Genomic DNA, 115343 nt, shown 5'->3' with positions numbered 1-115343 from the left:
ACTTGAATGGTGATGGTAAAATCGATGCTTCCGACCGGGCGTACAATGGTAGTTTTATCCCTAAATTCAGCTACGGTGCGAATTTGGGCGGTAACTACAAAAACTTCGACTTCACATTGTATCTGCAAGGTGTACAAGGCAACAAGATTTACAATGGTACCAAAGTAATCGAGCAGGGAATGCTGCGTTTGTTCAATGCAGGTACAGACGTATTGAATGCCTGGACGCCTTCAAATACCAATACCGACGTACCGAGGGCCATCAGCGGTGACCCGAACAACAACAGCCGGTCGAGCGACCGGTTTGTGGAAAACGGATCGTATATGCGTATCAAAAATATCAGCATCGGCTACACGATTCCTTCCAAAATTTTGAGCTCACTTACCAAAGAGACCATCACCAAAGCGCGCTTTTACGTATCGGCCACCAACCTGCTGACTTTCACGAAATACACAGGTCTGGACCCGGAAGTTGGGGTAAACGGAACGTCGACGGATTCGGCTACGCAACTGATCAATGGTATTGATTATGGTATGTATCCGCAGCCGAGAACATTACAGGTTGGACTGAGCGTAGGATTCTGACATTGAAACTTTTATTAAAAAGAAATTGAAATGAAAAAGAAAATAATCATCATTTACGCACTGCTGTTCGGGGTTGTATTTGGCTGTAATGACGACACGCTGGATAAAACTAACCCCAATGGTGTGACCGTGGAAGGTTACTATAAAAACGGGGCCGAGCTCAGCAGCGGCGTGACGAGCGTTTACTCCATGCTGAAATCCAATAGTCTGGTTTCCCGCGAATGGTTTTTCCTCCACGACCTGCGCAGCGACGACGTGGCGGCAGGCGGCGGGCAGCTTGAAACACCGAGGAACCAATTGCTGCTCGGTACGCACGATACGGGAAATTCCGTTTTGGGTACGGTTTGGCTGGGATTCTATCGCTTGATCCACCGCGCGAATGCCGTGGTAGACAATTCGGAAAAGGTAACCGACCTATCCGACACCGAAAAGAAGAGACTGCTGGGAGAAGCGCGCTTTTTACGGGCGTACTCTTATTACGAGCTCGCCAGCATGTGGGGCGCTGTTCCGCTTTACAAAAATTATGTACTGACCGTAGACGGCAGCCTGCCGAGAACACCGGTTGAAGAGGTATATGCCTGGCTGATCTCGGAATTGCAGGCGATCCAGGCCGACCTGCCTGCTACTTACGATGCGGGTAACCAGGGACGTGCTACCAAAGGTGCCGCGCAAATGCTGCTGGCGCGGGTATTTATGCAAAAAGGAGATTATGCGAGTGCAAAAACGGAACTACTTAAAGTGTATAATTCGGGCGTTTATGCGCTGGTAGATAATTATAATGATAACTTTTTGGAAGAAACTGAATTCAATAAGGAGTCTATTTTTGAGGTCAACTTCTTCCCTTCGGGCGGTGTGTACAACTGGGATGGGGACGGAAATGGCGCTACTGCCGGGACTGAAACGGTGCGTACCCAGGAATATTCGGCGATCGGCTGGCGAAATGTGATCCCTTCCAACAGTCTGCTTTCGGAATTTGAAAAAACCACGAAAGGCGATGCGAAAACCGACCCACGCTACGACGATTCTTTTTATTTTACCGGAGAAAAATATAACAAGGGCGCCAACACGCTGACGGACGGTCAGCAAAACGGAAATTCCTCGGTGGTGGATGGCAAGACCCAGAAAGTAAGCTGGCAGAAATATTCGCTGATGTATAAAATGAACGAATCCTTCCTGACCGGGGGCATCAACCAGCGCATTATGCGATTTGCAGAAACGATCCTGGCGCTCGCAGAGGTCGAAAATGAGCTGGGTAACACTGCGGAAGCCGTGAAGTATCTGAACATGATCCGCGCCCGGAAAAGCGTAAGTATGCCTGCGTACCCTACTGCAAAGTTCCCGGTTTCGACCAAGGATCAGGTTTTTGCGGCGATGGTGCACGAAAAGCGTGTGGAGCAAAGCGGCGAGCAGATCCGCAACCGGGATCTTTTGAGATGGCGCAAGCTGAAAAAGTTGACCGTGGAACCGATTTCGTACTTCCAGGCTAACAAGCATGAATTGCTGCCTATTCCACAGCAGGAAGTCGATAACAATGCCAAGATCGAGCCGACTGACCAGAATCCGGGGTATTAATGACATGAAATAATGTTAGCTAATTGATAATTCGCACTCTTTGTCATGCTGAGCGGAGTCGAAGCGTCGATGCGGCCGGAACAACATTGTTCATGCCGTGTTTATGCTTCGACTCCGCTCAGCATGACAAGTTTAGTGCACTCATTATGAAAATACAATTTCTGCCCAGATACACATTCCCTCTTTTATACCTCTTTTTCTTTTCCTGCCAGAAGAAAACAGACACCCTATTTCTAACTCATAATTCCAACGAAACCGGCATTACTTTTTCCAATACATTAACCCCAAATGATTCAATCAACCCCTTCACATTTACCAACTTTTACAACGGCGGTGGCGTGGGGATCGGGGATGTGAATGGGGATGGGAAGCCGGATATTTTCTTTGGTGGCAACCAGGTGAGCAGCAAGTTGTACCTGAGTAAAATTGATACTGCTTCTCAAAAATGGGCTTTTGAAGATATCACTGAGAAAGCCGGCGTGACGACGAAGCGCTGGTGCAGCGGCATTTCGATGGTGGACATTAACCAGGACGGTTTGCTGGACATTTACATCAGCGTGGCGCGTCATGTGAAAATGGCCGACTCTGAAAACCTGCTTTTTGTAAATCAGGGAAACGGCCCCGACGGCGTGCCAACATTTAAAGAGCTGGCGAAAGAATACGGGTTGAATGATAATTCTTACACCACTCAAACTGCGTTTTTCGATGCGGACCTGGACGGCGATCTGGATGCCTATCTGATGAACACTTCGCCTGACGTGCAAAATCCGAATGTGGTCCGCAGGACTTATGACGACGGCTCCTACCCCAGCACCGGGAAATTTTATCTGAATGAAGGTTTGGGTGAAAATGGCCTGCCGAAATACACCAACATTTCCAAAGAAGCGGGCGTAAGATTCGAAGGCCTGGGTTTGGGCTTGGCAGTAAGTGACTTAAATAAAGACGGTTACCCGGACATTTATTGCTCCAATGACTTCATCAGCAGCGATATGCTGTACCTGAATACCGGTGCCAGCGCAAAACCTGCATTCAACAATGTGATCAAGGAAGCGATTGCGCACACCAGCCTGTACGGCATGGGCGTGGACATTGCCGATATTAATAATGATACGTATCCTGACATTTTCCAGCTGGATATGCTTCCGGAAGACAATCTGCGGCAGAAAAAAATGCTGGCCGGGCAGGATTACGACCGTAAGGAAATGAGCATTTCGGAGCAGTATGGCTACGAGCTGCAATACATGCGGAACACACTGCAACTGAATTTGGGTAAGGTTGACAGGAAAAAGAACACGCCGCTTTTCTCGGAAGTGGGGTTACTGGCAGGGGTTTCCAAAACCGATTGGAGCTGGGCACCACTCATCGCGGATTATGATAATGACGGTTTGAAGGACATTTTCATCACAAACGGTTATCGCCGCGACGTGACCGACCGTGATTTTATCCAGTTCAAAGAAGACTTTTCCACTTTTGGCACCAATAACATCAAGCAGCAAAACGCACTGGAACTGATTGAAAAAGTGCCGGAAGTACAAACCCCGAATTATGCTTACAAAAACGCGGGCAATCTGGCATTTGAAAACACCTCCAAAGCCTGGGGCCTCAACCAACTTTCCTACTCAAATGGTGCTGCCTATGCCGATCTGGATGGGGATGGTGACCTGGATCTGGTTGTAAACAACATTGATTCAGAAGCATTTATCTATCAAAATCAAAGCCGGGAAAATGCAGGAAGTAATTTTCTTTCCATCACATTAAAGGGTGAAAAAGGCAACCTGGCCGGCATTGGTGCCAGCGTCACGGTCTGGGCGGGAAAGCAGACGCAGTTCGCCGAAATGTTTGTCGCGCGCGGCTTTCTTTCTTCGGTGGGCGCTGGTTGGCATTTTGGGTTGGGCCATGTTGCGACGATCGATAGTTTACTGGTCACCTGGCCGGGCGGTAAGTCACAAAAAATGTATAAACTCACTGCTAACCAGCATTTACAGCTTGCGCAGAAAGATGCGAATGCAATTTTTACCCAACCTAAAAATACCCCGGAGGTTTTTTTTACCAACATTACCGACAGCGTGCAGGTTGATTTTAAACACCAGAAATCGGGTTACATTGACTTTAAACAGACAGCAGCTTTGCACAAAATGCTTTCCAAAAGCGGCTTCGCCATCGCAACGGGCGACGTAAATGGGGATGGTCTGGATGATTTTTTCGCGGGCGCAAGTTACCAGAAGGGAAAACCCTGCATCTACATTCAGCAAGCGTCGGGCGCTTTTGGAAAACATGAAATCGCGCAGGATTCGCTGCATGAGAACATTTCGGCCACATTTTTTGACGCAGACGGTGATCGCGACCAGGATCTGGTCGTCGTAAATGGCGGGAATGAAAAACCGGAAACGGACCAGGCATTTTATGAAGTGCAGCTATACCTGAATGATGGAAAAGGCAATTTCAACATTGCGCCTGCCGGGACATTTCCCGCGATTTCCGTCAGCGGCTCCTGCGTGGCAGCCGACGATTTTGACAAGGACGGCGACACGGATTTGTTTATCGGCGGAAGGATGATCCCCGGCAAATATCCCCTGCCGCCGCGCAGCTACCTGCTCCGAAATGATTCGAAGTCAGGCGGAATCGCATTCACGGATATTACCAAAACACATTGTCCTGAGTTACTTTCCGCTGGAATGGTGTGCGCCGCAATTTGGGCCGACGCCGATCACGACGGTTTCGAAGATCTGGTAGTCGCGGGAGAATGGATGCCGATCCGGATTTTTAAAAACCAAAAAACAAAACTGACCGAAACGGCACCCGCCAAAAATTCGCTGGCACCTTATGCTGGCTGGTGGAATAGTCTGGCAGCCGGTGACTTTGACAAAGATGGCGACGTGGATTTTATTGCTGGAAATGAGGGAGTTAATACCTTTTACCAGGCTTCGGAAAAAGAGCCGGTGACGATGACGGCCAAGGATTTTAATGCCGATGGCGTTTTTGATCCGCTGATGGGCTACTACATTCAGGGCACCTCCTACCCGAGCGTCCCCCGCGACGCGCTGAACCAGCAGGTGATCCAGTTTCGCAGAAAATACCCGCATTACATTGATTATGCCAAAACAACCTATGCAGACCTGCTGACCCCGGAAGAAAAAAAAGACGCCTACACCACCCAGGCGACCTTTCTTCGGACCGCCTACATTGAAAACAAGGGAGACGGAAAATTTGAAGTAAAAGCCCTGCCCGTGGAAGCCCAGGTAGCGCCAGTTTTCGGGATTGTGGTGACGGATGTTAATGCCGACCAAAACCCGGACGTGATCCTGACCGGCAACTTTTATTCCAATGAAGTCAACATGGGCAGGCAGGATGCCTCCACCGGACTTTTGCTGCTAGGGAACGGGAAAGGCGGTTTCTCCCCACAAAATCCTGCAAAAAGTGGCCTGCTACTGCGCGGCGATGCCCGGTCGAGCGCACTGCTCCGCGGGCCGAAGAATCAGCAAATGCTGCTGACGGCCATCTTTTCGCAGGGCGTTGTTTTGCACAAGATCAACAAGCAGCAAAACCACATGAGTAAAAATTAATTTCCCCCTCATTCCCCCCTTATTTGGCCATTCTACTTTTGATGCATCACTTTTAAATGTATCAAAAATGAAAACAGTAATGATGGCAGCGGCAATGATGACCGCTATAATGCTCAGCTCAGGAATCCAGGCACAGCCAGGAAATGTTCAAGGTCCCGATCGTATCGCAGGCGGTGCGCCAGGCCCAGGTAGACCAGGCCCAGTCGGACCACGTCCCGGCGGACCCGGCCCGGGCGGCCCGATTGGCGGGCCGGGAATCGCGGGCGGTTTGCAACCTGTGAATGCGTATCAGGGTAAAGTGGTGAAACTGCAGTACAATGATGATTTCACTTTCGACGGCTTTTACATCCTCAATAGCATCGACAGTGTGCTGGTCAAATTTCCTGCACATCTTGGAAAACAGGTGATGAGCGCTGCGAAGGTAGGTTCCAATGTAAACTTCACCGGAACCATGGAAGCCACGCCATTTGGGGCCAGCGAGGTGCGGCTGGTGAGTTTGAATGATAAGATGCTCAATGACTCCCCACAAACGGAGCTGCCACCCGCCGAGAAATTTGTGGACGGAAAAGCCAAAGTGGCCAGTCTGCAAAAAGGCCGCGACGGTATGGTAACCGGCTTGATCCTCGATAACAAAACGCTGCTGAAACTCCCGCCGCACGTGATGGCGCAAATGGGTAATTCTTTGCAGCCGGGAAGTGCGATTGTCTACTCCGGAAACCAGAAAAGTGTGAATGCTGGGGAAATTTCTCTGGACAACTATGTGATCGTGCGTCCCAATACGCTCACGATCAATGGTCAGCAATATCTGGTTCGTTAAAAAAAATGACCGGGCAAAGTGGCATTATTGTTTCTTTGTCCGGCATAAAACCATCTATCATGTCCAAATACATTTCCACCATAGGACTTCTGCTCCTTTCCAATGCGTTCATGACGCTCGCCTGGTACGGCCACCTCAAATTTTTCAGCAAAGAAGGCGGCCACAGCGCTACGCCCATGTGGATGATTATCCTGCTCAGCTGGGGCCTCGCGTTTTTCGAATATTGCTTCCAGGTACCGGCCAACCGCATTGGTTCCTCCGAAATGGGCGGGCCGTTTTCGCTGGTGCAGCTCAAAATCATCCAGGAAGTGATTACGCTGATCGTTTTCATGATCTTTTCGCTGGTTGTTTTCAAAAATGTGCGATTTTCCATGAACCACCTGATCGGTTTCGGGCTGCTGGTCGGCGCCGTTTATTTCATATTTAAAGGCTGATGGCGCGTGCTCAACATGCGCGATCGCTTCGTGGTCTTGATCTGATTAACCTTTCGCTGGCCGATGTCCGTGATGGGATCGGGCCCTTTTTGGGCATCTATCTGCTTTCGGTCCATCATTGGAATTTGCGCGATATTGGCATGGTTTCGTCCATCGCCACCTTTTCAGGCGTGCTTGTGCAAACGCCCGCCGGTGCGGTGGTCGACAGACTGAAAAATAAAAAGATCATCATCGCCATCGCCAGCCTGATCATCGGTTTCGGGACGCTTTTGATTTTGATCAAACCCAATTATACAGTGGTGATCATCAGCCAGGTACTCGTGGGTATGGCCGCTACATTCGTTGGCCCAGCTATCGCGGGGATGACGCTGGGACTGGTTAGCTATAAAAAGCTGGAACACCGCACCGGGCGCAACGAAATGTTTAACCACGGCGGCAATGTAGGCTCCGCATTGATCTCAGGGTTAATCGGTTACACGATCGGTTTGCAGGGGATTTTTGTATTTACGCTCGTACTTTCACTAGCCAGCGTGGCATGTCTGCAACTGATCGATCAGAAGGAGATTAACCACGACCTTTCTCGCGGCTGCCTGCCGAGCGAGGAAAAACAATCGGGCTCACAGTCCAGAAAAGTGATCATGCAGCCTTTGTTCATCATTTTCACAGCTTGCTGCGTGCTGTATCATTTTGCCAATGCCGCTATGTTGCCGCTCGCAGGGCAGTACATTGTTTCCGAAAATAAGGTCGATGCGTCGGTGTATATGTCGGCTTGCATTGTGATTGCGCAGCTGGTGATGGTACCCACGGCGGCCTGGTGCAGCCGAAGATCGGTTTCGGGGCGGAAGTGGCTTTTGCTGGTTTGCTTCGCGATTTTGCCGATCCGCGGTTTGCTGTACACGGCCAGCGCCGATCCGTTTTTCATTACGGCGGTGCAGATTCTGGATGGGGCTTCTGCGGGGATTTTTGGTGTGGTCAGCATTCTGGTGATTGCCGATCTTACGAAAGGCTCCGGGCATTTCAATTTTGCCAATGGAATTCTCATCACGGCGGTGGGCCTGGGCGCTTCGTTCAGCAATGTGACGGCGGGGTATATTGCCGGTGCATTTTCATTCAGGGCCGCATTTGTATTTTTGGCCGCAGTGGCTGCTGTCGCATTTGTGATTTGCCTGTTTTTTATGAAAGAAACATTAAAACCCGACATTTCGGAATGAAAAGTCCCGGCTCGTATCGATATGCCATGTTACTCCTGCTTTTGGTAGCGGGAGTATTTTGGTATATACAAAAACCAGCGCCGCCGGAGCCCAATCATCCCCACGAAATTCATTCTCCATTTAATGCAGAAACCAGCCAGTTATCAGGTAAAGTTTTAGAATTTGGAAGTAATGAAAGAGGTGATATTGATAAAATATTATTTGAAAATGATGGACAAAAAACCTGGCTTCATTTCCCGCCGCACGCGGCTGCCCGGATCCGGGAATTGGATTTACTGAATAAAAAAGTAAGCATTGAAATTGGAAAACGTGAGGGCCCAGCAGGGGAAGATATGCCGGAATTAGTTGCTATATCGATCACAAATTCCACAGAAAAATTACTATTGCACGAGATTCATCCGCCAAGACCTAGTCAAGGAAAAGAAGTAAACATTACCGGGAGCACATTTATAGAATCACCCAAAAATCATGGTCCCGAGCAATCATTTTTGTTATCGGGTAAATTAATTCTATTGCCTCCGCACATGGCGCAAACCTTATTCCCGATTTTAAGAAATGCAAAACACATTTTGGTAAAAGGTTATGAGCGCGATTCACTGGATGGATTTGTCAATATTTCGGGCCAGCAAGTGGTGCGGCCCTATGAGATTACTATTGATTCGGCAACATATTTAATTCAGTAACACACCCTTTTGAATATGAAAATACTGGTTGTTGAAGATGAAGAAAAGCTGGCCGATTTTATGGTAAAAGGCTTGCAGCAGGCAGGTTACCTCGTTGTAAAATGCGATTCAGGGACGGAGGCGCTTAATAAAGTAGCCAGTGAAAACTTTGACCTGATTTTGCTGGACTTAATGCTTCCCGGCGCAAATGGCTTAGAGGTTTTGAAAAATATGCGGGCATTCAATATTAGCATTCCGGTGATCATTGTCAGCGCTTTGAGCGGTACGGCCCATGTGGTGGAAGGGCTGGATCTGGGGGCGGTGGATTATATTAAAAAACCTTTTGACTGGGAAGAATTACTGGCCCGGATCCGCACCGTCCAGCGCATTCCATCTGCCGGCGAGAAGTCAAAAATCAATGTGGGTGAGCTGAGCATTGATCTTGCTGCAAGAAAAGTGACGCGTGAAGGAAAAGACTTTAATCTGACTGCCAAAGAATTTATCCTGCTGGAATACCTCGCCCGGAATGCAAACCGGGTCGTAAGCAAAAATCAGATTTTGGAAAATGTCTGGCAAATGGATTTCGATCCGGAAAGCAACATTGTGGAAGTTTTTATGTACCAGCTGCGCAAAAAAATCGACCGCGGTTTTGCCGAACAAATGGTGGAAACCGTGATCGGTGTGGGATATAGTTTGAAAGGGACAAAAGCAAAGTGAAAGACGAATCGCGCTATCCGTTTTATCAAAGCCTCCGGTTTCGTTTCGGGGTGATTTTCGGTGCGCTTTTTCTTTGCTTTTTAATGCTGGCTATTTTCTTTTTATATAAAACGGTCAAAAATCAGTATACCAAAAACTTTCATGCAAGACTTGGCGCACGGGCAGAAGTAATCCTGGAAAAGACAGAAATCAGTCCGCTAGTTATTCCCCTTCCGCAGCAAAATGAATATTTTTTACTCACTTATCAGGCCAGCGGAAAAACGGATACTTTATTTAATAATTTCCCGCATTCCATTTCAGCAGTTAACCAAAACAACATTCCAGAAGAAGACCGGACATTTGAAAAAGCAGCCCGGGAATTGGAAACCGGCGGTAAGATCAGCATTACTTATACCATCCCGGCCAGCGAGCTGCATCGTGATGTAGATAAGTTGCGGATCGTACTGTTTTTTTATCTCCCGCTCGGATTTATCCTCGCAATGATCGGCGGCTATTTTGTTTCCGGATTTTTATTAAAACCGTTGCAAAAGATCATTTCAAAAGCCAACAACATTAACCTGAATGATGACATTAACCTGCTGCCCGAGTCCGGTAACAAGGACGAATTACACGCACTAACCCTCGCGCTCAACCGGATGCTTTCCCGCATTAAAAAACAATCCGATGAACAAAATGCCTTTTTTGCCTCCGCTTCCCACGAGTTACGGACGCCGCTCAGCGTGATGCTCACAGAGTTACAGGTTTTGCAAACAGAAGATTTACCCGATAAACTTAAACAGCTATTTGCCAGTCAGATTACTGAAACGCAGCGGCTAAGTAAGCTCGTGAATGATTTTTTATTGATGAGCCAGCTTAAATCAGGATCGATTATTACCAATCAAAAACCCGTTGATCTGGTCGAAGTCCTGACGGAAACATTGCAAAGAGTTAATCACAAGTTGCTTCCCAATGCTCAGAGCATTAAGTTGATTATATCCCCCGAAAGCGCTGATTTTGAAATCGTTTCAGACAAATCACATTTGACAACCATTCTCTTCAATTTACTGGATAATGCGATCAAGCACGGGTTGCCTGGCTCTCGTATAAATGTTATTTTGGAGGAAAACAACACCGGAATTATACTGACAATCAGTAATTTATTAAAGCAACCGATCCAGGATGTTGCCCGGCTGCACGATGCTTTTAACAGGGAAAACAGGGATAGCGACGGGTTTGGACTGGGTTTGTGGATCGTCGGGAAACTGGCGGACGAGATTGGGATTAAAGTGGAGTTTGAGGTTAGTGGCACGTCTTTTATTGTGAAGTTAAAGACGTAAACTCACCAAAAGACTGATCCTGAATTGACAAAGATTACCAATCCTGGCCAAACCGATCCACCGCCCGCGGGCCAGGCCAGCCAGCCGGATGTTCAGGCTATATTTGCTGAAATGATGGACGATGCGCCCGTCTCGGTAATGGTTATGACCGGCAGCGACCACATTATTTCTTTTGCCAACCAATGCATGGTCCAGATGCTCGGAAAAGGCGACTGGATTCTCGGAAAACCTGCCAGAGATGCCATGCCGGAAATTGCCGTACAGCCTTACCTCGCCATACTCGACCATGTGCTGCTGACCGGCAAGACTTTCAAGGCCGAAGCGATGCCCGGCGATATTCATGTGGATGGCATCACTACGACACATTACTACGATTTTACCTACAAAGTTTTAAAAGACTCAGCCGGAGCACATTACGGGATTCTGGCGATTGCGATTGACGTGACGGCCATCGTAAAGGCGAACCAATTGATCGAGTCCAGCGAAAATGCGCGGAAGGAAGTGGAGCTGGAAAATCAGATTAAAACCGCCGTGCTGGACAATTGTGAGCTCATTATCGGCATTAGTCCGGTGGAGCCGATGCCCGAGCCGATGTTTAATAATAAGTATACCTTGGCCAAACTTGGCTGGGCGCATAACAAAGGCCGGACGCTCATCGACGCGGTTTATCCCGCCGACCGTGACCTGGTGCTTCAAATCCTGCCCGAAATCGTTGCCAATAAAGGAGGAAGCAGGGAAATCAGGCTGTGGAACGAGGTAACCGGCGAGCCGTTTTGGGTGCAGTGGAATGTGTTTGTGATCGACGACGCAGTCACCGGCGAACCGTCCATTCTGGCCACTGTTAGTCCGGACATTACCGATCGGAAAGAGCAGCAAATGCTTTTGGAACAACAAAAACATGCTTTGCTCAATGCGATCGACGTAGCCCAGCTGGGAACGTGGAGCATGGACATTGCGACGCGGAAAACCACATTCTCGCGCCGGCACCTGGAAATTTTCGGAATTACGGACGACTCGATGAGTATGGAGGAAGCGATTAAGCATGTGGTGGGGGAAGAGCGTCAAAGTGTTGTTCAGGCGTTTTTTAAAGCATTAAGCCCCGGCAGCGATGGAAAATTCGAGATTGAATATACCATCCGGCATGCCCAGACCGGAGAAAAGCGGATTATACATTCGAAAGGCCAGACTAACCTGGATGCCTCCGGCGAAATAGCGACGATTTCAGGGATTGCGCAGGACATTACCGAATCGCGGAATGTGCAGCTTGCCCTGGAAGCGCAGGTCAGGCTCCGCACGCAGGAGCTGCATATCAGCAACAAAAACCTGGAAGCCGGCAATGAAAAACTGAAATACGCCAACCAGCTGCTTAACCGGTCGAATGACGACCTGCACCGGTTTGCGTATGTGGCTTCGCATGATTTGCAGGAGCCCCTGAGGAAAATCCAGCAGTTTGGCAGCCGGTTGATGAACGAAATTGAACTGGCTTCACCAAAAGCGCAGGATTACCTGAACCGGATGAGCTCCGCAGCCGAGCGGATGACAACTTTGATCAATGATCTGCTGATATTTTCACGGGTTTCAAATAATGGTTCCCTGCTGCAACCGGTTGCTTTAAAGGATGTTTTGGAAAAAGTACTTTCGGATCTGGAATTACAGATTGGTGAGGCGCAGGCCCGATTTGACATTGGCGAGCTGCCAGTTTTGGAAGCAAATGCTTCGCAACTCGGGCAACTTTTTCAAAACCTGATCAGTAACTCCCTCAAATTCCGCAAGACGGGCGAAGACGGCGAACTTGTGGCGCCGGTGATCCAAATTACCGCAAAGCAAGTTCATCATGATGAATTATCAGCGGCACCACGACCGCTGAAACCGGCTGCTTATTACCATCAAATCGAAGTTACCGATAACGGGATCGGCTTCGACGAAATTTATCTGGACCGGATTTTCCAGGTTTTCCAAAGGCTACACGGAAGAAGCGAATACACTGGTACCGGCATCGGGCTGGCCATTTGCGAGCGCGTCGTAGCAAATCTGGGAGGCGCAATTACGGCCAAAAGTAATCCGGGCCAGGGAGCGACATTTGTTATTTATTTGCCTGCCGGGGAATAAATGGGTACGATCCGTGCACGTCAACAGATGAAAACGAGGACGCCACGCAGCTAAGAATTGGGATTTCAAGTACATTTATAAAACCAAAAAAACAAGACTATGGATTGGTTCCTGGTTCTAATCGGCGTTCTTCTTATAGGGTTTGGGGGATATATCTGGCAGTTTAAAAATATTCGCTTGCTGAATAACATTCCTGCTGGCGCCCATATTCTGGACAAAAACAAGGCGGCACGTCTTGGTGGATGCTATTTGATTTTGATTGGCATTTGCATGATCGGTTTCGGGTATGTCGTGGAAAACTTTTCAAGCCAAACCATTATCATTATTGTCGCTTGTTTTATTCCCATCAACATGATCGTAATGGTTTCATACCTGGTGGCGCAAAGCAGGAATATGCGATAAGTGGCCAAAAACAATGCAGGTACGCATTTTGTATGATAGGGTTTTTTAAACAGCCCCTATGAATATACTTAACTCCACAATTCTTTTTCTGATTTTATTCTTTTGTTTGGTCCAAAAAACCTCCGCGCAGCTGACGGTTTTTAATGTATCATCCTCGGATATTACCGACGGGCGGAAAATCAGCGCCCAGCAGCAATTTGAAATCACCGATGTCGTCGAATCTTCTACCACCTTCACCTATGGACTTGGGAGAAACTGGGAGATCGGCGCGAATGTGATCAATGTTGATTACGACTACAAAACCCGGCATTTTGAAACCAATGATACCACCACTTCCTCCCCTTTTGCGCCCCTCCTGCTCATTAATACGCAAAAAGTATTTGAACTGAGTGACTTACTTTCCGTGGGTATCGGTGCAGTGGCGGGCGCTAACGTGGCCAGTAAACATGCCAGTCGGCTGGTGTATTATGGTTATGCCAACCTTGCCGCCAGCTTTGGTGACCAGGAGCGTTATCAGCTCGCCGCAGGGCCTTACGTAGGTAACCACCGTTACCTGAGCGACGGTACCATTTACGGCTTTCAAACCGGGATGGACCTGGGTATCTGGTACAAAAAGCTGCACCTGATGGCCGACTGGATTTCCGGTTACCACAGCAAAGGGCGCCTTACGGCTGGTATCGAGATCTTTCTGACCGAACGTCTTCCACTTTCCCTGGGCTGGCAGCGGTCCAACAGCGACGGCTCGCAGGGCGCTGTCGTGCAGCTTACTTTTTTGCCCAAATAAATTTTTATACCCGTCTTCAACATGAAAACTTCAACAACAAAACATTCATTTTTCTACCGGAACGGGCTCAGCCTGGTATTCATCACCATGTTTGTCTGCGCCTTGATTGCGCAGGCGATCACGGGCTGGCACGAGCACAATGCGGAGCGGAAACAGGACCACGCCGCGCCCATCAGTCTGGCTACTTATTTGCAGAGCGGCCATTTTGTATCGGCTACCTTTGAAAACTTTGAGAGCGAATTCCTGCAAATGGCACTCTACGTGGTACTTACCGTGGGGCTTAGGCAACAAGGTTCGGCCGAATCGAAATCGCTCGACGAAGAAGAGGAAGTAGACCGGGAACCGAAGCCGGGAAAGGATGCACCCTGGCCGGTGAATAAGGGCGGCTGGGTGCTGAAAATTTATAATAATTCGCTTTTTATCCTATTCCTGGTTCTTTTTCTGATCAGCTGGTGGCTGCACCTCTATGGAAGCTGGGTCGACCATAATGAGCAGAATGTTTTGAACGGACAGCCGCAAGACAGCATCGGCAACTATCTTACGCAGGCCAACTTCTGGTTCGAATCATTTCAGAACTGGCAGAGTGAGTTTTTATCCATCGCCAGCATCGTGGTTTTCACCATATTTCTCCGCCAGAAAGGCTCACCTGAATCCAAACCTGTGGACGCGCCGGATTCGGAAACCGGCAAGTAAGCACGGGCTTCGCTTCTGTCCCCGGACGAACACGCTAATGTTCGAATGCGGACAGTGCGTTTATATTTTTACACTGACTATCAGACATTTAACCCAAAAAAATCAGCAGGCACAGCATTTGATTTGAGTGGGTCAATCTAACAGCCTATTGAACCAAACATGCTGCAATCCTACTTGACGACCGCCCGGCGCAATCTCGCGAAAAATAAAATGTACACTGGCATCAATGTCTTTGGCCTGGCCCTGGGCATGGCGTGTGCCCTGCTGATTGGTTTATGGGTAAAAGACGAGCTCAGTAATAACCGTTTCCTTGCAGGTGCACAGGATATCTATTTTGTGCGTGTCAATTCGACTAATCGCAATACCGGAGAAATCGGTACGGGTGAAGTGACGCCTGGACCTTTGCAGGACGCAATTTCCAAGGATATTCCGGAGGTTGCGGCCGCCACGAAGGTTAATCCGTGGATGGAGCAGCTCATAAAAGTGGGCGAAAAAGGCGCCAAGGAAAAGGGGTATTATGCGACGGACAATTTCTTCCAGGTGTTCCAGCTTCCTGCTTTAAAAGGCAATCCGCATGCAGCCCTGGCTCAGAAGAATCAGATTATTATTACAAAAAAGGTAGCCGATAAATACTTTCCGAATACCGAAGCACTGGGAAAAACATTGCAGCTGAACAATGAGAAATTCTATGTCGTAGGCGCTGTTTTAAAGGATTTACCAAGCAATTCAACATTGAAGTTCGAGTGGATTGTAAACTGGAAAGACCAGGAGCAGCCGTGGCAAAAAACCTGGGGCAACAGTTCGTTTCTGACTTACGTACGTCTCCGCCCGAATACCTCCGCAGCCCAGGCCGAGCGGAGCATGAAAGGCATTTACCAGCGCTATACCGACAAGAATAACACCAACGTACCGGTGCTGCAAGCTATCACTGACGTATACCTTTATGGTGATTACAAAATGGGAAAACCGGTCGGCGGGCGCATTGAATATGTCCGCCTGTTTTCTTTGGTCGCCGCTTTTTTGCTGCTGATTGCCTGCATCAACTTTATGAACCTTGCCACCGCCCGCTCGGCTACACGCGCCAAAGAAGTGGGTGTCAGAAAAGTAGTAGGCGCATATCGCTCTTCTCTGATCGGTCAGTTTTTGAGCGAATCGCTGATGACCAGCCTGCTGGCGGTGATGCTGGCACTGGCTGCGGTGTGGCTGGCGCTGCCTACTTTCAATGAATTATTTGCAAAACAGGTGACGCTGGACCTTGCTAACCCGACGCTCTGGGCGGGTATTATTTCACTCACATTACTGACCGGACTTCTCGCCGGAAGTTATCCTGCATTGTTTTTGTCCGGATTAAAGCCGATCAAAATCCTGAAAGGTAAATTACAGTTTGGAAATGGCCCGGCCGTTTTTCGGCGTGTATTAGTGACATTTCAGTTTTCCCTATCCATTTTTCTGATCGTGGGGATGCTAGCGGTGGGCAAGCAAATGCAATATCTGCGCACGAAAAACCTGGGTCTGGACCGTGAGAATGTGGTTTATCTACCGCTGGAAGGCAATGTTGCCCAGCCCGAAAAAATGGAAGCGTTCCGCCAGGAAATCATGCGACAGCCAGCGGTAGCATCGGCATCAGTTACGGCCATGTTACCGGTCAATATCTCGGCAACTTCCGGCGACCTTAGCTGGCCAGGCAAAGATCCGAACCTGGAAACCAACGTGACGGCCATGACCGTTGGCGCTGATTTCGTGCGCACCATGAACATTAAACTGGCCGACGGCCGCGACTTTCGTCCCGGCAGCGCGGCAGATTCGTCTTCATATCTGATCAACGAAGCGACGGCGCGATTGATGGGCGAGAAAGATCCGGTCGGTAAGGAAATCAAGTTCTGGAAGGGCACCGGGCGTGTGATAGGAGTTATGAAAGATTTTCACATGAGCTCTCTGCACCAGGCCATTACGCCGCTGGTACTGACATACATTCCTGAAAACTCGGGTTATTTGCTGGTCAAAACGCAACCTGGAAAAACAGAGCAGGCGCTCGCCGCGCTCAAAAAGGTATCCCGGGAATTTAATCCGGATTATCCTTTTGTATATCATTTCCTGGACGATGAATATGAAAGCCTGTACCGCAGTGAGCAGCAGGTGAATATGCTGGTCAATTATTTCGGCGTGCTGGCTATTCTCATTTCCTGCCTTGGGTTATTCGGCCTTGCAGCATTCACGGCCGAGCAGCGTACCAAGGAAATTGGTGTACGCAAAGTCCTGGGCGCGAGTGCATCCAGCATTGTCGGCCTGCTTTCTTCTGACTTCTTAAAACTCGTCCTCCTCGCAATCGTCCTCGCTTCTCCGCTGGCCTGGTGGGCACTGAGCAGCTGGCTGGGTACATTCGCATATAGTACCAATTTGAGCTGGTGGATCTTTGCAGTATCGGGCGTAGCGGCTACATCCATCGCACTGATCGCGGTCAGCTTTCAGGCCATCAAAGCTGCCTGGCTAAACCCGGTGACGAGTTTGCGAGCTGAATAATTTTAATTGTAAAAAGGTGTGTCCGGGTATAATCTGCACTTTGGACACACCTAAACACGGTTTGGAAACATTTGCGGCCGGCCGTGCACCGACCTTTGTATTGGACTAAAAAAGAGACCAATGCAAAAGACAATTTTTATAACCGGCGCCTCTTCTGGGCTGGGAAAAGCAACCGCGAAACTCTTCCACCAAAAAGGCTGGTACGTAATCGCTACCATGCGTGAACCCGCGCACGAAACCGAGCTTACCGCACTCAATGATGTAACCATTCTGCCGCTCGACGTGACGGATCCGCAGCAAATCCAGTCAACCGTCGCGCAGGCAATTGCCATCAGAAATATCGACGTCGTTTTTAATAATGCAGGATATGGCTTGATGGGCGCGCTGGAAGCTTTGACTGATGAGCAAATTCTGAAAGAAGTAAACACCAATTTGCTGGGCGTGATCCGGGTAACCCAGGCTTTTATCCCGCATTTCAGGAAAAACAAGGGAGGCATGTTCCTTAGTACGACTTCGATGGGCGGACTTTTTGCATTTCCGCTGCACTCCATTTACCATGCGACGAAATTTGGCATCGAGGGCTGGTCGGAAAGTATGTCGTTTGAACTCGCGCCGCACAACATTGGCATTAAAACCATTGCGCCGGGCGGCTTTTCTACCAACTTTCTGGGCCGGTCGCTGGACCGGAGCAACCATCCGGCATACGCAGCCTTGGAGGAAAAATTATTTTCCAACATTGACACCATGATGGACGCCGCCTCCACCCCGGAGCAAATTGCGGAAATCGTTTTCGAAGCGGCTACCGATGGAAAAGACCAGGTAAGATACGTGGCCGGCGCCGACGCCAATGCCTTGTATGCGAGGCGACTGGAAATTGGTAGCGAAGCATTTCGCAGAGAAATTCGTGATGAGTTTTTTGGATAATTAAACATCGCAGGCAAACCTTCAAACGGGTTTGCCTGTTTTTCTGTTTTTTAAAAAAGATGAAAACGATCCACTCCATCACCGAATTTCACCGCCTGCATTCGCTGCCCGAACCCCAGCATCCGCTGGTAAGTATCATTAATGTGGCGGATATGAAATTCACAGACCGCTCGCTCTGGAAGCATTTTATGCTGCAATTTTATTGCGTGTCGTTGAAGAAAGGTATCATCGGAAAAGTCAGGTACGGCCAGCAAAATTACGACTTTGACAAAGGCCTGATGACATTCGTAGCAGCCGGGCAGGTGCAATCGCTGGAAGCGCCTGAGGATATGATCCTTGATCCGGATTTTGGCAGCGGCCAGGCGTTGTTATTCCACCAGGATTTTCTGTACACACATCCGCTGGCGACATCTGTCAGAAATCTGGGTTTTTTTTCCTATACAGTCAATGAAGCGCTGCATTTATCGGAAAAGGAAGAGCAGAATGTTGCGGCCATTTTTCAAAAAATCAGTGAAGAACTGGTGCATATCGACCGACACACACAGGAAATTGTGCTGTCACAAATCGACTTGCTCCTGAATTACAGCACGCGGTTTTACGAAAGACAATTCCTTACCAGAAAGGCAGTTAACCATGATTTATTGACCAAAATGGAAAACGTGCTCGCGTCCTACTTTGACCATCTCGCACCCGAAAAAAATGAGTTGCCAACCGTAGAATACCTGGCCGACCAGCTGAATTTATCGCCGCATTACCTGAGTGATATGCTGCGCTCGCTCACCGGGCTGAGTGCCCAGCAGCACATCCATGAAAAGCTGATCGAAAAGGCCAAACATTATCTGGCGACCACCAACTTGTCGGTCGCTGAAATTGCATACCAGCTGGGATTTGAATATGCGCAGTCCTTCAATAAACTATTCAAGAAAAAGATGCATGTGTCGCCGCTGGAATTCCGGCGATCGTTTAATTAAATATCGCTGTGAAGTGAATTGGATTCAATCGTATTTCGGCTGGTCGTGCATCTTTTGCGACAAACCTTTCAGCATTTCCATCAGATCTTCCAGGTTCACCGGCTTGCTGATGTAATCGTCCATGCCCGCGGCCTCGCATTGTTTCCTGTCGTCCTGCAAAGCATTGGCAGTCATGGCAATGATGTAGGGGCGGGTCGGATGGGTTGCCCTGATTTTTCTTGTGGCTTCAAGACCATCCATGCGCGGCATTTGAATGTCCATTAAAATGAGGTCAAATGCTTTTTCCGAAGTTCTGTTGACCGCTTCCAGGCCGTCGGTCACCAGTTCGGCCTGGTAACCCAGCTTGCCGAGCACATTCAGGATGACGATTTGATTCACCTTATTATCCTCTGCAACCAGTATTTCCAAAGGATACTTCGCAGAGAAATCCGAATGCAAAAGCTTCCCCGAAATATCCGATTGTGGCGGAGAGCCGGCTGCCTCCGCATTTTGTGGTTTCAATTGTCCATCGGATAAAACCTGCTTTTTAAAAAGAATAGAAAAGAAAAACGTGCTCCCCTCCCCTTCCTGGCTGGTTACGCCGATCGCCCCGCCCATCAGGTTTACCAACTTTTGACAAATAACAAGACCCAACCCTGTCCCGCCGTACTGCCGACTTGTGGAGGAATCTACCTGCGAAAATGCTTTAAAGAGACGGTCCATCTTGCTTTCGGAAATGCCGATCCCGCTGTCTTTGACCTCAAAATATAACCCTACCCGATCGCCGACATGTCTGCCATCGAGGCTGACAGACAAAACAACTTCACCTTCTTTGGTAAACTTGATGGCATTTCCGATCAGGTTGATCAACACCTGACGAAGCCTTTGTCCGTCGCCGATCAGCTGCTCAGGAACCCCCTCTCCTATTTTATACAAAAGATCCAGCTTCAACTCGGCCATTTTGGACATAAAAACATCCATCACATCTTCAATGCAGCTCCGGAGATTGAAAGCTCTTTCTTCCAGCTCCATATTCCCGGACTCAATTTTAGAAAAGTCAAGAATATCATTGATTACGGCCAGCAAGCTGCTACCGCTCGATTGAATACTTTTGGTGTAGCCGAGCTGCTCTTCGTCCAGGTTGGTCTCCGCCAAAAGAGAAGCCATCCCGATCACCCCGTTCATGGGCGTCCGGATTTCGTGGCTCATCACCGCCAAAAAGGAGCTTTTTGCCTGACTGGCCAGCTCTGCCTGCTGCTTGGCCCTTTTTTCTTCCTCGATCGCAATTTCTGCCATGCGCTTCGCCTTTCTTTCTTCCTCAATCGCCACTTCGAGTTGCAGGGTGCGCTGCTTCACTTTTCTTACAAGCAGTTTTTTCTGTCTGCGGTTGGATTGGGTGCGAAGCCTGTAAATTAGGATCAGCAAGCCCAGAAATCCGACCAGCGAGATCAGCCTGAACCACCAGGTAAGCCAGAAAGGCGGTCTTATGGTGATTTGCACCGAATTACCCTTGTTATTCCAAACGCCATCATTGTTGGAACCCCTCACCATGAATGTATAAGTCCCCGGGTCCAGGTTCGTGTAAGTGGCGGTACGCTTATTTCCAACGTAGCTCCACAGCGGATCAAATCCCTCTAATTTATATGCATACTGGTTTTTTTCCGGGATGGTATAGCTGAGCGCAGCAAATCCAAAAGTGATTACGGACTGTTTGTAAGAAAGCGTAATCGACTTTGTGTCAGCGATATCTCTTTTTAAAATGCTGGATTTGTCACCTACCGAAACCGGCCTGTTGAATATCTGGAAGCTGGTAAGGTAAACCGGCGGAACAAAAACATTGTACTTAATGCTGTCGGGAAAGAATGTGCTGAAACCATTTACCCCGCCAAAAAACATTTGTCCCGACTTGGTAACATAAGCCGAATTATCCCTGAACTCGTTGCTTTGCAGCCCGTCTTTCACACCAAAATTCCGGAAAGTCTTGCTGGCGATATTGAACCGTGAAATTCCCTTATTTGTACTGAGCCACAGGTTTTTATGACGATCTTCCAGCATCGCAAAAACAACATTGCTGGCCAGGCCGTCCCTTTCCGTGAAGGCTTTAAATGTTTGTTTACGAGTGTCAAAATAGTTGAGCCCGCCGCCCACTGTCCCGATCCACAAATTGCCGCCATCAGCCTCCCGGATGCACTGGACTTTGTCGTGCGACAAAAAGGACGTTTTTTTCGGGTGCCGCTGGTACCGGGTAAAATGCCTGCCGCTGCTGTCAAGCCGGTTCAACCCGCTATAAGTCCCTACCCAGATCACCCGGTTTTTGTCCTGAAAAACAGTGGTCACAATGTCCGAGCTGATGCTGGTGCTATCGGCGGGATCGGTGCGGTAATGTTTGAATTTCCCGGTTTTAATGTTGTAATAATTCAGTCCGCCGCCCCAGGTCCCTATCCATAAATTTCCGTCTATATCGCTGAAAAGGTTGTTTACATCGGCAATCGACAGACTGTTGGGATCTTTGGGATTGGGTAAATGGTGTTTTGCGATACCTGTTTTTGTATTGAAAAGATCGAATCCGCCATCGTGGTATCCCAATGCCAGTACATCGTCGGAAATCCGCACGATAGAAATCACATAATCATTACTGATTGAATTTGGGTTCCGGGGATCGTGGCGGTAGCTGCTGAATGTGTTGTTGTTATAATTAAAAACATTCAGCCCGCCGCCATCGGTACCGATCCATATCTTATCCCCTGAGCTGTCGCCGCGTAAAGACAACACAACATTGTCTGTCAGGCTGCCCGGATCACCCTGCAAGTGCCTGTAAGAAAGAAATTTCTCTCCATACCTCGGCAGAAAATCGACCCCGCCGGCATAGGTACCTACCCAAATGTTTTCAGCATTATCCTGATAAATTGTATAAACCGAGTTATTACCCAGCGAACTTGGTTCGTTGGACCGGTGGTCGTAAGTCACAAACTGCCCTTTTACATTCAAAACACTGATTCCACCATTTTCCGTCCCTATCCAAATGCTGCCATTTTTGGCCGGGAGAATCGTGAGAATATCGTTGTGGGCAATGGAATTTTTATCGGCTGGATTGTGAATAAAGTTGCGAAAAGACCTGTCTCTGACATTGTAAAGAAACAAACCGGCACTTTTTGTACCAACCCACAAATTACCCGAAAGGTCCATGCTCAGCGCCCTGATGCCCGGTGCCGGAGAACAATGTGCACAGCCCAGATCAATGCTTCTGCTGGCGTACTTGTTGTTGTTGACTATCACCTGAAAAAGCCCGCTCCCCGTGCCGAGCCAGAGTGAGCCATCGGTATTTTCAATGACCCGGTAAATGGGATTTTTGATTTTACTTCCGCTGGTCTGTCCCGCATTTAGCAGCAGCTGAATGGTATTTTTTTCTCTGTTAAATAAAAATAAACCTTCCTGCGTCGCCAGCCAGATCCTGTTTTTACTATCCTCAAAAAGGTCGTTGATATCCTGGGTGAAGTAATGTATAAAGCTGTTTTTCGTCCGGTCAAATCTATCCAGTCCGTTGGAAGTGGCGACCCACAGATTGCCTTGTTTATCTTCCAGTAAATCCTGGATGTAGCTATCGGAAATGCTGCTTTTATCGTAGGCGTCATGTTTGTAATGTGTGAAAACGTAGCCGTCGTACTTGTTCAATCCGTCCTCGGTTCCAAACCACATGAAGCCCTTTTTGTCTTTCAGGATCGCAGAGACGTGACTTTGAGCCAGCCCTTCATTGGTGGTAAGGTGATTGAATTTCACACTTTGCGCCTGGACGACGCTCATCAGTACCCACCAAATAAACGCGATAGCTACTGCGTGTTTCATACATCGTAAAAGGCTGATCAATAATAAGTCATACAAGATATAAAATTAGTTCTACCAAAAAAATAGTCGGTTTTTCTAAGTCAAATAAACTAAACGCCATTTGCTATACGCAGCAGGTTATCCATGTTTTACTTTCAGTTCCGTGCGAAGAAAGTCGTCAGATTTCCGATTGGTTTATTGTGTCAGCAGGTAAAATGCTGCTGGAATTGACTTTTGTGCATTTAGCCGGGGGCAATAAAGCCTTCGGCGCCCAATTTATTTAATTCAAATATTTTATGAATCGCAAAGTCCTGATTGTCACCGGTGATGGTGGTGAAAGTTACGAAACCCTCTATGCCGTCCACCGCTTTCAGGAAGAAGGCGACATTGCCGTAATCGCCGCCCCGAGCAAACGCCGGCTGAACCTGGTCATGCACGATTTTGAACTTGGCTGGGATACCTACGTTGAGCGCCCCGGCTACTGCCTGGCTTCCGACCTGACGATTGAGGATGCGGTAGCGGAAGATTATGACGCGATCCTGCTCCTGGGCGGCCGCGCCCCCGAATACCTCCGCAACCACGCCGTGCTGCTGGAATTGGTACGCGAATTCGACCGGCAGGGAAAATGGGTTCTGGCCATCTGCCACGGAATCCAGATCCTGGTCACCGCCGGACTAGCCAAAGACCGGACATTAACCGCTTACGAACACGTGCGCACCGAAATCGAAATGGGAGGCGGCACCTACTCGACCCAGCAAGCCATCCGCGACGGAAACATCATCACCGGACAAACCTGGCAATCCCACCCGGATTTTTACAGGGAGGTATTTGCCTGCCTGAAATGACCAGGGTTTTACAAATGTGAGGACGGTTTTTGCTTTACAAATCAGATCAGTCTTTTGCCGGCGCGATAAACAACTCGTAAAGAGAGTCTTTCTTGCCCAAATACTGATCTGCCTCCATTTGCGACCATTTTGCTTTCAGAACTTCGTAAATGTTCGGGTAAGCGTCATACGGAATCGGCTGAAAACTGACCTGATCCGGCGCGATACGGTGCGTTGCTACATTGACGCTCGCTGCGCGGACAATCCGGCCAACCGTAATCAGGGATGAACTCGCCAGCAACAAAGCCAGAATGAATAGCAGGGGAGCCTTTTTTGCCCGCTGAAAAAAGGCATTCAGCCCATTTTGGTCAGATATACCTTCGTAAAGATAGAGCCCCGCAACGATGAGCAGGGGCATTAAACCCCTGAAAAGGAAGTCATTCACCTTCCCGATCCTGTAAATTGGAAAAACCGTGATAAACAAAAGGATCAGGAAAAAAGGGAGTGCGGGAATCCGGGATGTACCCGAACCTTTGATAAACCGGAATGCCAGGTAAAATACCAGGATATTCAGACCAATGTTGATGAAATATTCCAGGACCCTGCTCGGCATGTGATCAGGAAACTGCCATAAAAAGCCGGAAATCGGTGCTTTTTCATGCGAGAGATATAGGATGAGTATTGGCAAGCAGCACAGGCAAGGCAACATTACATCCAGCACAACCCGCCTCAAATTGAATGTTTCGTTGTTTCTCAGCCACTGCACCACAATCAGGATGCCAATTAACAAACCGGAAGTAAAAGCCGGAAAAACAGCCCACCAGAAAGAGAGCGCGACGGGCAACACCATCGTTTCCAGATCGATCCGCTTTTTTAATGTGTGAAATAACATTCCCCCGATGATCAGGGTTGGGATCACCTGGTTGGGCACCCAAAGCAGGTTTTCGAAATTGGACCACGCCTCGACGCCAAAATCCCCGAATTCATAGAGATAGCCAAACAATTTAAAGAAAATACTTTTGAGCACATGCGGCAGGTCGCCGACGCCTAAAACGATAAAAACAAAGAATATGCTTCTGTGCAGCGACAAGTACAGCCAGCTCACGCCGAGCAGTAAGCCCAGGTAACTCCATAGAAAAATAGCGCCTTCACTAATACTCCCGATCATTTTTGAGTAAAGCGCCGGAACAAGATAAAAGCCATAGTAATAGGCGATGACGGGACCATCGTCAGGAATTCGAATCGGCCAGTCATACTTAAAAAGCTCGTAGAATTTGGTATTATGGCACCAGTAATCGAAGGTTTGATAGCATAAACCGGAAATCCCGGACACGCAGGTCAGGATGAGCGAAAAACCGCCGATTACCAGCATGTCACGCCAGGTAAATACCTTTTCGTCACTGAACCTCTGATCTTTGGAGATGGTGTATAAGATAAAAAGGCAGAGGACGAGCCCTGAAATTCGCACAAAACCGCTTGTCCAGTAAAAGAAAAAAAGAAGGTTGGGAAGACACAGATACCAAATGCTCGCGCGCCGGAGGAGCTGGGAACTCATTTTTATTATTGATTAGGAGAATTGTTGAGACATATAAATGTCGCAGTAAATTCTCAATCAACCTAAAAAAAGTAGCTTTTAGGTTACTTAGCAGTTGGGCGGGAATGCGTGGGATCGGGGGCTCCGTCGGTCCAGGAGGACATTCAATGTTGAATATGCGGAAGCTTTCGCGAATCAGTTTGTATCGTTTTCTGATATGCCAGCTTGACGAAAAAATTGTTGGCCAGTACGGCAATTAAGAACCCGACGAGCAGGGCGAGCAGTAATTTATTGCTTGTCTTCATGATGTTATGATTGATGACTATTTAATTTCTGGTTACCTGCATATCATATAGCGTTTTCACTTCTTCTATACTGATATTGAGCAGCTGTAAGGTTGAAAAGAATAATGGCAGTTCGGTTTCTATAAAACGTTCCTTTCGGTATGATAAAATTTTCTCTTTACCCATTATAGAAACAGAATACCCTACCCCACGTTTATTGGTAATAATATCACGGGTTTGAAGATATTCATAGCTTCTTAAAATGGTGTGGGGATTTACTTCCATTGAAACGGCAAGTTCCCGAACAGAAGGAATCCGCTCCCCCTCGTTCCACTTTCCCTGCAAAATTCCGTCACAGATATAATCTGCTATCTGCATGTATATTGATTGTCTGTCTCTAAAATCCACTTGGGCAAAATTAAATCTGCTTTTCTTTTAAGCGTAGATTTGCAACGAGGTACAAGCCCGAAATCAGGAGTATGGGAAGAAGATATTGCAAGGGAAAAATCAGATCTCCTGCCGAAACGCGATACACTTTCAAGCTATTATCACGAACAACCGACCAGCCCGCAAATGGGATCGCACCCAACATTAACGGATATCCTGCCAAGAATTTAGCAAAGGCTGTATTTAAGACACTTAGTAAAATAGCACCAGCAATGGAGAAGCTAAGGGTCTTTACATAAGATAACTTGGAGAAGTAGATTGAGCCTGCGAAAACGACACTATGAAACAAGAAATAACAATAGGAGATGTAAATCATAACATCCTCACTAACAGCAGTATAAAATGTTGCTCCGGTTGGAATTTTTACATTTGCAATATCGATGATCCTATAATGCATTTGCCAAAAAAAGACCAGAAAAGCTATAAGAAAAGCGAAATTAACAACCAATGAACAAATGATTTTCTCAGCCGTTGACGCTGGTGTCATCAATGCAAATATACCTTTGGTGCCATCGACGTAATCCGACAAAGCAATGCTGGTATAACAGGTACTTCCAAAAAATAGAATTGGAATTGCACCATATTGAACCAGCTGACTCAGGTGATTATATTCGTTAAAAAATAGCGGCGGCAGCAGCAAAAGTAATGTGCAACCTATAAGTAATGATCCCATCCACGCATAACTTTTCCATTTTTGAAAAAAGTCAAGCTGAATTAATATGCCAATTCTTTGAAAACTAAATGATTTTTCCATTAAATGTATTGGTCTATTTTTAATGTATACTTAATTTCTCACAGGCAGTTGATCAAAAATTTCCTTCATACTTGAAGGACTTTCAATAACCGCATTGAACAGGTATTCAAGATTAATTTGCCCTGCATTACCAAATATATTCTTTGTCACAACCTTATATCCGCCTGGACTGATTTGCGCATATAATACATCCTCGTGATCTTGTAATTCAGGACGAATCTGAAACGACAGCAGCTGCGAAACTTCATCAGTTTTGGCTTGAAGCGCTAATTTATTTTCATGCAATATGATTATCGTATCGATCAGATTTTCCAAATCACGGACCTGATGCGTCGCCATTACGATAATGCGCTCTTCATTAAAAGTCGACAATACCAGCTTTTTAAACTGCGTCTTGGAAGGTATATCCAACCCGTTTGTCGGCTCATCCATTAACAAGACCTTGGTGTTGGCGGCTAATGCAAAGGCAATAATCACTTTTTTTCGCTGCCCATAAGAGAGGTTGTCCAATTTTTCATTTTCGAATATATCGAACTGAAAGATCGCTTTTACGAATACGCCATGATCAAAATTGACATAAAGCGAACCATATCTTTCCGACAAACTTTTGACAGTGCCCGACGGCAGATAAGGCTCCTCTGGTATGTAAAAAACCTCTCGCAGAAACCCAGGCCGCCTTTCAAAGGGTTTGAAACCAAAGACATCGATCTCGCCCTTATCCGGAAAAACCAAACCAGCAATATGTCTCAATAATGTCGATTTACCCTCCCCATTTCTGCCCAACAAGCCGTAGATGTGGCCCGGCACCAAGTTCAGGCTCAGATTTTCAAATAACGGTTTACGTCGCTTATACCGGAAAGAAACGTTATCAAATGTGATCATAATAAGTGATTTAGTGTTGTAGATAGCTACATCACTTAGAAGGAGACGGTGGGATGTATTTACTCTTGGATGATTTAAATTTTTGTAATTATCAATCTTGATACTTTAAAAGTCATTTTCATCCAACTTAGTAGATTGATCAAAAGTGGAAGAAAATTTAACGTAGAACTTGCGCTTAACAATTTTGTTCCTATTTTTGCACCACGTTTCGGATACGCCGAAACATTTAGAGAGATGGCAGAGTGGTCGATTGCGACGGTCTTGAAAACCGTTGACTGTAACAGGTCCGGGGGTTCGAATCCCTCTCTCTCTGCGAAATCAAATATTAAAAAGCATCAAAAGCCTGCAAATCAACGATTTGTAGGCTTTTTTCTTTTTAATTTAATGCCAAAAATGTTCAAAAATTCCCAATATGTTGGTGAGCAGTTCGGTGAGCAGTTGGAAGGAAAAAAAATTGCTCACCGAATCGCTTGTAACGTGTTATATATGAACATGTTTACGGCGTACACATCTTGATTTCAATTGGTTGCAATCATAATTTTAAATCATTTAAAATCTGATTGCTATGTTAACAAAAAGCTTCACGTTGCTATTTTATCTAAAGAAACGCAACAATTACGCCAAGGGAGAATTGCCGATCTACATGCGGTTGACAGTGGATGGTCAAAGGATTGAAATTAGTACTAAAAGGAAGTGTGAGCCGGAAAAATGGAACTCGTCAGCAGGTAGGAAGAATGGTGTCAAAGAGGATGTGAAAAGTCTCAATGCTTATTTGGATACCCTACAATCTAAGGTTTATGATGTTCACAGGCAGTTGATAGAAGCTGGTAAGACCATTACAGCTGAGTCTGTAAAAAATGTTCTTGTCGGAAGTGCGGTAAAGCCAAAGATGATCCTGGAGATTTTTTACGAGCATAACGATAAGATGTCAAAGCTGGTGGGAACAGACTTTGCTCCGGGTACATTGGAACGGTATAAAACGTCTTATGAACATACTAAAGAATTCATAAGGTATAAGTATCGGACAGACGATCTGGAGATTGACAAGCTTGATTACGACTTTATAGCCGACTACGAATTCTGGATGAAGGCTGTGCGGAAATGCAGCCACAATACCACGATGAAGTATCTATCGAATTTTAAAAAGATATCTCTTCTGTGCATTAAGCGGGGATGGCTACCACGTGACCCTTTTCATGCTTACAAAATGACAAAGCATGAAGTTGACCGACAAGCGCTGACTGGTCCTGAATTACAATTGATTACTAATCGTGATTTCGGGCAAGGTCGACTGGCTCAGGTACGGGACATATTTTTATTCTGTTGCTACACTGGGCTGGCTTATGCTGATGTTTTCAAGCTTAAACGTTCCGAAATTATTGATGGTAGCGATGGCGAAAAGTGGGTTGTAATAAAACGACAAAAAACTGACTCGGCGTCGAGAATTCCACTTCTTCCACAAGCGTTGTTGATCGTCGCTGAATACAACGAGCATCCGCAATGCATAAATCAGGATAGACTGCTCCCGGTACTATCTAATCAGAAAATGAATTCCTACCTTAAGGAAATTTCTGATCTGTGTGGTATTACCAAGGCTATTACCTTTCATTTGGCCAGACACACTTTCGCGACAACCGTTACTTTGACCAATGGAGTGCCAATTGAGAGCGTTTCAAAAATGTTGGGACATCGGAATATCAAAACAACTCAGCTTTACGCTAAGATTGTAGACAAGAAAATCGGGGATGATATGAGAAAGTTGAAGGAAGTATTAGGTAATTCGTAGATAACTGTTTGACAATCAAACTCGGCAAAAGGGCAGCTAAAAAAGTGGCCCTATTTCCTAAGACTGCGAGAAGCCGCCAAAAGCTTACGGCATAATGGCGGCTTTTTCTATTGTAAAGAATATCAAAAGCTATGCCGCCAGCCCGTCGGGCACTTATTCCGTTTCCTTTTGGCTGATAAAGGGCCACTGTTAGAAGGGCTTTCTTTTTTCTCGTTTTTTCTTTGTCAAACATTCATTTTAAGGGAGCGAGAGGAAGAAGAAAGAAAATTATTTCTAACTTCTAACGGCAGTAATCATGGCTCACAACATCAATTTCAATGAAATCACTCAAAAAGACAGTTTCTTTTCGGTAAAAGAAAAAGCATGGCATGGACTCGGTCAAATCGTGGATCAGTATCCGACAAGTGGCGAAGCAATTAATCACGCAGGTTTGGACTACCAAGTTCAAAAAGCGGGTTTGTTTGCAGCAAATCTGAGCAGTCAAAATCCGACTGAAAACGTGCCGGTACCAAATTTTTATGCAACTATGCGAACTGATAACGGGGCAGTTTTGGGAATAGTTGGCAAGGATTATCAAATTGTTCAGAATCGGAATGCATTTACATTTTTTGACAGCATCGTGGGCGGTGATGGAATTATGTATGAGACAGCTGGCGCACTTGGAAAGGGTGAAAGGATCTTTATCACTGCCAAATTACCCGGTTACATTGAGGTTGGCAGAGACGATTTAATTGAAAAGTACCTTTTCCTGACAACCTCGCATGATGGAAGTGGAAGTATTACAGCCGCATTTACGCCGGTTCGGATCGTCTGCGCCAATACGCTCAACGCCGCGATGAAAAACATGACCAACGTGGTCAAAATCCGGCACACTAGTAACGCGACTGAAAGGCTGACGACAGCGCACAAAGTCATGGGCATAGCAAGCCGGTTTAGTGATCAGGTTGGAGAGGTATTCAATCAATGGGCAAAGAAACCAATCACCGATCCACAACTCAGAAAACTGATCGAAATCGCTATGGCACCAAATAAACAAGTATTAGGGAATCTGAAAGATGGCAAGGACAATGCTCTATCAACGCAGTTCATCAATATTGTCGAAGATGTTTACGAATATGCTTTGTCAAATCCAACCCAGCAATTGCCCTCAACAATGGGCACCGTATTTGGAGCTTACAATGCAGTGACAGGTTATTTTCAGAACGTTCGTAGATTCCAGAATGACGAGGCTAAATTGAAATCGATAGTGCTCGGCGGAACTGCTCAGTTAAGATCCCAAGCAGCTTTTAATTTGTGCAGTGAATTTACTCTGCGCGGTCCGGCATCACTTAATTAGGTCATTTTCATATCTCCGTCGACAATTTCGGTCAACGGAGATACTTTTAAAAATTCGCCTGCGGTTCGAAGCTTTCATCAGCTTCGAACCGCAGGCGTTCTATTTAAAGACTATTGAATTTCCGTTTAATGCTGATTAAATATTTCTACCAATATCAAAAGTATCCCGCCCACGATTGACAATGCTGAAATAATCATCAAGACCCCCTCGATAGTTGATATCATAACTGCCGACCAATAGCTAGTAAATAGCTGTGCCCCTCCATATCCGCGGCGTTTGAAGCGCCGTCTCGATACGAAAATCCGGACTCCTGCGCCAATTAGAAGCAATATTAGTCCGTAAGAGATCACAGATGTAATACTGAATATCAGAGCCATAGCCGTAATTTATATTGGTGATCTTTCAAAGCTAGCCAGTGTCACTACTACATTCAAGCCTTGATACAAGCCTGCACAGAATTTTCAATTATTCGATCAGCCAGATTTTGCTGCCGTCTGTGGGATGGTACGATGGCAAATATTTGATATAGCCCAGCTCTTCCAATTCCTTCAGATACTTGTGATAAGTCTTTGTACTTTTCGCCCTTGACATTTGCATGATCATTCGCCGGGTCACCTGGAATGGGCTTGATTGACGATTCTTTTCCCAGAGCAGAACAAGTGCCAAATATGTTCCCATATGCCATATTCTAACCCTCTGGTCAATCATGATACGGTTGATAAACTTTCCTATTGATCTCTTCATCATTTTCCTCGTTTTGTGTCAGCTTGCATAAGCGATTGAATATCCTGAAATGCGTAGAAGAATGATCCGCCAATCTTGCTGGGTCTAAGTTGCCCGTTAACCCGGAGGTTTTGCAACGTCCCAGCTGAGATGTTGAGCAACTTACGAACGTCCGCGCTTCTCAGCCATTTCTTGGGCTCTTGCTTAGAGCCAGCCAGAAGCTGTTTTAAATCTTCAAGCAGTTCCCGGCGCAGAATTTGCAAATCTTCTCTCGTGATTACTTCAATGTTCATATTGCAATGGTTTTGAGAATACGTTTTAAGTACTATCGGGAAGCGAAATCCTGCTGGGCTGATTTTTCTTGAACGAAGGCTCGTAGCAGATATATCCAAATTCATTTAGCTCCCGTAGCGCTTTATAGTAAGTTTTTCCACTCGAAATTTTGGCAACCTGCATCAATTCAAAACCAAACATCGAAAGGCCGTTTTGGCCAGTTTTACGCAGGCTTTGCAGGATAGCAGTGTAGACGCTGATATGTGTAACTGTCACACGGGCGTCTACACTGATTTTCTTGAAAAATCGGTCTAGGTGGGATGCGACATCCATAACTCATTGACTAAGTGCCACACCTTTCGATTTCTTGACTTTATTACCCGAATGGTGATCTTTTTCATCGTCCCCGGGGAGGTCATTGGAAACCTTCTGGTCATATTTTTGGCCGTTAGACTGCGATACGTTTTGGGACTGGCGATTCCCTATTTTATGCATATTCGCATCAAATACAGTCAGCGTTTTGAATTGTGGATTCGCCTCGATGTACCGGCGCTGCTCGTTGCCATTTTCCAGGAAAGTCACGGATTGCCTATTCCCTTTTTGAAGTGAATCCAGCATTCTGGATTTGTCCTGGGCATTTTGTAGTTCTTTAATCGGATGTTTGGCCAGCTCCTTTTCAAGATCAAACCCATAGTTGGAGTGAAATTGTTTGAGCTTGTAATTTCCGGCATTGTCAGTTTGCTTGAAATCCATTTGAAGCCAGGCGTTATAGATTTTTCCTTCTTTATTCGTAAGATCCTTATTAACCGCCCTGCCGCTCATGAGATTATAGCCTTCCTTTAATGTAATGTTGTTATCCTTGCCCACATAGAAGGACTGGTTCATTTTCTCAGCCTGTTGGTCCCGTTTCAGTGAAGCATCATAGCTATTGAAGAAATACATGTCGGTTGTCGCAGAGCGTTTGAAGTGCAGAGCGCTGCTCACTTCGTCTTTTCCAAACGTCGCTTGGTGTTGAAGGGTAAATTCCTGCGGTTGCTTATTAATGTTTTCTTTTAATTGATTTTCCAGACCATCACCGAAGCCGGAGTATTTGACTTGGTCGCGCAGGTATTCGAAGTTTTTCTCATTCATGATTTCTAGTGGTTAGTTTTTGAATAGTTATTGATGGATTGGTATGGCTTTCAGAAGGTGTAGGTTTCGGACTTTCAATTGTAGATGCCTACCACCGTTTCTCTCCTGAACTTGCACAGCCAGATACTTTTTATCAGGAATTGTCATTTTGGGGAGAGCAAAAACAAAAGAGTGTGACGACTGAGCTGCGACAACACTTGTATCTCCAAGGATATGCAGTGGCTTGACTTCCGTTTCCTGGATAGCTGTTCGTTTGGCGTTCTTCTTGTCGCGAATGAAAAACTTGAAATTTTCGATGGTGTATTTTAACAGCGAGTTATTGGAAAGCTCAATCTTATAAAGCAGTAGGTCGTCGTCGACAAAAATGCTTGATAGTGAGAGCTTCGCCTGCGAGGATTTGTCCTTCAACGAGATGTTTTGGGCTGAACTGTTTTGTGCTCTTTGCGCAGACTCGGCGATCTGCGCTTCATTGGGGTGATTATCCGGAAAAGTTGCCAAATCCGTTAAAGAGCTTTTAACTTGGATATTCAGCGATAGCGGCTGGCTTGCATACCTAACCAAAAACGAGAACAACCTCCCGTCCGCCGTGATAACGGTCAAATTTGTTGTGTCAAAATCAGCTTTTGCCGCTTTGACTTGCAAAATGTTTTCGACCCCAGTCGCTTTTTGAGCTAGAATGTCCCGGCTCCCACGATCAACCGTTTTAATTCCAAATGGAAAGATTATATGAGTGGTCTTGGATGTTGTTATTTCCAGCGGGACTGTGTCTATGACGTTGGTTTCCGTCACCTGGCAATTCCCACGAACCCCAAAAATTAGGCAAAGCAGTAGCTGACTCAAAAGAAAAACTCTCATGATAACAATGGATTAGTTGATTATAAATTAGATTGCCTTCGCGTCTTTGAGCAGCACGCGATATCCGGCTTTCACGCTGACTTGTATAAGTTTGGCTTTTCGACCTAGAAATGTTTTAGCTACCTCGATTCCTGCACTTGCGGCTTGTGCACCTACCGACGGATCGACAATTGGAACACTGACACTTTGGATTACCCGGTCAGACGATTGTTTACCAACGTCTCTGGAAAGTGCGCCCGGGATGTAGATTCCCTCAATGCCATCGAGATCGTAGACAAAAAGCTTAACTGTAAAGAGTGAATTGTTTTGCCTGATCCCTTCGATATCAACCCGCAATCGCTCCTGGTTTAGGCTAACTTTGCCGTAGACGAAGCTTCCTGCCAGGATGCGATTCCCGGCAATGAAAATATCGGTGGTTAGTCTTAGTTTGATCGTCGCGCCGGTGACTAAGGTCTGATTTTGATCAATAACCGCTTCAATTGTATTTTGAGCGGAATGCGCTAACTCATTATTGTCGAGCGCATAAAAACCAGTGTTGATATTTAAGTCAGTTTGCTGCTGATTAAGCGTGTCGGAGGATGTACTTGCCAACAAAGTATAATTTACATTTTCTCCCGCTGCTGCTACCGGATAGACTTGCTTCCCGTTTGCAATGGATTGTTCCCTAAGTTTTTCTTCCGCCAGGACCGGATTTTGAATCTGCATAATTTTGTCAAGCATCCCGTTAAGCTCTGTCATTTCTGGATCTTCCTCTTGTACCGCTTCCTCCATGTCGAGCCCTACCATCATTTGTTCAAGTCTCATCATTTCCGGACTCAATTCTTTATTAACCATTTTAGTTTTGGCAAAATTTTCGGTATCAAATTTTGGTTGACTGGTTTGCGAAAGCACTTTGTCCAGTTCCCTAAGCTTGTTATGGACTTGTTGATCCGCATCTTTCGTAGTTTCTACATCGGAAGAGCCAGCAGTTGCTTTTCGCTTTTTTCCAGGTCCGTTCAAATCTTTTAGAGGGATACCCAAGGGGCCGGACTTAGATGCTAGAAGTGTATCCTGATAATAAGGGTCTTTTTCGATTAGGTCTCGCAGCCTGGCCGAATCGGCAGCAGCTTTTTGATAGTAGCTAAGCTTGTCAAAATCCTTGTCATCCTTAAAGAACGCATCAGGTAATTTTAGGATAAGACCTTTGGGATCTTTTCCGGATGCAACGCCGTCTTTTTGTCTGCTCATAATCACCCAGAATAAGAGGGTCAGGAATGGTATAGCCAAAAGAGGAAGGAAAGTGTAAAACTTGCGCTGCTGCAAAAACTTACGGGTGTATGTTGTTTTCTGCATTGTCTTCGATTGTTTGTTTTGAATGTAAAATGCTATCGGCGACGAAGGCTCTTTCCAAACTATCCAGGTAGTGTTGGAAGGCCTGTTGCTTTGGACTTTCCGTCGCAGCGCGAATTGTTTGGTTCGTGTCAGTCAATTCTACGAGTGAATGTTCATCTCGATGCGTTAAAGAAGTTGGCAGAACTAGGATAAGGCAGTAACATGCCCCAAATCCCAATGCGGTGAAAAAGATGGCGAGCCGAAAGGCAGCTGGTATGCGGAACATCTTTTGGATCTTCCAACCAACTAATCGGCGCTTACAGGCTTTTCTATGCTCGTGATATTTTCTTGCTAAATCGTCCATCCTTACCGCTTCCGAATGGACGGGTTGCTGTTTGTGCCTGTTGAAGTCGTAAAACATTGCTTATCGGTTTTGTACGTTGACGTCCTTGTTTTCCAGTGTTGTCCAGCGCTCTATCAGAAAGCCGTGAGGATTATTATCGCTGCGGGATACGGTCCGAAGAAATCCCTCAGTGACTAGCCTGCGGGTCACGATGCTTGTTGAGCGGATGATCCGCTGAGATGCGACACAGTGAAATCGGTAGGGATAATCATCTGTGTCAACCTGGACGGTATCGACGCTAATCTGCTGGCTGATGTTTCCCGAAATGATGCTGGAATAAAATCCCGATTCTTTCAGATTTTCATATTGAGCCTTCGCAGAACCGTCTGCCAGATAAAGTGCTTTCACAAGGTTGAACTGGATCACCTTGTCATCTGGATCGAGCGTAAAGAAGAATCGATGAAAGCTTGCTACGTGATCACGGGCTTCAACCGGGATATTCTCTTTTCGTTCAGACGCATAAGCTTCGAGCACCTTCCCACTGGCCAGGATGTACACTTTATCCTGGGTCTCATCCACCAGCTGATAGCTTTTGTAGATTGCAAAGCAGCAGAAGCCTATACAGCCGATGATCACGAGCAATGTAAAGCTGCGGACATGCCGGAATGCAGTTTCCAGATTTTTGGCTTTTGTAAACATAACATTGTTTGGTTATTGATTTTGAGATTTGGGCATGGCCGTACTTTTCGGTAATGAGCCGAAGCCACCGCCTGCCGGGAAAGCCCTATTTCCAAAGCCGGTGGCTGTCTGCGAAAACAGCGTAGTAACTTTATAAAGAAATGGATTCCCACCTCCGGCCTGAACTATGTAGTTAGCTGTTGCGGGTACTGCGAAATATCCCACGATCCCGATGATCAGGAAGATCAGGTAAGCCATATCCGTCGAGCTGAAAAATGTTTCGCCAGCACCTTCCACCTGGCTAATATCCAGTGTCAGCATCATTTCCTGGATTTTGCCAATGATAGCGCCAAAAATGTTCGCGACCGGCAGCCAAAAAAAGATGTTAATGTAGCGGGCAATCCACCCCGTAAGCGTATGCTGAAAACCGTCAAAAACCGAGATACCAAAAGCAATAGGGCCGACAATGGCTAGGACAATCAACTGAAATGTCCGAAGCGTATTGATACAGAGTGCGGCAGCTTCAAATAGCAACCTGAGTATTTCGCTCATCCACTCCTTGATGGAATTCCTGAAATTGTAGGAAGCTTTTGCCATCGAAAATTTGATGTCATTACCTACGCTGGCCATGATCCCTTCGCCTGACGGATCCTCGTTCCCGTGCGTGTACTTATACCATTTGTCCCTGTCCCCATTTCCCGTTGCACCGATATACATTTGCCAGGCGTTGGTTTTCATAATCGCCTCTTCCTTTTTCTTCAATAGCAAAGTAATCGCCTCGTTTGAGCCTTCGACCATCGCAGATGTAGCGCGAACTACTGGTGACATTATACCATTGATCATTGCCAGAACAGAAGGGAAAATCAGGATTGCAAATCCGATCACAAACGGTCTGAAAAGAGGATAAAAATCGATCGGCTCTGCGTTTGCCAGGTGCCGCCAGATCCGTGAGGCGATATACCATATTGCGGCAAAGCCAGCGATACCGCGTCCGACGCTAATCAACTTCGCACACATGGGCATCATCTCGTCGTAGAGTTTGTCAAGCACACTATGCAGTCCACTAATTTGTTCAGGAAAGCCCTGCGCGAAGGAAATCTGAGGCAAAGCGGTAGCTAACACCGCTATTATAGCGGCTCTTGTAAATGCGTTCATAATTTTGAGATTAGAGCTGGATGCCGTTTAACTCTGCGCTGGTTTCGACTTCAACAGCAACTTTGGCACGTTGCAAGCCGAGGGTTGCAGCTGTGGAGTTGAAGTGGCGAAGAAAGACAAGCTTGTCCTGCATTTCTTCGTGGATTTTGTCAATGGCTGATAACCGCTCATCGTCAGACATTCGCATTTTTTTGGCTGTAACTACCATTGTTAGTGCATCCAGGTTTTTCAAACTTTGGTTGATCAACCTGGCATAGACGCGCTCCATGTAATCGAGCTCATCCTTGTTGAAGTATTTTCCGGATTGAAATTGGCCGAACGCTGTCCTATATTCGGAGACTAGTTTTAGCTGAAAGTCAATGATCTCGGCGATCCGTTTGTAGCGTTTTACGGCGGGGCTTACTTCCAGTAAACCGTCCAAAAACGCTTCGTGCAGCTTGAAATTTCCTTTCGAAATATCCTTGATGGTTGTGTAGCCTTTGAATAGGATATCGTAACCCGCTTTCAGCTCCTTCAATATTTTACGAAGTTGATTTAGCTTCTGGATATTCAAAATCAGCTGAGTGACTTCCGGCGTTTGCGCCGACGCTTGTTTTGCAGGAATAAGCATCGCGCCAAATACAAAAAGTATCAATACGTTTCTCATTGTTTTCAATTTATGCCGCGCAGTGCCCGACCGGTTATCACATCGCCTTTCTCCTTCATCCTCGCCGCCGCCAGTACCGCCGACTCGTTACAAAAAGCTTTTGAAAACGTGAGGTTGAAAAGTGTTTGCTGGTAAAGCGCCTCGATCCTTCTTATTCGCTCATCGTCGGTCATTGCAAGATTTCCATCGATGGTCACTTCTTCGAGTGTGCGCATTATTTTATCGCAATCGGAATCTAGCCGGTCAAACACGGCCCGGAGGTAAGCGAGCTCATCGCCGCTGAGATATTCAGTCAGGCCATTTTTCGAAAGACATGTCGAGCAAATGTTTCTAACATCACCGTTGTACGCGCCGATCCATTTGATCTTTGGGAGGTTGGCAATTTTCGGATTGACAATTTTGAGAGAATCAACGTAATTTTTGTGGAGTTTGAATTCACCCCGCTTCAAATCTCCAATGGCGGTCAATCCCTGCTTAGCGATTTTGTACCCTTTTTCCGTCAGCTCCAAATAGATTTTCAGCTGGGCGATCTGCTCGATCAGGTACTTCTTCTGGGTCTTTTTCTGCCGAAACCATTCCTTGAATGTCTGCGCTTGCAAAGTCGTGTTGATGAAAATCATGGTCAGTAAAATTAAAATCCCTTTCATGATCCTTCTAGTTGAGTCCGTAAAGCTTCTTCACAACATCCACTTCATGCTGATTCTTAGCGCGGCTGATGCTCAGCATTGCATTTTCCTGATTGAACCGGGTCAGATCGGTGTACAATTGATCCGTTTTATCCGCAGCATTTTCGATCAGTTCCAGCCGCTTCGCATCTGTCATTTGCATCGTGAGGGATTCTACCACCATTTTGAGCAAGTCCACATTCTTTGCAGAATTTTCGAGGATACCTACATACACCTGAAAGATGTAGTTGCGCTCCTGAGCTGTGAAATGCTTATCATCTGAGATCAGTCCCCAAAACCTTTTGTACTCGTCTACGAGCCGGGAGTTTTTATCTGCGATCTGCTTGATCTTGAAATAATAGGCGATAACTGCTTTGACCTTTTTGAGCTCATCATAATACTTTCTATAAAGGTCGCGCTGCTTTTTGACCCAATCGGTGATCTCATCAAGCTGCAATTTTGCCATCGTGTTTTCAATGGCTTTCTGTGCGTTTTGAAGCCTGATCACTTTGTTCTGCCGCCGCTGGATCATCAAATCCACTGCCTTCACAACTTTCTTGATCGCTGCCTTGATGATTGCCGCCCAAGGATTTGCTGCCTGGGCTTCTTGAATGGGCGTAGCCACCAGGGCAAATATCAATGTGAAAAATAGGATGTGCTTTCTCATGTTCCTGCCGTTGATTTCATTTCGCTCGCAAGTGCTGCGATTCCCTTTTGCATACTTCCAAACCGGCCGGCGTATTCGATTACCTTGATCTTCTCGGTTTCTTCGGTGGTGTAGCACAGATATTCTTCCAAACTCACCTCCGTCCGGTAAACCCTTGAAAGCGTACCGCCAAGGCTGATGAAGACTTCTTTGTACTTCCGGAGTGGATCGTTGGCTTTATTAACCGAAAGGATCAGAGTTTTCTCTTTCTCGGTCAACCCGAGCAGTTCCTGGATCTGATCAAACTTGTTCTGGTATTTGCTCTGGTCAAGCAGGATCTTGCAATCGCTGTTGTTGATGATAGCCTGCTTTACGACCGGTGAACTGATGATATCTTCCACCTCCTGCGTCACCACAATCGCTTCTCCCAGATACTTCCGCACGGTTTTGAACAGATACTTAATGTAATCAGCCATACCTTCCTTTGCGATTGCCTTCCATGCTTCTTCAATTAATATCATCTTCCGAATCCCTTTCAGCTTTCTCATTTTGCTGATGAAAACCTCCATGATAATGATTGTTACCACAGGAAAAAGTATTGGATGATCTTTAATATTGTCCAGTTCGAAGACAATGAACCGCTCATTTAAAAGGTCAATGTTCTCCGTCGCATTGAGCAGATAGTCAAATTCTCCGCCCTGATAATATGGTCGCAAAACATAGAGGAGATTAGCCACATCAAAATCCCTGTCTTTCACCTTATCCTCGTCGAGTATCGGGACAAATTCATCCCGCAAGAATTCATAGAAAGTGTTAAAGCATGCAAACTCGTCAGATTCTGCGATGTGAGCATAATACAGCGTTAGCGCATTGGATAAGGCCACATACTCGCTTCGTTTAAACACCTCATTATCCTTTTTCCAAAGTGCCAGGATCAGCGTTTTGATGCTTTCCTTCTTCTCAGTGTCAAGCGCGTCGCCTTCGCCGATGTAAAACGGATTGAACTTGATCGGGTTGGTTTCTTGGTAAGTGAAATAATATCCATTCACTAGGTCACACAAGCCTTTATAGGAATGACCGACATCGACTAGCACAATGTGAGAACCCTGTTCATAATAGCTCCTGACCATGTGATTGGTAAAAAACGATTTGCCACTTCCAGATGGACCGAGAATAAATTTATTTCGGTTCGTGCAAATCCCTTTTTTGATCGGCTCGTCACTGATATCCACATGAACCGGTTTGCCTGTGAGCCTATCCCCAAGTCGCAAGCCGACCGGGCTGATCGAAGAACGGTAACCTGTTTCCAGGTTCAGAAAGCATGAAGCCTGTTCCGCAAAACAATCAAAGGTCTCATTCATCGGAAAATCTGCCGCGTTACCTGGGATGCCAGCCCAAAAAATCTGCGGCGCTCCAGTTGTCTCCTTTTTTGCGACAGCTTCCATTTGGGCGAGTGCAGCGGAAACTTTGTTATTCAATTCATTAAGCTCCTCCTTCTTCTCTGTCCACACCAGCAGATTAAAATGCGCCCTGACCGGCATCCGCTGGGCGGAAATCGCCTCGTTCAAAAACGCATTCGTTGCATCAAGCGCAATAGCATTTTTCCGTGAGTAAGCCGCCAAGGATTGAAGCCGCAACCTTTTTGTTTCCATCTTTCGGAGCGTCTTCTGCCCGTCATCAATGAAAATGTATTGGTTGTAAATATGGTTGCAGCTTAATAGCTGGCCGAGTGAAGACGAATAGCCAATGCTGAACTTAGTCTTGTCCGTCGAGTAGCGGTCGAAGTGGATTTGAGAGCCACACGTACCTGGCAAGTCCTCGGTATCTGCCAGCGTATAGAGCTGACAGTGCTGGCTGCCGATCCGGATATTTTCATCAAACTGTATATCCTTGATCAGCGGCTCGTCTCCTGGCGACAGGTAACAGTACTGCTCGATAATACCAGCCTTCGCGTTGTAGCTCCAAAGTTCATCATCTTTCAACCTCCTCAACTTCACAAATCCGCTGTCCTCCATAATGTGCCGGAACTGACCCACACAGCTATGCAGATCCTGCAATACTTTCTCATCCATCGTTTCCTCCGGCATCAGTGTAGGTCTCACCAGATTTGACACCAGCGAGCTGGAAACCTTCCGGTTTGCTGGCTTTTTGGTGATGTAGATGTAGCAGCTGTGATCCAAAAACGGCCGCTCGTTAAAATAGCGCTCGCTTTGCATCGACAAAAAGCTTTTATCCTCACGCGAGAAGTCCGGCTCATAGCGGCTGTCGACAAACCAATCCTGCTTGTGGAAGACGGAATGTGCTGGCAGTACACGGAGCGCTTTCACCCAGGTTTGGTGAAAAGCCTCATAGTCGTGATCGGAGAGGGTGAATATTTCAGGCAAATCTGCCTGAAATACCACCGTGATGTCTCCTTGCTTGGATAGGATGCAATCGTGTTCCACATCCATGATCGGGATCAGATCATCCAGTAACTTTTCCATTGCTGGTACGGGTTTTAAAAATGCGCCTTGAATTGGACTTCACATATTTGGGCACGCTTCGCCGTGCGAGCATTTTGGTAACGCCGTGCTCGCCATAAGCCGAACTAAGGTGATAAATGCCCATGATCATTGGGATACCCAGGCAAATCACAATGCCCACACAGATGTAAGAGCGGATGCCGCATACGTAAAGCAGCGTGTAAATCGCAAACAAAACAATCGCCGCACCACCCATATACCAGATGTACTGCGCTTTGAGCCCCTTGAATTCAATGGAAGTGTTAATGCCCTTGTTGATTTGGTAAATGCTCGTGCTTGCCATAACGCTTACCCTTATAGGCCGAAGAAAGATTGCAGCACGGTAGCGACCACCACCAGGAAAATACAACTGCCAAACCACGCCGCTGCGACCTTTCCAGTATCATTGTCTCCGGCATTCCATTTCTGGAAAACCTTCACTGCGCCTACAAGCCCGAGCACTGCGCCGATGGCATACATCAGCTGCGTGCCTGGCTCAAAGTAGCTGCGCACCTGGCTGTCGGCTTCGGAGATGCCCGCCGCGCCGTCCTGCGCTTTGGCGATGGTTGCTATTACTGAGAGCAGCGCTGCTGCCCATACTTGTTTTGCCCTGCTTGAAAGGGCGGTTTTCCCACATTTCATACGCCTCGTTGGTTATTGTTTTGAACTTGTTTACTCGGTTTGTCTCCTTGCGGATCCCAAGCCCGAAGGCCCGGGAGCGCAGGAGAGCGGGCTCATCATTAAACCTCCTTCCATAACTCCTCTAGCTCTACAGCACTGAGGTTGATGAAGCCATATTTTGCAGATTCCGAAGTGATCACATTATTGATCGCCTCACGGAACGGCGTGCCTTTGACGGCAGAAAAATCTTTGATTGACATCTGGATTAGAAAAACAAAGTCCCGCTTTTCGTAGCCTTTTTCGTATGCTTCTCTGATGCTAGTCCTGAGCTGCGAGCTGAGCTCTTCGACCTTGGCAAACAAGGCTTCATTTTGCCAGGGTTGCTTTTTTATTTCAACAGGCTCAGCGGTTTCTTCCGGCTGACTTGCCTGCGGTGGGCTTGCCGGTGGGGGCTTTTCCGGCCGTTCCCAGAACCGGGATTTTGAATTGAGCAGTGCTCTGATGTCTTGCCGGTAATATCGGATGCCGATGATCACATAGTAGATCGTCACTGCGGCACCCACTGCCAGAAAGTAGCCTGTCCAGGATAAATGCGTTGCCATAACTCGTGTTGTTTTAAGGTTGCTGCTGCATTGATTACCTGACAAAACAACACTCAAAACCAAGGCTCTTCAAGTACAAGTTTTTCTTGTACCCGCGGTGATATCACTGTACCCTAATGATTATCAACTATATAGAATTTTAGATTGCAGCAAAGCTCGCCAAATTTTTATAGAGACTGCTGAAATGCCCATCAGAGTTTCTTGTATCAATGATGCCACTAAGTTAGGCACAGGGCTGCGGGGCGTAGTGGAAATTCCGGCATAAACACGGGCATGAAATGCCTGCCAGCGTGCGGGGCTTTCCTTTATTCCGTTGCTTCCACTACTTGCTTGACCTGTGCCAGAATGAAGCGCCATAATTCATTCAATCACTTCAAAATAAAGGTAATTATGGAAAGCTTCGCGAATGTTTCAAACTTGTATCAGGTAGCAGAAATTGAGCTGATCTACAAATCCAAAATACAGGCCAGCCAGCGTCCAAAAATAGAATCGTCCAGAGATGCATACGATGTACTAATGCAAAGCTGGAATCCAGACCGTCTGGAATTTATCGAAGAGTTCAAGATATTGTTATTGAACAATGCCAGCCGCGCGCTAGGTATTGTTGAAGTTTCCAAAGGTGGTATTTCAGGAGCAAGTGCCGATGTAAGGATCGTTTTTGCAGCTGCTCTGAAAGCCAATGCAACAGGGATCATCCTGGCACACAATCACCCTTCCGGCCAGCTCATGCCGAGTGACGCTGATAAGTACATTACTGAGAATATGAGAAAGGCTGGAGAGTTGCTGAATATCCGTGTTCTGGATCATTTGATCGTGACGGTGGAAGGGTTTTGTTCATTTTCTGATGAGTTCTTGATTTAATGCTACTACGCAGATTACTTGATTAAACATGACTCAGAGCCAAAGTGCTTCTAGCACAACATTTCGTTTTACCTTTATTTCAGCTTGGTTTGAACGCAATTTTGTATGTCTGTCAGATTCTTTATTCGATCTTTGAAGGATAAACAGGTTGTTTTTTGCTTATTGTAGCGGCTTTTCGCCGCATGCTTTGATAGTAATTGATTGAAAGAGATGTTATACAATGATTGAAGACCAGAGACCAACAGAAAACCAAGTTTTATCGATGCTGGATCGGGTTGGTACGCCAATGTCAGAATACTTAAACTTCAATTTGCCCAGAGTTACAACCGGGGCAAACGATGTTTTTGTCCTTCAAAAATCTGGTAATAGATACTTCTCAGAGTTCTTGAATCATGATGTGAACATAGAGATTGAGCTTTTGCGCAAAGTGCTAACTTCATCGGACTTTGCCCGTTATTCAATTAAGCAGACAGAATTATTTCTTCTGTTCCCATATTATGCAACCGATTCAAATAGTAACGTCATCTCCGAGAATGAATTATCAAGAAACTATCCCCTCGCCTGGAACTACATAAAAAAATGTGAGGACAGATTGAAGTCACGCTCTACCAGGCAAATGCAATCAGAATGGTATGGGTACTCAACAGACCGAGACTTGTATATCCTTCAAGAAGAGCTTATTGTCGGAAAGATGGTTTCTGGAAAACCAGCTTTCGCTATAAAGGAGGGAGATACATTTACATTGAATGAAACACTTGGTAATTCTTTGCCATATATTTCGAAACATACACAGGTAAATATCGATCTATGGTTCGTTTTGTCATTGGTAAATAGCAAAATATTAATTTTTTATATGAAAATGAGATCTGGTAGAACTTCTACTAGTCAAATGCGGATCTCAAAAAAGAGCTTGCAGAACTTCCCAATAATAGTCCCTGATATAAATACACAAAACACTTTTCGAAATATTGCGAAGATCGTTCGGTACATCTCTGACGAGTTAACAGAGGAAAGTATAAATGAGTATGTTCCAAATTCTCATATTATAGCAACATTTGATGGTCTACTAGAAGCAATGGTATATGAATTGTACTTTGGTGAGCATTTTAGAAATTCGGATGTTCACATATTAGAACATTTGACTTTGGAAACTGAAAATTTTGATTTGATTGAAAAATCAAAATATATTGAAACTATACATAGATTATATCAATTTGTTAGGTCTAAGGAGAACTTAATAAATGCGAACATGAAATTAATGGATATTAGATTACAAAGCCTCCTTTCTACGGTCTATAAATTAGCGAACTAATGCACAGGATTAGCAAGATTAATCTAATAAATTTTAAATTCTTTTTTGGTCATCAAACATTAGAACTAGACCGAAAAAATCTCCTTTTATATGGTGAGAACGGCAGTGGTAAAAGCTCAATTTATTGGGCACTGTATACTTTTTTGCAAAGTTGTACTAAGTCCAATGATCAAGAGGTCAGAAAATATTTTGATACAGCTAATGAGCAGAATCTTGTTAATCGGTTTGCACCGGCTGGTAGTGAAGCGGGAATAGAGGTCGAGTTTGAGGATAACCACGAAGAGATTATAAGAAATAAGATATCCACTAGGACTATCAATACTCGGACCTCTCAATTTATTAAAGAGGTTACAGCGACAAGCGATTTTATAAATTATCGTTTGTTATCATCGATATATAATTGGAGTAATCGGCAGATAATAGATATTTTTCCCATGTTCGAGGAACATGTGTTGATGTTCGTTAATTTTAGGGAAGAGGTGCGACCAGGAAGTTCAAATGCTTCTGACTGGTGGACACACCTTAAGCCGGGGCTTGTCCCGAGACCAACAATGAGTCATCCTTCATATAGAAATTTTCAGGAGTTGGTTGCTAAATTTAATGTTGAATTTGAGCTGTTAATCAACAGAATTATTGAGTCAACAAATGATTATATTCAGGATAAGTTTAATGAACCCCTGAAAGTGAATCTGGAATACATACCATGCAGTTATGATGCATTTGAATCAGGAAGTACAACAAAGAGAAATCACATAACCTTACCCCCCAAAATCATACTAACTATCACATACATTCACGCTTCTCTAAATGGCGAAAATAGTTTAATAAGTAGACCACAATCATTTTTAAATGAAGCGAGATTGACTTGTGTAGCATTGGCCATACGATTTGCTGTGTTGGATGAAAAATTTATCGAGGGAAGACCTAAAATATTGGTTTTGGATGATTTGCTTGTAAGTTTAGATATGGGTAATCGTGATACGGTGCTTGAATTGATATTAAAGCTCTTTAAAGACTATCAAATCTTATTGCTAACACACGACCGCCACTTCTTTAATCTTTGTAAGAAACGGATAGAATATGAGAATATGTCGAAGGACTGGTTAGTAAAGGAGATGTATAGCGGTATCGAAAATAACATACCAAAACCATTTATTCCTAACAATCTAGACTATGTAGATAGAGCTGAGAAATACATAAAAGAACATGACCTTCCTGCAGCAGCCAATTACTTACGGAAAGAGGTGGAGAGATTACTAAAGTATTTATTGCCTAGAAATAAAACGATTGCATTGACCGAAGAAGAGGGTTCTAAACCGTTGCAACTTGATACTTTAATGGATAATTTCAAAAAACATTATCTTGATTTTGGAGGTAGTCGTAACGATTTTAAGAAGCTTAAAGAGTTTAAGGATTTGCTCCTTAACCCGCTTTCGCATGATAACATAGACACTCCAATTTATAGAGATGAATTGGAAAGACTGAAAGTTGTCGTTCTTAACCTTCGAAAACTCAGGTATAAGACAATTGTAAAGGTAGAAGATGGAACAGAGTTTGTCAGTATAAGAGAAACGGATACAGATGGAGTGCGATGGGCCTATAAAGTTTTGTTGATCGAGCCATTTAAAGCCTTCAAAACTTTGGATGGTTCTTGGAAAATAAACGACCCAGTTAGCTTATTCGAACGTAGAAAGAATCGTGATACAGGAGACATTGAAATGCTTGGGGTTGAAACTACACTTTTAAAAGGATATAGAAATATTAGACATAGACTCCGTATCACGCACCATGATGAACCTCACTTGTTAGACGTGGTACGTATATATTGGAATGGGGCTTGGCAGCTTTCTCGAGTTGCTGTCGATGAATTCAATTCAGAACCTTAATGTGTTTTTTGACAGGTAGGTTCTACTGTTGATATTTCATCACTTTAAACATTATAACTGATTGATATAGTGGTCTATTCAACGGTTGGATCAAAGATATTCGTGCTCTCGTAGAGCATGCTATTTCACCAACCGCTCCAACCGCCCCATCATCTCATCCTTCTTCTTCAACATCCGCTCATACAAAGCAATCTTCTCCTCATGAAGCTGCATAATTTTGTCAACAGGATTTGAGTGAACTGGTCCGTAATTCGTGGAATTACCAAAAGGACTGTCATTGAATGTATTCGTGATGATGTTTATTGCTTGATCCTCATCAAAATTTCGAATAGCCTCTGCCGGGATTTTGAGAATCGCCGCCACTTGCTCCAAAATGTCGGAATCGATCTTTTCTCTTTGTTCGAGAAGGGAGATTTTTTGCTGGTTCCAATCTTCGCCGAGCTCGAACGCCAACGCTTCCTGTTTGAGGCTTAATAACTCTCTGAATCTCTTCAAATTACGGCCTTCGTGGATCTTTGGATTGGAAGTAGTATGTGCCATGTGGAAAGGGTGTTTGGTTAAAAAAGGCAATTTATATAAATCTGCCGGGAAGTGCCCGGATATCTTACAAGCATTGCTATGTATGTTACCAATCGATAGCGTTGCGAATAGATGCAGGCAGTCTTTGCTTTGCAGAAAACGTAAATACAAGAACTTGTACCGCACTCAAAGAATCAACAGATATGGGCCTGCTCTTCTGACTTTAGATTATTCTTCACACTATCGTTACAGATTGTCTATCCTTCGCAATACAGACACCGTTTTTTAGAATATATACCTCGACATAGTGATTGCCGCGAAAGTTTGTAGTCTCTGAATGCGAATCTTCACCCTTTACAATTTGGCCGCGTATTGAGTTGTGCCGAATAGCTTCTTGTCCGCGATTTAGCGTTTTCCAGTATACCTCATATGGCCAGGGTACATTGGTTTTGATATTAAATGATAGAGAACGCCCCACCTTCACCCTGCTTCCTCTACTTGCCAGTTTGAAGTCCATAAATCCGGCTTTCTTTGAAACTCTTCCCAAAATTTGAACGAAAAAAGAAGAGTTGATTTGCTCTTTTATGCCCAGGTCAGCAAGATGTTGCTCAGTGTCCGCGTAATTAACGATGCTGCCGTCGGACATTCTCCGTTCCGAACTTCGTTTCTCATCTGGCTTTTTGAAATCCTCTCCAAACACTTTTTGCCATTTAGAAAGACTTTTGTCCTGATCAGCCTCTTCGTATGCATCGGATACTTTTTCAGAATAATCGATGATCTTGCTTCGAAATACTAACCAACCATCTTGATTCCATCGATCTCCAAAGTTTTCGCCCGTGTCCCCAGGATCAGAAATGGTCGGCATGTAATAATTACTTTGCACATAAGAACTTAGCTTACGAAGTATTGTATACAAAGCTGTTGGGACATCTTCATAACATTTAGGATCCTCCAGAAGAGCAACGTCGTTAACCTGTTGGCCGAGTAACGTGCTTAGAATGATGGATTTAATGCTGAACGTTCGCTTGTAATCCCGCAAAAACTTAATCAGACGGACAACTTTGACAAAGTGGTGTTTTGTAATTCGGTTTTTATCATCAAGCCATTCTGTAAATTTTTCAGGATCAGTTAGTTCAAATAGATCTTCGTGGCGATTTGTCACATATTTTTCACTGTGCCTTTCCAAGTAAGGAACAATATCAAGGTGAAAATCATTTGCATACTTTACGGTCACACAGCGCGTTTTCCGACTTACCTTGTCTTCGTAGATACTTCCTTTAAATGTTTTGTAGAGATTATTAACATAGTCGCACGCGTTCCAATCTTCGAACTCTTCGATGAAAAGTAAAACGTCCGCGTCATACTCATCGGTCGATTTTACGGGCTTGATTATTGTTTTATGGGCGTATGATCCCTGCGGAATCACATCCAAGAACTTGTCCTTGAATTGTTGCGAGGTTTTTAGAAAATTGGTGATCGCCTCAGTTCGATCGTCCAAGGTGTCAATCCTGGTGGAATTAAGATTCACTTCATTTTCAAGAAAGTGTTTGAAGTAGTTAGTTAGTTTCACGAGAGTTGATGGTTAGTGCTGGTGCATATGTCTGGCCGTTATAATCCCAAATTGTGAGAGAGGGATGCACATTACGCATTATGCCTCTTCCACACACAACTGCGACGGTGAGAGGCACAGCCAAAAATAGCCTGATTTCTAAGCAAGATTTATGATCAACTTCAATCTGGCTTAGAAAATCATGGTAGGTCTTAGTGAAATTCTCGAGAGATTGACGCTTTCTCACTGTATCCCGAGTTGGTAAGACATTTTTTGGGCGAAGGACATAAATATTTTGGTCGTCTGAATCGGGAACTGTTGATAACTCAATCGTACCACTTATGTTCAGAACCAAGCTAACATTGGAGCTAGATGAATTTTGTGTTTGAATAGCTTCGAATTCAATATCATCGCCATCTTCTGGCCAAACCCAACTTTCCGTGTTGCCCCGATGTTTCTGGAAAAGCAGTGTCGGAATTTTATCATCTAATTTATATCCTAAATAGACTAATAACGGAATTCTTGAAAAGGCGAAAACGGATAGATGGCGAATTCTGCCTTTTTTAACTCCTTCTATAATTATGTGAAAGGCATTATCTATAATGAGCTTACCCATTGCCCAGTAGTTATGCCAATTCTCTTCTGGCTCTGGCAAGGTCGTCAGATCAATTTCGACACCTTGCTTATCGAAACTGTCGAGGAAGTGTGCAAATTTATTGTCACAATCAAGTAAGTCGACCATTGCTCTCTGTTGTGACAATTCAACGGTTGCACCACGGATGTTTCCTAGCAGCCTTATCACGACAGATTCCGAATCATCTTTGAGATTCGTTAAGCGGAAAATCCGCGCTTCGTGATTTTTCTTTAATAGAGCTAATCTGTCAACAGTAAAGACCTCAATCGCTTCTTTTGAATCCGCTATTTTGTGATGCTCAGCACAAAGCAAAATCAAGTTCTCAACCAAATTCCTTTCATTCAAGGGCGTGTCAGCCTCTCCTCGCGGTGAATTTGCTTTCTTAGTCCAGCCAACGATATGGGCCATTTCTCCGACATTTACCCCATACACTAAATCCAAGAGATACTTGTTGCAGTATGCGCATCTACCACCGGATCTCACCCATAACTTAACCCTATCAGCTTCTTTAATACTCGGACGCCTATCGACAGTGTAATTATCAAGTTCAATTGTAGTTAATTCTGCCATTTTAGTTGCGAGATGGATTATACACTTGTTTGGGGTTTATGGAATCGGCTTATTTATGAGTAAAACCAAAAGGAGTTAAAGAGGCAAACAAATCCTCCTCAAAAACCACTTCCGGCCCGGCACCTTTCTTCTTCATATTCATAGCCTTCTCCACCTTACGTCCGTACATTTCAAATGCCCAGGCAGGGTTCCGTACGTCGCAGATCACCAGGTAGTGAAGCTTTGCAGTCACCGAGTCGGCGGCAATGCCTCCGTACATTTCAACAATCTGCGCCAGTTCCTTCCGCGAATACCTCGAAGACTCTCCGGTAAAGCAGAAGCTGTATTCCTGGATCAGGATTGAAACCTGCTGCTCGGCAAGCTTGACAGGGACGGTGACCTTCTCTTGTTCGGTTGGTCTGATGGAGGTAATGGATTGGCAGAATGTAAGCAACTCGCTGTGATCGTCAGCCGATAACTGTCGCTCTGCTTGAATGCGCTCAATGGCCGGTAGCAGGGTATCAAATGGCCAGGTCTTAAACATGAGCGCATTGTTGGAAGTCCAATTGCCCAAAGCAGTAAGCTCCTCAATGTTGATCGTTTGGTCCGCAGAGATCCCAGCTAGAAACCCGCCAAGTTGTTGCGTGGAAGATGTGATCACATCATAATATGGATTCCGGTTGTAATCCAGATAATTCTTGCAAAGCCAGATCAAATCCTCAGCCTCTTCCTCTGTGACAACGCCATCGCTGATAACGGCATTGATCTTGGCGACAAACTTGTTGTAGGGAGCCTTGGCCTGCAAGCTGGAAACAGAGCTGATCCACGCGCGGAGCATTTCAATCTCGTTGTCATTAATATGGCCGTCTGCTTGAATGCCAGAGATTAGCCCGTAAAGGGTGTTTAAATCTTTGTGAACCTGAGCCGGCCCGCAGAATTGGCGGAATGATCCACTGTCGTAAGTGTTGAAATAAGAGGTGTCGAGCATGGGAGGTTGAGTTGGGTTTGAGCAACAAGTGATTTTATTGCGCAACCTACTTCTACAAATTGGGATAACTTATTAAACGGTTTTCAACATGCTCACTTGAACTGTGAATCCACTTGCGGCAGTGATTTGACGCATTTGGCACTACCTGTGGGCATGACTCGTTCGGAAGTCAGATTCAGACGCCTTGCATGCAAAAAGACGATCGTGAAAATTTTCGCTAACTATTTCTAACTTAGATCAACAAACCCTCACTCATGATATTTGTTTTTATAATTCTCGGCGTAGTCTTCTTCTATTTCCTGTTCAAGTCTGATAAGCAAGCGAGTCGTAAGTCAGCACCTTTGAACCACAATCCAAATTATCGCCCTACCTCGCAGGTTCAAACGAATTCTCCACGCTATATGACGACGGAAGACGTGCGCGCCCAGCGCTCGAAGTCAATAACGGCATCTAGCAACGAAAATATGGTTCGGAAGTTTCCAACATTCGTTGACGAGTCTATCATTGAGGTTTCTCCAGAACCTATACCAATTTCTTATCATACAAGTTATTATCCGAATTCTCCAAGTGAATCTGTACACACTCCTGTATATGATTATGAAGAATACGCACTTGGCAAAAAGTATAAGGAAAAGCTCGAACTAACAAAACAGGAGATTGGCTGGCTTAATAAGTTCTGGAATCATGCAAATGCTTTCAATTCAATTGAGGGATGTGAAATTGAAATCATCCGCCTCTACCTAGCGTCAGTAAAACGAATAAACAGTTTCTTAAAGAAGGAAGCATCGAGCCTGAGCAAAGAGGTTGAAGCACTTGCCCAAAAAAATATTGAGATCCGCAGAGCGCAGAATACTTACTTCACCGACTATGACGTCAAGATGATCAAGCAGACTGTAGAGCGGGACGTCTACCAATTAATTTATAGAAAATCGGAATTTCTGGTGAGGGAACGATGGAATCATAAACGAAAAATTCAAGCTGACTTCTATACAAATGAACAAGAAGTCAGAACAGCCTTCAATGAACGGCTGTCTCCGGTGATTGAAAACTCAATTAAAATGGTATCCAGCCAACTCGTTGAGCCCGATGATGTTACGGAGATTGCACTAAACGAAATAAACCCGACTCGTTGGAGAACTGAGTTTGAAAGAATACTTGAAAATTATGATAAAATAGGCCATCAGAATTCGCTGGAAGCTTTACACCGGCTAGGAAGGCAGAATGTGAAGAATCCGTCGGTAGAGAACATCTATTACGAGTCTTCAAAACATCTGGCAGCATTTGATAAACTAGAATCCCTGAGGTTCTATCTCCATTATATCTTGCATGATCTCAATTCTAAACAGGTCGACAATAAGCAGCTAAATAAAACGATTCAAAAAAAGCTGTTTACAAAGCAGAACGAACTAGATTCTTTTCAATCTATCGTAGATAACCTTGTAAAATCGAAAGATCTTGCCCGAGCTCTGACGGACGTTTCAGGCATTTACGCCACCAAGAGAAAGCACATAGCTCTTGACATTAATGCTGTCCAACTGGCTGAAAAGCAACATGCTGGTACGGTCGAGATTCTCAGCGAATATCTGAAAGATGAAAATGAACCGGTTCAGCTCGTTCACACCGAATCGGCGCCGGAAGGGGAAGTGACCATTACGATTACTTCCATCGAAAGCAAAACCGAATTAGATGTCCAGTCGGGAAATGTTGACTTTTCGCCTGTTCAGCGTCAGTGTCTGAAAAACTTTGAAGAGAATGGGTTTGCTCTTTCATTTGAGGCGATCGAGGCATTTGCCAAGACAAACGGATTATTTAAAAATCACTTGATCGACGGCATTAACGATCGCTGTATGGATCTGCTCGATGATGTTTTGATCGAAGAGGTTGAAGAAGGATTTGAGGTCAATGAAAATTACTATAAACAGATATTTCCCGCATGACTGCCAACGTAAAACCCAAAGAAGCTACCGCTATCATCAATTCACTATTAGGTGGTGTAGTACCCAAAATCGGTGTTCAACACATCACCGTCGGCCGATCAGACGAAGTCGACGCATTTCTAAAAGCCCTGGACGATGTGAAAAATGGGCATAGCATCGTCAAATTCTGGATCGGAGATTTCGGGTCCGGAAAATCCTTCATGCTTCATTTATTGAATACAGTCGCACTGAAGCAGAAGTTTGTCGTCGCAAACGCAGATTTCACGCCAGATAACCGCCTTTATGCAAACGATGGCAAGGCGGTTGCCCTATATGCAGCCATCATGGATAACATTGCGATCCAGACGAAACCGGAAGGTGGGGCATTAGGCACTTTACTAGATAAGTGGATCGAGCAGATTATGATGCAGACGGCGACAAGCAACAATATTAGCTTGGGCGACATACGTGATGAGAAGCATAGCCCGCTGATTCAGCAGAATATTATTAAGACGGTCAACGAAATTACTGAGGTCGGCGGCTTTGATTTTAGCTGGGTTATCACAAAATACTACGAAGGCTTCATCAAAGAAGATGATGCACTAAGACGCAATGCGTTGAAATGGCTGAAAGGTGAATATAGGACCAGAACGGAAGCAAGGCAGGATTTGGGCGTTCGGGATATCATTCACGACCTGAACTTTTACGATATGCTCAAAAACTTCTGTAAGCTGTTCGTGAGCATTGGATATTCCGGATTCATGATCAACCTGGATGAAGCGATCAATTTGTACAAGATCTCAACTTCGGTAATGCGTGAGAAGAATTATGAAAAGATTTTGACCATCTACAATGACTGCTTCCAGGGCAAGGTCAGTAATCTGTTCATCAACTTCGCGGGAACGAAGGAAGTGCTTGAAAACCCAAGACGCGGCCTTTTCAGCTATCAAGCTTTGAAATCCAGGTTAGAGACGAACAAATTTGAGACTTTGGAAATTCGCGATTTCGCCCAACCCGTGATACGACTTCTCCCATTGGATAACAATGAAATTTTTGTCCTTCTAAAAAAGTTGAAAGCTGTATTTGACCTCCATTACGCTGTGCAACTTGATGTTGACGATAGCGACATTCATCAATTTATGGAGGAGTTGTATAACAAGCCTGGCGCGGCGGAATTTCTAACCCCGCGCGAGGTAATACGCGACTTCTTGAATATTCTGAGCATCATCAGGCAAAACCCTGGTGTTGACAAGAAGAAGCTTTTTGGCGAGATTGAAATACATGACGAACGCCCGGATGAATCAATCTTTGCAGACATTGAGGAGCTCTGATCGTGTTTGAGCTACTCTCTGAACCTATCCGAAAATACATCCGCGACAAGCGGTGGGAATATTTACGCCCAATACAGGCAGCGGCAATTAAGAAAATTCTTTCGTCCGATGAGCATGTCATCTTAGCTTCTCGGACTGCTTCCGGCAAAACGGAAGCAGCCTTCCTGCCAATCTTATCTAAGGTAGATTTCCGCCAGTCAGGTGTTAAGGTCATTTACATTTCGCCGCTGATTGCGCTGATCAATGATCAGTTTCAGCGGATTGAAGATTTGTGCTCGTATTTGGATGTAAGAGTAACAAAATGGCATGGTGAAGCAAGCCGCAGTTTGAAAGAGCAGCTTATCAAAGATCCCAGCGGCGTTCTGCTTATCACGCCCGAGTCATTGGAAGCTATGCTCGCAAATGCACCTCAAAACGTCCGAAAACTATTCGGAGCGGTTAATTACATTGTCATTGATGAGATTCATTCTTTTCTTGGTGCAGATCGTGGAATCCAGCTCAAATCCATACTTGCCCGACTTAAACCGTTTAATGTCGGAAAAGCATTGATAATTGGACTTTCGGCAACAATCGGAGAGCTCAATTATGGTCTGGTAAAAAGTATGACGGGGGATGAGGCAAACACAAAAATATTGCTTGACAAGGCAGCGAAAGAAATAGAGGTTAATCTTAGGTACTATGCTGCCGTAGGGCCGGATTTGCCAAGCGATTTGCTGAACAATCTTTATCTCGAGACCAAAGATCAGAAAGTCTTAATTTTTCCTAATAGCAGAAGCCGGTGTGAAGAAGTGGCCGTCAAGCTTAAAAAGCGATCTGAGAGCGTGAAGGGGCATCCTTATTATTTTTCGCATCATTCTTCCATTCACAGAGAGCTAAGAGAATACATCGAAACATTCGCCAAGACGAATGTCAGATATCCATTTTCCATTGCCTGCACTTCAACGCTAGAACTAGGGATTGATATTGGTTCCGTGGATATGGTTGTGCAGATCGATTCAGTCCATTCGATTTCTTCACTTGTACAAAGACTTGGAAGAAGCGGGCGACGGGAAGGGGAAAAGAGCAAGCTTCTTTTTTATGCGACGAACCCCTGGTCATTGCTGCAGACTTTGGCATGTCTTGACTTATTTGGAGAAGGGTACATCGAGCCATTGAGGCCAGCAATTAAACCGTACGATATTCTTCTTCACCAGGTGCTGGCTTATGTTAAACAATTTTCTGAATGTGATTTCGCTAAGCTCTGGTCGAATATCCGTACAAATCATGCATTCTTAGATATCGAAGCACACGAACTTAAAGATATTGTCAATTGGCTCTTGAAAACTGAGATGTTGGAGCAAATCAATGGGCAGTTGATTATCGGCGTAGACGGTGAATATGTTGTGAATTCAAAAGATTTTTACACTGTATTCAAAACTGAGCCTGCGTACAAAATTCTTCACCAGGAAAGGCCGATTGGAGAAATGCCTTTTTCTCCTCAGTTGGAAGTAAACGAAAATATTCTGTTGGCTGCCAAAATCTGGAAGATCATTGACATTGATCATAAGGCCGCGAAAATCAGTGTAGTACCAGCGAGCGACGGTAAAAAGCCAGTATTTTCCGGAAGTGGCGGTGCAGTGCATTCAAAGATTCGCGAAAGGATGTTGGAAGTTTTATTTGAAAAGCGCGAGCCAAGTGGAATGGTTGATGATGCTTCGGAGGCGTTACGCCAGTTGCGTAGGGACTTTTCCGGATTTACCATCGAATGCCTCGAAGACGACAGACCGGTTCTATATAAAGACAATGTTGTACAGCTATACGCATTTCAAAGCACGCTCGTAAACAGAACCTTGGCTTTCTTTTTCCGCAAGCTGAATTTAGATTTCGCGTATGAAGATTCAGATACCAGTTTTACATTCCGAGAACTTTCACAGGAGCTGCCTACAATTTTCAAGCTCTCTGTAGGTCTTCTCCCTGATTTACGCACACACATTGCGGATGACTTAGAGGCGAATCCTTCGTCAATTGCTTTCTCGAAATGGGGCGAGTATCTGCCGGTTAAATATCAGGTTGAACTGTTAATTAATAAATACTATGATTTCGAAAACACATTGTCATTTTTGAAAAGAGTGAATCTTGTTCGAATTAATTAATTCAAATAGCGTTCGAAGCTAAAAGTAAGTGAGATCAGCCCAACCTCGCTTTCCAGTCTTTTTTCATCTGAGCATATTCGATATTACTTTCTGCCTGCTTCCACTTGGAATAGAATACAGCAGCAGCTTCTGCTTTTTCTTGCTGCCCACTGCCTTTTTTAAGAAGTGCATAATCGTTGTCCTTATCGTATTTCTTTCCTCCCTTATAATTGGCGTAACGCCGCGCCCTGGTAAATCCCATTTGTAAATATTTGCGTGCCATATCTGCGCCTACAAAATCATGTTGATCCATGTAAGCTAGGAACAGTTCGGAAATTTTGTTGCTGCTTTCCTCGGCAATTGCCTTTGTTTTGAATCGCCAATGTGTTCCTATTTCGGATTTGTATGGTTCACATATCAATACACCTTGCTCACCTTTGCCAACCCGATAAAGTTCCGGCTGTTTTTTGTAGTCGATATCAGGCTTCCACTCGTAAGCTTGATTATTGAAATCCAGGTAAGAGGGTTTATCTGCCATTCGCTTTTTTAGTGAAGAGGACATCCAATTTCCCAAATGTGCCCAAACGGATCTTTGAGCTTCCCAATCTTCCAATCTTCTTCAACCGTGACAGGACAAATTTGCGTAGCTCCGGCCTTCAATGCATTGGCGAATATTGTGTCGGGATCGGAAGTTGTCAAAATCATTCGAACAGGCGATCCTCCTATTGTTGCTGGACTAAGATTGTCAAATTCCGGTTCCTCATCCCCAATCCAGAAGTCTGCATTTCCTATTGCAATTCTCGCATTTGTTCTACCATCGTTGGTATACTTTTCCAACATAGCAGCATCAAATGCCGCTTCGTAAAAAGCAGATGCGTCCGAAGCATCGGTGACTACCAGGAACGGTGTAATGTTCAGTTTTATATCTGCGCTCATAATTAGATTTAGCGGTTTATTTCTAATAATTACAACTTTGGTCCCGCAAGGTAATTCTGGTCTTAAACAAGGTCGACTTGTCCTTTGGCTTTTAAAGAATCTAATACAGCTTTAAATACTCTGGCCTTTTTGATTGCGAGGTGTCCATTAGGTGCCCAAAATGTCCCGTGAAGATTATCGCCCAGATCAGCTGACGCTGTCCCGCCAATCCTATTCAAATTATGCATCAACTTATCTACACTTAGTTCATCAAGGTCGGCGCCAAGGTCATCTACCAGTTCAATGCCGTTTCGATTAATGTTAAAGTTAATCATGTACGGTGTTAAGCCAACGTCAACTAATCGTTTGTACCTGTCCGTTTTGAGCTTGTTTGAGGATTTTAAAATTGGCCTGAGCCCAACTCCACCTTCTACAAATGCATTCACACGCTTAACCAAATTAAGAGCGCAACCGAAATCAGAAAATGCAGCCGGCGGTTCGCCTAACCTTTTAGCGAATGTGGCAATCACCCATACAAATGTTGGATCGTCAATCTTGGTAATGTCAGAAGTTGAAAGTCCTACGCTATGATAAAGTTCTCGCGTAGTCATTGGGAATTTGGTGGTCATAGCGAAAAGTCGGTTTGTTGATGAATGAGCAGTTGAGATATTTTAAGTATCAATCGAATGATTCCAAAAATATCCAAATGGCGTCTTAAATTCAAGTGGCTGTACGAAATTATGCAGACCTAAATATTGGTTCGAGATGTTATCGTCTGACTGAGTGGCCTTTATAACTTGAAAATTTCTTACAACTTTGCGAGCCGGTCATTCAAGTCCACTAGACCAGACTTTTGCAGACAATCGGCTGACAAGGCAAGCAGTTCATCCTTCGACTCACTTGAAGCTATGTCGATCAAGTCGGGATTGCTTTCATCACCAGGAATTCTAAGCGCCCTTCTAATTGCCTGGGTCAGCAGCAAAACATTCCGCCTGCTGATTTTCAAATCAATTTTGATTTGGTCATTCATTCCGGGGATACTCATGATGGTATCATACACACTGGTCAAATCTTTCACGTTCATCATGTCTTTTTTAAGTTAGAATTGGAACTGTACAAAGCTACCAATTGCCCTTGAAACGATCCTAAGGAGAATTTACCTAGGATAGGTGTCTGACTTTCAAGCTCCTTACTTTCGCTGTCACGAAACAAAACACTGAGCAAAATGAGGGAAAGAACGAGGGGAAATGGTGGGCTTTTGACCTTGGCCCAAATCAAGGAACTGGACATTGTGGATTATTTATTGGAGCTCGGGTTCGAGCCAGACAAAATCAGAAATGTCGACCATTGGTATTTTTCGCCATTTAGAAGTGAGCGAACTGCCTCATTCAAGGTCAACAGAAATCTTAATCGATGGTATGATCATGGGCTGGGTAGCGGTGGGAACCTTGTCGATTTTGCAATACTGTTTTATCAGTGTACCGTCCGCGAAGTGGTCAATCTATTTTCGGATTATCTATCCTTTCACAAGCCACGACCGAGACCTGTTCCAAGGGTGATGCATGTTACTAAAAGTCCACTGGAAATTTTATCGACGGCGACTTTAAGCAGTGAATCGCTAATCAGTTACATCTCGTCAAGATGTGTGTTTGAAGAAATAGCCAAGCGATATTGCAGGCAGGTGAATTACCGAGTCGGTGACCGGAGGAATTTTGCCTTGGGCTTGCAGAATGATTCAGGTGGTTACGAGCTGCGCAACTCATTTACAAAGCTTGCGAGCAGTCCGAAAGACATAACCACCATTGATGTTGGTGCCACGACTGTCTCAGTGTTCGAAGGGATGTTTGATTTTTTATCGTACAAGACCATCATGACCCAGACGGTCGAAGTTCCCGAAAACCATGTAGTCCTGAATTCCATTTCCCTCTTTGAAAGGTCGCGCCCGTTTCTCGAACGTCATGAGCAAATTAACCTTTACCTCGATCGGGACAAAGCGGGTATCAGATGCAGTGCGGCGGCGAAAGCGATCAGTGAAAAGTACAACGACGCCAGCTTGCTATATGACGGCTTCAATGATCTCAACGATTGGCTGATCAGCATCACCTGACTCCGCTAACATTGAAGTTCTTCATTGAAGAAAATATCAACGGCGACTTGTCAAAAGGCTGAAATGATTGCCTCTTATCCGCAATCGGCCAGATGTCAGTTTGTTTTACAAACTAAGGATCTGGCCCGCTTAAACACTCCGGAGTCGTTGGCGGGATTGAATGAAAAATGAATGTCGAAACGTGAAAATGATAGTGTGATGAAGAAAGACAACAACAATCGAATCAAGATGCTGAATGTCCGCTTAACGCCAGATGAGTTTCAGCAGCTTCTTCGGAAAGTGCAAAGAACAACATGCCGGAGGACAAGCGAGTACGCAAGGAAAGTATTGCTTTCCGAGCCGGTTATCGTCAACCACCGGAATCAGTTATTTGACGAGGTGATGGTTGAACTGACGCGCCTCCGTCGCGATCTGAGTACGGCTGGAAATAACCTCAATCAAGCCGTCAAACGGCTACATGCACTATCTAAAATTGCTGACTTCAGCAGCTGGTTGGAAACCTACGAGGGTGATAAAAATCGCCTGATCGAGCTGGTGAATGAGATCAATATTTACATCAGTAAAGCCTCGAAAATATGGTTGCAATCATAAAGACGGGAGCGTCGATCCGCAGTACTTTTTACTACAATGAGAATAAGTTAAAGGAGGGCCTGGCAGAGTGTATTATGGCCGGAAACTACCCGGATGATGCCGCCAATCTGAGCGAGCAACAGCGTCTAAATATGCTCTTAAAACTGGCTGCGTTGAACACCAATGTGGTACGAAATAGCGTTCATATTTCCCTAAATTTTGATCCGTCTGAACAGCACTCGAAGTCTCTATTGAAGGAGATTTCGCAATCCTATATGGAGAAGATTGGGTTCGGTGACCAGCCGTTTTTAGTATACCAACATCATGATGCCGGTCATCCCCATATCCACATCGTCTCCGTGAAAGTTGCACATGATGGAAGCCGGATTGAAACGCAAAACATCGGGCGTAACCAATCAGAAAGGGCCAGGAAAGAGATTGAAAACGACTTCTATTTGGTGAAGGCTTCAAGCAAAAAGCAACAGCAATCTGAACATTTGAAACCTGCTTTGGTCGGCGCGAATTATGGCAAGGTTGAGACCAAAAGGGCAATTTCAAACGTGCTTTCTGGAGTTATCGGCAAATATAAATTCACTTCCATTCCCGAGCTAAATGCCGTCTTGAACCGCTACAATGTGGCGGCAGATCGCGGAAATGAAGAGTCCAGAACTTTCAAGAAAGGTGGGCTTCACTACCGGCTGCTGAATGCAAAGGGCGAACGGGTCGGTGTGCCTATAAAGGCTAGCGACTTTCATCAAAAACCGACATTAAAATACCTGCTTGACAGGTTTGAAGCTAACGATCAATTGCGGCAAACAGACAAGCTAAGAGTCAAAAACGCGATTGATTTCACACTGTATGGAAAGTCGAATGTAACACTGGATCGCCTAATAAATATTCTCGAACGAGATGGAATCGACACCATCCTCAGAAAGAATGAAACCGGTCTGATGTATGGTATAACCTATGTTGATCACCGCTCAAAGGCAGTATTTAACGGGAGTTCTCTCGGGAAGAATTACAGTGCGAAGGCCATCCAGGAACGCTGTGTGAGCTTGGATGCTCTGGCCCTTAGCCAGGGTTTGCAGTCTCAGCAAATAGGAAGCGAATCAACTCGCCAAGGTCAGATTGTAAACTCCCGAAATGTTGCAGTGATTGCCACAGATCAGGGAAGCGATAAGGCAATCCAGAACGAACAAGATTCACTTTTTGACCCTGTAAAACAAGATGGTTTTACGCCTTCGAGTCTTCGTGGCAACAAGCGAAAAAAGAAAAAGGGCTTTTCTCAATCACTCTAAACGACTTCCAACATGGCATCCAACACTGGCGAAAATGACATAAGTCTTCGCAAAATAACTGACATGACGCGCATGATCAGCATACTAATTCTTGCATTGCATTTTTACTATTTCTGCTACCAGGCTTTTCAACACTGGCATCTGACATATTCGATCTCCGATCGGATTTTGGATAAAATTTTGGCCGCAGGACTTTTCTCATCATTTGGCAAAACGAAGATTCTTGCGCTCATTTTTTTAATCATTTCGCTTGTTGGAGTGAAAGGAAAAAAGGGCGAAGATATTCGTGCTAAGCCTGCATTGATCAAGGTTTTGTCTGGGCTGGCCGTCTATTTATTAAGTGTGATCATACTTAAAACAGCTGTGGAGGTGCAGTTGAAATCAGTTCTATATATGATTAGCACCGCGATTGGTTTTCTGCTGATATTGTCAGGAGGCAGCCAGTTTTCGCGACTGATTACGGCCCGTTTGAGCAGCGACATTTTTAATAAAGACAATGAAAGTTTTCCGCAATTTGAACAACTTCTAGAAAACGAATACTCGATCAACCTTCCGGCAGAATACCGTCACAAGGGCAAAAGACGGCAGAGCTGGATCAATATCATTAATCCCTTTCGGGGGGTGTTGGTTAGCGGATCGCCAGGGTCTGGAAAGACATTTTTTGTTTTTCGGCATGTGATCGCTCAACACATCGAAAAAGGCTTTTCCATGTTTGTCTACGATTTCAAATACAGTGATTTGACCCTGCTAGCATACAATGCGTGGATCAAACACAAGTCTAGTTTTCCGACCGAGCCGGCTTTTTATACAATCAATTTCGATGATCTGTCACGTAGCCATAGGTGCAACCCATTGAGTCCTGAGAGCATGTTTGACATCACCGATGCAGTTGAATCAGCACGCACTATTTTGATGGGATTGAACCGGGAATGGATCAAGCGCCAAGGCGATTTCTTTGTCGAATCGTCTATCAACTTTATGACAGCGGTCATCTGGTTTTTGTGCCGTTATCGTGACGGCGAATTCTGTTCTTTGCCTCATGTCATCGAGCTTATGCAGTTAGATTACGACCGTCTCTTTACGATCCTACGGGCGGATAGTGAGATTGAAGTATTGATCAATCCTTTCATTACTGCATACGAAAATGAGGCAATGCAACAGCTCGAAGGCCAGATCGGATCTACGAAAATTGCCCTCGCACGCCTGGCATCGCCGCAGCTTTACTATGTGTTATCAGGCAATGATTTCACCATGGATATCAATGATCCTGACGCTCCAAAAATTGTCTGCATGGGTAACAACCCGCAGAAAATACAGGTCTACGGAGCAGTACTGTCCCTGTATATCACCCGATTAGTCAAGCTGGTAAACCAGCCCAATAAATCTAAAAGCAGCTTGATTTTCGACGAGTTCCCTACTATATACCTCAACAGTATGGATACGCTTATAGCTACCGCCAGGTCCAACAAAGTCGCAACGACAATTGGTATCCAGGATTTCAGCCAGCTGAAAAAAGATTATGGGAAAGACTACGCAGAAGTAATTATGAATATCACTGGTAACATTATTAGTGGGCAAGTGAGTGGGGAAACCGCGAAGCAACTGTCGGAACGATTTGGTAAAATCCTGCAGGGACGAACAAGTTTGTCTATCAATAGAACCGATACTTCGGTCAGCAAGTCTCAGCAGCTTGATGCTGCGATTCCACCCTCGACTATATCGTCCTTAAGCTCTGGCGAATTTGTAGGTTTTGTTGCTGACAATCCCAATGAGCGGATTGATTTAAAAGGATTTCACTCACAATTTACAAATACGGAAAATCCATTCGCTGGTAATAATTATCAGTCCGAATTACCCACAGTTAGAAAGGTTGACTCATCCATTGTCCAACATAATTATCGGCAAATCAAGCAGGATGTTGAACGAATTGCGGAGAGTGAGATCAATCGGATTGCCGAAGATTCTGAGCTCCGCCACCTAATTATTAATAAGGCCAAGAATTAAAGCAACTTGTTTTACAAAGCCAAGAATTGGACAAAATGAATACTGCTTAAAATCAACAGAATAGATAAATCCGTCTAGTTTTTTCAAAATTTCTTCTAATATTTTTCTAATAACTATAACTTACTTTGATTGTTATTTACGTAGTTTGCAGTCCCTCTTCTTAAAAATAGGATATTAATTTACACCAATTTTTATACTATGAAAGAGGCAACTTCAGAAGACAAGGGGCTCATTGTCAGCATCCTTACAGAGTCTTTCCAGGACAATCAAAGTGTTAACTATCTCATTCCTGCGGACAACAAGCGGCTTAAAAGAATCCGTGCGCTGATGGAGTATTCTTATGAAACTTGCAGGATGTTTGGGAAGGTTTACTTATCGGACGATAAGAGCGGTTGCGCATTGATTTCCTTCCCGGAGCGAAAAAAGACTACATTAAAATCGCTGTGGTTAGAGGTAAAACTCATTCTTACGGGAATCGGATTTGGTAACATTTCAAGAGCAATCAATCGGGAGAAGGAAATTTCCAAGAACTATCCAGCACACCCAATATACTATCTATGGTTTATTGGCGTGCAGCCATCTATGCAAAACAATGGTGTCGGAGAACAGCTAATGTCTGAGCTTCTCGCCGAGTCTGAGCGGATGAAAAGACCAGTCTATTTGGAGACATCGACGATGAAAAATCTGCCTTGGTATAAGAAGTTTGGACTCGATGTCTATAATCAATTAAACTTTGGATATAATCTTTTTCTCATTAGAAATGGTCAATAGAGATGCGGGTTGGTGGAACGGACATGCACATTGTCACGCTTATATTTATCATACTCGAACTCATTATGTTCGTGTACCAGATTTTCTATTATCTAGGTCATCCGCAGGATAAGCACAGGCTTTATTATGTAGGGTTGCTATTCTTCCTGATTCTTAAAAATATTGCGAGTGGCTTCTTTCCTGACCCAAACCTGCCATCACCTTCGCTGGTTGTCCAGTACGCAATCGCTTATGGGATGGGTTTCCTCATGGGTGCATATTTCCCTTACTATTTCTACAAAGCTTTTGAGCTCGCGCGGTTGCGATGGCACGCATTATACGGCGTTCCGCTATTTATCTTACTGCCCTTCGCGATAATTTTTCCTGGCAAGTTCTTATTCGATGGAAACATAGATACAGCCATAAACTACGGTATGGTGATACCGGCCGGATATGCGCTGATCCTTCTTTTCCTGATTCAACAGTCAATCCAGGCGAAATATAAAAAGGACATTCAAGATCGGAGATTCTTCGAGGTGACAGCCGTATATCTCGCGGTTGTTCCATGGGCATCGCTTCCGTTCTTCGCATTTTTCAGAATCCATCAAGTCCCCGAAGCACTTCTTACCAACGTAGGCTTCATTGTCATAACGGTATTATTTATCCGGCGCTCAATCCGTGAAAGTCGACAAGAATACGATAAGTTGTTAAAATTGGCGAGTGCAAATGGCAATGAATCCTTGTCCAAGCTTGATCTTATTGAGCAAATGATCCGTCAATTAGAAGCAACTGGCATATCGCCTTCCCAACGCTTTGAGATCAATCTTGGCACAGTTGGGCTCACAGCGCGTGAGAAGGATATCGTTCGCCAGGTACGCAGTGGCAAGACCTATAAGCTGATTGCCGACGAACTTTATATTTCGGAGCGTACGGTTAGCAAGCATATCCAAAATGTGTTTGAGAAGCTTGGTGTCTCAAATCGAGTTGAATTACTCAATCGATTGGAAATTTGGGAAAACGGCTAATTCATGCAGTTGAGGCCGAAATACGTGTTTTTGCGTAGTCGATTTGCGTCTTTTTGCGTAGGCTTGAAGCATTTAAATAGTAGTTTTCTCGTATTTATTTCATCACCCAAATTCCAGAGTTTTGTCCCAGACACTTAGTGGTGAACTAACAAATACTGTATGGGACAGGAGTATGCTTTGGAATGGCTAGACCAGATGGTTAATGAGCTTGATCCGCAGAGAACAAAGCCGGAGAATTTGGACAACGATCAATCGATTGCGATCGTGGACAAGGCTGCCAAGGAAGAGAAGAGGCTTATCCGTTTATTCAAACACTTCGTATTTCAAGAACAGAAAAACAGGCAAATCAGAAAGTCAGTTAACCACTACCTTTCTGCATCGCTGAACTTGATGAGAATTGCCAGCGATAATCTAAATCGACTCCCTACCCAAGCTGACAATTTCCGGCTCGCACTGCAAAGCGTCTTTTCTTGCCTCAGTGAAGTATCTGCGTTTATCGTACAGCGTTACAAAAATCTTGTGGATCGGGATACACCACTGAATATGGTCAGTATTGATTCTCAGAAGCATGATTTACGCAACCTGGAAAATCGCGACATCATGAAAAATAATCCCGGACTATCGGAGCTGGTGATTCGATCATTCAGTGATATTTTCGTTGATCATCGGGCTGGCGAGATCACAATGCGTAAGCTTGACTATTGGGCCAGCGTAAGTCATGCGGTCACTCACTCAATTGATCTCCTGGAAATGCCCGAAGCATTCGACCATCTGGAAATGGTCCTGATTGAGAGAAATTTCAACTCTCCATTGTTTGTAAAGTATCTGACTTCCAAATTCTCCGACATACTGAAACACTCTTGCAATTCCTCGCAAGACACCCAAAAACTTGCCCTTTTACAGAAAATCTTCAATCAGATTCCTGTCATGAAAGACATCATTTTCGACAATCACTTCGACGACCTGAGCCTGACTATTAATGCCTGGTTCATTGAGGAAATCGATTTCCAATCAAAATCATGCTCAGCAGAAATGACTCGGGTAGATGTACAACCATCGAAAACTGGTAAAAACTATGAAAGAAAGACCTCAGATAAGATCATGTGTAATCTTACCGTTGATCAACTTTCACTTTTTTTAAAAGCCGCCGACTTATCAAATATCATATCAGCACGCTCCTTATCAGCTGTTTTTCAATCGGTCGCTCCACATCTATCCACGCCACATCGAGAAGACATTTCTCACAGCAGTTTGCGGGTGAAAAGCTATACTGTCGAGGAAAGGGATAAATCTCTGCTAATTGAGACAATGACCCGATTAATGGAGCAAATTAAGGACCTATGATGGAAGAAATTGATATTTATGGCTGGTGACACAATTGACATAATCCCATTGAAGATCAATGGCATAGCTTTTTTGACTTTTGAAAAGTATTAATTTGAACTTAACACTATAATAGACATGGGAATCAAGACAGGACCTAAAAAAGTTGCCAAGTCGACGGGAGAGCCAGACAAAAGGCAGCGGGATAATAAAGAAATACAAGGCAATACGCCTTCTTTGAAAGAACATAAGCACAAAAAAGGCGATTAGCTTATGACTGCTTTTAGTGAATGTAACTTTTACTGGCTAGGATTATTCCTAGCCTTTTTCATTTCGCAGATAGTAGTTTGAACAAGCAAATCAGTTTTGCCCCAGCCTCTATTTAGCGTGAACTGTGATGATTTCTTTCATCCGCGTGCTGACGGCAATACAGAAATTCCTCAAAATTGCCTTCAAAATTTGCGAGTGATTTATAAAAAACTCGCGAATGACAACAAAGATCTCGCCGCAGATACAGCCACTCTTACGATTCTGTGAAGTTTGTTTCGCATTGCTTATCATCACGTTGGGCCAGGTGCTGGCCCAACGTGACCTCGGTTCTTACATTAGTCATGCGCAACAAAATAGCCCGCTGATTAACGATAATAATAACCTCGCCGAGGCAAATTTGGCAGAAGTTGATCGCCTTAAAGCTTTCTACACCAAACCGCAAATTGCTGTTACAGCAACATATCTCTTTGCACCGGTCATTTCTACGAACGAGGGCACAACCCGTTTCGAACCAAATTCAAACGGCGCCGCTAATTACATTGGTTATGATCTTGGCGCATCGAATGGAGGTCAATACATCGCACAGCTGTCTCTTACGCAGCCGCTCTTCAATAAATCCCGCGCCAGAATTGCTGGTGAACAGTTCCAGGTCAATGCACAGATTAACCGCAATCTGGCTGCAATCTCCGGTCATGATATTGAAAAATTAATTACCGACCAGTTCATTCTCTGCCAGCAGGATTTACAGCAAATCCGGTATGTGGACCAGATGGGCCAATTGCTCCTCAGGCAAAAGGCAATTGTAGCAAAACTGGTAGAGCCAGGCATCTACAAACGGTCTGACCTTAGTCTTTTAAATATCGAATATACGAGTACCCAATCGTTGCTGGCAACATATAGAGCATCTTATCGCAGGGATCTGATGGACCTGAATATTTTGAGCGGGATTAATGATACAACCCTGATAGATCTAGTTCCCGCCGATCTGCAATTGAATGCAGCACCGGCCCACTCTCTATTCCTGGCCAAATATGACCTGGATAGCGCGAGTTTGGCTTCGTCCCAAACTGTGTTTGAGCTTAAATACAAACCTCAGCTAAACCTTTTTGCCAGTGCAGGCCTCAATGCCATTTATGCGCCCACAATTCCCCAAAGGCTTGGCGCCAGTGCTGGCCTGAGCCTGGTTTACCCTTTGTTTGACGGGCATCAAAAAGTTTTTACCCGCAAAAAGACGCAAATACTTTTGGGCTCAGTGTCATTCAACCGGCAAAATTTCATTAATCAGAACTCCGTAAGGAAAGCGAAATTCCTGTCTGAGCTTGCTTCGTACAATGAGCGGGAGAACCTTGCCAGCGAACAGTTAGCCGAATATAACACGTTGCTTAACACATACAAGAAAGAGATCCTCACCGGTCAGCTATCGATCGTCATCTATTTGACCACTTTGAAAAATATGGCGACAGCCCAGCGGGACCTGGCATTGCTGACCGCACAAAAACAGGTGCTAATCAATGCGTACAACTATTGGAACTGGTAGGCCAAACTATCCTATTTAAAATGAAAACTATCCTTTTTTACATCTTGTCCGCATCCTCTGTTTGCCTTTTGGCGAGTTGCGGAACTACCAGCGAGACGCAAACGCCAATCGAATTGACGCCAAAGACTCCGGTCGAGATCACCCACATGGGCCAGGGCTCTGTTGATGATGCGTTGACACTTTTTGGCACTACCGTTTACCTTAAACGAAATATAGTTACCGCACCAATTCCGGCCTTTATCAACGGCGTAAACATCAAATTAGGTGACCGGGTGACCAAAGGTGACGTCATGTATATCCTCCAATCCAAAGAAAGCCGCGCACTGGGCAATGATCCGGCGAAGATTGACTCAACATTGGCGGGCTTTGGTATTATCAAGGTCAGAGCCTCTGCTTCGGGTATTATCAGCACGCTTGACAAGCAGCAGCCTGGCGACTATGTACTTGAAGGCAGTCCGCTATGTACTATTGCTGAAAGCAGCGACCTGGCTTTCCAGGTGAATGTGCCATTTGAATATGCTACATATGCCAAAACCGGCACAAATTGTACAATTACCCTTCCTGATAACAGCAGTTTTAATGCCCACTTTACAAAGGCGCTAACTTCAATGAATGTGCTGGCCCAAACCCAGACAATTCTGGCCACCTCTTCTCAAAATTTATTTTTACCAGAAAACATGATCGTAAAAGTAAAAGTCAGCCAATCAAAGGCCAGCAGTCAGCAACTCATTCCAAAATCAGCAGTACAAAGCGATGAGATGATGAAAGAATATTGGGTAATGAAGCTAATCAATGATAGCACCGCAATAAAGGTGGGTGTGCGGATTGGGAACAGGGATACCAAAAATATAGAGGTTGTTTCTCCAAAATTCACCCCATCGGACAGGATTATTCGCTCGGGAGGCTACGGCCTGCCCGATACTGCACTGATCAGTATAGTAAAATGAAGGTTCAAAACTTTGAAAATTGCTGGAAATGATGGACCTATTTCATTACCTGGATACTGCGTGGCTAATCAAAATTAACCAAGCCCACACGCAGGCACTTGATCAAATCATGTGGATGGTCAGCGGAAAATTCACATGGGTTCCCTTCTATATTTTGATAATTGCTGTTTTGGCATTTAAACTAAAAAAAAGGGCGTTGATCCACATTGCGGTCGCTGTGCTTGTGATCATCATTAGTGATCAGCTCGCGTCGTCTTTAATCAAACCGCTTTTTCATCGCCTTCGTCCAAGCCATACTCCGGGCCTCAATTCGATGCTTCACTATGTCAACAATTATCACGGAGGAAGCTACGGTTTTGTTTCCTCCCATGCGATGAACGTTTTCGCTTTCGCCTTTTACCTGTTTTTTACAGTCCGAAAAAAGCTAGGCTGGCTGATCCCTATTGTGTTTTTATGGGCATTGTCTGTCGCGTATAGCAGGGTGTACCTTGGCGTCCACTTCCCCTCAGATGTCCTTGTGCCTCTCTTGATAAGCCCAGTTTTAGGCTATGCGCTCGCCAGGACATATTTTGAATTGATCCCACTCTTTTTTAAAGCAGAACCGATAACCGGCCCTATCCATGGAGCGTAAAAATTATTTTGAAATATTCAAAAAGCCAATCCTTTTCGTAGGCCTGCTTTTAACCATGGCGGGCGTTTTCGCCTACACCCGCATGCAGACCAACCTTTTCCCCGAAGTGGTGTTCCCGCGTATCACACTAATTGCCGATGCAGGACAGCAGCCAATCGACCGTATGATGATTACGGTGACCAAACCACTGGAAAGCGCTGTAAAAAAGGTCCGGGGCGTGCAGGTAGTCAAAAGCTCTACAAGTCGCGGGAGTTGTGTGATCGATGTTTTTTTTGATTGGGATACCGACGTCTATAATGCCAAAACCCAGCTGGAAAGCAGAATCAACGAAATCAAAAACTTTTTGCCGCCGGGCGTTAACATCGCAGCCGAGGCGATGAACCAGTCGGTGTTTCCTGTATTTGGCTATACCCTGGAAAGCAACAACCACAGCCTGGTAGCCCTTCGAGATAAGGCCAACCTGATCGCGCGGCCGCTTTTCTCGCAGGTTCCGGGAATATCCAATGTGGTGGTTCGGGGAGGAAAAAACAAGGAGTTCGTTATCACGCCGGACGCTACTAAAATGGCAACTTTGGCGATCACTCCTGCGATGATCAGTACGGTTTTCAACAACAACAATTACGTCCTGTCCAATGGTCCCGTTGAAGATTTTGACAGGCTTTATTTATCGCTGACGGACGTTAGGCTGATGGATGTTAACGAGCTTGGGGCTCTGATCATTAAAAACGACGGCAACAGGCTGGTTAGACTCAAAGATATCGCCAACGTGGAAGTCAAAGAACAGGTCGAATTTCTGATCGTAAATGCCAACGGCCACGATGCTGTGCTGATTGATCTAATCAAACAGCCGGGCATCAACCTGATCGATTTTGCAAAAGAATGCACGCAGAAAGCCGAAGAAATTCAGAAGCAGCTGCCGGACGGCATGGTGCTCAAACCTTATTATAACCAGGCGGCGTTTGTTGGTGACAGTATTGACAGCGTTATCAAGACGATCTACGAAGGTCTGATCCTTGCCATACTGGTTATGATTCTTTTTCTGCGGTCCTGGCGTGCAAGCCTGGCTGTGATGATGACGATTCCGGTAACACTGGGCTTTACGATGCTTGTACTCTATCTGGCAGGAATATCGATTAACATTATGTCCCTTGGAGCGATTGCGGCATCGATCGGGCTAATTATCGACGATGCAATTGTGATTATAGAGCAGATATACCGCAAACACGAAGACCATCCGGAAAAGGACCGGGTTACTGTGGTAAAGGAAGCGATCAGTGATCTTTTTCCGGCCATGATCGGTTCATCGCTGGCCACAATTGTTATCCACTTTCCGTTTCGTTTGATGAGCGGACTGGCCGGGAGTTTTTTCCGGGAACTTTCTGATACCATGCAGCTAACGATGGTCACTTCGTTTCTCGTAACATGGCTACTGTTGCCAGTTTTTCATATTCTGATCGGTTTCAAAGCACCTAAAACAGCCCATCATGTCACGGGCGATTATCAGGTAAAGAAATTCAGATGGCTGACCTGGTTTTTTGATAAACCGCTGGCGGCTATTTTACTGGTTGCAGTTTTTATTTTATGCGGCTGGTGGAGCTACGGCAGACTGGAAACAGGATTTTTACCCGACTTGGATGAAGGTACGATCGTGCTCGATTATTTTATGCCCCCTGGCACTTCGTTGCCCGAAACAGACAGGGTACTTCAAGAAGCTGAGAAAATCATCATTGCACATCCGGATGTAGAAACATACAGCCGACGAACAGGTATACGAATGTCCTTTGCCACAGTTCCTCAGAACTATGGGGATTATTCGATCCAGCTAAAAAAGAGTCGCAGAAAAACGACCGTCGAAGTGATCGATGAACTACGTCGGCAGATCAGCACCCGGCAACCCGTTCTCAATATTTCATTCGGTCAGCGGATCGCCGACTTGCTAGGCGACCTGATGAGTACTCCCCAACCCATAGAAGTAAAATTCTTCGGTGACGACTATGCATCTCTGCAAAAAATCTCAAAACAGGCAGCGGGAGTCATTTCCCAGATTCAGGGCGTGGAAGATGTTAACGATGGGCTGCGCGTTGCCGGTCCAGCCCTGGTTTTTACCCCAGATCAGGCGCTGCTGGCTCAATACAAAATCTCATTGCTGGACTTTCAAGCCCAGTTGGCAGCATATACCGGGGGGATTACATTGGGCAGTAACGCAAACCAGCCGGTTCCCTCGCCGGCTCAGGCAGCGATGACCGCAGGTATTCAGGTAGGACAAATGCAGGACGGTGAGCAGATGAGACGAATCGTGATGCGTTTTGCCGATTTAAAACAAAACGATATTGAGCACATCAAAAACGACCTAATTTTTCTTCCGGACGGAACAACCAGGCCACTCACTTTCTTTTCAGGTGTGGAAATTTTTTCCGGGGAGACAGAGCAGCGCAGGGAGAATTTAAAGTCGTCTGTCGTGCTCACCGCCCGTCTAAACAACCGGGACCTGGGAAGCGCTATTGCTGAGATAAAGCAGCAACTTGGTAGCAAACTGGCACTGCCACAAGGTTACACTGTTGCATACGGCGGAGCGTATGCAGAACAGCAACAGTCTTTTCATGAGCTGCTACTTATACTTACGCTTGCCTCATTACTTGTGTTCGGCGTTTTTATGTTCCTTTTTAAGGAGTGGCTGCTGTCGTTACTGCTCTTATTTATTTCAGTGATGGGCATATGTGGATGTATTACCGCGCTAAATTTAATGGACATACCGTTGAATGTAAGCAGCTACACCGGCCTGATTATGATTGTCGGTATTCTGGCAGAGAACGCCATTTTTACTGTTGCACAATTCCGCTCGAATATGCGGCAGTCCGGCAAGCTCGACGAGTCGATTAACTACGCCATCGCATTGCGGATCCGACCTAAGCTGATGACTGCGATCGGTGCAATACTGGCGCTGATGCCTCTAGCCCTGGGACTGGGTCTGGGAGCGCAGATGCAACAGCCCTTGGCTGTGGCTGTAATCGGGGGTTTTGTTGTGGGGCTTCCGATGTTGCTTTTGGTATTCCCGACGTTACTGCGGATCATATACCGAAACCGGCCTGAAAATCAAGAATAGGAATCGTTTAACACAGTTTATATGTGGTGGGTTTACGCTTTATTATCTGCAATTTTTGCTTCGCTTACTGCGATCCTGGCCAAAATCGGTGTTACCAATGTTAATTCTGATTTGGCAACTGCCATCCGCACAGTGGTTATTCTGGTCGTCACATGGGGCTTGGTAGTCTCACGGGGAGAGTTTAATGGGATCACAGCATTATCAAAGCACACGCTATTGTTCCTGGTATTGTCCGGGCTAGCAACCGGTCTTTCATGGATCTTCTATTACAAGGCGTTACAACTTGGCAAGGTGACGCAGGTGGCACCCGTAGATAAGTTGAGCGTCGCATTGACGATCCTGTTATCAGCACTGTTTCTGAAAGAAGCTTTGACATTAAAGACTTTGATAGGCGCGATTTTGATCATTGCGGGGACACTTGGGTTGATATTTTGATCGCGAACGTGTGAAACCCATTTTCAAATTCATATAATATTTGCCAGCCATACAAATCAGCGATCCTTTTTACGATCGAAAGCCCCAGACCGTTTCCTTTGGAAGTGCTGTCTGTTTTGGCAAATCGCTGAAATAATTTATCATCTGAAATCGCAGTGCTAATTCCGGTATTGCGAAAGATGAGTTCCGAATTATTCAAACTTATCTCAATGCTTCCATTCGGGCGGTTATGCGCGATTGCATTCATCAGTAAATTGCTGATAAGAATCTCAATTAGCGCTATGTTGGCGTTAACCCAGGTAACCTCTATGAATCGAGTTTCTAGGAATATACCTTTCTCGACGGCCTGATCTTCGAAAAAATCAACCGATTTTTTGAGCAACGCTGCCAAATCAACCGGTTCGATAGCATCGTATGACTGGTGATCGATTTTTGAGAGTACTAGCAAATTTTTGTTCATCCGGTTCAGTCGTGCCAGAAGATCATAAAGCGGCCCCAGCGCTTGAAGTTGACTGGCCGTCAGGTCTGGGTGCTGAAGGAAGTTATCCAGTTTTGATTGGAAGATGGCTAACGGCGTTTGCAATTCATGTGCGGCATTCTCTATAAATTCCTGCTGATTCAAAAATGCAAGTCTGCTCCTTGAAACAAGGCCTCTGACGACCTGATTAAGACGATAAAACTCTTCGATAGCCGTAGATGTTAGTTCCGGCACCTGGGTTTTATCAATCTCAAATTGCTCGACGGCGTATAAAGTCCGATAGAACGGCTGCCACAGCCTTTTGGAGTAGTATTGTGTGATAAAAAAAAGACCTGTCAGAAGTAACAGTAATAAACCGCTATAAAGTAGCGCCAGACTCAGAACCAGGTCTTCGGACTCAATCAAATCGACTTTTGTCGACACAACGAAAGGTTTTCCTTCAACTGTAACAGGTGATGTTAGTATTCTGTAAGGTTCCAGTTCGTTGGCCAGGGTGTCGTAGATGAATTGGAATGACAGACTGTCCCGGAGGATAAGCCTGTCAGACTTCACAATTTTCATATCCCTGTTAAACCGGTTCCACTGGTCAATTTCAGAAGTCTGCAAGTCAGGGATAGTATACTTTTTAAACTCCTTAGTCCGAAGCAAGAGGGTTTCATCGACATCGTCCAAGTGAAGTTTTTGGATAACCAAATAAAAGAATGGAGTGCTTAGCAAAACAATCGCGATTGCATACAGCACGTAACCTTTTAGCGTCTCATGAAGTAGTTTTCTTCTTACATTACCCATTGATAACCCAGCCCATATACGGTTTTGATGTAGTCGTTTGCGCCTGCCTGGATCAATTTTCTTTTCAGATTTTTAATATGGGTATACACGAAATCGTGGTTGTCGAGCATATACGCCATATCTCCTGAAAGATGCTCCGCAAGCGAAGATTTAGATAATATCCTATTTTTATTAGCAACCAGGTAAAGTAGAAGCTCGAATTCTTTTTTTGTAACATCAATCTGCTGCCCACTGACAGAGACCGACTTGGCCATTAAATCAACTTCTATTTCATGAAGTGCCATAATGTTGCTTCCTAAAAAATGTTTTCTTCGAAAAAGGGCCTGAGTTCTTGCAAGAAGTTCAGCCAGGTGAAAAGGCTTAATCAAATAATCGTCTGCGCCCAGCTGCAAGCCTTTTAGTCTGCTCTCAAGAGAATCTTTTGCCGACGTAATGATTACGCCTTCCGGTCTAGCGAGTTTCTTGAGATGTTCCAGTACAAACATGCCGGTACCGTCCGGAAGTGAGAGGTCAAGCAGGACACAGTCATATTCGAATAAGTCCAGTTTCTCAAGAGCACTTTCGACATCACAAGCCCATTCGCAACTTACATCATTGGAAATCAAATAGTTTTTGATTTCGGTAGCTAAATCCGCTTCGTCTTCAATAAGTAAGAGTTTCATATTTGTATTCGCCAAAGACCTTTTTGCCTGGATATAGATAAAGCACAAGATCCTCCCTAAAATTGAAGATTTTCTGTTGAACTAATTTTAGAGAGATTGCGCCATTGAAGTAAACAGGAAAGTTCATTTAAATGAACAGTTAAAATTGTTCATTAGAGCATATACTAATGCCTGCTACCAAAACCAGGTGATAGCAGGCATCAATTCGAATACAGAGATTCATCAGGCTTGCCGATCCATCAAACCATTTATCAAATTGGCGTAGCAATTTCTTCACAGGCCTGGGCACATCTACGGCAAGCTTCCGCACATGCATTACAATGCTCCATTCCAATAGCCCCATGTTTTTCGCACTCTTGTGCGCAAGCATTGCATGCATCCGCACAAATCCGGCACAAATGTGCACTGAAACTGCTTCCTAAACTCATAGCTTCCGCAGCCGCCCGACAAATCAACGCGCATTCCAAATCCAGCTGGATACATTGTTTAAGGTGTGCAACATTTTCTTCATTTAAACACGCGGTCGCGCAATAGCTACACGCTACGGCGCAGGCAGCGCATGCATCGATGCAATTTTCAAATTGTTGATTTATCATAGTTATAGGTTTTGTTTGTTATTTATTGTTTCTGATTTTCAGCAGCCAGGCCTGAAATTGTCCTATCTCCTTATTTTGCTCCATAATAATATTGGACGAAAGACTTTTCATCTCCTTGCTTTTACCTGCATCTGCGCCATTTCGGTAGCACTCTGAGGGTGACCAATCATTAAAGTCGCGAAATCCTGATCGGTGTTGCCATTGATGATTTGCAAGTCAGCTTGTTTACCCATCCGCTCCATACCTTCCATCATCTGCATGTGAAATTCCATATTCATTGTTGCGGGCGTATTTTTTGCCAAAAATGCGTCCATCTGCTCAATCTCTTTGTTTTGTCCGTCAATGATGGACTGCGCCATTGTCTTCATTTCGTTGTCCGTGCCTGATGTTAATTCCAACTTTGCCATTTCAATAGCCCCTGTATGGTGCATTTTCATCATCATGGCATAGTCTATGTCCGGATCCTGGGTCATTTTCATGTCGCTCATATCATCCATCATATCGTGCATGATGGCCATCATCTGGTTTTGATCGTGCGGCTGCACCTGGATCTTGTTTTCATTATCATCGGAACAGGCAGTCGCCAAGCCGGTGAGAATAGTCATTGTCAAAATTTTGAAAGTCATTTTCATCATGGTGAATTTGGTTTATGTTATTAATAGTCGTTTTCGGTTATTGAATTCTAAGCAGTTTGGCATTGATCGCCACCACCACCGTCGACGCACTCATCAACACAGCACCCATGGCAGGGCTTAACATAAATGTTGGGTAAAGTACGCCTGCCGCCAAAGGGATTGCGATGACATTATACCCCACTGCCCAGGCCAGGTTCTGAACCATTTTCCTGTAAGTGGCCCTGCCAAACGTGATCAGTTGCACTACGTCCATTGGATCGCTGTTCACCAGAATGATATCGGCCGTTTCGGCAGCAACGTCTGTTCCAGAACCAATTGCGATACCCACATCCGCTTGTGCCAGGGCTGGCGCATCGTTTACCCCGTCGCCAGTCATGGCCACTATCTCACCTTTTGTTTGAAATTCCTTCACTTTGTCCTGCTTCTGATGCGGGAGAACTCCTGCCAGAAAACCGTCCATTCCGAGCTTGTTGCTGACTGCTTCTGCAATCTTTTCATTGTCACCAGTTAGAAGGAAGGTTTTGATACCCATTTCTTTCAGTGCGGCAACTGCCTCCGGTGCGCTCTCACGTATCGCATCGGCAAAAGTGATGATGCCGACAGGATTCCCTTCTGCCAGCACAAAATTCACGGTTTCAATAGATTGATCGATGTCATCCGGCACACTCGGCATTGGCAAGTTTTGCTGGCTGAAATAGTTAGGCCCGGCGGCTACAATTTCTTTACCATCGACCGTACCCTTTACCCCAACCCCAGGCATGTACTCAAAATCTGCCGATTGCCAGAGTTCCAGATTTTTCTGTTTCAACTCACGAATTACCCCGTGGGCGATATGGTGCTCAGAGTTCTGCTGTAATGCGGCGGCATATTGCAGGACCTGATCGCCGGAGAGCTGCTTGTCCAGAGAAATAATCTTCTGTACCTGGTGAGAGCCTTTGGTAAGTGTCCCCGTTTTGTCGAATATGATCATGGTAAGCTTTCTGGCATTCTCGAACGCCGTGCGGTTGCGTATCAACAATCCATGTGTAGCCGAAAGCGTGGTTGATATGGCGATCACAAGTGGGATGGCAACGCCCAGTGCATGGGGGCAGGAGGTCACCATGACCGTTACCATCCTTTCCAGGGCAAATGATAAATCCTGACCCGAAGAAAACCACACGATAAATGTGATCACACCCACCGTAATCGAAACCAATGTCAGCCATTTGGCAACTTTGTCGGCCAGGTTCTGCGTATTGGACTTGGCACCCTGCGCAGCCTTGACCATTCCGATCACTTTCTGAAGGTAGGTTTCCTGCCCGGCACCTGTAACCCTGATTTTCAAAGCGCCATCGCCAGTGACGCCGCCAGCAATCACCTTGTCATCCTTGTTTTTTTGCACAGGGGCACTTTCCCCGGTCAGTACACTTTCATTGACATATGACTTTCCATCCGTGACTACGCCGTCGGCGGGTATCTTCTCTCCGGGTTTGACCAGTAAAGCATCTCCGTTCCGCAAATCTTTCAAAGGGATATCAATGGTTTGATTTTCCCGTTCAACGTGGACCACGTCGGGCAGCAGCGCTACCAGTGACTCCAATGCACGTGAGGCGGCCATCTGCGATTTCATTTCCAGCCAATGCCCCACCAGCATGATATCAATCAGCGTGGCAAGTTCCCAGAAAAAGTCCATGCCTTTCAGGCCCAAAACCACGGCGACACTATACACATATGCCGTAGTAATGGCGACAGCAACCAGGGTCATCATTCCCAGGTTCTTGTTCCTGACTTCGCTGGCCAGCCCGGCCAGAAAAGGCCAGCCGCCGTAGAAGTAGATGAGCGTACTTAATGCAAAGACCAGATATTGGTCGCCAGCAAACGCTAGATCAAACCCTAACATCTGCTGGATCATGTGCGAGAAGAGCAATATCGGAATGGTCAGGGCGAGGCATATCCAGAATCGTTTCAGGAAATCCTGCGTATGGTGACCGGCATGTTTGTCGTGCCCTGCTTGCTTATCGGCTGGCATCATATGATGCTCGTGGCCGGGCGGCTGTGGATTCGAAGGTTGATGGTGATGATAGTATTCCATGTTTAAGAATTTCAAATGGTTGACCCGTTGATCAATAATTCAATGTGAGCCCGACACCAAAACCCATGTCGCTGTCGTAGTGTGCTGTGATGCCTGCATACCGCATGAAGATGTATTTCAAGGAGGCCATATATTCCTTGTCGGTGTTGACCATCAAGCCCATTCTAATGCGTCTGGATACGGGAATATCCATCCGTTCTAACTGAAAACGCAGGTTGCCATCCATAAATACTTCGGCCTGCGCTGTGATAAGCATGGGTAAAGTATAGTTCACGCCTGCGCTGAACATAGCCCGCTGGTTTTTTGTACTGCGCTGACCAAACAAATTCGTTTCCGATTCGCCCATTCCCATTTTCCGGTAGCGCCAGTCGAAGCCTACAAAAGGCATCAGCCACTGCATTTTGCCTATGTATCGGCCGATGTGCGTTTCGGTCTCATAGCCGTGGTGGTCGTTGTAACCTAACCGCCATTCGGTACCGATGCTCCAACGGGTATTTTGAAGCATGGCCTCGCCGTCGTTGCCATTGGTTGCTATATCGTTTTCGGCCATGAAATGAAACCGGCGGTCATCTGCATTCAGCTTGCGCTGCGCCAGTTTTGGATTAGGGATTTCGGGGTTAGGCGGCGAATTCTCGTATGAAAAAACCCTTCCCATTCCGCTCATCATGTGGTACAAGATGTGGCAATGGAAAAACCAGTCGCCGCTTTCTATGGCTGCAAATTCAAGCGTGTCAGTTTCCATCGGCATGATGTCGATCACATTTTTAAGCGGGGCACGATCGCCATGTCCGTTGAGGACCCTGAAATCATGTCCATGCAAATGCATCGGGTGGCGCATCATCGAGTTATTGTAAATGATCATGCGCACCTTTTCGCCTTTTTTAATCAGGATTTTATTTGTTTCTGAAATCACCTTGTTGTCAAGGCTCCATACGTATCTGTTCATGTTTCCGGTGAGTACAAACCTGAGCTCTTTCACAGGAGCATTGGCAGGCAAAACGGTTTTCTCCGGCGCTTTGAGAAGGGCGTAGTTCAGCGTCTTGATCGAAGAAAGCGCATTGCTGTTATACATGTTCGCGTCTTTGCCTGCCATACTTCCATGCGCCGAATGATCCATCGTCATGCCGCTGTCTTTCTTCATATCCGGCATGTCGGACATTTTCTTCATCTGCTTCCCTTTAAGCGGGCCGGAAATCTCGGGGTACATCACCAGGTTCATGTCCATCTGGTTCAGGCTCATGTTCATACCCATGTCGTCCAGGTTGCCGTCCATTTTCATCATGCCATTCATCATCTTCATTCCCTCGAAGTATTTCAGCCTGGGTAAAGGGGAGGCAAGCTGTTTGACCCCCTCGCCCAGAAAGAGCGAAGCCGAGCCGATCCTGTCCTCAGATGTAGCAAGGAATTCGTAGGAGACGGGCTTACTGCCAACAACTGCCTCTGGAATGGTGACAACTACGTCGTAGGTTTCCGATACCGCAATGATCAGCCGGTCGACATCCACGGGTTCAACATCGTTACCATCATTGGCCACAACCGTCATTTTTCCGCCAGCATAGGTGAGCCAGAAGTATGTGGAAGCACCACCATTGGAGACCCTGAGCCGTACCTTATCGCCCGGTTTAAACTGGGAAAGCTGGGACTGGTTCTTTCCATTGATCAGAAACTTCTCATAATACACGTCGCTCACATCCATGGCGTTCATCCGTTTCCATTCGTTGAGCACCTTGGTTCTGAAATATCCCTGGCCAATCGCCTCGGCGTAACTTTGGGTTGTGCCTTTTTTGATGGCAAACCAATCGCTGGCATTGTGCAGCATCCTGTGCACGTTTTCGGGCTTGATATCCGTCCATTCACTGAGCACGATCGGGACTGTGGGAATATCCGGCTCTTTCTTTTTGTTTAGCACCATTGATCCGTACATACCGATTTGCTCCTGCAAGCCATAGTGACTGTGGTACCAATGCGTACCGTTTTGGATGATCTTGAACCGGTACAGATGGGTGGTGTGGGGCCTTATCGGCATTTGCGTCAGATAAGGAACACCATCATACTGGTTAGGCAGAAACAACCCGTGCCAGTGGAGACCGGTCGGTTCATCAAGCTCATTGTGGACATAAATCTCTGCCGTGTCCCCTTCTGTGAAAGTCAGCGTGGGCATTGGGATTTGTCCATTGACGGCAATCGCCCTTTTTTCCTTCCCCGAAAAATTCACCGTTGTGTCTTTTACGTACAAATCGTAACGGATGACTTTCTGTGCTCGCAGTATAAACGGAGCGAAAAGTAGCAGCGCCAGAGGGAGCAATACCCTCTGGCTATTTTTTAATTTGAAATTCATGGAGTGCGTCCTTTTAGCGGCTATTTGATTGTCTCAGTGGTCTTGCCGCAGGTCAGCATTTGCGCGCCGTAGTAAGGGTTCTTTACCTCAGCGGCCTGGCTCAGCCAGTTAGCGCCTTTACCTTCTTTGGCCATGGGACAATGCTGATAGTAGACCGCCTGTGCAGGCTTGCCCGCTTTGACGAGCTTATACATATTCTCGGAAAGCGAAGAGAAATGGTCCCGCTGATGGCCAACATCTTTGGTTTCTTCGATGTGCTCGGCATCGAAAGCCAGGTCTTTCATCACCTTCATCCACACCATATGCTGCTGGTCAGCAAGCTCCTGCATTTTCACCGCCTTGATCGCCTTCACCAACTCTGTTGCTTTGGCCGAAGCGGCATTGCCGTCTGAGCTTACCAGGGCATCTTTTACCGCATAATAGGCCTTCAAGACAGGGCTTAACGGGCTCATTTCTGCCGAAGCATTGGTTTCGGACGTTCCTTCGTGGTGCTGGTGAGCAGGTGCCTGGTTTGCCGCTAATTCACCGGATGACATTATTTTGGGCTTACTAACCCTTTCATATTTACAGCAGTCTGCCAGTTTGCCGTAGGCATCATCGGGCGCCAGATAACTTGCATTGTCGTAACCTGCCAATGCAACCCTTCGAAGGACGGCATCCAGTGACGTCTTTTTACTATCGTAGGTAATTTTTGCCATCTGGGTTTGGGTATTCCAGTCGGCCTGGGAGATATTTTTTTGCTGGGCGGCTTTTTCAATACCTTCCTTGCACATCGCGCACGATCCCGAGATTTTTACAGACTCGGTTGCGCTGTTCTTTATTTCTGCCCGCAATGACGGGGAAGACAGCAATAGCAGCATTGCCATCAATATTTGAATTGATTTCATGTGAGATTAACATAAATGTTTGAAAACCAGGAAGAAATCTAAAATCGAGACCACTTTCGATTGGACGCACTTTGGACGTCACTCTATCAAACGATTTATGTTTGGGGGGATAAAAAGGGAGAGGTAAACGGGTTTGGGAGCGCTTTCCCTAAAAAACCAGGCGATGGTTTTCAATTCTACTGATTCCGAATATTGCACAATTGCGGTGGATGGCACCTTCAAGGCAAAGTGGGTCATCCTATGGCTACAATCACAGCAAGATTGATCACAATTATGCCCACAAGGCATGTTTCCTACGGTTTTTATCCGATGAGCGCGTAAGTCACAACACCTCTTCCCAGATGTTTGATCACGTCGGGTTGACTGTCTCACATTAATACAGAACTTCTTTTCCGCAATATGACTGGACTTCTTTCCCGGACACGCATAAGCTTTGTCCCCTGATGTGGTCAGGAAAAAGGCAACGGCTAGCACACTCAGAATCAATCTCATTCGGACGGTCGTAACAATAAATTACTGCTTCAAAAAATCGTTCTTGACTGGATCAACAAATGTGCAAAATCCAAAGTAGCAATTATTACATAATTATTGGTTGGTGATACAAAAATCCTGCCTCAACTTCACTTCTGTCATTTATCCATGCGTAAGCTATTAGAGTTGGTACGATTTTATCGGTCTAGCTAGCTTCGCTCACATTACATTCACCAAGAATGTGTGGATACAGTGATCTAAACATTTGCAAACAATGGAAACGCTAAATTTCAAGACCAGCATAAAAGATAAAGAGGGCGTCACCGTAGTGACACCCTTTCTAAATAATTTGAAGCATGTAGATGGTTGGAACATCGATCTTTCCGACTCTGACAAGCTGCTTACAGTCCAAACTACCGACAACAGGATTGGAGAAAATGTTATCGAAGCAGTTATTCAGGCCGGATTTAGCGCGGAGGCGGTTGGAAGGCCGTAACCTATTCCCAACCCCAACGCTGAAATACCCGATGCCCTGCCGAACTTCTTAGAAAATCCAGGAAGCGTTTGCCGTCGGGACCGTCCTTGCCTTTCAATGTCAAAGCAATAGGGGTACCTCTAAAAACTGTGGACTGATTTGGGATTTCGATCAATTGGGTGATTTCCTTCAATGGAAAATGCCATGTTTTATACGTAATCCAAGCGTCGTAAGTCGTGTCCGATTTCCAGGCTTCGATACCCAGGGCGGTGTTCGAGAATGAAGATTTGATATTGTGCTGTATTCCGGCGATCACATCGAATTTGCCAGCAATGTCCTCCCACATCCCCAACTGTCCAGCTCCATTCACGTCCAATAGCCTGACACCCGGTTTGGCCAGATCAACAAACATCTTAATTTTCTTAGGGTTCCCTGGGCGAACCAGAATTGCTGCACTGCGCTTGTAAAGCTCAATTCTGGTTGTCTCATCCAGCAGCCCCCGATGATCAGCAGCAAATTGCGTGAGCATATACTCGGAGCCACCAAATACAACGTCAGCATCTTTTTTGGCCTTTTCTATCCATTTAGTTTCAGGGCCAGAATTAACTACGACAGGTATTCGAGTTTCTTTCGAGAAAATATCCGCACATTCCTTTATCGCTGCCGAAGGCCCGCCCGGACCGTATACAAATAGGGTATCAGTTTGCGGATAAGCTTGATTGGCTAGCAGCAGAAAACCTATGATATGAACCAAATTTCTCATCGCGACTATTTGTTTAAATCGGTAAAACCATACTTGCGGTAAATTTCCCTGGCCTTAGCGCTCACCAGAAAATCCATAAAATCTGACGCCGCTTTGGGATGCGGCGCTTCCCGCAGTTTACCTGCCATGTAAGTTGCTTCAATATTCTCGCTATCCGGAATGCTGACCAATTCCAACGGATGTCCGATCATCTTTTGGTATAACGCCTCTGAGTACCAAACCGGACCTGCCTGGGATTGTCCATAAAGTATTCTCATGGGAGTCTGCCGATGGTGGATCTGCGTTAAAAATGTAGTTTTCGCGGCTACCTTTTCTTTCATTATTTGCTCTTTCAGTGCTCGGCCGCCTGCTTTTACGTAAGCGTCTTCAATCCGTTTTCCGATACCTTCCCACTCTGGATTGGGCATACTTACTTTTACATCGCTACGTCCCAGGTCTTTAAGCCCGTTTATATTAAGCGGATTCCCTTTTTGCACCATGATTGCTAACTTATTTCCGGCATACGCCTCGGTCCGGTTGAAAAGCGGAGCGAACTCTTCGATGCGCGTTTTCCCTGCTGTATATACATCCGGCTTATGTGATATGCGCATGTTACCGATCGTAATTGAGCCTTCTTTAATTTGTTTGGCCAATATCCCGGGCGGCAAAGTCTCTGCAAATATCCTGTTATAGGCAGGATATGCCTTTTTGAACTCTGCCAGTAATTCGTCAATGACCATGAATTGATTACCAGCGAAAAATATCGTCAGTTCCGGGTCTGTTATATCGCCATATAAGTCTGGTACATTGTCAATTCCTTTCACGGTAAATTGCAGGCCGTCTGTTGGGGGTTTATTCCACGGCGGATCGAAGTTGTGCTCCTGTGCTTTTGCTTGATTATCAATCATGATACTGATTGTTAATATGATCAAAATGATGTAGTTTCTCATAGTGCTTGATGTTATGGATGGACGATGGCCCATCCTTGTTGTTGCCGAATAATAATTTCCCCGTTTCCACTGGGTACATAGGAGATGAAATCAAAAAGTTCCTCCTTGCTGATTTTCCTCTCACGCATTGTGTTCTCGCATTCAGCCAGGATGACCCCGCGCTCTTGCAATACTTTCAGCTGTGTTTCGTAGGGCTGATCTTTTCTGAACACGGTTACCCCGCCGCCATGCGCGACAAGCTCTACTTCCAGTTTTCCTTTTAACCGCGGATCATCCAGGGCATTCATGATATTCTTCATCGTCGCCTTAATCACCTTTTCGTCATCGCTGTTAAGCTGGTATACCACTTTGTAGGATTTTTTATCGGCGGTCGCCCCGTGAAAATCGGCTGGGTTGACGGGCTTGTTCTGGGCGATTGCTGCTGCTGTAACAAATATGGACGCAGCGAATAGCATCGTTTTAAGAGTTTTCATTTGGTTTGGTATTTAAAAGGTTATGATACGATTTACATTATTTACTTTCTTTTCTAGCTTCCGAAATTGGCTCGAAAGGCCCGAGTTTGTGCTGTTTCTGCGAAAAACCATCAGCATAAGGTGCGAACGGAAAATCGATGGGTTTTTTACTGATATCTACCCAGTCGCTGCTCTGGTCTTTGTGAGGGCGAGGCTGAGAATTGACGAACGCAGCAAGGTCCCAGGCTTCTTTATCGGTCAACAGCTTGTTTTCATAACTCGCGCCGAAGGGCATGTTGTTCACAACATAACCTGCAAAGGAAGAAACCCTGTAGAGCCCCGCTCCGTCGTTGTAGCTATTTTTGCCCCAAAGCGGGGGATAGACGTAAGCGTTTTTCTGGGGGTTTAATATTCCTTCCCCGTTGACGCCATGACAGCTTTCGCATTTTGCTTGATAAATCAGACTACCGTTTTTTGGATCTGCCGCTCTGTCCAGATAAGCAAGTTTTTCCAAACCCGTTCCTTTGGGCGTTTCCCCCTTGGGTGTATCTTTTTCAAGCCATTTCATGTAAGCCACCATTGCAGTCATTTCCCTGCTGGCGCTGTCGGGTTTTGTTCCATTCAGACTCCTTTCAAAACAATCCGAAATCCGTTTGATCACCGTTTCTTTGGTGCCTGAACGCGCCCTGAACTTTGGATAGGTGCTATATACAGCAGCATAGTTGTTACCCATAATTTTTGTCCCTGCATCCAGGTGGCAATTCTGGCAATTCATGCCGTTGCTAATCTGCATTACTTTGCCTTTTGGCCCCAGGTACTCCGCTGTATGTACAATCAGCTCTCGCCCGTACCGGATCAAATCACCTTGTTCATTCGTGGGGATATCTGAGGTGTCTGGTGCCTGCCACATTCTTGCTTTGGGTTGTGATACTTTGGTGGGTGCATCCAAAGCAGCAACTTTTTCAGACGGCGTGACTAATTCTTGAAAATACCTTGGTGCACAAATCAACGCTATCAGAAAGAGCAGCAGACATGAGGCAATGGCAAGCAAACTTTTAAGCAGGTTACTGAGCAAGGCCAGTGTTTTCTGTATCTTTTCCATTGGGTCTGGCTGGTGTTGTCAGTGAAATTGTAATGCTTGTTTGGCCACGGGAATTTCGATGTGACGGTATCGCTGCCATAAATACTTTATGGGACAAAAGCTTGTCATGGCTGTCACCAGCAAATAGTAGGCGGCCACGAGGAGATAAATGATCAGTCCTGGAAAATACAGCAGGAAAGGCAGCCACATCATCACGCACAACCTCAAAATTGTTTCAAAGAGTGTGACATTTAACGGAAGTTCATGGGTCGTTTTCATCTTGAAAATGGTTAAGTTTTTGGCCTATTGCCATTACAAAGATGAGGTGTTAGCTGCCGTCAAAGAAATCGTAAAAAGTGATCAGTGATAACCTCAGGTAATATCAATTCAAAATAGGATCCATAAGAATCCTATTTTGAATTACTTTTTGTGATGAACAGCGAAGTTCATGAATAACTCAGCCAGGCCATCCGGTTGGCCATGGAGCGTGGCAAAGTGAAAAGCCCTTTCTATTGAAAAGCCTTCGATGTCGATCACACGGCACTGGTTGTGGGATAGCTCATCCAAAATGGAATGGATGGAAAGGAAGGCGGCACAGGGCGCATTCTGTATGTATCTTTTGATACTCTCACTCCCTGCCAGCTGCATTTGTTTGTTCAGGTCCGATAATGAGACCCCCTTCACTTTCAATGCGTAGGCAATCACCTCCAAGGTACCCGAGCCCGGCTCTCTGAGGATGATAGGGATGCGGGCCAGCTCAGCAAGTGTGATTGTCCCATTTTTGGCAATGGTGCTCCGGGCGCTGGTAACCAGGACGATTTCATCATTCAGAAATGGTGCATAATGTATCTTAGGATCACGTGATCTTCCTTCGATGATGCCTATATCGATTTGCTTCTCGGTTAAGGCCAGTTGGATCTGGTCGGTATTCTTGATTACCAATGAGACCTCGATTTCCGGAAAGCGGTTATGAAAAGCCGCCAGCAACGATGGCAATACATACTGGGCAACGGTGGTGCTGGCCCCAATCCTTAGCATGCCACTATTTTCATTATTCAGCGCATTGATTTCAAATTCAAGTGCGCGGTAAATCTCAAAGATCTGCTCCGTTCGCGCAAGCAACAGCTCGCCCGCGCGTGTCAGCTTGATTTTTGTACCGTTCCGGTCAAAAACCTTGGTTTTTAGCTGCGCTTCGAGTTCGCGAATATGTTTTGTGATTGCTGGCTGGGTAACGAAAAGCTCATCTGCCGCTTTTGTAAAGTTGAGCCGCTTGGCAACAGTATGAAAAACCCGAAGGCGAAAATCAAAATTCATAGTAATTGGTGGGGTGCGATAACGACTTCCTAACCTTCTAGTCTATGAGCTGTCCTTTGAAAAAATGTGTAAAAAGAAAGTTCTGTACTGAACCAAATGGCGTAACATGATCGGAATTGACGCTTTGCTTGAGCTGAAAATCATCATTAAAAAATAATTCCAATGATTCGAGATTGTATCTTCTCACCGGCAATCCGCTGCACATTGTGGGGCCATTTTCAGAGAAGGTTCCGATGATCAAATCCTTATCTACAAACTCGCTGACGATATGCTTATAATTTTTAATATCCTGGGTTTCTGTCAAAAAATGAAAAGTTGCCCTGTCGTGCCATAACTTGTAGGGCCGGGCCGGAGCAAAATCCAGGATGTTGCACACGATCCATTTTATCTTTTCTGCGCGTTCCCCAAGTCGTTTTCTCGCCCTGTCAATGGCCGCACTGGAAATATCCAGAACGGTCAAATCCGAATAGCCTTCGCTGAGCAGATTTTCGATCAGTGTGGCATCGCCGCCTCCGATATCGATGATCGCATCTGTCTTTGTGATGCCGGTGGACTTTATCAGCGAAAGTGAGGGTTCAGGCAGGTTCTGCGACCAGCTCAACTGGTCAGGCCCCTTGGATAAGTAAGTGTTGTCCCAATGGCTTTGAAGTGTGTTGTCCATCATCAGGTTGTCTTAATCAGATAAATAATGAGCAATATGCTGGCCAAAAAGATCACTGCCGTCATGACTTTGATTAAAAGGGAGGACTGATAGTATTGCCCCTGTTCCAACTGCTTTTTTGTATTCATATAACGGACATAGGAAAATAGCGTTGTCAGCGCCCCTAAGCTAACCAATAACACTCCAATAACAGGTGAATAACCCGTAGAATGTACTTGTGATTTGCTTCCTAACGCAGCCGCGATTTGCCGAACGAACAACGAGAACTTGACAACAACGAAACCAAACCCCATGATACCGATGCTGGTCCGGACCCATGCCAGAAAGGTCCTTTCGTTGGCAAGGTGATCTCCCGCATTCTTCTTGTGATCATTGGCTAGATTCATCATTCTTCATGATATCAATTGTCGTGCCATTCTTCATATCATCGCGTGGATTGGTAACAACTTTATCTCCTTCACGAAGCGCTCCAAATACCTCCGTTAAATCGTCTTCCTGCATCCCTTTTCTTATTTCCACGAATTCAGTTTTGCCATCTACAACCTTAATAACATACTGTCCCTCCGTGGAAGTTACCACTGACGAACTCGGCACAGTAAGCGATCCCTGGGTACCCTCCGGGGCAAAAACCACCTCAGCATACATGCCCGGCTTGATTTCTCTTCCGGCATTGGCCACGTCAATTTCCACAGTTTCGGACCGGAATTTCTGGTTCATATTGCCCGAGCGTCGACTGATTTTCCCTTTAAACTGTTTTCCGGGCATCGCATTGATCGTAAATGTCACTTCCTTTCCCTGCTTCAAAGCAACACTGTAAGTTTCAGGCACATCCACGACAAGCCTTAGCCTGTTCTGCTGCTGCAACATCAGCATGGGTCCCTGAAGCCTTACGCCGGAGCCAACCAGCGCGCCGGGATGGACATTGCGCTCGGTAATTACCCCATCGAAGGGTGCGCGAACAATCAGATAAGACTTGATTGTGGTCAGTGCCCCGAAATTAGCTTGCTCGCCCATGGCTGCTGCGCTGTCTGACATCATCTTCGCATTGGCGCTTTCAAGATCGAGCGCAGATACCGAGCCCCTGATCCCCGCGCTGGCTTTCAGCCGTTTATAATGTTCCTGGCTTGCCACCAGCATGGCCTTGGCTTTTAGGTAGTTCGAGCGCGCCGCAACAAGTTGTTCCTCCGTTTCGGGGGCTTCCAGTACCATCAACACCTGGCCTTTTCGTACCGGGCTGCCGCGATCTACCAGTACTTTTTCCACAAAACCATCGGCTTTGGGATAAATGTTTACCTCTTGAAATGCAAGAAACTCTCCCGGCAGCTGGATATGCTGACCTACTTTTTGCAGGGTCACCGTACCAAATTTTACGGAAACCGTTTTTTTGACACGCTTTTCGGATGTCTTATTTTCCGCTGATTCGGATGACGAGCAAGCATTCAGGACGGCTATCCCAAATGCCAACGCGAGACATTTATATGATCTGTTTTTCATAAGAAGTTTGGTCTGAGTGGGCATTTGCTTGTAAATCTGATGAGGGAGATGAATGATCCCCGCCAGGTAAAAGGGACGGATCTTTATAAGCGGTTTTGTTCTGTAAAAACACATAAACCTGCGGAACGATGTACAGCGCGGCGAGTGTTGAGGCGATCAAACCCCCAATTACCGCACGGCCTAATGGAGCAACTTGTTCGCCAGCTTCACCAGTACCAAGCGCCATCGGCACCATTCCGGCTACCATGGCAAAACTGGTCATCAATACGGGTCTCAGACGAACAGTTGCACTCTCCAATGCCGCACGCCGAACGTCCCGGTATTCCCACCGCAGCCGCTCGGCGTTAGTGACAATCAGAATCGCATTCGCCACAGAAATACCAGTCGACATGATAATTCCCATATAAGACTGTAGGTTCAGCGTGCTTCCGGTGAGTAGCAGAAAGGCAATGGAGCCAACAATTACTGCCGGAACAGTTGAGAGTATTACCAGCGACAATTTGAAAGACTGATAATTAGCGGCCAGAAGTAAGAATATCACCACGATCGCAATGCCCAATCCGAGCTGCAAACTGTCCAGGGTTTCGGTTAGAAGTGAAGACATTCCTTTCACTTGCGTGACAAGACCTTTCGGCACCTCGCCTAAGTTCGAAATTACTTTTTGGACAGACCTGGTTGCATTGCCCAAATCCTGGTGATGAATATTGGCAGAAACCGTTACAAATCGGCGGGGGCCTACACGGGCGTATTCCCCCGGAAGTGTATCGATTGAAAACGTAGCAACATCAGCTAAAACCGGTCTTGGCTGGCCTGCTACCAATGGAATTTCCTTCAACTGGGAAAGATTCCGCATGGCATATTCCGGAATTTGCACCTGGACCTGGTAAGTGTAAGCCGCCTTTTGGTCGAGCCACTGGTTTTTTTCGGTATACCGGCTTGAAGATGTGGAGGCGGTGATTGAACGGGCGGTTTGTTGCAAACTCAGACCCATGGTCGCCAGTTTCTGACGGTCGAGCTTGATGTTGATAACGGGAAATTTGAGCGGTTGGATAATGCGCACATCCCGTAAATGATCGAGCTCAGATAATCCCTTCACCAGTTTATTGGCATAACTTTCAATTTCCTTCATATCTCTTCCTGCAACCTGTACCTCAATGGGCGTGAATGCGCCGCCGCTCATGAGTTTCTCGGTCAGATCGGCTGGTTCGAAAGACAGCGTAATACCAGGCATGTCTTCGGCTACGGCTTCGCGGATTTTTTCTTTTAAATCCTGCATATTGGTTTTGTATTCTGGCTCGAGGCCTACTTTGATCACCGCGTCATTCGAGCCGCTCGTACTCACGTACAAATTGGTGGTTGCGTAGTTGGTAGGCACAACACCAACATAGGCAGATGAAACAGCCAGGTGGTCACCGGAAACGTCATTGACAAGCGCCAACAACTGATTAACCTTTTCCTCGGTTCGTTCCAGCCGGGTTCCGTCAGGCGTTTTCATTCGGATGACCATTTGTCCCGAGTTGAGCTGGGGAAGCATATCTTTTCCAATCCAGAGAAAACCGGCCGCTGCCAATGCAAAAATCACAATTAGATAAATACCGACCACCAATTTGTTGCTTTTGACAAACCGTTCATTTTGCCACATAAAACCATTTCTAACCCGGTCGAAAAAAGTCATTTTGCTTACTGTATCAGCCACATGAACATGTTCTTTTAACATCCAATTGGCCAAAATCGGAACAAGACTTTGGGCAAGGAAATAGGAGATCGTCATTGCGAAACCGATCGAAAGCGAAAGCGGCAGGAACATGGCCCGCGGCACGCCCGACATAATGAAGGAAGGCGCGAAAACAGCAATGATACAAAGCAGGATTAGAAGTAGTGGAAGCGCAACTTCTTTACAGGCATCGTAAATGGCCTGCTTTTGAGGCTTGCCCATTTCAATGTGCTGGTGAATATTTTCAATGGTTACCGTCGCCTGATCCACGAGTACGCCGATGGCCAATGCCAGGCCCGACAAGGTCATGATATTGATTGTCTGACCCGCCAGGCTCAGCATGAGTACGGCCGCCACGATAGAGACAGGTATCGTAATAATAACAATGAGCGACGAACGCCAGTCGCCCAGAAAAAGCAGGACCATCAGGCCAGTTAGGATAGCACCGAGGCCACCTTCAAAAAGAAGGCTTTTGACCGAATTGATTACAAAAACAGACTGGTCGAATTCATAAGCCACCTCAATGTCGTCCGGCAGAAGGTTGCGCATTTCCGGTAACTTCGCTTTCAATGCCGTTACCACATCCCAGGTAGAAGCGTCAGCGGTTTTGACGACGGGAATGTAAGAAGAGCGGCTGCCATTTACCAACGCGTAACCAGCCGTCACATCGGAGCCGTCAGCAACATTTCCCAGATCCCTGAGAAAAACAGTACGATGGCCATCGGTTGTTACAGGAATCTGACCGAAGTCGGAAACCTGTTCTTCCAGTGAGTTGAGCGTGGTGATGTAAGAAGTATTACCAATGCGGATATTACCCGAGGGGGTCATCGCATTGTTGGCTGCCAGAGCTTCCACTACTTCATCCGGGGAAATATTCAGGCTTCTGACTTTTTGCGGGTCCAGGTTAATGACAATCGTACGTGAATTGGTACCAATGGGTGGCGGTGCGGTCAGGCCGGGTACCGTTGAGAATAATGGCCTGATCCTGGTCACCGCCAGCTCGTGGATTTCTTTGAGCGAACGCGTTTTACTACTAAAAACCAGATCGCCGATCGGTACCGAGGAAGCATCGTAGCGAACGACTTGCGGAGGCAATGCACCAGGAGGGAAAAATTTCATAGCTCGGTTGACCTGGATCGCTACCTCAGCGGCAGCCTGCGCCATGTCGCTACCCTCGTAAAAGGACAGTTTGACAACCGTCAATCCCTGCACACTTCTGCTGGAAATTTCTTTGATCCCACCGATATACAGAAACTGGTCCTGCATACGCGTCGCAAAAAAACCTTCCATCTGCGCAGGCGACATACCTCCATAAGGTTCGATCACATAGATGACCGGTGAGTTGAGCCGGGGGAAAATATCGATCGGTATCCGCGTGGCGGACATGATCGAGAAAAATACAAGCCCTGCGATGAGTACCATCACGGAAACGGGGCGTTTTAATGAAGCTGAGAGCATACCGTTATTGTTGATTCGGAATTATTGTCGCCTGAAAAGATCAAAAAACGGGCCGAAATCGCTGGTTGCGTAAGCCTTTTGCAACCTGACGGCCACGGCCCTGCGCTGCACATCGATCACCTGCTTTTCAACCCTTGTCAATAGCTGCAGGGACTCTGTAATGCCCAGAATGTTTTCGATCCCGTTGTTATAAAGTGACATGCGTTGCTGATAGGCAAGCGTTGCCGATCGTAGTGTGACCGGGAGCTCATCCAATGCCAGCCGTATTGTTGCCATCACCGAGTCTGCCATAGTCAGCGTATTCTGCAACTGCACCTGCTCTACCGTCAGCAGGCTACCTGCTTCCCTCACCCGCCATTGTTGTTGGACAGCACGGGTCTTGACCCTTTTGAAATCAGTTAGATTAACCGTCGCAGCTACACCCAACAAAAAGTTGGTTCGGCTATATCCGAACCCCTGGCCGATCGGACCGAAGTTGTTATCAATGTCGAGACTCGTACCACGGCCCCAGACGGAAGCCAGCACGGAAATCCTCGGCAGTGCGGATTTGCGGATCATGTCGATTTCCGCATTTTGGCGGGTGAGCAGTCTGTTACGATAATTCAGCAGCGGGTGGCTAGCCAATACGTTGCTCGGCGCAGGTTCTCCCATTAGCAGTGCAGCATTGAAAGTGGTATCGATCTGAACATCGTCTATCTCCCGGCCAGTTAATGTCGCCAGCTGCACACTGGCCCTGCGGTATTCCTCCTGCATTTGATAGTAGCTCAGCTTGGCGCGGGACAGCTCCACCGAAGCCAGCGACGAATCCAGTCCTGGCCGGATTCCGTTTTGGACGAGATTGTTGATGATACGGCGTACCGTATCGACCCTTGCAAGGTTCTGCTGTTCGATTTTTAGATTTTGCCTCAGCCAGACCAAATCAAGATAAGTGTTGATTACCACCTGACGCAGCGCAAATTGCTCACGCTCCAAGCCTGACTCCCCTACGGCAATATCTGCTTCGGCCAGTTTATTTTCGGCATGGAACCGGCCAAAATTGTAAACCTCCCAGTCGGTTGTTGCCAATGCAATGTTGCCCGAGGCCAGGCTCATGGAATTATCAGGCCTGCGCCCGCCCGAGGTGGGCACAATCAGTCCCATCGAAAAATAAGAACCCGAAAGTCCGTTGGCAGTCCCGAGATTGATCTGGTCATGAAGGCGAACGTTAGGCAATCGGTTGTCGCGCAGCACTTGCACATTTGCCCTAAAAGCTTCCAACGCAGACCTTTGTGCTGCTAGCGTAGGATAATGATTGATAGTTGCTTCAACTGCGCTCTCCATACTAAGAACCTGCGCAGCGGCAGGGAAGAGTTGTGCCTGGAAACAAAAAAGGATTAGAAATAGACAGCGGTTCATGTATTTGTTCATCGTGCTCAACTTCAAATTAAGTGGGCACCTGATTAGAGGGTATTGAGAGGGTTATTAGAATTTGGTGAGAAGGATCAGATTATAGTTTTCTTCGACCCGCGATTCTTAATTTTACCGAAAGAAACAGTGAACACAAGCAGCATGAATGTCTTAATTGTAGAGGACGACCTGGAACTTACTCAATTCATTCAGAAAGGGTTACATTCTGAGGGTGCTACCGTTTCGGTCGCGTTCGACGGGGTAATCGGGCGCAGTATGGTCAATGAGAACAAATTCGACGTCGTGGTGCTGGATGTGAACCTGCCTGGTTTGAACGGCTACGACCTATGCCGGTTCATCAAGCAGAACTGGCCTGCCGTACCCGTGATCATGCTTACCGCGCTAGGTAGCCTCGACAACAAAGTGCTGGGTTTTGAGGCGGGTGCCGACGACTATCTTGCAAAACCATTTGCGTTCAAAGAGCTGATGTTCCGCTTGCGGGCATTGGCGCGTAGGCACCCATCCCGTGCACCCCGGCCTAAACGGCTGCAACTTCTCGACCTGGAAGTGGAAACGGATTCTCATCGGGTCTGGCGGGGTGGTGAGCGTGTAGAGCTTACAGCCAGAGAATATGCGCTACTCGAATATTTTATGCTCAATCAGGGAAAGGTCATTAACCGTGTCGATCTGCTCGAAAATGTCTGGGATGTACATTTCAATACCAATACCAATGTGGTAGACGTATATGTGAATTATCTGCGTAGAAAAATCGATAAGGGAGAGCCGCGTTTATTACACACTGTTTTCGGTGTAGGTTATTTGCTGGGGCCAGAGCCATGAGCATCAAACAACGTATCACGATTGGCTTCGGGCTTCTGGTAGCGACGCTTCTACTACTATTTTCATTTTTTATTTACCAGACTTATGAATCTTACCGCGAGTCGCTGATGCGCAGCCGTTTGCAGCGGAGGGCATTGGCCGGACAGCTTTATTTTCAAAATCGGTTGGAATTCCATCGGTCCAGCTATCTGACCTTACCCGACCAGCATGAATTTTTAGTGGACAGTGCAAACCGCATCATCTACCAGTCTTCGGGCAAGGCGGACTACACGCTAACTCCGGCTCTGGTTAAAGAAGCCCGGCTTAAAGAGGTTTATTTCAGCTACCATGCGCATCCCTGGAAAAAACCCAAGGAGGGTGTAGCATTGTCTTTTAATATTAATGGAAGCAAATATGTGTCCGTAGTAACGGCATATGATGTCAATGGTTTTCAGGCCAACGATAGCCTGTTCTTTATTCTTGCGAGCGGGAATGTGATTTTGTTAGTGATTGTTTCAATCGCGAGTTTTCTGTTTGCAAGAAGCGCGATGCGACCATTCGATGGGCTAATCAGGCAAATGAACCCGGCAGCTGTAAATGATTTTTCTTTTCGCTTGGGAGGGGCCGCCGCGCGCGACGAGGCTGGCTATCTTGCGAGTTCTTTTAATGAATTATTAAGCCGGTTACAGGGGCTGGCCAGTAGTCAGGAACATTTTGTTTCCTACGCATCCCACGAGATCCGCACCCCTCTAACCGTGGTGAAAGGAATTTTGGAAACGTCACTCGCCTACGATAACAATATCCCCGACATTCGGCAAAGTCTTGAAAAAGCATTGGTCAGACTGGAAGGAGCAATAGATTTGGCCAATTCACTTCTGCAACTCGCGGAAGTAGAAGGCTTGCAGTCTGACCGTTTGAAAGAAGATATCAATATTGTCGATACTGTTTTTGACACAATCAGTTATTTCGGGGAAAAATATCCAGAGCAGCAGATCAACTTCCAGCTCACAGATACTTTCACTGAACACAGCTCGAACATACGGATCATGGGCAACATTACTTTGCTGCGTACTGTGCTCATTAACATCCTGGATAATGCCAGCAAATATTCCTCTCAAAAACCGATTGACCTTAAAGTGGATTACGAGCCGCTTTGGGTGATCATTGAGATCAGAGACCAAGGCGTCGGTATACCCTCCTCGCAGATAGACGATGTATTTCTTCCCATGATGCGTGCAGGTAATGTAAGAAACCTGCCCGGTTTCGGACTTGGCCTAACCCTGGCCAAAAAAATCATTGACCTATTTGGAGGCCGGTTGAATGTACTTTCTAAGGATAAAGTGGGAACTACCATATCTGTTCATTTGCCCTCATTGGCTCTGGATGATTAGCGCTACTCATTTAAGTTCACCGGGCTGTGGCTGAAACTCCTTCACAAAATCACCAATATCAAAAACCTGTACCTGACCATTAAGTAATGCAGCAATCAATGAGCTTCCGACTGCACTTCTATACCCTGAGGCGCAATGAACCGCGATTGGTTTGTCAAGTGGAACTAACCCTATTTTTTCACGTATGTCGGCAAGGGGAATAGAAATGCTGCTTTCAAAAATTTTATCTTCAGCAGCTTCCGAAAGGTTTCTTACGTCGATAATGGTATACTCATTCTGATTCTGGCGGAAATGTATCCTATCCAGAAGTGGCGACTGTTGTCGCGCAGGCCCCACCAGAAAAGCTGATTTGATGGCTGGTTCGTATCCGATGGAGGCCGTGCGCTCAATTAGCCTTTCTAAAACCTGCCAGGAATCTCCGGTTAGGTAGAATGTTTCTTCAGGCTTGATGATACTTCCCAGCCAGGTCTCAAACTTCTTTCCATCCATCATGTTGACCGAATTGGGCAAATGTCCCTCTTTAAAAATTCGTTCATCACGGGTATCGATGATCAGAATGTTATCTTCCAAGCGATTTTGAGGCTCCGTCGTTAAGTCAATTCTCTTTACACCTTCGACACCAAGTTTGAAATGCGCAGCACCTTTTTTATTAAGTGCAACATCGAACGGAAAATAGACGGGGATAAAAGGCTGGTCTGACGTAAGTCTTTTGATAAAGTCCTCTTTGTTCATTTCTTGTAATGACCAGTTTGTAAGTTTCTGCTGCCCGATCGTGCTGCTGTTTGCATCGCTAAGCGCTTTTCCACAAAGTGTCCCTGCACCATGGGCCGGATAAAGCACAACAGCGTCGTCCAGGGTGAGAATCTTTTCGCGCAGAGAATCGTACATCTTCGCTGCAAGTTTCTCCCGCTGACTGCTGGCATCACTATCCGATTCCCTCAGATCCGGACGGCCACAATCCCCAATAAACAGCGTATCCCCGCTGAAAATGGCCTTGGCGATGCCATTGTGCTCCAAAACAATTGAAATACTATCCTCGGAGTGCCCGGGGGTGTTTAAAGGTTTCAGCACAATCTTTCCAAACGAAAGCGAACTGCCATCATCGAAAGGGATATGGTCATAGCTTGCCCCGGTGTGGGCACTTGCGTAAATTGGAGAACTTGTTGTCTGACTGATTTCCAAGTGACTGCTGACGAAATCAGCGTGTGAATGGGTTTCTATTACTGCAATGATCACTGCGCCATTCTGTGCAGCAAAATCGTAATATGGCTGCGGGTTCCGGGCTGGATCAATTAATACGACTTTGCTCTCACATTCGCTCAAAATAGCATAGCTGTAATGCGAAAGATATTGATCTTCAAATTGATGGATTTTCATGATTCTCTTTTTTATTTCAAAAATGTAAAATCTAATGTTGAGGAAGGATTAGTGAGGTAACCATCGCCTGACCAGGCCATACAAGAATGTTCCGGCCAATGCCCCCGATATCACGATCAGCATCGACCAATAACCAAACCCCAGGTTTACGAACATAGGTCCCGGACAAGCCCCGGTCAACGCCCATCCCAAACCAAAAATGATACCCCCGAGCAAATACCGTAGCCAACGGCCGGTTTTGTCGTGAAATGTGATTGGATTGCCGCTGTAATCTTTAATGTGATAACGTTTGATCATAAAGACGGCGACAATGCCGACCAATAGCGCTGTACCGATTATGCCGAACATATGAAATGACTGAAAGCGGAACATTTCCTGAATCCTGTACCAGGAGACGGCCTCGGATTTAGCCATCACTATGCCAAAAAGTACTCCGGTAACTATAAATTTTAAAGCTTTCATAACTTGAAAAGAACAGGAAAAATAAGGTGGGTCATGGCAAGCCCGCCAATGAAAAAACCCACCACTGCGATCAGGGACGGAATTTGAAGGTTTGATAGCCCGCTGATTGCGTGACCTGATGTACATCCACCTGCATATCTGGATCCAAATCCAACCAGCACGCCGCCAGCCAAAAGAAGCAGAATTGTTTTTGGAGACGATAGAATTTGACGGCCGAATAGCTGATCAGGGTTCAGGCCCCCATCGAAGCTTATGCCAAGTTTATGCAAATCGGTAATAGTTGTCTCAGACAATTGAAGCGGAGCTGGGCTATTAAGCCATACCGAGACGATATAGCCGCCAAGGATTGAACCTACCAGGAACAGAAGGTTCCAGATTTCACCCTTCCAGTCAAAGTCAAAAAAGTCTGACTTACTGCCGGCCCCGGCCATCGAGCAAATTGTCCGCAGGTTGGAAGAAAACCCGAAAGACTTTCCAAAATAGAGTAGCAAAACCATGATGGCGGAAATGGCAAAGCCCGAAGCATACCAGGGCCAAGGTTGGCGGATTAGATCAAGCATAAAAATCAATTGTGTGACATTATTATAAAAAAGGGAAAAATCGGTAGGTATGACTTCGATATTGCCGGTAATCATCATAGAATGCCACCAACATCTTTTCTTCGTAGCGTGACTTAAAGTAAAACAGCAGCAACAATGCAAGGCTGATTATGACCCTAAGAGAATCTGTAGCCTGTAAACCATAACCGGAAGTGAGAAGAAAAATGCCGGAATAAATCGGGTGCCGGATATATTTATATATTCCTGTTGTAACAAGCTTCCCACGTTTCACTGGCGATGGAAACGGTGTAAGGCTTCTCCTTATCTGAAACATTGACGTGACAATCATGATCATTCCGGTGAGGGCAACCGCTACTCCCACTAGTTTTACACCCGACCAAATTTTGAAAATCCTGACGGCGGGTAAAAACACATATAGGCCAAATAAGGCAAGCTGAATACCAACGAAGATGAGATCTTTCTTTTTTCTCATATATAATTCGCCATCAAATGAATTCGTGGATGATAATGTAAGCGCCCATCACCAAGACAAACCAACCAAAGCCCCTCTTTAAACGGTCCACATTAAGGTAATTTCCAATCAATCCACCGAGAAAAAGACCGGCAATAGCAATACTGGTAACGGTCAGAAGAAATCCCCAATCAATTTGAAAATGCCCCAAATCACCCGCAAAACCAATCAGAGAGTTTAGAGCAATGATCAAAAGAGATGTTCCAACTGCCTCCTTCATGGGCATCCCGAGTAGCAAAACCAGTGTTGGGATTAGTAAAAAACCTCCACCGGCACCGAGAAGCCCGGTTGTTAGTCCTATGCCTGTGCCGAATGCAAAGAGCTTGAAAAAACTATGACCTTGACGCTGGGCCTTTTTGGCTGACTGAGTGTTGTCTTTTATCATGCCCACTGATGCAGCTATCATCAACACCCCGAACAAGGCCATCGTTAGAATTGGCTCCGTGACCTGAAAGTCTCCTAGTTCAAAGAGTTGGTTTGGGATTTGAGGAATGAGAAATTTTCTGACCAAAAACACGGTCGTAACCGAAGTTGCCCCGAATAATAAGGCGGTGCGAACATTCAGTAACCCGTTTTTATAGTTCCGAATTGCTCCGATCAGACTGGTAGAGCCGACAATGAATAGGGAATAGGAAGTAGAAAGCAATGGCGGTACACCAAATAAGTAAACCAGCACGGGCACCGTTAAGATGGAACCTCCGCCGCCTACTAAACCGAGCGAAATACCAATCAACACAGACGCCAAATAAGCCATAATTTCCATTTGCAGATATCAATCACACAAATCAAGCAATACGATTGTTGCCAGAAAGTGACTTTTATCACAGAAGGAAAAACCATGTTTATCCCACCCAGGCAATAGAGTTACGGAACAGTCTGATTTTTCCGTTCAGCTCCATCTTCTTCAACAAGCGTGAAACGACCTCTCGGGAGGTGTTCAGGTCGTTGGCAATTTCAAGGTGGGTGATGGTCAACTCATCGACGCCTTTGCTTTTAAATTGATTTCGTAGATAGAATTCCAGGCGCTCGTCCATCGCCTTAAAAATCACGCTATCCAGGACGGTCAGCAGCTCTTCAAAGCGGGACCGATAATTTTCCAGGACGAAATAATACCAGCTGCGATAGGTAGTCATCAGCTCATCCATCATCCGTATCGGGATCACAATGATTGTTGTATCATCGACGGCCTTGGCCATGATTTCGCTTGATTCTTGTTTGGTGGCGCAAATCATTGACAACGCGCAAGCATTGCCTTCTTCGAGGTAGTAGATGAAAACTTCCTGCCCATCATCACCCTCCCGGTACAGCTTTACCCGCCCAGAGGCTATCAAGACACTATGTTTTATGTATTGTCCCGTCCTCATGATCACTTCCCCGGCAGGGATATTCTTTAAGACACCTGCCTCGGCGATCCGGTCTCGAAGCCCGGGTTCAAAGCTTTTAAATGATGCGTCCAGGTAGTTGATGATTGACTGGGTTGGTTCCATATTCTATAAATGTCGTTGGATTAATCAACTAAACATTCTCACGCTAAGTTCTTGTGCAAACACCAGGCGCTTGGGGATTAAATAGAATCAACGCCGGAAATCCTGCATTTGCAGGATTTAATTATATCTTTGTCCTCATAACAGGAAATGGTGTCTTCCTGCGGAAACCGCCCGAAACGGCTGATGGCGCCTATTAGGATCAAATTGTATTTGTTCAACTAATAGGTATATATATAAATGTCAGTTTCAAGGTTTCGTCTCTCCAAAAAATTGGTTTTCCTTTTCTGGAAATACCCCATCGCATTCTTTACCGTTAAATGGCTTATCCTTACTGCACTAGTAGGGATTCTTGTCGGGTCGGCCTCTGCGCTTTTCCTGGTCTGTCTGGATTGGGCTACCCACTATCGTGAAACTCACCTCTGGATCGTTGCCCTGCTTCCGCTTGCCGGGCTTATGATCGGCGGTATGTACCACTATTTTGGAAAAGAACTTGAAGCGGGAAATAATCTGCTACTTGAAAATATCAACAGGCCATTTAAAATCATCTCGCTAAAAATGGCCCCATTCGTTTTAATCGGGACCATAGCTACCCACCTCTTTGGCGGCTCGGCCGGGCGCGAAGGTACGGCATTACAGATCGGGGGCTCGATCTCAGATCAATTTACGAGGATCTTAGGCCTGCGCCCACGCGACAGAAGACTTATCCTGATTGCTGGAATTGCTGCCGGTTTCGGATCTGTTTTTGGGACACCTCTTGCAGGCGGGGTATTTGGACTGGAAGTATTTTTAATCGGCAGTATCCGGTACGATGCATTGCTTCCGGCATTCGCCGCCGCGACCTTCGCCGATATGACCACCCGGGCATGGCAGGTGGGGCATACCCACTACCACATCCCAGAAATACCGGATTTGTCAATCCCCAATATTGGGTATGCAATTATTGCAGGAATAGCCTTCGGCGCCGCATCCAAGTCTTTCAGTAGCCTCACACATGCGATTGGAGGATTTTTTAAACGATACATCAGTTTTCCTCCATTTCGACCGCTGATTGGTGGCGCGCTGGTTTCGGCGGCAGTGTTTGCATTGGGTAGCACCAGGTATATCGGCCTTGGCATACCGGTGATACTGGAATCCTTCCAAATGCAAATACCACCTTATGACTTTTTGCTCAAAATAATCTTCACCGCTGTAACCCTGGGTGCTGCTTTCAAGGGGGGTGAAGTTACACCCCTGTTTTTTATTGGTGCCACGTTGGGTAATGCACTTTCCTATTTTATCCCATTGCCGGTTGGCTTGTTGGCGGGCATGGGTTTCGTCGCTGTTTTTGCCGGTGCTGCCAATACTCCGCTCGCCTGTGTGCTGATGGGGATGGAGCTATTTGGGAGCGAATGTGGCGTTTACATAGCTCTTGCCTGTATCGTCGCCTATTTCTTCTCTGGCCACTCCGGCATTTACGGTTCTCAGCAGATTGGCCAAGCCAAGCATCTTGTGTATGCACGCAGCACAGGCCAAAAACTTTCTGCAACCAGAATCAGAAGTCGTAACTGAAAATACAGCTAACGCGGTTAGCGCCATTAGGCAGATAATATACTTTACAACTTGTACCAGGTTTGTGCCGGAAGGGGTAGCCGACGGCCATCGAACCCAGTTTTGTTGGGGCCATAGTGCTCTACCAGATAATCCAAAATCGGCTTTTCGGTCTCTCCCAGATCCCAGAGCTTCTGGGTGCGCTGCATCCACCGGATTCGTTCGATCCATTTGTCACGGTCAAACTGGCTTTGCAAAATCAGTTTGCTCGAATGGCAAATGGTGCATTGCGCCTTGACCAGGAACATGTTTTCGCCGAGCGCCAGCCCACTTTCTCCATCGACCAAAACTCCTTGCGCGTTTCGGATTGTGTCTGAGCTAGCTGCGCTCGAATTTTGTTCAGGTGTCGCTCTTACGTAGACTTCAGCATGTGCCTTTTCAGCGCGCGTCTCTGTTGTCGTTGACATTGACGACGTCTTGCTGCCTGGGTTGGGCTGGACTTGAACCCAGGCACAAAGCAACCACATCAATACTCCGGCTGACAATAGCAAGTATCGGCCATTTTTTAATATACTCTGCATGTCGGAAATTGTTTAAACCACTTTCACCGCAATCCGGTGGCATGAATTATTGATATATCCTTCTGGATTCCAGGAAGGCATTACCATAGGCTGCGAACGCCCTTGGTCATCCGTTGCACGGGCCCAAACTTCATAATATCCCTGCATAGGGAAATCGAGATTGGCCGACCAATGCTGCCAGGCAAGCCGGTTCTTTGCGTCTTTCAAAGTAGCATTCATCCATGTCTCGCCAAAATCGATCGACACCTCTACCCGTTTTACCGTTCTGTCACCCGCCCATGCGTGGCCGCGAACACCCAGTTTTTGTGCCTGGGGCATTTCCAATCCGGTTTTAGGGTACGTGATTACCGATTTGACTGGCATCGACTCGATAATTTTGAACTCACTTTCATCGGGGTCAACGCCCGGTGCCACCGGATGGATGGGAACCCGATAACTTTTTCCGGTCATTTTCGCCCCGTCGTGCACTTTATTTCTCACCGCGATTGTGTGAAGCCATTTTCCTGATACCGATGCAGGCCAGCCACCTATCACCAGGCGTAGCGGGTAGCCATGTACCAATGGAATGTCTTTGCCGTTCATGGACCAGGCAATCAATGTTTCATCTTCTAATGCTTTTTTGATTGGTACTCCCCTTGAAATCACAGCCTGATTGGGATCACCGTTCAAATGCAGGTCCTGTCCGTAGTATCCAATATAGACCGCCGTATCGGTGATCCCCACGTCTGCAAGGACGTCTTTTAAACGCACGCCTGTCCATTCCGCACAGCTGATGCCGCCCTCAGTCCACTGGTTGCCGGACGTTTTGGGAAAATAGCCCGCCCTGCCATTCCCTCCGCATTCAAGCACAAGCTGGTATGTATAAGGTTTGAATTTACTTTTCAGATCAGCCAGCGTATAAGACTTAACTGCTTTAACGGACTCACCCTTGATAGTCAGCTTCCAGTTCTTAATATCAATACTGGCAGGGATCTGTCCATTATTGCGGATGAACATTTTGTCAGCAGGTGTAATCTCATCATCGAGTAAGTAGGCCGGGGTTTCTACATTCCAGGGCTTATCATTTAAGATGACAAGGTTTTTATTTTTGTCGGCCATCGGGTCGATGTTAAATGCGACTGGGAGATAGTGCCTTGGCAACCGGTCTGCAAAAACGATATTGGTTCCAAGCAGGCCTGTCAAAGTGGCCAGCGATGATGTCCGAAGAAACCCTCTGCGATCAAAGAGCCTGGTTTGTGTTTCTTTAATTTCCATAAAAAGCAAAGATTTTAAATCTTATAAAATACCTAGGTAACTGGCAATACTCGAAAATTAAGAGGTAGATGATCATTGTATTAGTCTCCGGCAAAATGCATCACGGCGTACAGGGCTGCAAGCGAGATACCCGTCCATAGTAAAATTCCTTGAAGCATCGGCTTGACTCCGATCGAGCGTAAAACCTGCCTGGACAAACCCGCGCCAATCAAAAATAACGTCAGAGACAGACCCATGTGTGCTATTCTGATAAAGAATTGGCTGATCAAAGCTATCTGAGGGACATATGTATTCAGTACCATTGCCAGGATAAAAAAGCCGATGAAATAAGGGATAGATACCTTACCGGATTTATTTTTAAACAACAGGGACGCCACAAACGCTACCGGTAATATCCATAAGGCGCGGGCAAGTTTCACTGTTGTTGCTATTTCCAGTGCCTGCGGCCCGTATTTGCTGGCAGCCCCGACCACTGAGCTGGTATCATGGATGGCCAGCGCACACCAAAGGCCAAACTGGCTTTGTGTCAGGTTTAATTCAGCACCGATCCATGGGAAAATGAACAATGCAGCAGAATTGAGTATAAAAATGCATCCCAGTGCAGCTGAAATCTGTTTTTGCTCAGGGCGGATTACCGGTGATATGGCAGCAATGGCACTGCCCCCACAAATAGCAGTACCGCTGGAAATCAAGAATGAGGTTCTCCGGTCGATACCCATCCATTTACCTAAAATTAACCCAAATAGCAAGGTCATAGAAATTGATATAACAGTAAAACCCAGCCCTTGACTTCCGGCCTTGACCGCGCTGTGCAGATTCATGCCGAATCCCAATCCAACCACCGAAAGTTGAAGTAGCCAATGTGTTGCCTTGTGGTTTAGATGAAGATATGGATGCCCACTAAGTTGCGCGACAGTCAGACCGAGCAAAAGTGCCACCGGCGGGCTGACCCAGGGCGTCAGGCAAAGAACAGCGCAGATAGCAAATACCAATTTGCTGCCGATGCCATTGCGAAGGAAAATGAATGTTTGCCAGTTATTTATTATTTGCTTTTGCATAACACTGTGTGTTTTTGATATGCAAAGTTGCAATCCTGTCACCGTTGATTTTCATCAAAATAAGTGATGGTTAATCACCTCAGGTTATCATCGGCAGGTCAGGCAAAATCACTTTCCGGCCCGTACTGCTTCAAGATTTGGGTTATTTCACTAATGCAGTTTTGTTTATTCGCGTGACTTCCAGCCGGATAAGGGACGACCAGTAGCGACTGTACGGACCTTATATTCGACTGCCCCAGAGCACTTTCAACAAAGGGCGTTATCTCTCTCATCAACACAACCACTATCTCGGGATTCATTTCATTGATCCGGCTGGACAGCGATGCTACCGCGCTTTTTCTACCTTCCAAACGTGCTTGCCTGTTGGTTTTGTCCAGTGGGGCCTGGCTCAAATGATCCAGGAAACAGCCGATTGACTTGAAGAACTTTATAAAGTCTTCCGGCGAGTTAAAGTTACCGTACACTATTTCAAAAGCGCCCCTGATCGTTCGATATAAATTGGTATTACCATGATAAAAATGCTTCTCGCCGCCGCCAGGGGCCTCCGCGACAAAAAGAATTTTTACCTGATTAGGTCGATAAATCTCAGAAATGGCTAGCATGGTCTAATAAAATACAATTCAAAATATGGAATAAGGATTTCTATCCTATTTCAACCTCCATCGCCACAGTTTTATTGACCATGTAGGTTCTCCGGTCGGGATCGTGCTTATCGGGCTGGACATGGCCATCGGAATCGGTAGCACGGACTAAAATCCCCGCCGTTGACGGCTTAGAGGGCACGTGCCAATTGAATTCCCATAAACGCCATACATTTGGGATCTCCGTATCCAACAGTTTGACACCCTGCCAGCTCAGTCCGTTGTCCGTACTTATTTCGACCTTAATAACTGACTTCTCGCCACACCAGGCTGCCCCATGGATGCGGTATGGTTTGCCAGCAGGAACAATCTCATGCAGCATTGGCCGTGCGATTTCCGCCTTTGCTTCGACCGCCGTAACTGCGGTAAGCGTCGGCTGGTTGGCTTGCCTTTTCCAATATGCATATTCAATAGTCTGCCAATACCCTTCGAAAGGTTTGCTTGTCGCAATAATGTTGGTGAGCCATTTGATGGATGCCATACCGTACCAGCCTGGGATGATCGCCCGGACGGGATACCCATGAGCAATGGGAAGATCTTTGCCGTTCATTTGATAGGCAATCAGCACATTTGCTTCCAATGCTTTTTTGAGAGAAATGCTTCGGGCGAAACGTATCTCCCCGGGCGACCTGGGTTCTTCCGTGATTTCCCCCTTGTCAGCCCCTTCAAGGATAATTTCTAAAACGTCCGCATTCAATCCCGCTTTTTCTAGCAATGCGGACAGCGGTACGCCTGTCCATTCAGCGTTACCAACCGCACCCTGCTCCCATAAAAGCCCCTTGACCTTCGGTGCCAGTTTGGCCCTACCGTTACCGGCGCATTCCAATGTCGCCATCACGGTCTTCGATGGCATTTTACGAAGCTCATCATACGAAATGGTAATTGCTCTTTTTACATCGCCCGTTAATGACAATTTCCAGACGTCAGGATCAAGCTTCGGAAATGGGAAATGGCTTCGGACAAAAAACTGGGCATTAGGGGTAATTCTTCCCTTTAATGTTGCAAAAGGGAATTCCAGGTTGGAAGGCTCTTTCTCCCTGGTAATCAGACCTGGAAATGCATCATTCTTTTCTATCAATGGTGTAGGTGCGAAAGGAAAAAGCGTTGTGCCCGCCATTGCAGGGACAACTCCGCTCAGAAATGTGCGCCTTTGCATTTTCTTGTCAGCATGATTGGGGCTTTTATTAGTCATAGTGTAAGTGTCAAGTTTCTGTACTTACATTATAACTGTTCCAGCAAAAATCGCCGACAGCTGCCACAAGCGACGCCAAAGTTTCAAATTTTGTATCTTACCGAAATTTCAAAAACCTACACACGAATGAAAACCACCCTCTCTCATCTACCACAAAACAAACAAGATCAGTTAAAAACACTTACCCAAATTATCCTGGACAAAGTCCAGGCAGAAATGATCATTCTCTTCGGCAGCTATGCGCGGGGCGACTGGGTGGAGGATTATCAGGAAAAATATGAGTATGTGAGCGATTTTGACATTCTGATCGTCACCAAAGACAAGAATTCGGCAAAGCAAGTCAAGAAATCCCGTGAGCTGGAAGAGGAACTGATGGCCAACGAGGACATCACCAGAACAAGCATTATCTATCACAGCATTGGCTTCGTGAACGACAAGATCGAACGGAATTACTACTTCTTTGTCGATATTCTGAAAGAAGGAGTCATGCTTTTCGATTCCGGAAAATTCTCCTTATCTGAGCCGAAAGAACTTAACTCCGCGCAACGCGTCGAAAAATCGACTGACGAATTTGAGCACTGGTTTGAAAGTGCTTCAAATTTCTTTCTCAGCTATCACGATACCTTTAACCGGTCAAATTTTAAGGAAGCCGCTTTCCTCTTGCATCAAACCGTGGAAAGATTTTACTCGGCAATTCTTCTTGTTTTCACTGACTACAAGCCGCGAATCCATGACATAGAAATATTGGGAAGTCAGGTCGTTAAACAACATGCAGAGTTCGCGACTATTTTTCCAATGTCTACGGAGGAAGATAGGCGGCTATTTATACTTCTTAAAAAGGCTTATATCGATGCGAGGTATAACAGGAATTACAGGATTGAGAAGGCGGAGTTGGAATATTTAGGAGGTCGGGTGGCGCTATTGAGGGATTTGACGGAGCGGGTTTGCCGGGAGCGGATTGCAGGGCTTGGCTAAAATGAGTGATAGCGAAAAAAGAAGCGGCGCTCAGAAGGATAAAGCAGACTATTTCCTTGACAATGGACTATACTCCACGGTTTATATTTGTCCCAAAAAGATATGAAAACCATTCTTTTCAGCGGGATTCTCTGGCTACTTGCCGCGACTTGTTTCGGACAATCATCGGATATGGAACTTACCAATAAGCTGAAAGAAAAGATCGCGCTGGCTTGCAAACTCACTGACAAAGATCAGATTCAGAGGATGCAGGAACTTCACCAGACGCTTTTCAAAAAAATCGACAAAACTCTGGAAGGACCGGCCAGCTATGAGCTGGTTTTTCAAAAACCCGACAGCACTCTAAGCAAGGATCTTTTTGAGTTTATCCAGTTTGAGAGGCTGTGCTGTCCGTGGCTTCGTTTCCAGCTCACTTTCAGTCCCGGCGACGGGCCGGTGTTGCTTAGAATGGGGGATTCGGTAGAGACTAAGGAAATGGTTTATCTGGTGATGGAGCTGGATAAACTACCTAATAAACATTGACTTACCTCCAAACAAGGCCTGCGTTTCAGAGGTTTTCTGTAAATTGTATTTATGGTTGGTTATCAAAAATGGCTCTTCGTCCTCATCTTGTTTTGTTTGGGACATATTGCCTACCCCCAGCAGATCCGGGTAATCAAATATCTGGAACTTCGTGAAATCCTGGACAAACCCGGCGATTCTACATTGGTTGTGAATTTTTGGGCGACTTGGTGCCTGCCTTGCGTTACCGAGCTGCCGCATTTTGAAAAAATCAGCGCACAGTACGCCAAGAAGAAAGTGAAAGTGCTATTGGTAAGCCTGGATGCCGCATCGCTGCTAAAAAAGAAGGTAGAACCTTTCGTTGTCCGAAAAGGGATCAAATCAGCCAAGGTAGTATTGTTGAACGAGCCTGATTATAATTCCTGGATCGACAAAGTTTCACCCGAATGGTCTGGCGCATTGCCTTTTACACTCATTATCGATTCCAAAACCAGAAAAAGCTACGAGCGCCCTTTCACCGAAGCAGAACTAGCCGCAGAATTGAAAACATTTATTCAATAATCTAAACCAACACGAATATGAAATCACTATTTGCATTGGCCGTGACCCTGACGTCGCTTTTCGTTTTTGCTCGGTTTACCGTTTTACAGCCAGGTTACCAGGTAGGCGAAAAGGCCATGGATTTTTCGCTAAAAAATGTTGATGGGAATATGGTTTCCCTCTCTACTAATCAATCAGCGAAAGGTTTTATCCTCGTGTTTACCTGCAACACCTGCCCAGTCGCTCAGGCTTATGAACAACGGGTAATGGATCTGGACAAACAGTTTGCTTCAAAAGGCTATCCAGTGATCGCAATCAATGCGAATGATGCAGCACTTTCTCCCGGCGATAATTTCCAGGCAATGAAAAAACGTTCTTCCGATCGGGAATATTCGTTTCCTTATCTGACTGACGAAACCCAACAAATTGCCAAAACCTACGGGGCAACGCATACACCAACCGTTTTTGTGGTTCAGCGGGATGGTGCTGATTTCATCGTCCGCTACATCGGTGCGATCGACAACAATGCCCAGGATCGTAGTCAGGCCAGTGAAAAATACGTCGCCAATGCGGTGAATGCGCTTTTGGAAAATAAGTCCATCGCAATACCGACAGCGAAGGCGATTGGCTGCGGGATTAAATGGAAAAAAGCGTAGGCATTACGGGCGCGGAGCATAGTAAATGATACAAACACCGATGAGGGCAATGGCCGCGCCAATCAGATCGTATTTGTCGGGCCGGAAACCGTCTACCTGCCAGGCCCATATAAGCGCCATCACGATAAATATACCGCCGTATGTGGCATAGACGCGGCCAAATCCGGTCGGCTGGAATGTAGCCACCACGCCGTACAAAGCAAGGATCACCCCACCCAGGATGCCGAACCAGAGTGGTTTACCTTCTTTGAGCCACAACCAGACCAAATACCCACCGCCAATTTCACATAGGCCGGCCAGGATGAATACCAATAAAGATTTAATAACTGTCATAATTTATTTTAAGACAAAGGCTAGTCAGCATTTCCATTTTCAAGTTTACAATCGCAGTCACTCCCGCAGGTGGCACATGGCACCTTTCTCGTATTTCTGAGAATAAAAACGAAAACCACCAGGCCGATAAATACAACGGCGACGCTGTTGGTCCAGTAACTTAGCCAAGTCAATACAGCTACACCGAAGACAGACCCTAGAATGGGCGCAGCGCAGCAAACGGCACAGGCAAAGATACTCAAACCTATAACCGGGAGATTTTTCCTATTTTTCATGATATTTTTAGACGTAAAACTAAACCGTGGACAATAGTCAATTGTCAAGAACCTCAACCAAAAAAATATGCTGATTGGTGAACTATCAAAACAAACTGGGTTGTCCAGGGACACAATCCGTTTTTACGAGAAGCAAGGCCTGATAGCTGTCGGCCGCAAAGAAAGGAGGTTTAATAACTACAAAGAATATTCTGAGCATACTTTACAGAGGCTTTTTCAAATCAAGCGCATCAAAGGGTTTGGCTTTACGTTGAACGAAACCGCCAGTTTTCTGGACCTGATCGAAACCAATCAGGCCTCCTGTCAGAACGTATCAGAGATCATCTCGGAAAAAGTATCCTTAATCGATCAGAAGATCATGCAACTCATCGAACTCAGGCAACTGATGCAGCGCAGTGTCGACAAGTGTTTGCAGGATTGCTGCTCAAATGCCCAGGAACCCAACTGCCCGATGCTGACGACAGATTTTCTTTCTTAAAGAAATATTTACCGAGCAACGAAACCGCATTGCCGATCTCGCAGAAGTTTTTGTTATGTTCCAAATATATAATCCATCCCGCCCGATCGGCCATATCCAGGCTTTATCCAAAAAGGTATTTTCCATCCTGATCCTGGCAGTCCTACTCTTACCGGCCGCGCCTTGCCGTGCAGGTCAGTCCGATTCAACCGCGCGAGCCTCCATGCACGGTGTGCTAAGTCTGGATTCACGCAGTACAATCATCGAGGGGAAACACATTACGATCAATGGCATTTTAGGAGGTATCGCCTTCGGGAAAGGGCAACACAAGCTCACACTTGGTTACTACTGGCTAAGTTACGGGGCTAAGCAACGGTTGATCGATTTGCATAGGAGCCATGCCCACCGCATCAACCTGGAATACTACACCCGTACTGATGTCGGGTTTGCGAGCCTGGGCTATTGGTTCCCCCTATACCGGAATCCGCGTTGGACGGTATACATTCCGGTTGAAATGGGCTTGGGCAGTGAATCAGCACATTATCGCCGGATATCCGATGATGCCCAACTCGGCAGCGGTCACTTCTACTTCGTGCCTTATCAACTCGGGGCATACGGGGAATTCAAAGCTACACCTTGGGTAGGGTTCGGCCTGCAAATTGGCTACCGTAATGCTGCGAGGCAGACCGTCTTCCGGGAACATTTCAAAGGCCCTTATTATAGTTACGGGCTCACATTCTATCCCGACCGGATTTATTCTGACCTAAAAAAATATTGGGCGAAGCGCCATACTGCACGATAGATTTTGCTTTGCATGGGCGAAACATGTATGGCCAACCATGCTCAATGCCGCTTCGCCGCATCGTACCACTCTTCGGCTGCGCGTACTAAAAGTCAGACCAGAAACCTGACTGCCCGATGACAAGTGATTTTCTCTCCAAGTGGGAAGAAATCCAATCGCAATATTGCGATGAAAAATTTTTCTGCTATGTTTGCAGCATGGGAATTACGAAGACGGAAATATTTACCGAGCAACAAAACCGCATTGCTGATTTGGCAAAAGCATTCGCTCACCCTGCGCGGGTTGCCATTTTGCAGTTACTGATTGCCCGTAAAGCTTGTGTTTGCGGTGACCTGGTGGATGAATTGGATCTTGCCCAGGCCACAGTTTCCCAGCATTTGAAGGAGCTAAAACGGATCGGCATCATTCAGGGCGAAATCAACCCGCCACGCGTTTGCTATTGCATCAATCCTCCGGTGTGGGAAGAAGCACGGCAAGTATTCGGCTTTATCCTGGAATCCTTTGAGGAGGTGACCTGCTGTAAGTAAGCAGGTACTTTTTTTGACCAAATCAATCGTAATATTACAATAATAACTAATGAATTTATGATCCATCAATTGATCCCTATGACCCGGGGTGCGCTCACCTGGCAGGCTTTCAAAAGCTCGCTCGAACAAAATCTGGATCTGCACCTGCAATTCCAATACGAGGCGGGTAAGTTTGTCGACCGCTCATTTCACATCACGGAGATTAAACAGGCCCCGATTGTCTCGGTAGATTGCGGCGGTGTAATGAATAGCTGGACGGAGGTAATCGTGCAGCTGTGGGAGCCGCCGATAAGTGAAACTGACCGCTCGATGCTGGTCCGCAAAGCGCTCAAAATTGTGAACCTGGTGGAAAAGTCGTTACCGCTTAACCCGCATGCGGTTGTGAAGATCGAGTTTGGCAATTCAAAATTCGATACACGCCAAATGTACCCAGGTGAGTTTTCAGTTGAAAGCGATAGCTTCACCGTCAACCTGGTTCCAGATTTTACCCAGTGCAAAGCACTAACGCGAGATCAATCATGCGGAACGGGTTCCACGGCCACATCCTGCTGTGGCCCGGCTCCTGAAAAAGAGGAATTGGAAGCTGCAAATGCTGATGGCGCTGCATGCAAACCAGGTTCCGGCTGTTGCTAATTATCAATCAATTATCTCATGAAGCGAATTTTAGTTTTATGCACGGGCAATTCAGCCCGCAGCCAATTGGCGCAAGGATATTTACAGCATTTTGCAGGTGACCGCGCAGAAGTGTATAGCGCTGGTGTAGATCCCAAAGGCGTAAACCCGGTTGCCATCCAGATAATGGCGGAAGATGGTCTTGATATCTCGCATCATACCTCGAACCATGCCGACGAATATACCGGCATCGCTTTCGACTATGTGATCACGGTTTGCGATAATGCACGTGAGCAATGCCCTTATTTCCCGTCTGCGGGTGCACTGATCCACCATAGCTTTTCTGATCCAGGCCATACCGGTACGCCGGAGCGGCCAGATGAAGACCTGGTAACGTCATTCCGTAGGGTTCGGGATGAAATCAAAGAGTACAGCCGCGAATTTATCCATCAAAAACTGCCTGCATAATGGCTTTCACCATTCGCCCCCTAACAGAAGCTGACTGGCAGCAAGTAAAACAGATTTACCAGCTGGGCATTGATACCGGTGATGCGACATATGAAACGCAAACGCCGGAAGTCGACGCGCTGAAATTAAAGTTTCTTACCGAACCTCTTCTTGTGGTAGAAGATAACGGCCAGGTTATCGGATGGGCATTCCTGTCAGCGGTTTCCAGTCGGTGCGTGTATGGAGGTGTAGCTGAAACCAGCATATATATTCATCCGGAATTCCACCGGCTCGGTATTGGCCGGGCGCTTTTATCTGACTTGGTGCCGTTAAGCGAAAAACTCGGTTTCTGGACATTGCAAGCGCAGATATTCCCGGAAAACAAAGCGAGTATTGCACTTCACGAGCGGCAAGGTTTCCGGAAAGTCGGCTACCGTGAAAAGCTTGGAAAACGTGATGGCGTTTGGCGGGATGTAATACTGCTGGAACGCCGCAGCTCGGTAGTTGGAAATGATTAGTCAATAGCATCCTTGTTTACTCAGTATTTACCTATGCCGCCGCGACGTTTCTACCTCTGGTTTCGACCTAATGGCTAAATGGAGATTGGAAGATCGGAACTTATTGGTATTCTGCTCGAATCATCGGACAAGGAGGATAGATTGAAGGTGGTAGCACGCTTGCTTTAGACTGATTTCAATGCTAAATTTACCATCGGTTGCGGCCAAAAAAATCCTGGTGAGCAATTCGGTGAGCAGACTTTTTTATGTTGTTATAATATATTGATTTTCATTTAGATATAGACATATTTCATGTCCCTCTCTCTCTGCAGGACATGATGTCAAAACATTCAAAAACCCCGTTTAATCGCTTTAAACGGGGTTTTTGCGTTTTTGAGGTATACCAAAATATTCAAAAATTCCCAATAAAAATGTAGCGATTCGTGGAAGTGAGATAACACCAAAAAAACTTCCACGATTAGGTGCCTAACTAGCTGGCTATCAAGATGTTTACGACGTAAACATCTTGCGTTTCAATGGTAACAATTCGATTTTTGTTCATCTTAAACATTTGTACTATGTTAGAAACAAGCTTCGGGTTGATTTTCTTTTTGAAAAGACCCAATCCAGAATTAGCAGAAGGAATGCGTTATGTTTATTGTCGTGTAACTGTCAATGGCGTTCCCAAGGACATCTCTACCAAACGTACATGGCATCCGTCGAAGTGGAGCGTAGGTGCTGGCCGGGCGACCGGGAACAAGGAGGACACTAAAACATTGAATGCTTATCTCGATACTCTCACCACCAAAATTTACGAGGCAAAGCGATCTTTGATTGAGGAAAATAAAGAAGTCACCTCAGAGGCTATCAAGAATATTCTTCTAGGCAGAACGGAAGGCGGTAAAACTATCCTTCCCATTTTCCGCGAGCACAACGATCAGATAGCTGCTTTGATCGGAACAGACTTTGCCCCTGGCACTTTGGAGCGGTATGAGACTTGTATGAAACATACCCGCGACTTTATCAAATGGAAGTATCAGGCGGATGATTTTGAAATCAAGAAGCTTGATTACGAATTTATATCACAGTATGAATTCTGGCTTAAAGCAGTTAAGAAGATCAGCCATAACACTACCATGAAGTACCTTGCGAACTTTAAGAAGATTGTTCTTTTATGTGTTAAAAGAGGATGGCTCCAACGTGATCCCTTCTATGCTTTCAAATTTTCGAAGCGAGAGGTTGATCGGCAGGCGTTGACAGAAGTTGAGTTGAAGAAAGTATGGGAGAAAGAAATGGGTGACGGTCGCCTGGCTCTTGTCAAGGATATCTTTCTTTTCTGTTGCTACACGGGACTTGCCTATGCCGATATATATAAATTGAAGCGGAGTGAGATTGCCGAAGGGATTGATGGTGAAAAGTGGATTACGACCAAGCGCCAGAAGACTGACACTCCGTCTCGGATACCTATTCTACCAATGGCGATGGAGATTATGGAGAAGTATGAAGATCATCCTCAATGCGAGAATGAAAATCGGGTGCTGCCGGTGCTTTCTAATCAG

The 115343-nt window shown here is 45.8% G+C and carries 113 protein-coding genes, 1 tRNA gene and 1 riboswitch (2 of these 115 running past the window's edge); of the genes, 54 read left to right on the top strand and 60 right to left on the bottom strand.

Going from position 1 to position 115343, the window contains the following annotated elements; all coding sequences use genetic code 11:
* From FEN17_RS18660 to FEN17_RS18585, 16 genes are all read left to right on the top strand, one after another.
* A protein-coding gene (locus tag FEN17_RS18660; RefSeq protein WP_229208878.1) for a SusC/RagA family TonB-linked outer membrane protein crosses the window boundary here: on the top strand, positions 1-584 show its 3' portion. It extends 2575 nt beyond the left edge of the window; only the last 584 of its 3159 coding nucleotides appear in the window; the start codon falls outside the window, past its left edge; the stop codon is at positions 582-584.
* 30 nt (positions 585-614) lie between these two features.
* Complete coding sequence (locus FEN17_RS18655; protein WP_138366821.1) at positions 615-2156, top strand: RagB/SusD family nutrient uptake outer membrane protein; 1542 nt, start codon at positions 615-617, stop codon at positions 2154-2156.
* A 146-nt stretch (positions 2157-2302) separates the two neighbouring features.
* Positions 2303-5719, top strand: coding sequence for a VCBS repeat-containing protein (locus FEN17_RS18650; protein WP_171037951.1), 3417 nt, complete (start codon positions 2303-2305; stop codon positions 5717-5719).
* A 67-nt stretch (positions 5720-5786) separates the two neighbouring features.
* Positions 5787-6536 (top strand): hypothetical protein, encoded by a 750-nt coding sequence (locus FEN17_RS18645; protein ID WP_138366819.1) that lies wholly within the window; start codon positions 5787-5789, stop codon positions 6534-6536.
* Positions 6537-6595: 59 nt separating this feature from the next.
* Positions 6596-6970 carry a DMT family protein gene (locus FEN17_RS18640; protein ID WP_138366818.1) on the top strand — a complete coding sequence of 125 codons (375 nt, stop codon included), beginning with the start codon at positions 6596-6598 and terminating at the stop codon, positions 6968-6970.
* Entirely contained in the window at positions 6970-8181 is a 1212-nt protein-coding gene (locus FEN17_RS18635; protein WP_138366817.1) for an MFS transporter, read from the top strand. Before FEN17_RS18640 ends, FEN17_RS18635 begins: the two co-directional genes overlap by 1 nt.
* A gap of 26 nt (positions 8182-8207) precedes the next feature.
* The gene (locus FEN17_RS18630; protein WP_205748172.1) at positions 8208-8864 is read left to right on the top strand and encodes a hypothetical protein; all 657 of its coding nucleotides are present in this window, start codon (positions 8208-8210) and stop codon (positions 8862-8864) included.
* A 15-nt stretch (positions 8865-8879) separates the two neighbouring features.
* Entirely contained in the window at positions 8880-9560 is a 681-nt protein-coding gene (locus FEN17_RS18625) for a response regulator transcription factor (RefSeq protein ID WP_138366815.1), read from the top strand.
* Positions 9557-10876: a sensor histidine kinase gene (locus FEN17_RS18620; protein WP_138366814.1), complete on the top strand. Its 1320-nt coding sequence runs from the start codon at positions 9557-9559 to the stop codon at positions 10874-10876. The genes FEN17_RS18625 and FEN17_RS18620 overlap by 4 nt, the downstream gene beginning before the upstream one ends.
* 24 nt (positions 10877-10900) lie before the next feature.
* The gene (locus FEN17_RS18615) at positions 10901-12985 is read left to right on the top strand and encodes a PAS domain-containing sensor histidine kinase (protein ID WP_138366813.1); all 2085 of its coding nucleotides are present in this window, start codon (positions 10901-10903) and stop codon (positions 12983-12985) included.
* 99 nt (positions 12986-13084) lie between these two features.
* Positions 13085-13387, top strand: a complete 303-nt coding sequence (locus FEN17_RS18610; RefSeq protein WP_138366812.1) for a hypothetical protein — start codon at positions 13085-13087, stop codon at positions 13385-13387.
* 58 nt (positions 13388-13445) lie between these two features.
* Positions 13446-14171 carry a hypothetical protein gene (locus FEN17_RS18605; RefSeq protein ID WP_138366811.1) on the top strand — a complete coding sequence of 242 codons (726 nt, stop codon included), beginning with the start codon at positions 13446-13448 and terminating at the stop codon, positions 14169-14171.
* A 21-nt stretch (positions 14172-14192) separates the two neighbouring features.
* Positions 14193-14864 (top strand): DUF6766 family protein, encoded by a 672-nt coding sequence (locus FEN17_RS18600; RefSeq protein WP_138366810.1) that lies wholly within the window; start codon positions 14193-14195, stop codon positions 14862-14864.
* A 159-nt stretch (positions 14865-15023) separates the two neighbouring features.
* A complete protein-coding gene (locus tag FEN17_RS18595) occupies positions 15024-17384 on the top strand; it encodes an ABC transporter permease (RefSeq protein ID WP_138366809.1) in 2361 nt (786 codons plus the stop codon).
* 120 nt (positions 17385-17504) lie between these two features.
* On the top strand, positions 17505-18308 hold the full coding sequence (locus FEN17_RS18590) for an SDR family oxidoreductase (RefSeq protein WP_138366808.1): 804 nt from the start codon (positions 17505-17507) through the stop codon (positions 18306-18308).
* Between the two features lie 59 nt (positions 18309-18367).
* Positions 18368-19279, top strand: a complete 912-nt coding sequence (locus FEN17_RS18585; protein WP_138366807.1) for a helix-turn-helix domain-containing protein — start codon at positions 18368-18370, stop codon at positions 19277-19279.
* A gap of 24 nt (positions 19280-19303) precedes the next feature.
* Here the strand turns inward: FEN17_RS18585 and FEN17_RS18580 are convergent, their stop codons facing one another.
* Positions 19304-23101: a hybrid sensor histidine kinase/response regulator gene (locus FEN17_RS18580; protein WP_138366806.1), complete on the bottom strand. Its 3798-nt coding sequence runs from the start codon at positions 23099-23101 to the stop codon at positions 19304-19306.
* 275 nt (positions 23102-23376) lie between these two features.
* On the opposite strand from FEN17_RS18580, the gene FEN17_RS18575 reads away from it, so the two are divergent.
* Positions 23377-23925 carry a DJ-1/PfpI family protein gene (locus tag FEN17_RS18575; RefSeq protein WP_138366805.1) on the top strand — a complete coding sequence of 183 codons (549 nt, stop codon included), beginning with the start codon at positions 23377-23379 and terminating at the stop codon, positions 23923-23925.
* A 46-nt stretch (positions 23926-23971) separates the two neighbouring features.
* Here FEN17_RS18575 and FEN17_RS18570 read toward each other — a convergent pair whose 3' ends face one another.
* From FEN17_RS18570 to FEN17_RS18555, 5 genes are all read right to left on the bottom strand, one after another.
* Positions 23972-25459 carry a hypothetical protein gene (locus FEN17_RS18570; protein ID WP_138366804.1) on the bottom strand — a complete coding sequence of 496 codons (1488 nt, stop codon included), beginning with the start codon at positions 25457-25459 and terminating at the stop codon, positions 23972-23974.
* Between the two features lie 143 nt (positions 25460-25602).
* Positions 25603-25743: a hypothetical protein gene (locus tag FEN17_RS27515; RefSeq protein ID WP_205748171.1), complete on the bottom strand. Its 141-nt coding sequence runs from the start codon at positions 25741-25743 to the stop codon at positions 25603-25605.
* Positions 25744-25764: 21 nt separating this feature from the next.
* A complete protein-coding gene (locus FEN17_RS18565; protein ID WP_229208877.1) occupies positions 25765-26100 on the bottom strand; it encodes a GntR family transcriptional regulator in 336 nt (111 codons plus the stop codon).
* 40 nt (positions 26101-26140) lie between these two features.
* On the bottom strand, positions 26141-26923 hold the full coding sequence (locus FEN17_RS18560; RefSeq protein WP_138366802.1) for a hypothetical protein: 783 nt from the start codon (positions 26921-26923) through the stop codon (positions 26141-26143).
* Between the two features lie 30 nt (positions 26924-26953).
* Positions 26954-27805: an ABC transporter ATP-binding protein gene (locus FEN17_RS18555; protein WP_138366801.1), complete on the bottom strand. Its 852-nt coding sequence runs from the start codon at positions 27803-27805 to the stop codon at positions 26954-26956.
* Between the two features lie 228 nt (positions 27806-28033).
* Here FEN17_RS18555 and FEN17_RS18550 point away from each other — a divergent pair.
* From FEN17_RS18550 to FEN17_RS18540, 3 genes are all read left to right on the top strand, one after another.
* Positions 28034-28118: transfer RNA gene (locus tag FEN17_RS18550), tRNA-Ser, on the top strand.
* Positions 28119-28370: 252 nt separating this feature from the next.
* Positions 28371-29591 (top strand): site-specific integrase, encoded by a 1221-nt coding sequence (locus FEN17_RS18545; protein ID WP_138366800.1) that lies wholly within the window; start codon positions 28371-28373, stop codon positions 29589-29591.
* Positions 29592-29886: 295 nt separating this feature from the next.
* A complete protein-coding gene (locus FEN17_RS18540) occupies positions 29887-30927 on the top strand; it encodes a DUF932 domain-containing protein (protein WP_138366799.1) in 1041 nt (346 codons plus the stop codon).
* Between the two features lie 465 nt (positions 30928-31392).
* On the opposite strand, the gene FEN17_RS18535 is transcribed toward FEN17_RS18540, so the two are convergent.
* The 16 genes from FEN17_RS18535 to FEN17_RS18460 form a co-directional block, all read right to left on the bottom strand.
* Entirely contained in the window at positions 31393-31605 is a 213-nt protein-coding gene (locus FEN17_RS18535; protein WP_229208876.1) for a hypothetical protein, read from the bottom strand.
* A 65-nt stretch (positions 31606-31670) separates the two neighbouring features.
* Complete coding sequence (locus tag FEN17_RS18530) at positions 31671-31943, bottom strand: helix-turn-helix domain-containing protein (RefSeq protein WP_138366798.1); 273 nt, start codon at positions 31941-31943, stop codon at positions 31671-31673.
* Positions 31944-31968: 25 nt separating this feature from the next.
* The gene (locus FEN17_RS18525) at positions 31969-32256 is read right to left on the bottom strand and encodes a hypothetical protein (RefSeq protein ID WP_138366797.1); all 288 of its coding nucleotides are present in this window, start codon (positions 32254-32256) and stop codon (positions 31969-31971) included.
* A 3-nt stretch (positions 32257-32259) separates the two neighbouring features.
* Positions 32260-33054, bottom strand: coding sequence for a hypothetical protein (locus FEN17_RS18520; protein WP_138366796.1), 795 nt, complete (start codon positions 33052-33054; stop codon positions 32260-32262).
* Positions 33055-33081: 27 nt separating this feature from the next.
* Entirely contained in the window at positions 33082-33909 is an 828-nt protein-coding gene (gene traN, locus FEN17_RS18515; RefSeq protein WP_138366795.1) for a conjugative transposon protein TraN, read from the bottom strand.
* A 27-nt stretch (positions 33910-33936) separates the two neighbouring features.
* Positions 33937-35241, bottom strand: a complete 1305-nt coding sequence (traM, locus tag FEN17_RS18510; RefSeq protein WP_138366794.1) for a conjugative transposon protein TraM — start codon at positions 35239-35241, stop codon at positions 33937-33939.
* Positions 35216-35641 carry a hypothetical protein gene (locus FEN17_RS18505; RefSeq protein WP_138366793.1) on the bottom strand — a complete coding sequence of 142 codons (426 nt, stop codon included), beginning with the start codon at positions 35639-35641 and terminating at the stop codon, positions 35216-35218. The genes traM and FEN17_RS18505 overlap by 26 nt, the downstream gene beginning before the upstream one ends.
* A gap of 3 nt (positions 35642-35644) precedes the next feature.
* Positions 35645-36262 (bottom strand): conjugative transposon protein TraK, encoded by a 618-nt coding sequence (gene traK, locus FEN17_RS18500; RefSeq protein WP_138366792.1) that lies wholly within the window; start codon positions 36260-36262, stop codon positions 35645-35647.
* 12 nt (positions 36263-36274) lie between these two features.
* A complete protein-coding gene (gene traJ / locus FEN17_RS18495; RefSeq protein ID WP_138366791.1) occupies positions 36275-37396 on the bottom strand; it encodes a conjugative transposon protein TraJ in 1122 nt (373 codons plus the stop codon).
* A gap of 10 nt (positions 37397-37406) precedes the next feature.
* Positions 37407-38042: a TerB family tellurite resistance protein gene (locus FEN17_RS18490; protein WP_138366790.1), complete on the bottom strand. Its 636-nt coding sequence runs from the start codon at positions 38040-38042 to the stop codon at positions 37407-37409.
* A 5-nt stretch (positions 38043-38047) separates the two neighbouring features.
* Positions 38048-38689 carry a hypothetical protein gene (locus tag FEN17_RS18485; protein WP_138366789.1) on the bottom strand — a complete coding sequence of 214 codons (642 nt, stop codon included), beginning with the start codon at positions 38687-38689 and terminating at the stop codon, positions 38048-38050.
* 7 nt (positions 38690-38696) lie between these two features.
* Positions 38697-39374 carry a conjugal transfer protein TraI gene (locus FEN17_RS18480; protein WP_138366788.1) on the bottom strand — a complete coding sequence of 226 codons (678 nt, stop codon included), beginning with the start codon at positions 39372-39374 and terminating at the stop codon, positions 38697-38699.
* A complete protein-coding gene (locus FEN17_RS18475; protein ID WP_138366787.1) occupies positions 39371-41836 on the bottom strand; it encodes a TraG family conjugative transposon ATPase in 2466 nt (821 codons plus the stop codon). Before FEN17_RS18475 ends, FEN17_RS18480 begins: the two co-directional genes overlap by 4 nt.
* On the bottom strand, positions 41817-42158 hold the full coding sequence (locus FEN17_RS18470) for a DUF4133 domain-containing protein (RefSeq protein ID WP_138366786.1): 342 nt from the start codon (positions 42156-42158) through the stop codon (positions 41817-41819). Before FEN17_RS18470 ends, FEN17_RS18475 begins: the two co-directional genes overlap by 20 nt.
* A gap of 11 nt (positions 42159-42169) precedes the next feature.
* The gene (locus FEN17_RS18465; RefSeq protein WP_138366785.1) at positions 42170-42496 is read right to left on the bottom strand and encodes a DUF4134 domain-containing protein; all 327 of its coding nucleotides are present in this window, start codon (positions 42494-42496) and stop codon (positions 42170-42172) included.
* A gap of 98 nt (positions 42497-42594) precedes the next feature.
* The gene (locus tag FEN17_RS18460; protein WP_138366784.1) at positions 42595-43077 is read right to left on the bottom strand and encodes a hypothetical protein; all 483 of its coding nucleotides are present in this window, start codon (positions 43075-43077) and stop codon (positions 42595-42597) included.
* Positions 43078-43467: 390 nt separating this feature from the next.
* On the opposite strand from FEN17_RS18460, the gene FEN17_RS18455 reads away from it, so the two are divergent.
* From FEN17_RS18455 to FEN17_RS18445, 3 genes are all read left to right on the top strand, one after another.
* Entirely contained in the window at positions 43468-43938 is a 471-nt protein-coding gene (locus FEN17_RS18455) for a JAB domain-containing protein (protein WP_138366783.1), read from the top strand.
* Positions 43939-44158: 220 nt separating this feature from the next.
* Complete coding sequence (locus tag FEN17_RS18450; RefSeq protein WP_138366782.1) at positions 44159-45250, top strand: TaqI-like C-terminal specificity domain-containing protein; 1092 nt, start codon at positions 44159-44161, stop codon at positions 45248-45250.
* Positions 45250-47136 (top strand): AAA family ATPase, encoded by a 1887-nt coding sequence (locus tag FEN17_RS18445; protein ID WP_138366781.1) that lies wholly within the window; start codon positions 45250-45252, stop codon positions 47134-47136. Before FEN17_RS18450 ends, FEN17_RS18445 begins: the two co-directional genes overlap by 1 nt.
* 120 nt (positions 47137-47256) lie before the next feature.
* Here FEN17_RS18445 and FEN17_RS18440 read toward each other — a convergent pair whose 3' ends face one another.
* From FEN17_RS18440 to FEN17_RS18425, 4 genes are all read right to left on the bottom strand, one after another.
* Complete coding sequence (locus FEN17_RS18440) at positions 47257-47676, bottom strand: helix-turn-helix domain-containing protein (protein WP_138366780.1); 420 nt, start codon at positions 47674-47676, stop codon at positions 47257-47259.
* Positions 47677-47890: 214 nt separating this feature from the next.
* Positions 47891-49225: an SMODS domain-containing nucleotidyltransferase gene (locus FEN17_RS18435; RefSeq protein WP_138366779.1), complete on the bottom strand. Its 1335-nt coding sequence runs from the start codon at positions 49223-49225 to the stop codon at positions 47891-47893.
* On the bottom strand, positions 49212-50408 hold the full coding sequence (locus FEN17_RS18430; protein WP_138366778.1) for an SAVED domain-containing protein: 1197 nt from the start codon (positions 50406-50408) through the stop codon (positions 49212-49214). Before FEN17_RS18430 ends, FEN17_RS18435 begins: the two co-directional genes overlap by 14 nt.
* Before the next feature lie 49 nt (positions 50409-50457).
* Complete coding sequence (locus FEN17_RS18425; protein WP_138366777.1) at positions 50458-51375, bottom strand: BRCT domain-containing protein; 918 nt, start codon at positions 51373-51375, stop codon at positions 50458-50460.
* Between the two features lie 254 nt (positions 51376-51629).
* Between FEN17_RS18425 and FEN17_RS18420 the strand changes: the two genes are divergently transcribed.
* The 3 genes from FEN17_RS18420 to FEN17_RS18410 are packed head-to-tail and all read left to right on the top strand — an operon-like array spanning position 51630 to position 56754.
* A complete protein-coding gene (locus FEN17_RS18420) occupies positions 51630-53312 on the top strand; it encodes a tellurite resistance TerB C-terminal domain-containing protein (protein WP_138366776.1) in 1683 nt (560 codons plus the stop codon).
* Positions 53309-54622 (top strand): ATP-binding protein, encoded by a 1314-nt coding sequence (locus tag FEN17_RS18415; RefSeq protein WP_138366775.1) that lies wholly within the window; start codon positions 53309-53311, stop codon positions 54620-54622. The genes FEN17_RS18420 and FEN17_RS18415 overlap by 4 nt, the downstream gene beginning before the upstream one ends.
* Before the next feature lie 2 nt (positions 54623-54624).
* The gene (locus FEN17_RS18410; protein WP_205748170.1) at positions 54625-56754 is read left to right on the top strand and encodes a DEAD/DEAH box helicase; all 2130 of its coding nucleotides are present in this window, start codon (positions 54625-54627) and stop codon (positions 56752-56754) included.
* Positions 56755-56788: 34 nt separating this feature from the next.
* Here FEN17_RS18410 and FEN17_RS18405 read toward each other — a convergent pair whose 3' ends face one another.
* From FEN17_RS18405 to FEN17_RS18390, 4 genes are all read right to left on the bottom strand, one after another.
* On the bottom strand, positions 56789-57271 hold the full coding sequence (locus FEN17_RS18405; RefSeq protein ID WP_229208875.1) for a DUF4385 domain-containing protein: 483 nt from the start codon (positions 57269-57271) through the stop codon (positions 56789-56791).
* Positions 57272-57279: 8 nt separating this feature from the next.
* The gene (locus FEN17_RS18400) at positions 57280-57669 is read right to left on the bottom strand and encodes a VOC family protein (RefSeq protein WP_138366772.1); all 390 of its coding nucleotides are present in this window, start codon (positions 57667-57669) and stop codon (positions 57280-57282) included.
* 62 nt (positions 57670-57731) lie between these two features.
* Positions 57732-58277: a hypothetical protein gene (locus tag FEN17_RS18395; protein WP_138366771.1), complete on the bottom strand. Its 546-nt coding sequence runs from the start codon at positions 58275-58277 to the stop codon at positions 57732-57734.
* A 179-nt stretch (positions 58278-58456) separates the two neighbouring features.
* Positions 58457-58735 (bottom strand): hypothetical protein, encoded by a 279-nt coding sequence (locus FEN17_RS18390; RefSeq protein ID WP_138366770.1) that lies wholly within the window; start codon positions 58733-58735, stop codon positions 58457-58459.
* A 138-nt stretch (positions 58736-58873) separates the two neighbouring features.
* Here FEN17_RS18390 and FEN17_RS18385 point away from each other — a divergent pair, with 138 nt between their 5' ends.
* The 13 genes from FEN17_RS18385 to FEN17_RS18330 all read left to right on the top strand — a co-directional run bounded on the left by FEN17_RS18385 (position 58874) and on the right by FEN17_RS18330 (position 73648).
* Positions 58874-59755, top strand: coding sequence for a DUF8464 domain-containing protein (locus tag FEN17_RS18385; protein ID WP_138366769.1), 882 nt, complete (start codon positions 58874-58876; stop codon positions 59753-59755).
* Between the two features lie 198 nt (positions 59756-59953).
* A complete protein-coding gene (locus tag FEN17_RS18380; protein ID WP_138366768.1) occupies positions 59954-60346 on the top strand; it encodes a plasmid mobilization protein in 393 nt (130 codons plus the stop codon).
* Complete coding sequence (locus tag FEN17_RS18375; RefSeq protein ID WP_138366767.1) at positions 60331-61623, top strand: relaxase/mobilization nuclease domain-containing protein; 1293 nt, start codon at positions 60331-60333, stop codon at positions 61621-61623. The genes FEN17_RS18380 and FEN17_RS18375 overlap by 16 nt, the downstream gene beginning before the upstream one ends.
* Before the next feature lie 12 nt (positions 61624-61635).
* Entirely contained in the window at positions 61636-63627 is a 1992-nt protein-coding gene (mobC, locus tag FEN17_RS18370; RefSeq protein ID WP_138366766.1) for a conjugal transfer protein MobC, read from the top strand.
* Between the two features lie 198 nt (positions 63628-63825).
* A complete protein-coding gene (locus FEN17_RS18365) occupies positions 63826-64398 on the top strand; it encodes a GNAT family N-acetyltransferase (RefSeq protein ID WP_138366765.1) in 573 nt (190 codons plus the stop codon).
* 71 nt (positions 64399-64469) lie between these two features.
* Complete coding sequence (locus FEN17_RS27865; protein ID WP_310589769.1) at positions 64470-65402, top strand: helix-turn-helix transcriptional regulator; 933 nt, start codon at positions 64470-64472, stop codon at positions 65400-65402.
* Between the two features lie 159 nt (positions 65403-65561).
* Complete coding sequence (locus FEN17_RS18355; protein ID WP_138366764.1) at positions 65562-66746, top strand: hypothetical protein; 1185 nt, start codon at positions 65562-65564, stop codon at positions 66744-66746.
* A 117-nt stretch (positions 66747-66863) separates the two neighbouring features.
* The gene (locus FEN17_RS27780) at positions 66864-66995 is read left to right on the top strand and encodes a hypothetical protein (protein WP_262711561.1); all 132 of its coding nucleotides are present in this window, start codon (positions 66864-66866) and stop codon (positions 66993-66995) included.
* Positions 66996-67212: 217 nt separating this feature from the next.
* On the top strand, positions 67213-68532 hold the full coding sequence (locus tag FEN17_RS18350; RefSeq protein WP_138366763.1) for a TolC family protein: 1320 nt from the start codon (positions 67213-67215) through the stop codon (positions 68530-68532).
* Between the two features lie 20 nt (positions 68533-68552).
* Entirely contained in the window at positions 68553-69479 is a 927-nt protein-coding gene (locus tag FEN17_RS18345; protein WP_138366762.1) for an efflux RND transporter periplasmic adaptor subunit, read from the top strand.
* Positions 69480-69507: 28 nt separating this feature from the next.
* On the top strand, positions 69508-70110 hold the full coding sequence (locus FEN17_RS18340; RefSeq protein ID WP_138366761.1) for a phosphatase PAP2 family protein: 603 nt from the start codon (positions 69508-69510) through the stop codon (positions 70108-70110).
* A complete protein-coding gene (locus FEN17_RS18335) occupies positions 70100-73213 on the top strand; it encodes an efflux RND transporter permease subunit (RefSeq protein WP_138366760.1) in 3114 nt (1037 codons plus the stop codon). Before FEN17_RS18340 ends, FEN17_RS18335 begins: the two co-directional genes overlap by 11 nt.
* Before the next feature lie 21 nt (positions 73214-73234).
* Positions 73235-73648, top strand: coding sequence for an EamA family transporter (locus tag FEN17_RS18330; RefSeq protein WP_138366759.1), 414 nt, complete (start codon positions 73235-73237; stop codon positions 73646-73648).
* On the opposite strand, the gene FEN17_RS18325 is transcribed toward FEN17_RS18330, so the two are convergent.
* The 7 genes from FEN17_RS18325 to FEN17_RS18295 all read right to left on the bottom strand — a co-directional run bounded on the left by FEN17_RS18325 (position 73617) and on the right by FEN17_RS18295 (position 82104).
* The gene (locus tag FEN17_RS18325; RefSeq protein ID WP_138366758.1) at positions 73617-74915 is read right to left on the bottom strand and encodes a sensor histidine kinase; all 1299 of its coding nucleotides are present in this window, start codon (positions 74913-74915) and stop codon (positions 73617-73619) included. The genes FEN17_RS18330 and FEN17_RS18325 overlap by 32 nt on opposite strands.
* Entirely contained in the window at positions 74903-75577 is a 675-nt protein-coding gene (locus FEN17_RS18320) for a response regulator transcription factor (RefSeq protein ID WP_138366757.1), read from the bottom strand. The genes FEN17_RS18325 and FEN17_RS18320 overlap by 13 nt, the downstream gene beginning before the upstream one ends.
* A 251-nt stretch (positions 75578-75828) precedes the next feature.
* Positions 75829-76173 (bottom strand): four-helix bundle copper-binding protein, encoded by a 345-nt coding sequence (locus tag FEN17_RS28065; RefSeq protein ID WP_138366756.1) that lies wholly within the window; start codon positions 76171-76173, stop codon positions 75829-75831.
* A 107-nt stretch (positions 76174-76280) separates the two neighbouring features.
* Complete coding sequence (locus tag FEN17_RS18310) at positions 76281-76778, bottom strand: DUF305 domain-containing protein (protein WP_171037950.1); 498 nt, start codon at positions 76776-76778, stop codon at positions 76281-76283.
* A gap of 67 nt (positions 76779-76845) precedes the next feature.
* The gene (locus tag FEN17_RS18305) at positions 76846-78879 is read right to left on the bottom strand and encodes a copper-translocating P-type ATPase (RefSeq protein ID WP_138366754.1); all 2034 of its coding nucleotides are present in this window, start codon (positions 78877-78879) and stop codon (positions 76846-76848) included.
* A gap of 31 nt (positions 78880-78910) precedes the next feature.
* Entirely contained in the window at positions 78911-81217 is a 2307-nt protein-coding gene (locus FEN17_RS18300) for a multicopper oxidase domain-containing protein (protein WP_138366753.1), read from the bottom strand.
* 20 nt (positions 81218-81237) lie between these two features.
* On the bottom strand, positions 81238-82104 hold the full coding sequence (locus FEN17_RS18295) for a DUF3347 domain-containing protein (protein ID WP_138366752.1): 867 nt from the start codon (positions 82102-82104) through the stop codon (positions 81238-81240).
* Positions 82105-82849: 745 nt separating this feature from the next.
* Here FEN17_RS18295 and FEN17_RS18290 point away from each other — a divergent pair.
* Positions 82850-83071 carry a copper chaperone gene (locus tag FEN17_RS18290; protein WP_138366751.1) on the top strand — a complete coding sequence of 74 codons (222 nt, stop codon included), beginning with the start codon at positions 82850-82852 and terminating at the stop codon, positions 83069-83071.
* 1 nt (position 83072) lies between these two features.
* Here FEN17_RS18290 and FEN17_RS18285 read toward each other — a convergent pair whose 3' ends face one another.
* The 11 genes from FEN17_RS18285 to FEN17_RS18235 all read right to left on the bottom strand — a co-directional run bounded on the left by FEN17_RS18285 (position 83073) and on the right by FEN17_RS18235 (position 94323).
* Complete coding sequence (locus FEN17_RS18285; protein WP_138366750.1) at positions 83073-83813, bottom strand: substrate-binding domain-containing protein; 741 nt, start codon at positions 83811-83813, stop codon at positions 83073-83075.
* A 5-nt stretch (positions 83814-83818) separates the two neighbouring features.
* Complete coding sequence (locus FEN17_RS18280) at positions 83819-84700, bottom strand: molybdate ABC transporter substrate-binding protein (protein ID WP_229208874.1); 882 nt, start codon at positions 84698-84700, stop codon at positions 83819-83821.
* Positions 84701-84753: 53 nt separating this feature from the next.
* A complete protein-coding gene (locus FEN17_RS18275; RefSeq protein ID WP_138366749.1) occupies positions 84754-85215 on the bottom strand; it encodes a DsrE family protein in 462 nt (153 codons plus the stop codon).
* A 37-nt stretch (positions 85216-85252) separates the two neighbouring features.
* A complete protein-coding gene (locus tag FEN17_RS18270; protein WP_138366748.1) occupies positions 85253-86296 on the bottom strand; it encodes a c-type cytochrome in 1044 nt (347 codons plus the stop codon).
* A gap of 18 nt (positions 86297-86314) precedes the next feature.
* On the bottom strand, positions 86315-86554 hold the full coding sequence (locus FEN17_RS18265; RefSeq protein WP_138366747.1) for a DUF2892 domain-containing protein: 240 nt from the start codon (positions 86552-86554) through the stop codon (positions 86315-86317).
* Positions 86555-86695: 141 nt separating this feature from the next.
* Positions 86696-87589, bottom strand: coding sequence for a LysR family transcriptional regulator (locus FEN17_RS18260; RefSeq protein WP_138366746.1), 894 nt, complete (start codon positions 87587-87589; stop codon positions 86696-86698).
* Positions 87590-87626: 37 nt separating this feature from the next.
* The gene (locus FEN17_RS18255) at positions 87627-88253 is read right to left on the bottom strand and encodes a class I SAM-dependent methyltransferase (RefSeq protein WP_205748169.1); all 627 of its coding nucleotides are present in this window, start codon (positions 88251-88253) and stop codon (positions 87627-87629) included.
* Positions 88253-88639 carry a YidH family protein gene (locus FEN17_RS18250; protein WP_138366745.1) on the bottom strand — a complete coding sequence of 129 codons (387 nt, stop codon included), beginning with the start codon at positions 88637-88639 and terminating at the stop codon, positions 88253-88255. The genes FEN17_RS18255 and FEN17_RS18250 overlap by 1 nt, the downstream gene beginning before the upstream one ends.
* Entirely contained in the window at positions 88620-89744 is a 1125-nt protein-coding gene (locus FEN17_RS18245) for an efflux RND transporter periplasmic adaptor subunit (protein ID WP_171037949.1), read from the bottom strand. The genes FEN17_RS18250 and FEN17_RS18245 overlap by 20 nt, the downstream gene beginning before the upstream one ends.
* Positions 89725-92916, bottom strand: coding sequence for an efflux RND transporter permease subunit (locus FEN17_RS18240; RefSeq protein ID WP_138366743.1), 3192 nt, complete (start codon positions 92914-92916; stop codon positions 89725-89727). The genes FEN17_RS18245 and FEN17_RS18240 overlap by 20 nt, the downstream gene beginning before the upstream one ends.
* 21 nt (positions 92917-92937) lie before the next feature.
* Positions 92938-94323 (bottom strand): TolC family protein, encoded by a 1386-nt coding sequence (locus FEN17_RS18235; RefSeq protein ID WP_138366742.1) that lies wholly within the window; start codon positions 94321-94323, stop codon positions 92938-92940.
* Between the two features lie 141 nt (positions 94324-94464).
* Here FEN17_RS18235 and FEN17_RS18230 point away from each other — a divergent pair, with 141 nt between their 5' ends.
* Positions 94465-95142, top strand: coding sequence for a response regulator transcription factor (locus FEN17_RS18230; RefSeq protein WP_138366741.1), 678 nt, complete (start codon positions 94465-94467; stop codon positions 95140-95142).
* On the top strand, positions 95139-96512 hold the full coding sequence (locus FEN17_RS18225; RefSeq protein WP_138366740.1) for a sensor histidine kinase: 1374 nt from the start codon (positions 95139-95141) through the stop codon (positions 96510-96512). The genes FEN17_RS18230 and FEN17_RS18225 overlap by 4 nt, the downstream gene beginning before the upstream one ends.
* A gap of 6 nt (positions 96513-96518) precedes the next feature.
* Here FEN17_RS18225 and FEN17_RS18220 read toward each other — a convergent pair whose 3' ends face one another.
* The 6 genes from FEN17_RS18220 to FEN17_RS18195 form a co-directional block, all read right to left on the bottom strand.
* Positions 96519-97889, bottom strand: a complete 1371-nt coding sequence (locus FEN17_RS18220) for an MBL fold metallo-hydrolase (protein ID WP_138366739.1) — start codon at positions 97887-97889, stop codon at positions 96519-96521.
* A 48-nt stretch (positions 97890-97937) separates the two neighbouring features.
* Positions 97938-98351, bottom strand: a complete 414-nt coding sequence (locus tag FEN17_RS18215) for a DUF6691 family protein (RefSeq protein ID WP_138366738.1) — start codon at positions 98349-98351, stop codon at positions 97938-97940.
* Entirely contained in the window at positions 98348-98989 is a 642-nt protein-coding gene (locus FEN17_RS18210) for a YeeE/YedE family protein (RefSeq protein ID WP_310589469.1), read from the bottom strand. Before FEN17_RS18210 ends, FEN17_RS18215 begins: the two co-directional genes overlap by 4 nt.
* Positions 98934-99383, bottom strand: a complete 450-nt coding sequence (locus FEN17_RS18205; RefSeq protein ID WP_138366737.1) for a methyltransferase family protein — start codon at positions 99381-99383, stop codon at positions 98934-98936. The genes FEN17_RS18210 and FEN17_RS18205 overlap by 56 nt, the downstream gene beginning before the upstream one ends.
* A 13-nt stretch (positions 99384-99396) precedes the next feature.
* On the bottom strand, positions 99397-100185 hold the full coding sequence (locus tag FEN17_RS18200) for a sulfite exporter TauE/SafE family protein (protein ID WP_138366736.1): 789 nt from the start codon (positions 100183-100185) through the stop codon (positions 99397-99399).
* Positions 100186-100264: 79 nt separating this feature from the next.
* Positions 100265-100909 (bottom strand): Crp/Fnr family transcriptional regulator, encoded by a 645-nt coding sequence (locus FEN17_RS18195; protein ID WP_138366735.1) that lies wholly within the window; start codon positions 100907-100909, stop codon positions 100265-100267.
* Positions 100910-101043: 134 nt separating this feature from the next.
* Positions 101044-101109: riboswitch (Fluoride riboswitch) on the top strand.
* A gap of 37 nt (positions 101110-101146) precedes the next feature.
* Here FEN17_RS18195 and FEN17_RS18190 point away from each other — a divergent pair.
* The gene (locus FEN17_RS18190) at positions 101147-102457 is read left to right on the top strand and encodes a voltage-gated chloride channel family protein (protein WP_138366734.1); all 1311 of its coding nucleotides are present in this window, start codon (positions 101147-101149) and stop codon (positions 102455-102457) included.
* 44 nt (positions 102458-102501) lie between these two features.
* Here FEN17_RS18190 and FEN17_RS18185 read toward each other — a convergent pair whose 3' ends face one another.
* From FEN17_RS18185 to FEN17_RS18165, 5 genes are all read right to left on the bottom strand, one after another.
* The gene (locus tag FEN17_RS18185) at positions 102502-102903 is read right to left on the bottom strand and encodes a hypothetical protein (RefSeq protein WP_229208872.1); all 402 of its coding nucleotides are present in this window, start codon (positions 102901-102903) and stop codon (positions 102502-102504) included.
* A 126-nt stretch (positions 102904-103029) separates the two neighbouring features.
* Entirely contained in the window at positions 103030-104271 is a 1242-nt protein-coding gene (locus tag FEN17_RS18180; protein WP_138366732.1) for a sulfite oxidase, read from the bottom strand.
* An 80-nt stretch (positions 104272-104351) separates the two neighbouring features.
* Complete coding sequence (locus FEN17_RS18175; protein ID WP_138366731.1) at positions 104352-105329, bottom strand: YeiH family protein; 978 nt, start codon at positions 105327-105329, stop codon at positions 104352-104354.
* 98 nt (positions 105330-105427) lie between these two features.
* Positions 105428-105931, bottom strand: a complete 504-nt coding sequence (locus FEN17_RS18170) for a hypothetical protein (RefSeq protein WP_138366730.1) — start codon at positions 105929-105931, stop codon at positions 105428-105430.
* A 40-nt stretch (positions 105932-105971) separates the two neighbouring features.
* On the bottom strand, positions 105972-107162 hold the full coding sequence (locus FEN17_RS18165) for a sulfite oxidase (RefSeq protein ID WP_205748168.1): 1191 nt from the start codon (positions 107160-107162) through the stop codon (positions 105972-105974).
* Positions 107163-107288: 126 nt separating this feature from the next.
* On the opposite strand from FEN17_RS18165, the gene FEN17_RS18160 reads away from it, so the two are divergent.
* The 4 genes from FEN17_RS18160 to FEN17_RS18145 all read left to right on the top strand — a co-directional run bounded on the left by FEN17_RS18160 (position 107289) and on the right by FEN17_RS18145 (position 109834).
* Positions 107289-108137 carry a HEPN domain-containing protein gene (locus tag FEN17_RS18160; RefSeq protein ID WP_138366729.1) on the top strand — a complete coding sequence of 283 codons (849 nt, stop codon included), beginning with the start codon at positions 107289-107291 and terminating at the stop codon, positions 108135-108137.
* Between the two features lie 102 nt (positions 108138-108239).
* Entirely contained in the window at positions 108240-108659 is a 420-nt protein-coding gene (locus tag FEN17_RS18155; RefSeq protein ID WP_138366728.1) for a hypothetical protein, read from the top strand.
* A 51-nt stretch (positions 108660-108710) separates the two neighbouring features.
* Entirely contained in the window at positions 108711-109199 is a 489-nt protein-coding gene (locus tag FEN17_RS18150) for a TlpA disulfide reductase family protein (protein WP_138366727.1), read from the top strand.
* Between the two features lie 17 nt (positions 109200-109216).
* Positions 109217-109834, top strand: coding sequence for a thioredoxin family protein (locus FEN17_RS18145; protein WP_138366726.1), 618 nt, complete (start codon positions 109217-109219; stop codon positions 109832-109834).
* A 3-nt stretch (positions 109835-109837) separates the two neighbouring features.
* Here FEN17_RS18145 and FEN17_RS18140 read toward each other — a convergent pair whose 3' ends face one another.
* A complete protein-coding gene (locus tag FEN17_RS18140; RefSeq protein ID WP_138366725.1) occupies positions 109838-110167 on the bottom strand; it encodes a YnfA family protein in 330 nt (109 codons plus the stop codon).
* Between the two features lie 342 nt (positions 110168-110509).
* Between FEN17_RS18140 and FEN17_RS18135 the strand changes: the two genes are divergently transcribed.
* From FEN17_RS18135 to FEN17_RS18105, 7 genes are all read left to right on the top strand, one after another.
* Entirely contained in the window at positions 110510-110920 is a 411-nt protein-coding gene (locus FEN17_RS18135) for a MerR family transcriptional regulator (protein WP_138366724.1), read from the top strand.
* Between the two features lie 55 nt (positions 110921-110975).
* The gene (locus FEN17_RS18130; protein WP_138366723.1) at positions 110976-111701 is read left to right on the top strand and encodes a hypothetical protein; all 726 of its coding nucleotides are present in this window, start codon (positions 110976-110978) and stop codon (positions 111699-111701) included.
* Positions 111702-111898: 197 nt separating this feature from the next.
* Positions 111899-112228: an ArsR/SmtB family transcription factor gene (locus FEN17_RS18125; protein ID WP_138366989.1), complete on the top strand. Its 330-nt coding sequence runs from the start codon at positions 111899-111901 to the stop codon at positions 112226-112228.
* 57 nt (positions 112229-112285) lie between these two features.
* Positions 112286-112861 (top strand): DUF6428 family protein, encoded by a 576-nt coding sequence (locus FEN17_RS18120; protein ID WP_138366722.1) that lies wholly within the window; start codon positions 112286-112288, stop codon positions 112859-112861.
* 18 nt (positions 112862-112879) lie between these two features.
* On the top strand, positions 112880-113308 hold the full coding sequence (locus FEN17_RS18115) for an arsenate reductase ArsC (RefSeq protein WP_138366721.1): 429 nt from the start codon (positions 112880-112882) through the stop codon (positions 113306-113308).
* Positions 113308-113805, top strand: a complete 498-nt coding sequence (locus FEN17_RS18110) for a GNAT family N-acetyltransferase (protein ID WP_138366720.1) — start codon at positions 113308-113310, stop codon at positions 113803-113805. Before FEN17_RS18115 ends, FEN17_RS18110 begins: the two co-directional genes overlap by 1 nt.
* Before the next feature lie 557 nt (positions 113806-114362).
* Positions 114363-115343, top strand: the 5' portion of a protein-coding gene (locus FEN17_RS18105) for a site-specific integrase (RefSeq protein ID WP_138366719.1). Its footprint extends 240 nt past the window's final position; only the first 981 of its 1221 coding nucleotides appear in the window; the start codon lies at positions 114363-114365; its stop codon lies off the right edge, out of view.

It is taken from the genome of Dyadobacter luticola (assembly GCF_005860805.1).
GTDB classification, from domain to species: Bacteria; Bacteroidota; Bacteroidia; order Cytophagales; family Spirosomataceae; genus Dyadobacter; species Dyadobacter luticola.
This window is presented reverse-complemented; position numbering and strand designations above follow the sequence as displayed.

Excerpts from the sequence above, each read along its gene's own strand:
- FEN17_RS18345 (WP_138366762.1), top strand. The coding sequence starts at position 68,553 with ATGAAAACTATCCTTTTTTACATCTTGTCCGCATCCTCTGTTTGCCTT.
- FEN17_RS18230 (WP_138366741.1), top strand. The coding sequence starts at position 94,465 with ATGAATGTCTTAATTGTAGAGGACGACCTGGAACTTACTCAATTCATT.
- traJ (WP_138366791.1), bottom strand. The coding sequence starts at position 37,396 with ATGAACGCATTTACAAGAGCCGCTATAATAGCGGTGTTAGCTACCGCT.
- FEN17_RS18505 (WP_138366793.1), bottom strand. The coding sequence starts at position 35,641 with ATGTTTTACGACTTCAACAGGCACAAACAGCAACCCGTCCATTCGGAA.
- FEN17_RS18455 (WP_138366783.1), top strand. The coding sequence starts at position 43,468 with ATGGAAAGCTTCGCGAATGTTTCAAACTTGTATCAGGTAGCAGAAATT.
- traN (WP_138366795.1), bottom strand. The coding sequence starts at position 33,909 with ATGAGAGTTTTTCTTTTGAGTCAGCTACTGCTTTGCCTAATTTTTGGG.
- FEN17_RS18475 (WP_138366787.1), bottom strand. The coding sequence starts at position 41,836 with ATGGAAAAGTTACTGGATGATCTGATCCCGATCATGGATGTGGAACAC.
- FEN17_RS18290 (WP_138366751.1), top strand. The coding sequence starts at position 82,850 with ATGGAAACGCTAAATTTCAAGACCAGCATAAAAGATAAAGAGGGCGTC.
- FEN17_RS18280 (WP_229208874.1), bottom strand. The coding sequence starts at position 84,700 with ATGATTGATAATCAAGCAAAAGCACAGGAGCACAACTTCGATCCGCCG.
- traM (WP_138366794.1), bottom strand. The coding sequence starts at position 35,241 with ATGCAGAAAACAACATACACCCGTAAGTTTTTGCAGCAGCGCAAGTTT.
- FEN17_RS18445 (WP_138366781.1), top strand. The coding sequence starts at position 45,250 with ATGCACAGGATTAGCAAGATTAATCTAATAAATTTTAAATTCTTTTTT.
- FEN17_RS18225 (WP_138366740.1), top strand. The coding sequence starts at position 95,139 with ATGAGCATCAAACAACGTATCACGATTGGCTTCGGGCTTCTGGTAGCG.
- FEN17_RS18525 (WP_138366797.1), bottom strand. The coding sequence starts at position 32,256 with ATGGATGTCGCATCCCACCTAGACCGATTTTTCAAGAAAATCAGTGTA.
- FEN17_RS18480 (WP_138366788.1), bottom strand. The coding sequence starts at position 39,374 with ATGAGAAAGCACATCCTATTTTTCACATTGATATTTGCCCTGGTGGCT.
- FEN17_RS18430 (WP_138366778.1), bottom strand. The coding sequence starts at position 50,408 with ATGGCAGAATTAACTACAATTGAACTTGATAATTACACTGTCGATAGG.
- FEN17_RS18340 (WP_138366761.1), top strand. The coding sequence starts at position 69,508 with ATGATGGACCTATTTCATTACCTGGATACTGCGTGGCTAATCAAAATT.
- FEN17_RS18355 (WP_138366764.1), top strand. The coding sequence starts at position 65,562 with ATGGGACAGGAGTATGCTTTGGAATGGCTAGACCAGATGGTTAATGAG.
- FEN17_RS28065 (WP_138366756.1), bottom strand. The coding sequence starts at position 76,173 with ATGATAAATCAACAATTTGAAAATTGCATCGATGCATGCGCTGCCTGC.
- FEN17_RS18595 (WP_138366809.1), top strand. The coding sequence starts at position 15,024 with ATGCTGCAATCCTACTTGACGACCGCCCGGCGCAATCTCGCGAAAAAT.
- FEN17_RS18395 (WP_138366771.1), bottom strand. The coding sequence starts at position 58,277 with ATGACCACCAAATTCCCAATGACTACGCGAGAACTTTATCATAGCGTA.
- FEN17_RS18150 (WP_138366727.1), top strand. The coding sequence starts at position 108,711 with ATGGTTGGTTATCAAAAATGGCTCTTCGTCCTCATCTTGTTTTGTTTG.
- FEN17_RS18330 (WP_138366759.1), top strand. The coding sequence starts at position 73,235 with ATGTGGTGGGTTTACGCTTTATTATCTGCAATTTTTGCTTCGCTTACT.
- FEN17_RS18165 (WP_205748168.1), bottom strand. The coding sequence starts at position 107,162 with ATGACTAATAAAAGCCCCAATCATGCTGACAAGAAAATGCAAAGGCGC.
- FEN17_RS18325 (WP_138366758.1), bottom strand. The coding sequence starts at position 74,915 with ATGGGTAATGTAAGAAGAAAACTACTTCATGAGACGCTAAAAGGTTAC.
- FEN17_RS18210 (WP_310589469.1), bottom strand. The coding sequence starts at position 98,989 with ATGATGATTACCGGCAATATCGAAGTCATACCTACCGATTTTTCCCTT.
- FEN17_RS18650 (WP_171037951.1), top strand. The coding sequence starts at position 2,303 with ATGAAAATACAATTTCTGCCCAGATACACATTCCCTCTTTTATACCTC.
- FEN17_RS18380 (WP_138366768.1), top strand. The coding sequence starts at position 59,954 with ATGAAGAAAGACAACAACAATCGAATCAAGATGCTGAATGTCCGCTTA.
- FEN17_RS18275 (WP_138366749.1), bottom strand. The coding sequence starts at position 85,215 with ATGAAAACTCTTAAAACGATGCTATTCGCTGCGTCCATATTTGTTACA.
- FEN17_RS18250 (WP_138366745.1), bottom strand. The coding sequence starts at position 88,639 with ATGATGAATCTAGCCAATGATCACAAGAAGAATGCGGGAGATCACCTT.
- FEN17_RS18655 (WP_138366821.1), top strand. The coding sequence starts at position 615 with ATGAAAAAGAAAATAATCATCATTTACGCACTGCTGTTCGGGGTTGTA.
- FEN17_RS18385 (WP_138366769.1), top strand. The coding sequence starts at position 58,874 with ATGAGGGAAAGAACGAGGGGAAATGGTGGGCTTTTGACCTTGGCCCAA.
- FEN17_RS18545 (WP_138366800.1), top strand. The coding sequence starts at position 28,371 with ATGTTAACAAAAAGCTTCACGTTGCTATTTTATCTAAAGAAACGCAAC.
- FEN17_RS18625 (WP_138366815.1), top strand. The coding sequence starts at position 8,880 with ATGAAAATACTGGTTGTTGAAGATGAAGAAAAGCTGGCCGATTTTATG.
- FEN17_RS18285 (WP_138366750.1), bottom strand. The coding sequence starts at position 83,813 with ATGAGAAATTTGGTTCATATCATAGGTTTTCTGCTGCTAGCCAATCAA.
- FEN17_RS18265 (WP_138366747.1), bottom strand. The coding sequence starts at position 86,554 with ATGAAAACGACCCATGAACTTCCGTTAAATGTCACACTCTTTGAAACA.
- FEN17_RS18610 (WP_138366812.1), top strand. The coding sequence starts at position 13,085 with ATGGATTGGTTCCTGGTTCTAATCGGCGTTCTTCTTATAGGGTTTGGG.
- FEN17_RS18320 (WP_138366757.1), bottom strand. The coding sequence starts at position 75,577 with ATGAAACTCTTACTTATTGAAGACGAAGCGGATTTAGCTACCGAAATC.
- FEN17_RS18195 (WP_138366735.1), bottom strand. The coding sequence starts at position 100,909 with ATGGAACCAACCCAGTCAATCATCAACTACCTGGACGCATCATTTAAA.
- FEN17_RS18470 (WP_138366786.1), bottom strand. The coding sequence starts at position 42,158 with ATGGCAAGCACGAGCATTTACCAAATCAACAAGGGCATTAACACTTCC.
- FEN17_RS18295 (WP_138366752.1), bottom strand. The coding sequence starts at position 82,104 with ATGAAATCAATTCAAATATTGATGGCAATGCTGCTATTGCTGTCTTCC.
- FEN17_RS18450 (WP_138366782.1), top strand. The coding sequence starts at position 44,159 with ATGATTGAAGACCAGAGACCAACAGAAAACCAAGTTTTATCGATGCTG.
- FEN17_RS18240 (WP_138366743.1), bottom strand. The coding sequence starts at position 92,916 with ATGCTCTCAGCTTCATTAAAACGCCCCGTTTCCGTGATGGTACTCATC.
- traK (WP_138366792.1), bottom strand. The coding sequence starts at position 36,262 with ATGTTTACAAAAGCCAAAAATCTGGAAACTGCATTCCGGCATGTCCGC.
- FEN17_RS18390 (WP_138366770.1), bottom strand. The coding sequence starts at position 58,735 with ATGATGAACGTGAAAGATTTGACCAGTGTGTATGATACCATCATGAGT.
- FEN17_RS18640 (WP_138366818.1), top strand. The coding sequence starts at position 6,596 with ATGTCCAAATACATTTCCACCATAGGACTTCTGCTCCTTTCCAATGCG.
- FEN17_RS27515 (WP_205748171.1), bottom strand. The coding sequence starts at position 25,743 with ATGAAGACAAGCAATAAATTACTGCTCGCCCTGCTCGTCGGGTTCTTA.
- FEN17_RS18245 (WP_171037949.1), bottom strand. The coding sequence starts at position 89,744 with ATGAAAAACAGATCATATAAATGTCTCGCGTTGGCATTTGGGATAGCC.
- FEN17_RS18400 (WP_138366772.1), bottom strand. The coding sequence starts at position 57,669 with ATGAGCGCAGATATAAAACTGAACATTACACCGTTCCTGGTAGTCACC.
- FEN17_RS18580 (WP_138366806.1), bottom strand. The coding sequence starts at position 23,101 with ATGAAACACGCAGTAGCTATCGCGTTTATTTGGTGGGTACTGATGAGC.
- FEN17_RS18130 (WP_138366723.1), top strand. The coding sequence starts at position 110,976 with ATGTTCCAAATATATAATCCATCCCGCCCGATCGGCCATATCCAGGCT.
- FEN17_RS18155 (WP_138366728.1), top strand. The coding sequence starts at position 108,240 with ATGAAAACCATTCTTTTCAGCGGGATTCTCTGGCTACTTGCCGCGACT.
- FEN17_RS18185 (WP_229208872.1), bottom strand. The coding sequence starts at position 102,903 with ATGTCAACGACAACAGAGACGCGCGCTGAAAAGGCACATGCTGAAGTC.
- FEN17_RS18555 (WP_138366801.1), bottom strand. The coding sequence starts at position 27,805 with ATGATCACATTTGATAACGTTTCTTTCCGGTATAAGCGACGTAAACCG.
- FEN17_RS18575 (WP_138366805.1), top strand. The coding sequence starts at position 23,377 with ATGAATCGCAAAGTCCTGATTGTCACCGGTGATGGTGGTGAAAGTTAC.
- FEN17_RS18140 (WP_138366725.1), bottom strand. The coding sequence starts at position 110,167 with ATGACAGTTATTAAATCTTTATTGGTATTCATCCTGGCCGGCCTATGT.
- FEN17_RS18375 (WP_138366767.1), top strand. The coding sequence starts at position 60,331 with ATGGTTGCAATCATAAAGACGGGAGCGTCGATCCGCAGTACTTTTTAC.
- FEN17_RS18560 (WP_138366802.1), bottom strand. The coding sequence starts at position 26,923 with ATGGAAAAATCATTTAGTTTTCAAAGAATTGGCATATTAATTCAGCTT.
- FEN17_RS18220 (WP_138366739.1), bottom strand. The coding sequence starts at position 97,889 with ATGAAAATCCATCAATTTGAAGATCAATATCTTTCGCATTACAGCTAT.
- FEN17_RS18415 (WP_138366775.1), top strand. The coding sequence starts at position 53,309 with ATGACTGCCAACGTAAAACCCAAAGAAGCTACCGCTATCATCAATTCA.
- FEN17_RS18110 (WP_138366720.1), top strand. The coding sequence starts at position 113,308 with ATGGCTTTCACCATTCGCCCCCTAACAGAAGCTGACTGGCAGCAAGTA.
- FEN17_RS27780 (WP_262711561.1), top strand. The coding sequence starts at position 66,864 with ATGGGAATCAAGACAGGACCTAAAAAAGTTGCCAAGTCGACGGGAGAG.
- FEN17_RS18570 (WP_138366804.1), bottom strand. The coding sequence starts at position 25,459 with ATGAGTTCCCAGCTCCTCCGGCGCGCGAGCATTTGGTATCTGTGTCTT.
- FEN17_RS18585 (WP_138366807.1), top strand. The coding sequence starts at position 18,368 with ATGAAAACGATCCACTCCATCACCGAATTTCACCGCCTGCATTCGCTG.
- FEN17_RS18635 (WP_138366817.1), top strand. The coding sequence starts at position 6,970 with ATGGCGCGTGCTCAACATGCGCGATCGCTTCGTGGTCTTGATCTGATT.
- FEN17_RS18160 (WP_138366729.1), top strand. The coding sequence starts at position 107,289 with ATGAAAACCACCCTCTCTCATCTACCACAAAACAAACAAGATCAGTTA.
- FEN17_RS18365 (WP_138366765.1), top strand. The coding sequence starts at position 63,826 with ATGAAAGAGGCAACTTCAGAAGACAAGGGGCTCATTGTCAGCATCCTT.
- FEN17_RS18565 (WP_229208877.1), bottom strand. The coding sequence starts at position 26,100 with ATGCAGATAGCAGATTATATCTGTGACGGAATTTTGCAGGGAAAGTGG.
- FEN17_RS18205 (WP_138366737.1), bottom strand. The coding sequence starts at position 99,383 with ATGAGAAAAAAGAAAGATCTCATCTTCGTTGGTATTCAGCTTGCCTTA.
- FEN17_RS18465 (WP_138366785.1), bottom strand. The coding sequence starts at position 42,496 with ATGAAATGTGGGAAAACCGCCCTTTCAAGCAGGGCAAAACAAGTATGG.
- FEN17_RS18255 (WP_205748169.1), bottom strand. The coding sequence starts at position 88,253 with ATGATGGACAACACACTTCAAAGCCATTGGGACAACACTTACTTATCC.
- FEN17_RS18260 (WP_138366746.1), bottom strand. The coding sequence starts at position 87,589 with ATGAATTTTGATTTTCGCCTTCGGGTTTTTCATACTGTTGCCAAGCGG.
- FEN17_RS18120 (WP_138366722.1), top strand. The coding sequence starts at position 112,286 with ATGATCCATCAATTGATCCCTATGACCCGGGGTGCGCTCACCTGGCAG.
- FEN17_RS18405 (WP_229208875.1), bottom strand. The coding sequence starts at position 57,271 with ATGGCAGATAAACCCTCTTACCTGGATTTCAATAATCAAGCTTACGAG.
- FEN17_RS18520 (WP_138366796.1), bottom strand. The coding sequence starts at position 33,054 with ATGAATGAGAAAAACTTCGAATACCTGCGCGACCAAGTCAAATACTCC.
- FEN17_RS18440 (WP_138366780.1), bottom strand. The coding sequence starts at position 47,676 with ATGGCACATACTACTTCCAATCCAAAGATCCACGAAGGCCGTAATTTG.
- FEN17_RS18215 (WP_138366738.1), bottom strand. The coding sequence starts at position 98,351 with ATGAAAGCTTTAAAATTTATAGTTACCGGAGTACTTTTTGGCATAGTG.
- FEN17_RS18590 (WP_138366808.1), top strand. The coding sequence starts at position 17,505 with ATGCAAAAGACAATTTTTATAACCGGCGCCTCTTCTGGGCTGGGAAAA.
- FEN17_RS18335 (WP_138366760.1), top strand. The coding sequence starts at position 70,100 with ATGGAGCGTAAAAATTATTTTGAAATATTCAAAAAGCCAATCCTTTTC.
- FEN17_RS18350 (WP_138366763.1), top strand. The coding sequence starts at position 67,213 with ATGACAACAAAGATCTCGCCGCAGATACAGCCACTCTTACGATTCTGT.
- FEN17_RS18190 (WP_138366734.1), top strand. The coding sequence starts at position 101,147 with ATGTCAGTTTCAAGGTTTCGTCTCTCCAAAAAATTGGTTTTCCTTTTC.
- FEN17_RS18300 (WP_138366753.1), bottom strand. The coding sequence starts at position 81,217 with ATGAATTTCAAATTAAAAAATAGCCAGAGGGTATTGCTCCCTCTGGCG.
- FEN17_RS18125 (WP_138366989.1), top strand. The coding sequence starts at position 111,899 with ATGGGAATTACGAAGACGGAAATATTTACCGAGCAACAAAACCGCATT.
- FEN17_RS18200 (WP_138366736.1), bottom strand. The coding sequence starts at position 100,185 with ATGGAAATTATGGCTTATTTGGCGTCTGTGTTGATTGGTATTTCGCTC.
- FEN17_RS18115 (WP_138366721.1), top strand. The coding sequence starts at position 112,880 with ATGAAGCGAATTTTAGTTTTATGCACGGGCAATTCAGCCCGCAGCCAA.
- FEN17_RS18305 (WP_138366754.1), bottom strand. The coding sequence starts at position 78,879 with ATGGAATACTATCATCACCATCAACCTTCGAATCCACAGCCGCCCGGC.
- FEN17_RS18170 (WP_138366730.1), bottom strand. The coding sequence starts at position 105,931 with ATGCTAGCCATTTCTGAGATTTATCGACCTAATCAGGTAAAAATTCTT.
- FEN17_RS18645 (WP_138366819.1), top strand. The coding sequence starts at position 5,787 with ATGAAAACAGTAATGATGGCAGCGGCAATGATGACCGCTATAATGCTC.
- FEN17_RS18145 (WP_138366726.1), top strand. The coding sequence starts at position 109,217 with ATGAAATCACTATTTGCATTGGCCGTGACCCTGACGTCGCTTTTCGTT.
- FEN17_RS18310 (WP_171037950.1), bottom strand. The coding sequence starts at position 76,778 with ATGACTATTCTCACCGGCTTGGCGACTGCCTGTTCCGATGATAATGAA.
- FEN17_RS18605 (WP_138366811.1), top strand. The coding sequence starts at position 13,446 with ATGAATATACTTAACTCCACAATTCTTTTTCTGATTTTATTCTTTTGT.
- FEN17_RS18175 (WP_138366731.1), bottom strand. The coding sequence starts at position 105,329 with ATGCAAAAGCAAATAATAAATAACTGGCAAACATTCATTTTCCTTCGC.
- FEN17_RS18420 (WP_138366776.1), top strand. The coding sequence starts at position 51,630 with ATGATATTTGTTTTTATAATTCTCGGCGTAGTCTTCTTCTATTTCCTG.
- FEN17_RS18180 (WP_138366732.1), bottom strand. The coding sequence starts at position 104,271 with ATGGAAATTAAAGAAACACAAACCAGGCTCTTTGATCGCAGAGGGTTT.
- FEN17_RS18600 (WP_138366810.1), top strand. The coding sequence starts at position 14,193 with ATGAAAACTTCAACAACAAAACATTCATTTTTCTACCGGAACGGGCTC.
- FEN17_RS18235 (WP_138366742.1), bottom strand. The coding sequence starts at position 94,323 with ATGAACAAATACATGAACCGCTGTCTATTTCTAATCCTTTTTTGTTTC.
- mobC (WP_138366766.1), top strand. The coding sequence starts at position 61,636 with ATGGCATCCAACACTGGCGAAAATGACATAAGTCTTCGCAAAATAACT.
- FEN17_RS18485 (WP_138366789.1), bottom strand. The coding sequence starts at position 38,689 with ATGAAAGGGATTTTAATTTTACTGACCATGATTTTCATCAACACGACT.
- FEN17_RS18630 (WP_205748172.1), top strand. The coding sequence starts at position 8,208 with ATGTTACTCCTGCTTTTGGTAGCGGGAGTATTTTGGTATATACAAAAA.
- FEN17_RS18135 (WP_138366724.1), top strand. The coding sequence starts at position 110,510 with ATGCTGATTGGTGAACTATCAAAACAAACTGGGTTGTCCAGGGACACA.
- FEN17_RS18535 (WP_229208876.1), bottom strand. The coding sequence starts at position 31,605 with ATGGGAACATATTTGGCACTTGTTCTGCTCTGGGAAAAGAATCGTCAA.
- FEN17_RS18270 (WP_138366748.1), bottom strand. The coding sequence starts at position 86,296 with ATGGAAAAGATACAGAAAACACTGGCCTTGCTCAGTAACCTGCTTAAA.
- FEN17_RS18530 (WP_138366798.1), bottom strand. The coding sequence starts at position 31,943 with ATGAACATTGAAGTAATCACGAGAGAAGATTTGCAAATTCTGCGCCGG.
- FEN17_RS18490 (WP_138366790.1), bottom strand. The coding sequence starts at position 38,042 with ATGAGAAACGTATTGATACTTTTTGTATTTGGCGCGATGCTTATTCCT.
- FEN17_RS18425 (WP_138366777.1), bottom strand. The coding sequence starts at position 51,375 with ATGCTCGACACCTCTTATTTCAACACTTACGACAGTGGATCATTCCGC.
- FEN17_RS18460 (WP_138366784.1), bottom strand. The coding sequence starts at position 43,077 with ATGGCAACGCATTTATCCTGGACAGGCTACTTTCTGGCAGTGGGTGCC.
- FEN17_RS18540 (WP_138366799.1), top strand. The coding sequence starts at position 29,887 with ATGGCTCACAACATCAATTTCAATGAAATCACTCAAAAAGACAGTTTC.